Raw genomic sequence first — 115,343 nt, forward strand, 5'->3', positions numbered from 1 at the left:
TGGACGCCTTCGAGTAGCGTTAAAGGCATTTAGTATCAACCCATATGATGTATCTCTTCGACTTGGAAATATGAAAGAGGTTCGTCCGTTAAAATTTCCTTATGTTTTGGGAAATGATGGTGCCGGAATTGTAACCGAAATCGCTTCAGACGTGACTGATTTTGTTGTTGGTGATCGAGTAGTTGTCCACGCAGTTGGAGGGACCTATGGCGAAGAAATCGTTGTTCCCGCGAAAAAAGTAGCAAAGATTCCTGAGAAAATGGATTGGGCGCAAGCAGCAGGTATGGTAACAACGGGATTGACTGCGTATAATTTATTGACACATTTACTTGATGTACAACCAACGGATGTTGTGATGATTGAAGGAGCTTCTGGCGGTGTTGGTTCAAGCCTTGTCCAGTTATTGCATGCTAAAGGGATCAAAGTGTTAGCCAGTGCTTCCAAAAAAAATGAAGAAAAAGTACGTGAGCTTGGAGTAGCGGAATTCGCTGCTTACGATCAAGAAGATGCCGGCGAACGTTTTGCGAATCAAGCAGATATTGTAATTGATGCAACAAAAGGTAGCAAACGCGGGACTTCGGGTATCGAGATTATGAAACCGGGGGGGCGTTATGTTGCATTGACGCAACTACCAGATTTGGATCTACGAGAGAAAAAAAGTGGTTTTTATGAATCATTTGTTCCAAGAAAGGAATATCAAGATCAAGAAGCATTTTCTTATTTATTACGAGCATATGAAAAAGGAACATTCACTGTACCTATTAGTCAACTGTTGCCAGCAACATTAGAGAATGTCATCCATGCACATCAGTTAGTGGAAGGCCATCCTCCTGCTGGAAAAATTTTATTGACACTCGCTTAGTTATGCTATACTTTCGCATGAGGTGAGAGGATGAATAAAAATTGGCAAGCAATCAAACAACAGTTAACTGAAAAAGAATGGCTAACGAATGGTTATTATCGTTTACGTAAACAAGGAGAATACTATGAATTTGCTTTTTTACAACCAGGTCCCTGTGGTGATTTCATGTATCACCCGCAAATCACTGTTCAAGAAATAGCAAATGAACCAGTTCCAATCAAATGTTTTGATAATGGTGGCTCTTCTGTCCAATCTTTCGTAAGAGATGAAAGTAATCAACAACAGTTAAATGAAATATTTGAACAATTGATGCAAACCTATCTTGAAGAAAAAAGTAGGTAAATAATTTTTAATTCTGTCAGAAACTTTTTGGCGAGGACAAAACAAGAAAAAAGTTTTGTCCTCACTTTTTTTATGTTTGCGAAAGAGATTTCATGGATTAGGGCTAAATTTTTATCATAAAATTATCATTCCACGTTATTTCATGATAAAGTGAAGGAAATAAAATTTAATAGTTTTTTAAATTGTAAGAGATTACAGTTCGACAGTTGTCCTTATATGTCAAAATTCTCGCTTTTTTTGATTAATGTTCATTGAAATCATAGAGAATTGCATGGTAAAGTAGTTCAGCTAGAAAAAAAGAAGGGGAAAATTATGGGATCAATCAAAAATACATTTAAACTTTACTTACTTGATTGGAAACGAATCTTTAAAAACCCGATTGCGACACTTCTGATTATCGCTATCATGATTATCCCTTCACTGTACGCATGGTTTAATATCAAAGCTTTGTGGGATCCATATGGAAATACTGGAGAGTTACCAATCGCCGTATACAGTGCGGATAAGCCAGTTGAATTTCAAGGAAAAGAAGTAGCTATTGGGAAAGAAGTAATAAAGTCACTACACAAAAATGACCAGCTGGGTTGGCAATTTGTTGACTCAAAAGCTGAATTAGAATCTGGTGTTCGTTCAGGAAAATATTATGCAGGTATTTATCTGCCAACTGATTTTTCTGAAGACTTATTAAGTTTTACCAGTGGGGACATTAAGAAACCAAAAATCGAATACACCGTTAATGAAAAAATTAACGCGATTGCGCCGAAAATCACTGATAAAGGTGCAAGTTCGATTCAGTCACAAATCACAGAGGAATTTATTAACACAGCAAGTTCAACCTTGCTAAAAGTTTTTAACGAAATTGGTTACGATATTGATTCCAACTTAGTGAGCATCAATAAAGTAAAAGATATGATTCTTTCTACTGATGAAAACCTGGATGACATTGAAGGGTATACCAAAAAAGTGCTAGAACTTCAAAGCCAACTTCCTGGCATCAAAGAAAAGCTCAACAAAGCAAATGAATTTGTTGACTATCTACCAAAAGTAGACGAAATGGGTGAAAAAGTCATTGCATTGAATGACAAGATGCCTGAACTTCAAGAACAAGCGAAGATTATTTTGGATCTACAAGAAAAAATTCCTGAAATCCAAAACGCTGGGAAACAATTAGCGATGATTGATGAAGATTTTGCTTCAATCCAAGATACAATGAATCAAGGAATTGATGAAGCAAAACAAGGACTAGTGATTATTGGTCAAGTGCAAGATGCTCTGCCAGATATCAAAAGATTGGAATCACAGGCAAGTAATCTTGCGTCGACAACTGAAAACGGTGCGACACAATTAAAAGAGGCTGTTCCAAGTATTGTGACCAGCGTGCAAGTGACTTTAAAATCAATTGGCGAAGTTGCCACTACGACAAATTCGATTATTGAAACAATCGAAGGAGCGATTGCAGATGGTGAACTGACGACTGAAGAAAAAGCGAATATCGGTCAAATCTTAACTGATTTTTCTGCTAGTTTGGGTCGTCAACAAGAAGCCATTGATCAAGTTGTCCAATTTATGACAGACTTACAAACAAGTGCTGGAAACAATAAACTAGACGACGTTATTGCTGGATTGAAAAATATCAAAACAGCACTTGGTAATTTGAACACACGTGTGAATGAATTAAATACGGCTGTTCAAAATGGGAACTTAAATCAAGTGAAAAGTTTGCTTGAAGGCGTCAAAACAATTGCTTCAAATATCAAAGAATTGACAGGTAATATTGATGTTAATGCAGTTGGCTCAACTGTTGAATCAATCTTAGATCAGTTGATTCACACGATTCAAACAGCAAATGGTGTCTTAGACAAAGCAGACCAAATCGACTTTGATTCGTTATTAAGTTCGACAAAGACAACTGTTTCAAATGCAGTTGGTATCCTAGAAAAATATCAAAAAGAAATGCCCGCAATTGGTCAAGAAGTCCATGATGCGAACACCATGCTGAATGGAAACATGAATACGATCGTTGACGGCATCAATAAAGGCGCTGACTTGTATAATAATGATTTGCCAGTCGTTGCGCAAAAATTAAACACAGCTGCTGATTTTATTAAGAATGATTGGCCAACTTTAAAAGGTGAATTAACGGGCACGTTGACAACGGTCAATGAAAAGATGCCAGAAGTTGAGACAGCTGTTAATGCTGCCGCAGACTTGATTACAAATGATTGGCCAAGTATCAAGGCAGGAATTGAAAAAGCTGCTGATGCTATCCGTAAAGGGGAAGAAGAAGTCGATCTTGGTGAAGTAATTAAATTATTGAAATTAGATGCGACAAAAGAAAGTGATTTCTTTACAAACCCAGTTGAATTGAAAACAAATCAACTGTATCCAATTGCCAATAATGGTTCAGCAAGTACACCATTCTACACGGCATTATGTATTTGGGTTGGTGCAGTCTTACTTTCAAGTGTAGCAACTACTGACTATTATCTTGAGAAAAAAGATAAAATAAAATTCACGAAGCGAGAACAATATGTTGCTCGAATGTTGACATTCTTAACGATTGGTTTGGCACAAGGATTGATCGTTGCTCTTGGAAATATCTTCCTATTGGGCGTAGACGTTCATAATCCAGTGTATAGCGTGTTATTTGCGTTATTAGTGTCCTTATCCTTCATGATGATTGTTTATGTGCTAGCGTCCTTATTCGGCAACGTAGGGAAAGGGCTGGCGATTATCATCCTCGTGCTGTCAATTTCAGGTGGTGGTGGGAATTATCCAATTCAAGTTTCTGGAAAATTCTTCCAAATGATCAATCCATTCTTACCGTTCACTCACGCGGTGAATTTATTGCGTGAATCAGCTGGTGGTATTTACTGGCCAACGGCAACGAATGCGATTTGGATTATGATTGGTTTGTTCATCGTCTTTGGGATTGTCGGAACGGCTGTTTATCCATTTATTGAATCTAAAATGAAAAAATTGCAGGAATACTCACACGAAAGTCATATTTTCCACTGAGTACGTTGCGATGAATCAAAAATTGAACTGGAATCTCTTGAGTGAATGGAGATTCCAGTTTTTCTATAATTAAAAATCTTTTCGTTTTTTGAAAGATTTTTTTAGTAGAATGTTGACTTTTATATTTGATGAGCGTACTATATCATCTTGTTTACTGTAAATTTTCGAAAACAATATTTAACATGAAAAAAAGTGTAAAGGAGTTTAAGAGTTGGATTACTTAAAAAGGTTGTTAGTCGGTAAACCGTTAAAGTCTGCTGAAAATGACGACCATAAATTGAGTCGATTTGCTGCGCTAGCATTATTGTCTTCTGATGCACTATCTTCGATTGCATATGGGACAGAACAAATCGTTGTTGTGTTGGTTGCTTTGTCTACCGCAGCAATTTGGTATTCATTACCTATTGCAGCATTTGTTATTATTTTACTTATTTCATTAACTTTATCTTATCGACAAATTATTCATGCTTATCCTCATGGCGGTGGTGCTTATGTGGTAAGTAGTGAAAACTTAGGGAAAAACGCTGGTCTGATTTCTGGGGGATCATTGTTGATCGATTATATGCTGACTGTTGCGGTATCTGTTTCTGCTGGGGCAGAGGCGATAACGTCGGCGATCCCAGCTTTGTATGGTCATCAGGTAGGTATTTCCGTCGCAATTGTCTTGTTATTGATGATGCTGAATTTAAGAGGGTTACGTGAATCGGCCTCTTTCTTATTAGTTCCTGTTTATACATTTATTATTGTCATTACCTTGCTGATTGTCGTTGGTCTGTTCAACATTGTGACTGGTGCAGTACCGTTAAATGCGACTGCCTTGCCAGGCGCGGCCGTTCCAGGTGTTTCGATTGCATTGATTTTACGTGCCTTTTCATCTGGCTCCTCTTCACTGACTGGGGTTGAGGCAATCAGTAATGCGGTACCGTTCTTTAAAAAACCACGGGCGAAAAACGCTGCGGGTACGTTAACAATGATGGCTGTCATTTTAGGATTTTTCTTTGTGGGAATTACATTCATTAACTACTGGTATGGCATCGTACCTGAAACAGAAGTGACGGTCTTGTCTCAAATCGGTAAAGCTGTCTTTGGACATGGTGTGTTGTATTACGTTTTACAATTTGCAACTGCTTTGATTTTAGCAGTAGCCGCAAATACTGGTTTCTCTGCGTTTCCAGTTTTAGCGTTTAATTTAGCAAAAGATAAATTCATGCCACATATGTATCAGGATCGTGGTGACCGTTTAGGTTATTCAAATGGGATCATGACTTTAGCCTTTGGTTCAATCATCTTATTGTTTATCTTCCAAGGATCAACGGAACGATTGATTCCACTTTATTCGATTGGTGTATTTATCCCATTTGCTCTTTCTCAAACAGGGATGGTTATCAAGTGGCGAAAAGAAGGTAAGAAATGGTTGCAAAAATCAATTGCAAACATTGTTGGAGCATTTATTTCTTACTCGATTATTATTATTTTGTTCATCTATCGTTTAGGTGATATCTGGCCATTCTTTATCATTATGCCTATTGTTTTGTTTGTTTTTTACAAAATTCATGGACACTACAAAAATGTGGCAGAACAACTTCGCTTAGAAGAAGATGCTAAGTTACATGATTTTGATGGAAATACGGTGTTAGTTTTAGTGGGAAATGTTACTCGTGTAAACATTGGAGCGTTGAATTATGCACGTTCGATTGGGGACTATGTAGTAGCAATGCACGTATCCTTAGATGAAGATGTGGCGAAGGAAAAAGAAATCGAAGCCGAATTCAAAAAACATTTTCCTGATGTTCGTTTTTCGGTTGTTCATTCTTCGTATCGTTCAATTGAAAACCCAATTATTCGCTATGTGGATCTAGTGAGCAAAAATGCAGCAAAACAAAACTATACGACAACGGTGTTGATTCCACAGTTTGTACCAAACCGTCGTTGGCAAAATATTTTGCACAACCAAACAAGTTTGCGTTTACGTTTGCGACTTTCTTGGCGAGAAAATATTGTTATTAGTACCTATAGTTATCATCTGAAAAAATAAGTAATGGAGCATAGCGATTACTTTATCAATAAACAAAGATTGTGGATCCAAGTGCTCAGTTTCGAAAAAATAATTCATAACTGTCAAAAATGGCTACTCATATTTTTGAACAGTTATGAATTATTTTGAGGAATTGCTTTGGGAACACTGTGAATAAGGTTGTGGTGCAAAACGTTTAGCTCTGACAAGATAGCGAGCAGACACTCAAAATAGTTTTTCATATTTTGAAGTGAATGTGAGCTATTTTGAGGAGTTGTTTTGGGAACACTGTTTATAGAAAAAAAGGCCCTGTGACAAACTGTCGCAGGGCCTTTTTTTCTATTGTTCAGCTTCGTACACTAAGCTTTTTTTGCTGCAGGATCTAAGCGTCGTTCTACGATACCAAGTACCCAGTCAGTAATGATCGCCATTAAAGCTGTTGGTAACGCACCTGCAAGAATGATTGAAGCACCGTCTGTTGCATTGGTCCCGCGGATAATGATGTCACCAAGGCCGCCGGCACCAACGAATGCACCAATCGCAGTAATTCCGATCGCAACAACCAAAGCGTTACGAATCCCAGCCATAATGACCGAAACAGATAAAGGTAGTTCCACCATGATTAAACGTTGACGAGCAGTCATACCCATTCCTTTACCGACATCCAAAATATTTTTATCTACTTGGATCATACCAGTATAAGTGTTTTTGATAATTGGTAATAAGGAGTACAAGAAGACCGTAACAATAACTACGTTAACACCTAGCCCCAGTCCAATCATCAAAATAGAAAGCATTGCTAAAGAGGGGACAGTTTGAATGATGTTTGCTAAGCGAATGACCCAATTGGCAAGTTTGCGTTTACGAGAGATCAATATCCCAATCGGAATCGCTACAACAGCGGCGAAAAAGACACCGTAAATTGAAATCAAGAAGTGACGGATAAATTGACTAAAGACATAGGCACCGTTTTCTTGAAAATAATAGACGAATTGTTGAAATAAATTCATTTTATCCATGCAATCACTTCCCTTTCTCAAAATAATGATGTTCTTTCAAAAAGCGTTCGGCAACAACAGAAGGTTCCACCAAATTGTTGTCTGCCTCATAATTTAATTTTTGCATTTCCTCTGTAGTGATCGTACCACCTAATTTTTGTAAGGCTTCCTCTAGGTGAGGCGTGTCTTTCAACACTTGGTTTGCGACGACCGGTGCAGCATCATAAGGTGGGAAGAAGCTTAAATCATCCTCTAACATCACCAAATCATAACTTGCAATTCGTCCATCAGTAGAATAACCTAATACGATGTCCATTTTTCCTGCTTCAACAGCGTCATAGACTAAACCAATTTGCATTGGCAAGATAGATTCAAACGAAAAGCCATATGTTTCTTGGAAGCCATCATAGCCATCACCTTTACGGTTGATCCAAGAAGTATCGACACCTGCAACGAGTTCATCCGCTACATTTTTCAAATCACTGACTTTCGTTAGATTGTATTTCTCAGCTGTGTCTTTGCGAACGAGAAAGACATACGTGTTTTCAAATCCATAAGAAGGAAACCATGTTTGATTGTACCGTTTTTCAAATTCTTCTTTCACTATGGCAAATGCTTTTTTAGGATCTTTTTCAGGCGGTAGCCCTAAGGTAGTTGTTAAGTCCGTTCCTGTATAGCGTGCCGCAGAAATCGAAGCGTCCCCATTAATCATAGCTTGGTGATTAATCGTTGTTGTTGCTAAATTGTTGATAATCGTTGTGTTTTTGTCTGTATAATGTTCAACCATTCCAGCGACAATCCCTGCAAGAATTTGTGCTTCTGAAGTAATGCCACCAGTAATCGAAATCGTTTGGTCATCCGTATTACTTGCTAAGCCTGGCAAAGAACAGCTACCGAGAATGAGTGAGAGTCCAAAAAGCAAAATGAGTTGTTTAAGTCGTTTCATTCATCATTCTCCTTTCTAAGCGCAATCGGAGTGAGATGTGTTTCTAATAAACCAAGTAAGAAATCAGCAAGCAGAGCTAAGATCGTTACCGGAATCGTTCCAGCAAAAATCAGATCTGGTTGATAATTATTTAGTCCACTAAAAATCAAATCACCTAAACCGCCTGCACCAATGTAAGAGGCTAAAGTTGCCCAAGCAATCACATAGACTGCAGCTAAACGAATCCCAGCCATAATCGTTGGCATCGCGATTGGAAGTTCCACTGAAAGAATGGACTGCAGATTGGTCATGCCCATTCCTTTGGCAACATCTCGATAGTTCCAATCCACATTTTTCATCCCAATATAGGTGTTTCGTAAAATAGGCAATAGCGAATAAATAAAGAGAGCAATAATTGCGGGTGTTTTTCCAACGCCTAGCAAGGGTATCATCAGAGCTAACAGCGCCAAAGAGGGAACCGTTTGAAGTGCGCTACTAATACCAATCACAATCGTTGCCGCTTTTTGAAAACGAGTTAAGAGAATCCCTAGCGGAACTGCGACCAAAATACCAAGTGCTAGAGCGAAAAAAGAAATATAAAGATGTTCAGCACTCTTTGTTAAAATTTCGGCGCCATGCTGATTAAAAAACTGCTGCATGAGCTAGACCTCCTTTGTTTCTACAGGCTTCGTTGACTCAATCGCATCTGTGATAGATTGATCTTCTCCCCAAATCACATCATAAACAATATCAACTAGTGAAGCACGAGTTAAAATACCAACTACTCGGTTTTGTTCATCAACGACAGGCACGTATTTTAGTCCACGTTTTAAAATCCGTTGTAAAGTGTCACGTAAATAAGCAGATTCTTTCACATAGAAAACTTTAGGATTTAAAATATCCCCAACACTCGAAACTTTGCCACGTTTTCGGTCAAGCGTTTCAACATCAATGAAGCCCTTCAATACATTTGAGTTGTCTGTTACTAAAAGGGTATCCACGCGTTTTTCGCGCATGAGTTTGATTGCTTCTTGCAATGATTTTTCCGGAGTAATCGTAATGGCAGTGTTCAACATGACTTCGTTGACGCGAGTCGTGTCCGGTTTTGCTTGAAGCAAACGATCTTCACCGATAAGTTCTTCTACGAATTCATTGGCAGGGTTACGTAAAATATTTTCTGGTGTATCAAACTGGATCACTTTTCCTTCACTCATGATAGCGATACGACTTGCTAATTTTAATGCTTCGTCCATATCGTGGGTAACAAAGACAATGGTTTTCCCTAGACGTTCTTGTAAGTCTTTCACTAGATCTTGCAAGGCGTCACGCGTAATTGGATCTAGCGCGCCAAATGGTTCATCCATCAAAATAATATCTTGATTAGCAGCTAATGCCCGAACGACACCAATTCGTTGTTGTTGTCCGCCAGAGAGTTCGCTTGGATAGCGATCAAGCATCTCACGAGGTAATTCGACAAGGTCAATCATTTTCTCGGCAGTTTTATTACGTTCTTCCTGACTAACTTTCAGTAGCTTTTGTACAAGTGTAATATTTTCTCGAATGGTCATGTGTGGCATCAAACCAATATTTTGAATAACATAGCCAATTTGTCGGCGTAGTTCAACCGGATTGATATCTAGGATGTTTTTTCCATCAATCAAAATTTTTCCTTTAGACGGGTCAGTCATTCGATTTATCATGCGCATCGTCGTTGTTTTCCCACTACCACTAGTTCCGATAAAGCAGATAAATTCTCCTTGTTCAAACGAAAGATTCACGTCATCAACAGCAACTTTGTTTCCTTTATAAATTTTTGATACATGTTGAAATTCAATCAAATTTTCTCACCTCAAATTATCATTTTTTTAATCTTCACATAACTAGTATGGCTGAAAAATCGTTAACATACAAATCGAAGGGTTTGAAAGAAGAGATTTTTTACTGGAATATGGATTGGGGTGTACTAAAAAGTTTGAACTGAGCTGTTCGCCAAGTCTCTAAAAAAGTGTTAGAATAGCTTGAGATAAATGACTAGAAAGAGTGGATAAGATGTTAACAACAGAGGATTTTGATTTTGATTTGCCAGAAGAACTCATTGCACAAACACCGTTAAAAGATCGTGACCAGTCACGTTTGTTAGTGGTCAATCGTACAACAGGGGAGTTAGAAGATAAACATTTTCATGATATTATTGATGAATTGAACCCGGGGGACGCCTTGGTCATGAATGACACACGCGTGCTACCCGCTCGTTTATATGGAGAAAAACCAGATACTGGCGCTCATTTAGAAGTATTGCTTTTAACGAACACAGAAGGGGATACATGGGAAACGTTGATCAAGCCAGCTAAACGTGCCAAAGTAGGGACAACGATTTCATTTGGTGATGGTCGACTAAAAGCCGTGGTAGAAGAAGAACTCGAACATGGTGGACGCATCATTACGTTTAAATATGACGGGATTTTTCTTGAAATTTTAGAGTCGCTGGGTGAAATGCCCTTGCCACCTTATATCAAAGAACGTCTAGAAGATCCAGATCGTTACCAAACAGTGTATGCGAAAGAAAATGGTTCTGCGGCAGCCCCAACAGCGGGATTACATTTTACCAAAGAATTATTGGAAGAAATCGAAGCCAAAGGAATTGAATTAGTCTACTTGACGCTTCATGTTGGTCTAGGAACATTCCGTCCAGTTAGCGTAGATAAGATTGAAGATCACCACATGCATAGTGAATTTTATCGGTTAACAGAGGATGCTGCGAAACGTTTGAACCAAGTTCGCGAGAATGGCGGGAAAATCGTAGCGGTAGGGACAACTTCTATTCGGACATTAGAAACGATTGGGACAAAGTTCAATGGTGAAATCAAGGCTGACAGTGGTTGGACAGAAATTTTTATTACACCAGGTTATGAATTTAAAGTCGTCCAAGCGTTCTCAACAAATTTCCATTTGCCAAAATCAACCTTAGTGATGTTAGTAAGTGCCTTTGCAGGTCGCGAATTAATTCTGTCTGCATACCAACATGCGATTGACGAACGTTACCGCTTCTTTAGTTTTGGAGATGCGATGTTCGTCAAATAAATGGGTTGACAATTACATGTTTGAATAAAAATAAGAGAGTGAATGATCCTTAGCGATCATTCACTCTCTTTTCTATTTTCCACTTTTAATGAATCACATAAGCAAGGTGAGGCTTACTTTCCGAATTTTAAACTAGCTCTGAGCAATTGAATTAGCTGGAGTAATTTTCCTTGGCTAATAATCAATCAATGTTAAGACAGTATTTTTTGGATCAAATAAATGGTCTGTTTTTCATTTTCAATATAAATGTTTCTTTTGTGCAGAGAGTATCAAAAATTGCTTGTTCAACCGCCATTTTTTGATAATAAATTTTATGAATTTAGTTTTTTTTTAGGAAAAAGGTAAATAAAAATACAAATGAAAAAGGTACGATTATAAAAAATAAAATAAAAAAGACAGGAGCTGATGGAATGCTTTTGACCAATAAAAGCCTCGACCATTATTTTGATAAATACGACCAATATTTTTCGTTGATGACTGAATACGAGTATCCACTCATTTATCGCGAATACGATAAAATAAAAAAAGAAGCCTATTATCTGGTTGACCAAATTTCTTCAGAAAATTTTTTCTCCAAGTTGAAACAACTACTGATATTAGATGCTCGGATACAAATCATTCAAAGTTTACTTGAATTGGAATCAGAAAAAACTACTGAGGCAGAGATTCTCGAATTAGCTAAAACAGATAGCTGGACGTTTTATAAAGAAGCAGCGGGCTACCGATTAAATGAAACAGTACCTCACACGTTACTTAATTATGTTTTGGCAGAAGACGAGGGTAGCCGTGATTAAATTTTTTGTAGAGAGTGGCTGAATCGAAGTGTTTATTTTGCTAAATATTCTTAGCTATCAAATTTTTCGAAGTACTAGTAAGGAGAAAAGAACGCATGGATACTTGGAAGTAGACAACACAAAAAAGCTGGACTCTCGACAAGTCCAGCCTCTGTATTTCGGAAGGAATCAAATAAGTAGAATTTTTGTTACTTTCCATGATACATGTAAAGTACCTTGTTGAATTTCTTCTTGATAAACAAAAAATCTTGTTTTCGTTACATCTTCAACACTCATTGACACATCTTTTACTAGTATTCAATTTTCAGATGTTCATTGTTTATTTTACGTATCTTTGTTACTTCTGGTTTTGGGAAACGAATCATCCAAACTCTTTATACGCATTCACTATTTTCATCAGTTTGACGCTTTGTACTTCACACGTATACTTGGTGAAACCTGTACTTCTAACAACTTTGTTTGCTTACAATACTTCATCGAGAAATCCTTCAACTTATTTGATGTTATCCTCCTTCCTTACACCTATATAGTAGCACGAAATGTTAGCGTTTGCAAATGAGATGCTCGCGATTCTATGCCTTTTTTATGAACAAAATTCATAAATTGTCTGAAATAGTTTATTAAGTTGAAAAAAATAAAAAAATGATGTTATATTTAATATAGGATTATTATTTAATGAAGATTGAAGGAGGAATAGGATGGAAGAATATAAAAAAACGGTGAGGGAAGTCCAAGAAGAAACAAATGCAAACCTAGAACAAGGATTGTCTTCGCAAGAAGCAACTAAGCGGGGCAAGGAACAGGGACTTAACCGTTTTGATGAGGCAAAGAAAGAATCATTAGCCAGAAAATTTTTTAGAAGTTTAGCAGATTTTACGACGATTATTTTATTGGTTGCTGCTGTGATCTCTTTTTATACGGCCTTTGCAACAGAACACGGAGATTTATTTGAAGGTCTGTTGATTATCGCTATCGTTGTTATCAACTCCGCACTTACAATTGTTCAAGAAGGAAATGCAGAAAAAGCATTAGAGTCGTTGCAGGATATGAATAAGCAGACGGCACTGGTTTTACGTGATGGCAAACGAGAACAAATTGATGCAGAACAATTAGTTGTTGGGGACATTTTGATTTTAGAATCAGGTGCAACCATTCCTGCAGATGCTCGGTTGATTCAAAGTTCACAACTCCGAGTAGAAGAATCAGCTTTGACTGGTGAGAGTGAAGCGGTTGAGAAAGATGCTACTTATGTTAGTAAAGAAGAGGTACCTTTAGGCGATCAGATTAATATGGTGTTTAAAGGGTGCAGTGTAGCTGCCGGTCGTGGTCAAGCAATTGTTACAGCAATTGGGATGCAAACTGAAATGGGAAAAATCGCTGGACTATTAAGTGGCGATATGATGCAGAAAACACCTTTGCAAGTTCGCTTGAATCAGTTAGGTAAACGAATTAGTTTTATTGCATTAGGAGCGGCTGCATTAGTTTTTATTATCGGTGAGTTGCAAGGAGAACCGCTACTGGAAATGTTTATGACTTCTGTATCTTTAGCAGTTGCGGCAGTTCCAGAAACATTGACAGTTATCGTGACATTAACTTTAGCATTTGGCGTTCAGAAAATGGCAAAAAAACATGCAATTATTCGTCAACTGCCTGCAGTTGAAACATTAGGAACAGCTAACGTAATTTGTTCTGATAAGACGGGAACGCTAACCCAAAATAAAATGCGCGTGCGTCGAGTTTGGAGTCGCGGCGATGAAGTTACTGATACAGAAGATGCTATGACAGATAGTGCAATGGAAGTCTTGAAGATGGCAGCCTTATGTACAGATGTAAGTGTTGAAAAAGAAAATGATGAATTGATTATCAAAGGGAACCCAACAGAAGCCGCAATTGTGCGTGCTGTGGAAGAAAACTATCATACAAAAGCAGAGTTGGAAGAAAATTATCCTCGAATTGGAGAATTGCCGTTTGACTCAGAGCGAAAAATGATGACAACGGTACATAAGATGGGAAAAAAATATATTTCCATTACCAAAGGTGCTTTTGACGTATTAGCTCCACGTTTTCGTTATGGAGACATCGAACAAGCCACAGTTGTCAATGACCGTTTCGGAAAACGTGCGCTTCGCGTGATTGCAGTTGGTTTTGCTGTCTATGACGAAGAGCCACAAGACATTAGTTCAGAAGCGTTAGAAAAAGATTTACGTTTAATCGGGTTGATTGGCATGATTGATCCACCTCGCCCAGAAAGTAAAGGAGCAATTGCTCGCGCGAAAAAAGCTGGGATCAAAACAGTAATGATTACTGGTGACCATGTGGTGACAGCGAGTGCGATTGCAAAAGAACTTGGAATTTTGGAGCATTCTTCAGAAGCTTTAACAGGCGCAGAATTGCACGCGTTGACTGATGAAGAACTAGATGAACGTGTAAAAGAATTGTCTGTCTATGCACGAGTAACGCCAGAAGACAAGATTCGGATTGTTAAATCATGGCAACGAACAGGCGCAGTTGTAGCGATGACTGGTGATGGAGTAAATGATGCCCCTGCGTTGAAAGCAAGTGACGTTGGCTGTGCCATGGGAATCACTGGGACGGATGTAGCTCAAAGTGCTTCAGATATGATTTTAACGGATGATAATTTTGCAACGATTGTTGATGCAGTTAGCCAAGGCCGTTCTGTTTATCAAAATATTCGAAAAGCGATTAATTTTCTTTTGAGCTGTAATATCTCAGAAATTTTCATTGTGTTGATTGCGATGCTTCTAGGTTGGGGTGCGCCATTTACGGCAGTTCAATTACTATTTGTCAACGTAGTAGCTGATGGGCTACCAGGATTTGCACTAGGAAGGGAACCGGCGGAAGCAGGAATTATGGATCAAATGCCAATACCGCGAAATGAGGGGATTTTTGCACGTGGATTGTGGCAAAAAATTGCAGTGAACGCAAGTGTGTTTACCGTTGTAACACTTTTTGGTTACTATCTAGGAAGTTTTGTTGACACAATTAGCCCTTGGGTTGATGCTAGTCAAGAAGTTGGTCAAACGGTTGCTTTCCTAGTCTTAGCCTATTCTTCAATTTTGCATGTTTTTAATGTGAGAAGTAGTCAATCAATATTTAAGGTAAGTCTATCCTCCAATAAATCGCTATTAGAAATGGCCGTCTTAGCTGTAGTAATTACTACAGCAATGGCACTGTTCCCATTCACACAAGAACTTTTTGGACTTGTTCATATTAGTTTGAATCATTGGTTGCTAGTCTTCATTTTATCAGTCACACCAATTGCAGTGAGTGAGCTGATTAAGTTCCATCAACTGCCAGATGTGGATGATGAAGAAGAATAAATAAAAAAGTGTAGCAAAAAAGCTGCGGTATTGACCGCAGCTTTTTTTGTGTACCTGTTTAGTTTAGTAAGCAACATCTTTAGGCAATTCATTGTAGAAAGCAGCTTTTGTTGCTGTAATATATGGATTCAACCATAAATAGCCGATTCCTGCAGTCATTAATGCAAGAATGTGCCATCCGATAAACGACAAATCCAACCAGAACAATTTCCCTTTGTAACCATCCATTAGCTTACGACTTGCTGTAATCGTATCAAGCACACGAGGTTTTTGACCTGTTTCTTGAATCGTGTCGTAGTAGATAAAGTAGCTTTGAGAGTAAGAATAACTTTTGATAATCCCAGGGATAATAAGCAACAATGTCCATAATGTGGTGAATAACCAAATTAAAATGGCTAAACCGATTACGCCACCGATAAAGATACCTGAAAATCCACGAAATGCATCTTTAAATGGTTCGATTTGTGATTTTTGTCCACGTAATACATCAAGATAAGTCCAAGAAATACCACTCATGAACAATGCGCTAATAATGCCGGAAACAACTCCGCCACCACTACCACCGCCAGCACCAGATCCACCATTATCATTAGCAATCGTTTCCTGGATACTTGAAACATCTGACATACTTGCAATAAACAAGATGAATGGTACAAGAATCAAAAGAATAAGTGCAATAGCAATTAACGACGGAATCAAATTCAATAATACCGCTTGCCCCCAACGACCTTTCAAACTAGCCTTAGCTTGTGATTTTAATTCAGCAGAAGATTTCATCTATTTTTCACTCCTTTTCCATAAGTTAAAATTATTATAACAAAGATTCACTTTTTTGCCTTTCATCTTGCATTGATTATTCCGGAAATGTCTCTAAAAAAAGAGGATTAAATAGAACAGAAACAATAGATAAACTCTTGCAAAAAAGTGCCGAAACGATTATGATTGTGTGAGTTGTCAACGCTATTTTATAGAGAAAGTAGGGAATTGAATGTCACAACCTGCCATTCGCTATCGTTTAATCAAAAAAGAAAAACATACGGGTGCCCGCTTAGGTGAAATTATTACGCCACACGGTACTTTTCCAACTCCCATGTTCATGCCTGTCGGAACATTGGCGACAGTAAAAACTATGTCTCCTGAAGAATTAAAGGAGATGGGTGCAGGAATCATTTTAAGTAACACGTACCATCTGTGGTTGCGACCTGGAGAAGATCTAGTCGCTGAAGCTGGTGGTTTGCATAAATTTATGAATTGGGATCAACCGATTTTAACCGATTCTGGTGGTTTCCAAGTATTTTCATTAAGTGATATGCGTAACATTGAAGAAGAAGGGGTCCATTTTAAAAATCATTTGAATGGTTCTCGGATGTTTTTATCACCTGAAAAAGCAATTGATATCCAAAATAAATTGGGTTCAGATATCATGATGAGTTTTGATGAATGTCCACCATTCGATGAAAGCTATGACTACGTGAAAAAATCTGTAGAGCGTACTTCACGCTGGGCAGAGCGTGGACTAAAAGCTCACGCAAATCCAGCAACACAAGGTCTATTTGGAATTATCCAAGGGGCAGGATTTGAAGATTTACGTCGTCAAAGTGCGAAAGATTTAGTTAGCATGGATTTCCCAGGCTATTCAATCGGAGGATTATCTGTTGGGGAACCAAAAGCAGACATGAACCGTGTTTTAGAATTTACGACACCATTAATTCCAGAAGACAAACCACGCTACTTAATGGGGGTTGGTGCAGCTGATTCCTTGATTGATGGAGTCATTCGTGGAGTAGATATGTTTGACTGTGTATTGCCAACAAGAATCGCACGTAATGGAACTTGTATGACTTCGCAAGGTCGTTTAGTTGTTAAAAATGCAAAATATGCACATGATTTTCGTCCAATTGATGAAAAATGTGATTGCTATACATGTAAAAACTATACTCGTGCTTATATTCGTCATTTAATCAAGTGTGATGAAACATTCGGTATTCGTTTAACTTCTTATCATAATCTTTATTTCCTATTGAATTTGATGAAACAAGTTCGTCAAGCAATCATGGATGATAACTTATTAGAATTCAGAGCAGCCTTCTTTGAAGAATACGGATTTAACAAAGAAAATGCTAAGAGTTTCTAAATTCATGACTTTTATGTGAAATTTAGGTAAAAAGCTAGTGTAGATAGTACTTTTTATGCTAAAGTGTTTTTTGTAGATAGATTGAGTGAGGTGAAAAAAAATGGGATCATTACCAATGATTGTGATGTTCGTTGCGTTGTTAGCAATGTGGTACTTTATGTCACGTACACAAAAGAAACAACAACAAGAACGTCAAAACTTGTTAGATAGTATGAAACCAGGCGATGCAGTTGTTACAATTGGTGGCTTGCATGGCGTAATTTCAGAAATCGATGAAGACAAACGCACAGTCGTTTTAGACTGTGAAGGTATCTTCTTAGAGTTTGACCGTGCGTCAATCAAAACGGTTAAACCAGGAGTGACTGTAGAAAACGATGCTACAGTGACAACTATCGAAGAACCAGTTGAAACAAAAGAAGAAACAATCACTGAAGAAGTAACAGAAGAAGTTTCTGAAGAAAACAAAGACGAGAAATAAGCATAGATTCTATAATTATTTTTCATCTGAAGAGACACAACTAATTAATTAGTTGTGTCTCTTTTTTTATTTGAAAATCAAAAGCGAGAAAATAAGTTCAATAGTGAACGTGATTGATAAATAAAAAATATTTTTTTCTTAGATAGTTCAAAAAATGCTTATAGCTAAATAACTTTATAATATCAAGGTTTATCTTTGATTTTAAAACTGTGAAAAAAATCACAAAAAACTATTTACAACTAAAATAAATTATTGTATGATACATATGTGAAATAATTAACAAACAAATGTGATACCCACTAGGAGGAAGACAATGGCTAAGACATTGGAAAAAGAACAAGTAAAAACGATCGACGTGCAAGCAATGATCGATGATCTTGCAACAAAAGCAAATGTAGCCCTAAAGGAAATGGAAGACTTTGATCAAGCGAAAGTGGACCATATCGTACATGAAATGGCAATGGCTGCCTTAGATCAACATATGCCTCTAGCAAAAATGGCAGTTGAAGAAACTGGTCGTGGTATTTATGAAGATAAAGCAATTAAAAATATGTATGCTTCAGAGTATATTTGGAATAATATTAAACATGATAAAACAGTTGGTGTAATTAATGAGGACGTTCAAAAAGGATTAATCGAAATTGCTGAACCAGTCGGAGTTGTTTGTGGTGTAACACCAACGACTAACCCAACTTCAACAACGATTTTCAAATCAATGATTGCATTGAAAACAAGAAATCCAATCGTGTTTGCTTTCCATCCAAGTGCACAAAAATCTTCTGCAGAAGCAGCACGTGTTGTTCGTGATGCGGCAATCGCAGCTGGTGCACCAGAAAACTGTATCCAATGGATCGAGCATCCATCAATTGATGCAACTTCAATGTTGATGAACCATCCTGGAATTGCAATTGTTTTAGCAACAGGTGGAGCAGGAATGGTTAAATCTGCTTATTCAACTGGGAAACCAGCTTTAGGAGTTGGACCAGGTAACGTGCCAGCATACATTGAAAAAACAGCAAAAGTAAAACGTGCAGTGAACGATTTGATCGTATCAAAAACATTTGATAACGGAATGATTTGTGCGTCTGAACAAGCAGTAATTGTTGATAAAGAAATTTATGCAGCTGTAAAAGCAGAATTTCAAGCGCATCAAGTGTACTTCGTAAAACCAAGCGAACTAGCAAAATTAGAAGATGCAGTGATGAATGAAGGCAAGTATGCTGTTAACCCAGCAATCGTTGGACATTCAGCAATGGAAATTGCTAAATTAGCAGGTATCAAAGTACCAGAAGGAACAAAAATGTTAATTGCTGAATTAGAAGGTGTAGGTGCTGATTACCCACTTTCACGTGAAAAATTATCACCAGTTTTAGCAATGGTTAAAGCAAACAATACAGACCATGCATTTGAATTATGTGAAGGTATGTTAAATCTTGGTGGACTAGGACATACAGCTGTTATTCATTCAGAAAATGAAGATTTACACGTGAAATTTGGTTTACGAATGAAAGCTTGTCGTATTCTAGTTAACACACCATCAGCTGAAGGCGGAATTGGTAATATCTACAATGAAATGATTCCTTCATTAACTTTAGGTTGTGGTTCTTATGGTAAAAATTCTGTTTCTCGTAATGTATCTGCTGTCAACTTAATCAACGTCAAAACTGTAGCGAAACGGAGAAATAACATGCAATGGTTCAAATTACCACCAAAAATCTTCTTTGAAAAGAATTCATTACTTTACTTAGAAAAAATGGAAAATGTTGAACGTGTCATGATCGTTTGTGACCCAGGAATGGTCCAATTTGGTTACTGTGATACAGTTCGTGAAGTACTTGCTCGCCGTAAAAACGACGTAAAAATTGAAGTTTTCTCTGATGTTGAGCCAAACCCTTCAACAGATACTGTTTACGCTGGAACAAAACTAATGGCTGATTTTAAACCTGATACAGTAATCGCATTAGGTGGTGGATCTGCAATGGATGCTGCCAAAGGAATGTGGATGTTCTATGAACACCCAGATACTTCTTTCTTTGGAGCAAAACAAAAATTCTTGGATATTCGTAAACGTACGTACAAAATTGCAAAACCTGAAAAAACTCAATTTGTATGTATTCCAACAACTTCAGGAACAGGTTCAGAAGTAACGCCATTTGCAGTTATCACTGATAGCGATACACATGTTAAGTACCCATTAGCAGACTATGCATTAACACCAGATGTTGCAATTGTTGATCCACAATTTGTTATGTCAGTTCCTGCCTCTGTAACTGCAGATACTGGTATGGATGTCTTGACTCACGCAATTGAATCATATGTATCTGTCATGGCATCTGATTACACTCGTGGTTTAAGTTTGCAAGCAATCAAGTTAGTCTTTGATTATTTAGAAAAATCAGTAAAAACACCTGATATGGAATCACGTGAAAAAATGCATAATGCGTCAACGATGGCTGGTATGGCGTTTGCAAATGCGTTCCTAGGAATTTGTCATTCAATCGCCCACAAAATTGGTGGAGAATATGGTATTCCTCATGGACGTACAAATGCAATCTTGTTACCACACATTATTCGTTACAATGCGAAAGATCCACAAAAACACGCAATGTTCCCTAAATATGACTACTTCCGTGCAGATACAGATTATGCAGATATTGCTAAATTCTTAGGTCTAAAAGGCGAAACAACTGCTGAATTAGTAGATGCATTAGCAAAAGCTGTTTATGAATTAGGTCAAAACGTAGGTATCGATATGAACTTGAAAGCACAAGGTGTGACACAAGAAACACTTGATACAACAGTTGATCGTATGGCTGAATTAGCTTACGAAGACCAATGTACAACTGCTAATCCAAAAGAACCATTAATTAGTGAATTAAAACAAATCATTATTGATGCTTACAAAGCTTAATAATTACCACTAGTTAGCGTACGGCTGGCAGCTGTTCGCTACATGAATCCCCCACACAAATTTCCGCTCAAATTTGTGTGGGGGATTTAAAATCATATTGATTCATATAAGTTTGTCTGGATGATTCTCTCATTCAGACAATTTTTTTATGTAAAGATAAAAATATGTGTTCCAATATGTACCTTTAGAATTGCTTTGAAAAAATCCTTGTCTAACAAAAAAGAGAGAAACATTTCAAGGATCACTTAGCTATAAATTATTAGGATATGTAAAAATTTAAAACATAAGAGCAATTTTAGATATTTTTTCTCAATTAGAAATCGCAGATGAAAAATTATAGGAAGACTTTGCTCGAACGCCGATTAACCAAAAATGGTGGACATATATGGCTCCTTTTATGGAAACCAATGACGAGGATTCGCCTGTGGCACAAGAACTAACTCCTGTATTTGAAGTTTGAATCAGTCGTACTATTAAAATCAAAAGTTTTCCGTTATAATTTTCCTATAAAGAAACGGGAGTGTGCAATATGGAAAATAAAAAACCTTACGGAACTGTTTTGATTAAGGCATCAACTATTTTAGATTACTTAGCAGAAGCGCCAGATTCTTCATTACAAGCAATTGCTAAAGGCACGGGAATGACTGCTTCAACTGCTTTAAAAATTTTAGATACATTAACTTTAATAGGATATACAAATAAAAACTCGGACAAAAATTATCGTTTAGGTAGTAAATTTATCCGTTATGCGAACAAAAGTATTGAGGAACAAGATTTAGTGGAAGCAACGCGTCCGTATCTTGAACAACTCCAAGACACGATTGATGAAACCATTCATCTAGGAATTTTAAATAATGAAGAAATTTTATATGTCAATAAACTAGAAGCGAAAAACCAAACGATCCGAATGTCGTCCAAAATCGGTGTGACTAGACCACTCTATAGTTCTGCTATGGGAAAAGCTGTATTAGCTGAGTTTGATGAGAACCAATATGATACATACTTAACGAAACATCCGCTAGTTCCATTTACTGAATACACGATTACTAATCCACTGCGTTTAAAAAGCGAGATTGAAAAAGTACAGCAGTCCAAAATTGCTTACGATGATGAAGAAATGGAACAAGATATTTTTTGTATCGGTGCAGCTATTGTCAAAAATAATGAAATCATTGGTGCATTTAGTATCAGTATGCCTAAATATCGTTTAACAGGCGAAATTAAAAATCAAATTGTTGCAGCAGTAAAGCAAACGAAACAAAAAATAGAAGAAACATTAACAAAAAAATGAAAAAGCGTTTGCATTTTTTCTTTTCTCCTTTATAATACGAGTATAGATTTCCAAATTATAAAACTTAATTTCTAAATAGGAAATAAGAGGTGGAGAAAATGAAAAAAATTGAAATTTTATCTCGATTGAAAAATGCTGGTGTGATTGCTGTAGTTCGTGGAAAAACGAGTGAAGAAGCACTGAATGCTTGTCATGCAATTATCAAAGGTGGCTTAACGGGCATCGAACTTACGTTTACCGTGCCACAAGCTGACCAAGTAATCAAAGAACTTTTAGCAACTTATCAAGAACGAGAAGAGATTGTCATTGGTGCTGGAACAGTGTTAGATGCGGTTACTGCTCGTTTAGCAATTTTAGCTGGTGCAGAATATATTGTGAGCCCATGTTTTGATAAAGAAACAGCAGAGCTATGTAATTTGTACCAAGTACCTTATTTACCAGGTTGTATGACGATTGATGAAATCAAAACAGCACTGAAGAGTGGGGTTGATATTGTGAAATTATTTCCTGGCAGTGCATTTGGTCCAAGTATTGTTTCCGCATTCAAAGCACCTATGCCACAAGTCAACATTATGCCAACTGGTGGTGTAAGCTTGGAAAATATGCAGGATTGGTTTGATGCAGGTGTGGTAACTGTTGGTGTGGGTGGTAATTTACTTGCGCCGGCTGCTACAGGTGATTTTGAGAAAGTGACAGAAGTAGCTAAGCAGTACGCGGCGAAAATGAAAGAAATCGCGGGGTAATTCATGATGGGAAAAGTGGTAACTCTTGGAGAAATCATGTTGCGATTATCTACAACTCAAGGAACGCGTATCATTAAAAGTGAGCAGTTCAGAGCTGATTATGGTGGCGGTGAAGCTAATGTCGCTATTTCATTAGCAAACTATGGACATGAAACTATTTTTGCTAGTAAAGTTCCGACTCATGCATTAGGCGATGCAGTTCAGAAACATCTTCAAAGTTATGGGGTGTCAACTAATTACTTGTTACGCGGTGGTAAGCGATTAGGGACATATTACATGGAGGCTGGGGTTGGAGAACGAGCGGCCTCGGTAATTTATGATCGAGCAGGTTCCAGCTTTGCGACAATGACGGAAATCGAATGGTCATTAGAAAATTTATTTGAAGGCGTTGACATCTTTCATGTTTCTGGAATCACACCTGCTTTGTCTATCGAATGGCAGCAGATGACAAAAAAATTGATGGAAGCTGCGAAAGAATCAGGCTGTTTGATTAGTTTTGACATCAATTATCGCGGGAAACTATGGACACAAGCAGAAGCAAGCCGAGTAATCAAGCAATTGTTACCTTTAGTAGACATTTGTTCAGCTGGAGAAATGGATGCGCTTTACTTGTTGGGAGTAGATAAAGCACCAGAAGAAGAAACAGAATCCCTGATTTATTATTATCAAAAAATGCAAGAGAAATTTCCTATGATTAAAGCATTCTATTCAACCAAAAGAAAAGTTTATTCAGCTAGCGCAAATCAATTAGTGGGAACCTTATGGATGGATGAAACTTATTTTGAATCACAAGTTCATGAAATCGAACCGATCGTTGATCGTGTTGGAGGTGGTGATGCTTTTGCTGGCGGAATACTACATGGTATGTTAACGGACATGCCGCCGCAGGAAATAATCAACTTTGCGACAGCTGCGTCCGCGTTAAAACATACGGTTCATGGTGATTGCAATCAATTCAGTCAAGAAGAAGTCACACAATTTTTAACCTGTGGCTCTGGAAAAATTATACGATAGGGAGAGTATTTATTATGCAAGAAATGAAAACACGTTATACACATAGTCCGGAAGATATCCGTCATTATTCAACTGAACAATTAAGAAATGAATTTTTAGTTGAAAAAGTATTTGTTCCTGGAGAAATTCGTTTAACTTATACTCACAACGATCGCATGATCTTTGGCGGAGTGACGCCTACAACAACTACTTTAGAAGTCAAATTAGATAAAGAACTCGGCGTTGACTATTTCTTAGAACGTCGTGAACTAGGTGTCATCAATATTGGTGGTCCAGGTTTTATTGAAATTGATGGACAAAAAGAACCAATGCAAAAACAAGATGGCTACTATATTGGGAAAGAAACGAAAGAAGTGATTTTTTCTTCAGAAGATGCTGAAAACCCAGCAAAATTTTATTTGAGTAGCGCACCAGCCCACCATAAATATCCAAATGTAAAAATTAGTATCGACCAAATCAAGCCAATGGAAACTGGTGAAGGTGTTACCTTGAATGAACGAAAAATTTATCAGTACATTCACCCAAATGTTTGCGAAAGTTGTCAACTTCAAATGGGTTATACAATTTTAGAGCCAGGTAGTGCTTGGAATACCATGCCTTGTCATACGCATGAACGTCGAATGGAAGCTTATGTTTATTTTGATTATGCAAATGAAGACACGCGTGTATTCCATATGATGGGTAAACCAGATGAAACAAAACATTTAGTGGTTGCGAATGAACAAGCAATCATTTCACCAAGTTGGTCAATCCATTCAGGTGTTGGTACAAGTAATTATTCATTTATTTGGGCAATGTGTGGCGAAAATATCACTTATACGGACATGGATATGGTTCAAATGGATCAATTAAAATAAACCAATATAAAGGAGAATCATTATGGATTTTACAATGGATAATTTTCGATTAGATGGAAAAGTTGCACTTGTTACAGGTGCAGTTTATGGGATTGGTTTTGAAATTGCCCGTTCATTAGCATCTGCAGGCGCAACAATCGTTTTTAATAATTTGACGCAAGAATCTGTCGATGAAGGAATCAAACACTATCAAGAAGCTGGTATTGAAGCAAAAGGATATGTTTGTGATGTGACGGATGAAGAAGCTGTTCAAGCGATGACTAAGCAAATCAAAGAAGAGGTTGGCTCGGTAGATATTTTGGTGAACAATGCCGGAATCATCAAACGGACACCAATGATCGAAATGAGTGCTGCTGATTTCCGTCAAGTCATTGATGTTGACTTGAATGCACCATTTATCGTAGCAAAGGCCGTTATCCCAGATATGATTGAAAAGGGTGGCGGAAAAATTATCAATATTTGTTCGATGATGAGTGAGTTAGGTCGTGAAACAGTTAGTGCCTATGCTGCTGCAAAAGGCGGCTTGAAGATGCTAACAAAGAACATTGCTTCTGAGTATGGACAATACAACATTCAATGTAATGGCATTGGCCCTGGATATATTGCGACGCCACAAACAGCACCTCTGAGAGAGCAACAAGAAAATGGTGAACGCCATCCGTTCGATCAATTTATCGTAGGAAGAACGCCAGCTGCGCGTTGGGGTGAACCAAGTGATTTAGCTGGACCAGCAATTTTCCTTGCTTCAGGTGCTTCAGATTTTGTTAATGGACACATCCTGTATGTTGATGGCGGTATTTTGGCATACATTGGAAAGCAACCATAGGAAAATAGTCATGAGATAAAAGAGTATTTCCTTCAATCTAAACAAAAAAGTGTCTGGGACATTAATCAAAATGATTATGTCCCAGACACTTTTTTTAGCAACAGTTATTTTCGTCTGCCATATTTTACTAAGGATATTTCTCTGGCTTCACACCAATCTTTAACAGCACCAGAAAAAATAAGTGATTGATATTTTAACTCATTTGTTGTTCTAGCACCAACTAAAGTATAGAGCAAACGTAGTTCTTCTTGCCATTGTTTAATCAATAAAATCGTTTCTTCTACGCCATGATTCATTAGATGTGTTAAAACTGTACCAGAAGTACCAACGGCTTGAGCCCCTAAGCAAAGAGCTTTGAAAATATCATAGGCAGAACGTATACCACCAGATGCAAGGATATCAACAGTGGCATTTGCTTCATGTGCTTCGAGTAATGAGGTGACGGTTGATTGTCCCCAATCAGCGAGATAAGTTAATTCACGCTTTTCTCGGCGCGCATTTTCAATCTGAGTAAAGCTAGTCCCACCACGTCCACTGACATCAATTGTTTTGACGCCAATTTGTGCAAGTTGCTCAATTGTTTCACGTGTCATGCCAAAACCGACTTCTTTTACGATTAAAGGTACAGCAATTGTTTGTTGGATTTCTTGAATCAATTCCAGCCAGTTTGAAAAATCACGGTCACCTTCAGGCATAACTAACTCTTGTGGGGCGTTGAGATGAATTTGTAAAGCATCTGCATGGAACAATTGAATAGCTTCTTGGGCTTTTTCAACTGAAGTTCCAGCACCGATATTAGCAAGAATCTTTCCTTCAGGGTATTCTTCACGCATCACGGTATAACTGTCAGCTAAGCTGGAATCTTTCAAAGCAGCACTCACTGAACCTGTTGCAATCATCAAATCAGTTTCGCGTGCAACAATTGCAAGGTCACGATTGATTTTTTTTGTTTTTTCACTGCCACCAGTGATAGCGTTGATATAAAACGGACTGGTCAACGTAAAGCCAGCAACAGTCGTCGATAAGTCGACATCAGTTGTTGCTAGCTGGGGTAACGCATTATGAATGAGGTGAACAGCGTCAAATTCATTTTTTTGCTTATTGTGAAAAGCCTTGGCTAATGAAACATGTTCGTCTTTTCGATTCATGATTGATCCTTTCTGCGATAACTATAAACATGAAGTGGAAGTGGTGTGATTTCTGCATTTTCCCATGCACTCATGAGAGGTAAGATGCCGGATTTTTGATCCACGATCACGATTCCACAATCACCACCGCCAGCACCAGAAGACTTAGCGGCTCCTTCATATTCTTCTGCTAAGTTACACAATTCATTTAACGCAGGTGTTTCGATGACCACACCGGTAACGGTAGATAGGTTGCGTAGCAATTGGCGATTTTGCCGAATTTGTTTTTGAATCAGAGCCACATCATCTTGTTTGAATCCTTGAATCATTTGATTGACACAATTTTCACTATTTCTAAGAAATGTTTCGTAAGCCGTTTTTTTATCTTCTCGTGAACGATGGACTTGGTCAACTAAATCAGAAGTAGAAGCTGGACTACCTGTCCAACCAATAAGCAATCGTAAATCTTTTGGTGCCTCAAGGGGCTCAATCGAAAGTCCTGGCCAATCCATTGCAAGTAACTCACTAATTGTCTGCTGTTTTTCTTGTTGCTGAACCCAACGATGATCAAAAGTAGAAAAAGCAATCCAACCACCATAACAACTAGCGGCAATATCTCCGCAAGAACCGTTGTCTTGAACAGCTAGATTTGCTAAAGCAGCAATTTTGAAAATTTCTAACTGGCTTAGGTGCAAATCATAAAAAATATTTAATGCTTTAACAGTTGCGACCGTAACAGCACCGCTTGAACCAAGACCATATTTTCGGCCATTTGAACTATCTAGCTCGCTGGTTACCTTCAAGTCATAAAAAGAAAGCAAACTATTTTTTTCTTGTGCGTATTTTTCAGTTAACCGAATTGCTGCCAGAATGTAATGAAATGGATTTTCTCGAATATCTAAAACTAATTCACCATTTCTTCTAGTCCAACGAATCGGCATCTCACTATATTGTGCAGACTGGATACTTCCCACTTTTCTAGCCGCTTCGACTGTTACCGTGACAAATTGGTCAACCGCCACGATGATGGCAGGGTGCCCAGTTTCTACAACTGCATATTCACCAGCAATGTAAAGCTTTCCTGGTGCAGATACTTCAATCATAAAAATCTCCCTTTACTTGATAATCGTAATTCCAGAACCAGCTTGGGCTGAAACTACTTGTTTTTCACTAAATAAATGATTACAAGCTGTTTTAACTGCAGCTAAATGTTTTTTCTCGACTAAAATTTTTACATTTGGTCCAGCATCCATTGTAAAGTAACACGGAACGCCTTGCTTTCTCAAATCACGGACTGCTTGCATTGCTTTTAAACTATCAGGAGACCAGTAAGTAAACGGTGGGTTCGCTGCTAGTGTAGTGCCATGCATCTTTAATGCGTTTCGTTCCATTGTTTCCCCTAAAGATTGAAAATTTTTGTCAGTAATGGCTTGCTTTAACTGCGCTAAATCTGCATCTAGGGAGTCAAGCCAGCCTTGATAAAAGCTTGAAGTTTCAACTGTGCGACGCATGCCATCACGACTAGAAACGTCTTTTTGCTGATCGTTTAGTAATAAAAAGACCATGGCTAAATCATCTTCAAAATGATCGGAAGGGATTTGCTTTGCGTAGGAGGTAAAATCGTCAACCCCTTTTTCCCATTCCACAAATCCGCCGTAAATACTACGACACGCTGAACCAGAGCCCCGACGAGCTAATCGAGATAATCCTGCGTTATCTAAGCCTAATTGAAGTGCCTCATTACAAGCACCAGCTAATGCAGCTAAGCCACTTGCGGAGGAAGCAAGTCCAGCAGCTGTAGGAACAAAATTTTGACTGATAACTTGCGCATTGAGCGTTGTTTGGCCTTTTTCTCGTACAAGATCAAGAAAAGTGCTGATTTTTTTCGTTGCTTTTTCGTCTTGTTGCTCACCATCCAAATAAAATTCATCCTTAGTAAAAGTATCAGAGAAGATGACTTCTGTTTCGGTGTAAAAAGCATCTAGTGTAAGAGATAAACTATTATTCATTGGTAAAATGAATTCCTCATCTTTTTTCCCCCAATACTTGATGAGTGCAATATTCGTGTAAGCACGAGCTTTTCCTTTAAACATGGGTATGTACTCCTAATCCTTGAATCCAAGTAGCTACAGCACCGGCATCTTCCAGAGCTGTACAAATCGCTTGGGCTTCTGTTTTTGTTTTGGCAAGAGCGAGCATACAACCACCGCGTCCGCCTCCAGTTAATTTCGCTCCTAGAGCACCAGCATCTAACGCTGTTTCAATCAATAGGTCTAGAAAATGATTACTGATTGTTAATTCTCTCAATGTAACTTGTGCCTGATTCATGACTTGCGCTAAATTTTCGGGATTGTTTTGGATGATTGCTTGTTTTGCTTTTTGTGTGAGTTGTCCTAATTGTTGAATTTTTTGTCCAGTCTTGTGTGAGTCTTTTTCAAATAAATGAGCGACGTCTTTAACAGCTTCCCGCGTTTGTCCTTTGATCCCAGTATCAGCAACAATCAAAAAAGCATCCAAGTTGATTGTGAAATACTCGAAAGGTTGCCCTTTGATAAAATAGATTGGGTTATGACTACTTGTAGCGGCAGCATCGATTCCACTTGGGTTGCCATGAGCAATTTTTTCAGAAATCTTAACATAGCTTAACAATGTTTCATGTGCTAGTGAAAGTGAAAGATAATCATAAAAGGCGCGTGTGATTGCTACTGCAACAGCAGCGCTAGAACCCATTCCGCGTTCAGCAGGAATGGTACTTTCAATGGTGAGGCTGACTGATTCCTTGACACCATGATCCTGTTTTAAATGTGTGACTAAAGCTTTGATATTTTTGAGTGCTTGTGGTGCATGAATCAACTTTCCTACATAATAGGCTGAAAACAATTGATCTTGGGTAACATCTTCAGTTAACGTTTCAAATTGTGCAGTGACTTTCGTTGCATAAAATGGAAAGGCAATTGCTGGTTCGCCGTATACAACGGCATGTTCACCCATCAAGATAATTTTTCCGCTTGATTCCCCTTGGCCATAGTTTGCCATAACTTAACTCCTTTTCCTCACATAACAGTAACTTTTAGACAAAAAATAAAGCGCCCTAAATAGTTGCGCTACTCAACGAGAATTTGGTTTGATGATGTGAAAAAAAGCAAACCAAAAATCATTTCCTCCCTATTTTACTAAATCCGCTCAATAAGTAAAACCAAGAATGCGTTTTCTGTCAAAAAATCACTGTTTTCTTAAGAATTTTTTTGAGTTTTTTTTCGAAGGGCGTTCAATAAATTCCATTTGACACTACTAGATATTGGGGGTATATTTAGAAAGATTGAAAAACACATACAATATTTAGTAATGAAGTGAGTTGGAGGTAAATGAGCGTGATCGTTTTAGCTGGTACAATTGGTGCAGGAAAGTCAAGTTTAACAGAAATGATAGCTGAAGAATTTAATAGTCAGGCTTTTTATGAATCAATTGATGATAATGAAGTGTTACCTTTGTTTTATGCTAACCCTGAGCAATATGCTTTTTTATTACAAATTTATTTTTTAAATAAACGTTTTGCAAGTATTAAACAAGCAATGAAAGATGATAACAACGTTTTGGACCGTTCAATCTATGAAGATTCTTTATTATTCCATTTGAATGCAGATTTAGGAAGAGCGACAGAAACAGAAGTGCGTGTCTATGATGAATTACTAGAAAATATGATGGAAGAGCTACCTTATGCAGCCCACAAAAAAAATCCTGATTTACTGATTCATATTCGAGTTTCTTTTGATACAATGTTGGAACGAATCGAGAAACGTGGTCGTTCATATGAGCAATTATCTTTTGACCCATCGTTATATGATTATTATCAAGAATTGAATCGTCGTTATGATCAATGGTACGAAAACTACAATGAAAGTCCTAAAATTCAAATTGATGGAGATCGCTACAATTTTGTCGAAGATCCACAAGCAAAAGATGAAGTGGTCCGAATCGTGAAAGAAAAATTAGCCGAAATCCGTCAAGAACAATTTGTATATTAAATAAAAACTATTCAAGCAATGGCTTTTACCTTGTTTGAATAGTTTTTTTCTTTATACTGTTAAGAGAAAGTGTTATGAGGAGGTCAATAATGAGTAATAAACGTTTTTTTAATTCTGACCAAAATTTTTGGCTAAATATTCAACGTGACAATGTTATTGGTGTTAAAAACTTAAAAGAAGAGTATAAATTAAGCGACGAGATGCTAACTTACTCTCTCGATAAAAACGAACGCGCACGGGTAGAATATGATGTGCTTGATGAGGCAATGCTTCTTGTCTACAATGTTCCTCACCAAAGGAAAAGTGAAAATCATTATGAAACAACACCGATGGCCTTTATTTTGAAAGAGAACGGTATTTTTACATTTACTACAGAAAATACTGGTTATGTAGTACGTCTCATGGAATCATTGCTACAACGCACACCTAACATGAGTGTATATAGCTTGCTATTTCAAACTTTATTTTTGATTTCAGATTCCTTTTTCCCATTAGTTGAAGAAGTGAATAGCGAGCGACAACGCTTAAATCAAAAGTTACGAGAAAAAACAAGTAATCAAAACTTATTGCAATTATCTGACTTAGAAATCGGACTAGTTTATTTAGTCACAGGGACAAAACAAAATGCTGTGTTGATTGAGCAGATAAAAGCTTTAGCTATTTATCGTAAAATGTCTGAAGGCGAAAAGGAACAATTGGATGACGCATTGATTGAAGCCAAGCAAGCAGTCGAGATGACGAATCTGGCATCACAAATTTTAGACCAGTTATCTGGAACTTATAATAACTTGTTGAATAACAACCTAAATGATACGATGAAATTCTTAACTGTCTGGTCATTATTGTTGACCGTTCCGACGATCGTCACTGGTTTTTTTGGAATGAACTTACAGTTACCATTTACTCACTCTGTGTTTGGTTGGGGAATTGCGCTGGTCATCAGTTTGATTTTATCCGTTTGGATGTTAGTTGCTTTATGGCGTCGAATTAAATAAATTATTCTTCAATGATAAGTCCCAAGCTAGCTGCGATGACTAAAGCTTGTTCTTGGTCGACTGATAAACCAGAGAGATTTTCTAGAGAAAGTGCAATTTTAGTAAAGTCATTTGTTCTAAAATCCAATGCTTTTAGAGGTGTACGGAACCAATTAGATCCCGTAAGCTGATTGTTGAGCAGGGATAAGTTTTTCCATCGAACTTCATAAAATTCGGTGTCTTCTAGTTGACAGTCAGAAAAGCGGACAGTTTTCAAATTCGTGTTGCTGAAAGAGGCCATCGAAGCTAAACATTCATTGAATGAGCAATCACGAAGATAGCCTTCCGCAAAATTTGTTCCGGTTAACTTGCATTGTTGAAAAGTTACTTGGTGAAAACTGGCACCAATCCATTCTAAATTGGAAAAATCACAGTGGTCGAAAATGACATTGCTACATTCAAAACTTTCCAAAATAGTTTTTTGCATGGTTAATTTTTGAATGTGGCTGTCTCTTATAATCAAATTTTTTGCGGATAAATAACTTTGGTCGCTATCTTTGACTAAAAGATTTGAAAAGAGTTCTTCATCTTCTAAATAAAAGTCGCCTTCCTCTAGGTGAGATAAGATAGGTGCAATAGGATCATTCTTTTTCATAGGTTGCCTCCAAATTATTTTCTTATCTTAAAGATAAATAAAATAAAGAGAAAATGCTAGGATATCTTTTTAAAATAGGTCCTTTATTTTAGATAAAGAGTTGACATGTTCAAGTAAATTTGATAAACTAGTGAAGTTGAGAAATAAAAGCAGAAGCACGCGCTTCTCGCCTTAGTTGATATAGTCACTGGGCTAGATAGTTTTCGCCGATTCTTTAGGTGGATTATGCGCGGGTTCTGATAAAAAGAACTCGTTTTTTTATTACCGAAAATTCGGTAAGCTTTTCTTTCTCTCATAATATTTGGAGGTGAATGACCATAGCAAAGGATATGATGGTTAACGACGGCATTCGTGCACGAGAATTACGATTGATCGGTTCAGAAGGCGAGCAGTTAGGTGTTAAAACAAAAGCAGAAGCATTACAGATTGCTGAACAAGCAAACTTGGATCTTGTGTTAGTTGCCCCAGGTGCGAAACCACCAGTTGCGCGAATCATGGATTACGGGAAATTCCGTTTTGAACAACAGAAAAAAGACCGTGAAGCGCGTAAAAAACAAAAAGTGATCAATGTTAAAGAGGTACGTTTAAGTCCGACAATTGACGTAAATGACTTCAATACAAAACTTCGTAATGCACGTAAGTTCTTAGAAAAAGGCGATAAAGTGAAAGCTTCTATCCGTTTTAAAGGCCGTGCCATTACCCATAAAGAGATTGGTCAAAAAGTCTTAAATCGCTTAGCTGAAGAAACTGCTGATATTGCAACAGTGGAACAAAAAGCGAAAATGGACGGACGCAGCATGTTCTTGACGCTGGCACCGAAAAACGACAGTAAGTAATTTGAATGACTAACTGATTGTTGAACAGTCAATGGTCGGATAACGAAAGATTTTGAGGAGGAAATATAGTCATGCCAAAACAAAAAACACACCGCGGATCAGCAAAACGATTCAAACGTACTGGTAAAGGCGGATTGAAACGTTACCGCGCGTTTACAAGTCACCGTTTCCACGGCAAAACAAAAAAACAACGCCGTCAATTGCGTAAAGCACGTATGGTTGCTAGTGGCGATTTTAAACGTATCCGTCAACAACTAGCAAAAATGAAATAAGCAACGCAAATTTAGAAAAATTTCAATGAGAAGATTTATTTTTAGGAGGAATTAAACATGGCACGTGTTAAAGGTGGAACAGTAACTCGTAAACGTCGTAAAAAAATGCTAAAATTAGCAAAAGGTTACTACGGTTCAAAACACACTTTATTTAAAACAGCAAAAGAACAAGTAATGAATTCATACAACTACGCATATCGCGATCGTCGTCAAAAGAAACGCGACTTCCGCAAATTATGGATTGCTCGTATCAACGCAGCAGCTCGTATGAATGGCTTAAGCTACTCAAAATTAATGCACGGTTTGAAATTGGCTGAAATCGACATCAACCGTAAAATGTTAGCTGACCTTGCTGTTAACGATGCAGCAGCTTTTACTGCATTAGCTGACCAAGCAAAAGACGCTTTAGCTAAATAATTCAGATTTTCGTTAAGATTTATTGATGAAATTCTAGTTAAATAACTAAGTTGAAAATCAATTTAGGCAGATACTGCTTAAATTGATTTTTTTTTGTATTTTTTTACCAATTAATGTGAATTGTTATTTTTACATAACCGTTAAGCTGTGTAAAAATTGTGGGAAAGTATCAGTCGATATGTTCTTACAGTCAAGCAATCTATTTACAGAAAACAAAAAATTATTTATTATGTAAATAAACGGTTAACAGGTTAAGGGAGAATAAAATGGCATCCAAGTACGAAACAATCAAACAGGATATTATCAAGAAAATTGAATCAGGAGAATTTAGTGCAGGTGAAAAAATTTACTCCGAAGGTGATTTAAAAAAAATCTATAGTGTCAGTAACACAACGGTTGTAAAAGCACTAAATGATTTGGTAAATGAGGGTTACTTGATTCGTCGCCAAGGAGAAGGAACCTTTGTTAGAAAAAATTTGAAACACAGAAAGGTCTTTTTTTCTGAACAGCTTTCTTTATCAAATGATGCTAAGAAAAAATCAGTTGAAAAAACAATCACCTTGAATTTTGGTCAAGTGAAGGACAAGTTTATCGCACAACAATTAGGGGATAAAACGGGGCAAAGATCGTTAGTGAAAATAAGCCAAATTGCACTGACTAATGGTCGTCCATGGAAAATACAAAACCGTTATCTTTTCCGAGATAAATTAGCAAAAGATTCTTTGGAACGCTGGGTCAATGGCGCAAGCCTGTCAGAAGAACTTGGACTGGTTGGGCACATGTCGAATCTTCCGATGTCGATGGAAGTTCGAACAATTTTATTAAGAGAAGGAATGGAAGAACTTGAACCACTAAAACTGATTGAGAAACGTTTTGGTGAAGAGGAGAGCTATTCGTTATTTGATATTAGACGTTTGATTTCAGGAAAGGATGGCGTACCGATTGAGTACAGTCGAAGCTTTATTCATCCAGATTTTTATCAAATTGAAATTGTTGGGGAATAACTTTTTATTTTTAAAATAGTTAAATGACTCAAGCACTGAGAAGTTAACAATCTTCTTCAGTGCTTTTTTGTGTATCAAAAAATAAAATACGTAAACTATTTTTAGTTTCAAAAAAAGAAAGGGTTTACAAAAAATGAAAAATAAGCTAAGATATTTTTACACCGGTTAACACGTTAAGTGATGGAGGGATTTTTTTGAAAGAAAAAAAGAAAGAAAAGTTATTGTCTAGTGAGAGATACTTTGGTCAAGGGTTACTTTCGGAAGAAGTGATTGATCAAGCGATAGCTGATGCGGTGAAAAAAGTTAAAAAAAATATTTTTCAATTGAAGGACCAGTATCCTACACCAGCGACTAAAAATAATTCATATATGCCAATGGCTAATACGGAATGGACAAATGGTTTTTGGACAGGTATTCTCTGGCTTTGCTATGAGGTCACGCAAGATGAAGACTTTAAAAAAATTGCAGAAAAAAATGTTCAAAGTTTTATTCATCGAATGGATCAGGATATTGAAATTGATCATCATGATTTAGGTTTCCTGTATAGCCTATCTTGTGTGAGTGCCTACAAACTTGTAGGTGATGAGCAAGCAAAGCAAGTGTCTTTAAAGGCGGCAGAAAAATTATTGTCACGTTACCAAGAAAAAGGTCAATTTATTCAAGCTTGGGGAGAGCTAGGGAAACAAGATAATTATCGCTTGATTGTCGACTGCCTTTTAAATATTCCCTTACTTTTTTGGGCGACAGAAGTTACTGAAGATAAAAAGTATCGTGAAGTTGCAGTCAGACACTATCATACGACCATTGAACACGCGATTCGTGAAGATTCTTCTGCCTATCATACGTTCTTTTTTGATACGAAAGAAGGACTACCTTTGTATGGAAAAACACGTCAAGGCTATTCAGATTCGTCGAGTTGGGCACGTGGACAATCTTGGTTAATTTATGGAATTGCACTTTTTCGTTCATATTGTCCGAATGAACAGAATACTGAATTATTTGAAGCAGTCACAAATTATTTCTTAAATCGGCTACCAAAAGATTTCGTTAGTTATTGGGATTTGATTTTTACAGATGGATCCAATCAGCCTAGAGATACTTCTGCAACAGCCATTGCGATTTGTGGAATGAATTTGATGGATAGATTTTTACCCGAAGCAAATCAATCCAAATTAGTTTACAAGTATGCGCAACATTCAATGCTGAAAAGTTTAATAGAACATTACACAGATTCTAAAACGGAAGGGATTACAGCTTTAATGAATGAAGGTGTGTATTCATGGCATAGTGGCAAAGGAGTAAATGAAGGGAATATTTGGGGAGATTATTTTTACTTGGAGGCTTTAGTTCGATTCAAAAAAGATTGGAAAATGTATTGGTAAAGCAAGAATAGGAGGGGAAAATATGGATAAACCAAATGTAAAAATGGTACGAGTAGATGCGCGTTTAATCCATGGACAAGGGCAATTATGGATTAAAAGTTTAGGAGTTAATTTAGTTATTTGCGCGAATGATAAGGCAGCTGAAGATAACGTACAACAAATGTTAATGAAAACAGTCTTACCTCAAGATATCAATGTCCGCTTTTGGACCATTGCACGTACTGCTGAAGTGATCTGGAAAGCAGCGCCTCATCAAACGATTTTTGTAGTTGTCGAAAATCTCCATGATGCACTAAAACTTTGTGAGTTGGGTTTTCCAATGGAACAATTAAATATTGGCAATATTCATGCTGCTGAAGGAAAAGAAAAAATTTCTCAATTTATCTATTTGGGTGAAGAAGATAAAAACGACTTGAGAAAATTGAAGAATGAACACCATGTGACGTTTACTACCAAAACTTCGCCGATGTCTAATGATGGCTCTCAGCATTTAGATACATTAATGGAAAAAATTAAAAACAGTTAATTTAGAGAGGAAATAAAAAATGGAGATTACATTAGTACAAGGAATACTTATAGGATTAATTACTGCGTTTTGCTATTCTGGGCAATTATTGGGAATCTATACGAACCGAGCATTGGTCATGTCCTTTTTTGTTGGCGTTGTTTTAGGTGATATTCCGACTGCTTTGAAATTTGGGGCACTAGCTGAGCTAGCTTATATGGGATTTGGCGTAGGTGCGGGTGGAACAGTTCCGCCAAATCCAGTTGGTCCGGGAATTGTTGGAACGATTATGGCAATCACGTTGAAAGATCAAGGCGTAACCGCTGAGTCTGCGTTGGCATTGTCATTTCCATTTGCCGTTTTATTTCAATTAGTGACGACTGCATTATATACATTCTTTTCAGGAAGTGCTAAGTGGTCTAAAAATGCTATTGAAAGTGGACAATTTAAAAAATTCACGCTTATCGCTCACTCAACCTACATTGCTTTTGCTTTAGCAGGTTTTCTCATTGGGATACTTGCAGCATTAAGCCGACCTGGATTACAAGCATTTGTGGAAGCGATACCCGAATGGCTGATTAATGGCTTCTCAGTAGCTGGCGGACTTATCCCAGCGATTGGTTTTGCAATGATTATGTCGGTTATGTTAGAAAAGAGTTTGATTCCGTATGTGTTGTTAGGCTATGTCTGTGTAGCGTATCTTGAGTTACCCACAATGGCAGTCGCGATGGTCGGTGCAGTTTTTGCACTGATTCAGTATTATGGGAAAGATAAGACACCTGTTGGGGAAAAAAGCTTAGTAGCGAATAATCAAACTTTGTTGGATGAAGAGGAGGACTTCAGTAATGGAATCTAAAAAACTTAAATTGACACAAAAAGATTATATGACGACTGCTCTTCGGTCATACTTTTTACAAAATGCGTTCAACTATACCTCTTATCAAGGTGTGAGTTATTTAAATACAATTATGCCTGCGTTAAAGAAAATCTATAAAGATGATCCAGAAAAGTTAAAAGAAACGGCCACTGCAAATTTAGAATTTTATAATACAAATCCTCAAATGGTGCCATTTATTACTAGTATGCAGTTAGCAATGTATGATAATGATCAAAGTATTTCAGATACGCGTAGTATTAAAATGGCGCTCATGGGCCCGATGTCAGGAATTGGAGATTCTATTGCTCAGTTTGGGATTGCGCCCTTATTCTCAACGTTATTTGCGGGCTTAGCCTTAGACGGCCTAGGTTTTGCTCCAATGGGCTTCTGGTTCTCAATGGTTGTGACAATGTTAGCAATTAAAATCCTCATGGGGTATCTGGGATTCAAATTAGGCACTAGTGTTATCGAAACATTAAGTGATCGAATTGGAAAAATCTCTGCTGCGGCAAATATTGTGGGGGTAACAGTAATTTCGGGTTTAGCTACATCTTTTGTAAAAGCTAATATTGCTATTCAGTATGCTAGTAAAGTGGAGTCAGGAGAAAAACAAGTAATTGCTATTCAAGACATCTTGGATAAAATTATGCCCAATATGTTAGCTGTTCTACTTACTATCCTTGTATTTTATCTGATTAAAAAGAAAAAATGGAACACGTATCAGCTATTAATACTGTTATTTGCAATTGGTATCTTGGCATCTGTATTTGGTATTTTGGCATAGATAAATTGAAGTTTCTTAAGGAAAAGGCGAGAAGTTTCCTTTTATTTTAGAAAATATTGTTTTTCTTTCGCCATAAGTTCTTCAAGTGATTAGCTATAAAAATTATTTATGTTTAGGTGGTTAAAGTTAAAAAGGAGAAGATAGTGGACTTTCAAAGAATTGAGATATACCAACAGAAATTTTTTAAAGATGATTGGGTTTCAAATTATGTTGAGCAACAGGAAAAATTTTTAGAGCCACTTTTTGATCGAGTGGATTTTTTAATGAAAGATCAAATTGTTTACACAGATGCGATGGACATGGAAGCATGCTCGACGCCTTACTCATTGAAGGACTTTGGTTGGAATAAGTTTCCAGAAGAAGATCCAGAATGGCTATTTATGTTGAGTAGACATGGGTTTATGGTAGATTTAGCGCAAGGTTATCTATTAACAAAAGAGAAGCATTTCATAGAAAAGTGGACAACGCTACTGTTGGATTTCATCACGAGCTGTGAAAGAGCTAATCCAGCGAATGAAAATAGTTGGCGTCCACTAGATACTGGGCTACGTTTAACTAACTGGATGAAGAGCCTAACTTATTTGCCTGTTGCACACCTGAAAAATACAAAAATCGAGAGAATGTTACACAAATCAATTCAAGATCATTTGGTATTTTTAGAGAATAGTTATATTGATAAATATCGTCTGAGTAATTGGGGTGTTCTAGCAATCGGCGGTATGGCTGCGGTAGATTTGTTTTTCCCCGATTTAGTAACAGAGGAACAAAGAACGTTAATTTGGAAGCGATTAGCAGAACAACTAGATTTACAATTTTATGATGATGGGGTGCACTGGGAGCAAAGCCCACTCTATCAACATGAAGTTATCATAACGTATGCCTATTTATTACAAATTTCAGAGTATCTTGAACAACCACTCCCTATAAATTTAAGGGAAAAATTAACTCAGCCTATTCAAGCCACCTATTATCTAGCTGATAATCAAGAGATGCTTCTTCCCTTAAATGATAGCGATCATGTGGATTTTCACTACGTTTACGCTATTTATCAAAGTTTAGGCTTCTTAAAAAAGGACAAAAGGGATTCAAATCTGGCAGTACTTTGGACAGGAAGCTTGTATACTAGTTCTCCATCAGTAGCGACAAAAATGCCTCCTATTTTTGCTGGTCAAGATAGTGGAATGATGGTGTATAAAGACCAAGACATTTATTTTACGCTCTTTAACGGTCTGCATGGTAGTGGACACGGCCATGCGTCTATAGGAAGCTTTACCTTACAATTACATGGACAAGACATGATTATTGACAGTGGTCGTTATACTTATGTAAACAACAAAAAGAGGATTCAATTAAAGGAAATGGCTGCCCACAATACATTATTTATTGCTAAAGAGCCACATACCATAATTAAGGATACATGGGGATATGATAGACTACCAAAGCCGTTATTTCATAAAATCCGAGAAATTTCAGAAGGTTTTTTTGCTGAATGTGCTTGGTCTTCATGGAATAAGCAAGGATGGACAATATTTGAACGACGTTTTTTATATTTGAAAGAAATAAATTCTTTAATCATTTTAGATAACTTTTCTGGTCAAGAAAATACTGAGATAACTTCTAGCTATAATTTATCGCCGAAAGTTACTTCTCAAAAAATTAACAATCAATTTCATTTAAAAATGAACGCCCAACAGTACAAGATTCATTTTACTGAAGGACAAACGATGCAAGGAATTGCTGAAAGTTCAGAAATATATAATCAACTCACTACACATCAACGAATCGAAAATAAAATTCAGTGTCAAGAAACAGCTACCACTTGGGTAACTGTAATCAGCACCACAGACGTCGAAGTTTCTCCAATAGAAGTCAAACAGGTTGGTGAAACGAAAAAATTTGATCAAGCAATTGGCTTAAGATTGGAAAATCAAAAGGAGAAGTTTGATCTGTTTATGTTGCAAGAGGATATTGTTTGCGGAAATAAACTGCTAGTTAGTGAGTTCAACCAATTCTTTTATGGCCAAATTATTCTGATTGACCAGAATGAGCGAACAACGAGAATAAAATAGAAGAAACACAGGGGGCAGCATATGAAATTTTTAGTAACCGGACATGATGACTTTTCAATTGGAATGAAAAGTGCACTTACGATGATTGCGGGAACACTTGATGATGTAGTAATAGTTCCTTTCAAGGCAGAAGAACAACTTGAGGCTTATCGTACAAAAATTGATTCAGAATTACAGACAAATGATAGTGTCATCTGTTTTACCGATTTATTAGGAGGAACACCGTTTAAAACCTGTGTAGAATTAGCCATTTCAAAAAATCAGGTTTTTGTATTGAGTGGCACGAATTTAGGGATGTTACTTGAAGCAAGTCTGTTAAGAAAACTGGTTAAAGAACCAGCTGAATTGTGCCAGTTAGTGTTGCAGTCGGGTAAAGACAATATCACATTGTTTAGTCAGAACAAGGATACCTTAGTAGAAGAAATTTCTGAAGCAGGAATCTAGTGTTGTTTATGGGAAATTGATTTTTAATAAACAACCTGGTGGAGTTTGTTTTGATAAATAAAAAAGCCTGCTCATTGAGCGGGCTCTTTGCTTTTTATAAGTGAGAAAAAAGCAACATCCAGTAGCCGGGAGTGTTGCTTGATTGACAGATTTAAGTATTTCTTTAGTCAGGTCGCATTTCTTGTAGAAGCTTCACACGACCACCGATTTGTTTGGCGAAAGTTTCAGATTTCTTTTTGTCTTTAAAAACGAGTAGGTTGTCAGGATTCTTTTCACGAGTGCGGCAGCCAGTTTTGTCGATATAACCATGTAATACTTTAACAACGTACATGCTCATCACCTGCTTTTTTCTTATAATTATACGAACTTGACGCCGTAAAACAAGAAAAATGCTTGATCCTTTTTTATTTTTCTTTCGCGTTGTCTAATTGTGCATAGTTTTTAAATAGTGCATCCAACTCTGGATAAAATCGGCTAAGCTTTAATAAACGCTGATTTTCCGCGGAGAGGAAACAATGTTTACTGCTGCCAATCGTGCGTAGTTTTTGATCCTCAGCACCATAAATTTGATAACTAAAATCTAAACGTGTCCCCGTATATTTTTCAATTGTTGGATAAATAATGACTGACTCGCCATAGCGAATCATTTCTTTGTATTGGCAATTGACTTCAAGAACTGGAATAATAATCCCTGTTTCTTCAATTTTTTGGTAACTAAAATCAAGATGATCAAGTAGTGCGACACGTGCTTCTTCAAACCAGCGAATATAATTGCTGTGATGAATGATTCCCATTTGATCCGTTTCATAATAAAAAGGTGTGCGCAGATATCCTGTAAATTTTTCCATAATCAAACTCCTCTTTTTATTCTGTACAAAAATGTGCCATCCATTGTGGAATGGCTTGGCTAATCAATGTCGGCAGTACGACATAGTGTGTTTGTGCTAAGTGATCACCAATGAAACTGTGTAAGTAAACGGCGGCTGCGACCGTGTGATCGTTTTGAGGAAATTGGGCAAGAAAAGCCGTAATCATTCCTGCCAAGGTATCACCAGTTCCTCCAGTTGCCATTGCGGCAGATCCAGCCTGATTATAATAGATATTTTCTTTATTATAAATAGTAGTTTGGTGACTTTTAACGACAAGAATTGCACCTAATTCGTGTTGCTTCTCCTGATTCAATTGATCTGTTTGCGTAGCGATAGCAATTCCGCTTAGACGTTGCCATTCCATTTGATGTGGTGTTAATACAGTATGTTCCGGATAAGGCAAAGAAAGTTTTGCTTCGGCAAGCAAAGTTAATGCTGAACCATCAATGACTAACCATTGCTGATTTGTTTGCACCTTCAAGACCATTTGGAGTAAGCCTAGACTGAAAGTGGAAGTACCTAATCCTGGACCAATCAATAACACATCTGCCTGTTGAATGACTGTTAGACAGGTCGCTTGATCGTACCAGTCAACAACCATTGCTTCGGGGAGCTGAACATGGAGTGGGCCATGGTTCTTCTTGTCTGTTATCACTGTGGTCAATCCAGCACCACTGTTAACTGCAGCTAAAGCACTCATGATGATTGCGCCGCCATACTGTTGATTTCCGCCAATCAACACAACTCGACCAAAAGTACCTTTGTGAGAGTGCTTAGGTCGTTTTGTAATTACCTCTCGTAACAGTTGCTCATCAAGAATCATTCAGTATCCCCTCCAATAAGTTGAATGCCTTGAGCATTCACAAAAGAACTACAAGCTGACGAAATTGTCAGACTTTTTGAACTATTTTTTTCTTGATTTTATGGTATCATAAAACACGAAGACTTAATAAGGTGGAGGATTAACTTTATGACAATTGATTGGCAAAAAGAAGTAGAAGCACGTAAAGAAGACTTACTTGAAGATTTAAAAAATTTGTTACGCGTCAACAGTGAACGCGATGATTCTAAGGTGACTGCAGATGCACCGTTTGGCCCTGGACCACGTGATGCACTAAAACACATGCTTGCTTATGGTGAACGTGATGGTTTCGTAGTGAAAAACGTTGATAATTATGCTGGACACATTGATATGGGTGAAGGCGATGAAACGTTAGGTATCTTTGGACACATGGATGTTGTTCCTGCTGGCGACGGTTGGGATACAGATCCTTATGAACCAGTAATCAAAGATGGCAAAATTTTTGCTCGTGGTTCAAGTGATGATAAAGGACCAAGTATGGCAGCTTATTATGCAATGAAAATTATCAAAGATTTAGATTTAAAATTATCTAAAAAAGTTCGCTTTGTTGTTGGTAGTGATGAAGAAAGTGGCTGGGGCGACATGGCTTATTACTTCGAACATGAAGAAGAGCCTGATTTTGGTTTCTCACCAGATGCAGAATTTCCAATTATCAATGGTGAAAAAGGAAATGTTTCTTTAGGACTACACTTCCAAGGAAATAACGGAGGCGACTATGTCTTAAAATCTTTCACTTCTGGTTTGCGTGAAAACATGGTCCCAGGAACAGCTGAAGCAAAACTTGAAGTACCGAATGTTGATGCTGCCATCGCGATGGAAGAAGCATTCTTTAAATTTATTGAAGCAAATCCTGTTAGCGGAATGATTGAAGCGGATGAAACATTTGTATCAATCGAATTAGTCGGAAAAGGGGCTCACGGTGCAAGTCCTCAATCTGGAATCAATGCGGGAACATTCTTAGCAACATTCTTAGACACTTACGCTTTTGGTGGTGCTGCAAAACAATTTATCCATGTAGCTGCTGCTTATGTCCATGAAGATTTCTATGGTGAAAAATTAGGTGTGGCTTATGAAGATGAAAAAATGGGTAAATTAACAATGAATGCTGGGTTGTTTGCATTTAAGGCAGATGATGACAGCACACAAGCAGAAAACTTTATCAATATGAACTTCCGTTTTCCTAAAGGAGTAACTGTTGAAGGGCTAGAAATTGGCGTAGAAAAAACAGTTGGAATGGAAGGTGCCACTGTTACGCGTGGTGCACGCGTAATGGAACCACATTATGTGCCAATGGATGATCCATTGGTTGCAACACTATTACAAGTATACGAAGATCACACTGGTGAAAAAGGCTATGAACAAATTATTGGTGGTGGAACGTATGGTCGCTTGCTAAAACGCGGTGTTGCCTATGGCGCAATGTTCCCAGGCTATACAGATACAATGCACCAAGCAAATGAATTTATGAGTCTTGATGACTTGTTCAGAGCAACTGCGATTTATGCGGATGCCATCTATCGTTTGGCTAAGTAAAAGCTATTTAAAATCATGCTGATCCAGCCCTTATCCTTGTTCTAAAAGGCTATTTTTGAAAAAGAATCGTTGGAAAAGTGATGAAAACTGAATAGAAATGAGATTGAATCGGGAACTTGGCGGGATATTACTACTGGAAATAGTAGAAAATCCCGCCAGTTTTTTTGTCTAATTTGTTGATAATCTAGTTTCCATTATATCAATGACCTTTGGCGCTGTTTCGTCTTTTATATGCGTATAATGCTCTGTCATTGTATTCATTAATAAAGATGAAATCTTCGTTATGAAGTATTTGTTGGTAATCTCTTTTTATTTCTATCGCTTCGTTGAGGGCGTGGTTTATCAATTCTGTTCCTTTTGTATCAAGTTCAATAAATCTATTGCTTGTTTTATTTTTTGTACCGCCCTTTCCAAGAGGATCAGAATTTGTTCTAGTTTCTTGAACGTGAAGTAACGCTTGTCCTGTTTTTTTGTTAAACGATATGTCTCCATAGATACACAAATTTAACCAATTTAGTTCACCTAAATATCAACTGTATTTTATATCTATTTTTATAGACATTTTATAAATAAACGTTGAGTACTCTTTTTATTTTGATAAAATAAAGTGAACGGAGGAAAAAATATGAAAAAAGACTGTGTTTTTGTTTATCAATGATAGGGCTTTTCTTAATGCTTTCTGGGTGTTCATCTTCTAAGGAAGAAGAGTATTCAACTGTGATTGATTTGGCTTTAAAATCCAATCAAGAATTAGTCACAGAATATGGATGGAATGAAAAATATTTTGCATACGAAAAAGAAAAAAGTAACATTATGGTTTGGGAAGATGAGAACAATTATTATGTTTATTTTAGAAAAAACGTTGAAGATTCTTATATTAGATGAGATGGTTATAAAATCGAGAAAAGTAATGATAAGTGGAATTCTGTGCCAGCTGATCGAGCAAAAATCATAGAATTTATTGATGATAATGTACCTCCTATTTATGAAGAGAGTAATGTTGAATTGGTTGCGGATAATATGAATATGAGGTGAAAAAACTCTATACTATGGATAGCACTATTGTATGGTAGCTATAAGATTTACTTAATATAGCTAATTAATTTATAGTATCAGAGAGACGAGGAGTAGAAATGAATAATAAGCAAAATGATTTTTCAACAGGATTTGGCATAGTAGCAGCATTTATTGTAGCAGGTGTGGCTAGTCCTTTATTATTTAGGAATGTTCCTATGATGATAGCAGGAACATTGTTAGTAGCATTGGGTATTGCTGGATTTGGTCTAGAATTAGATAAGATATATGTAGGAAAAGGATATATAAATATATTTTGGGGTATTGCTTTTCTTTTAGTTGGTATATTGATAACTATTTTGCTTCCAAATATATTTACGAAATTATTATTAATGATATCATTAATGATAGGTGTATTTGGTTTGATATCAGGTATAATTGAGTCACTTCCGTATAACTTTGGAACTATTGAGATAGGAGAAAAACAGCCAAAGGAGAATAAAAAAAGTTCTATTTTTCTAATAATATCTATTATTGTAGGTACTACAGGTTTTTTAGCGAATGTTTTTACAATACTAGCTTTTTTCAAAGAATAAATAAAAGTTCAATATTTTTGAAGCCTGGAAGAATGTTTAACTAATGAGTTGCTTAGTATGATTATAAATACGAAATAGTAAAAAAAACCTACCTAAGCTTAAATTTTTGGCGGGATTTCCGCGGGATATTTTAAAATAATGTAAGAATTTATACTGGTACAACAGTATTTCTTAAAACGTGCAATCTATCGTTTGGCTAAGTAAGAGTTGGTATGGTCATAAAAAAACAGATGCGAGACAATGTTGTCTTGCATCTGTTTTTTATTAATGATATTTATAAAATCATACGGATCGATCTTTATGATATTCATGATAGACATGGTATAAGTTCAGTTCGTATTCTTTTTTTGCATTAGACACGACAGTATCTAAAATCATACCGGTGATCAAAGAAAGCATAGCCATTGTCATTAACCCAGTACTCAAAATAGCAGAAGGAATTCGACTGATGAGACCTGTTAGCATAAATTCACGAATGACTGGTATACCAACCAAGAGTCCAAAAAGGAAAAACAGTGTGGTCCAGATACCAAAAAACAATAGAGGTTTATAGTCTTTACACATTTTGATAATCATCATGATCACTTTAAAACCATCCGAAAAAGTATTTAGCTTTGATTCGCTACCTTCTGGGCGGTCACGGTAATCAATCGGCACTTCGACCAGTTTGAATTTTTTATCCAAAGCGTGGATTGTTAACTCCGTTTCGATTTGAAAACCCGAACTCATAATTGGAAAACTCTTGACGAAAATTCGATTGAACCCACGATAGCCAGTCATAACATCTTTAATGTCTGTTTTATACAATTTTGCAATCGAGTTTTTGACTAAGTTATTACCAAAATCATGAAAAGGTCGTTTGTTTTCGTCAAAGTACGTACCATTTGATAAACGATCACCGATTACCATGTCAGCCTCACCTGAACGTAATTTTTCTAATAAGCCATGAACAGCTTCGGCTGGGTACGTATCATCGCCATCGACCATCATGTAATAATCAGCATCAATATCAAAAAACATTTGGCGAATCACATTTCCTTTACCTTGGCGTGGTTCTTTTTTGACGATAGCGCCACCTTGAACGGCAAGCTCATATGTTTTATCGGTTGAATTATTATCATAGACATAAATATCTGCCTCAGGTAATTCCCGTTTAAAATCAGCAATAACTGTTGAAATCGTTGCTTCTTCATTGTAGCAGGGAATCAATACGGCAATTTTTTCGCGTTGCTTCATGTTGCACTCTCCTTAGAATAAAAGCTAGTTTAAGAATAGCTTATTCTTTCATAGAATGCTAGTTAAGTTCATATGTGTTGCTCAAATAGTGCTAAAAAATAACCTACTATGATGTAAAGACGCCCAAAAGTCTAACTTTTTGGGGTCACTACATGATTTTAGTGGGTTATTTTTTGCTTTTATTTAGTTTAGAAAACTGACGTTGCGGATTCATACTTCTCTCGGGAAATATCTAACACAGTTCCAGTATAAGCATCAGCTAAAAACTCATAGTAGACGATTTCGCCATCTTCCATTCGAGAAATTCCCCCGCGATAACCATTTGAATGGATAGCAAATTTTCTGATTGGTTCTTTTTCAAAAGAAATCCATGAACCTTCGATAGAACCTTCTTTTAAAAAGGCATTTTTAATTTTGGAAAGGACTTGATCAGCGGTCAATGATTTTTTGCGATGATACCAGACTGTCGAAGCAACGCCAGTCAAGAGACCAAGGCCAACACCAAGCGCTAGTCCGCCTTTAAAATAATTGTAGTCTTTTTCTTTGGACATTCAGGTAACCCTCCTTCTTTTACTTCATGTATCTGGGTTTATTCTACCATACTCTCTGTTTTTCTCAGAAATAAATAACCAAACTTTAGCAAAATAAGTTATAATGAAAACGTCGATTTATTCGGAGAAAACTTTTTTTGAATGGATCAAATAAAAGTCTGAGAGGAGTTTAGTCTGAAATTTAGACGATGTATTATGGAAGAAAAAACATTTCAACGTATTAAAGAATTAACAGAGTTACAAGGAACAAGCGGATTTGAACAAGATATTCGTGCATACATGGAAGGCCACATGGAACCATTAGTTGATGAGTTACAATTAGATGGTCTTGGTGGCATTTTTGGGTTACGTAACCACGAAGATGCAGATGCACCACGAGTAATGGTTGCGGCACACATGGATGAAGTTGGGTTTATGCTAACTCAAATCCAAGATAATGGTTTATTTAAAGTAGTTCCTTTAGGTGGCTGGAATCCTTACGTTGTTTCAGCACAACGTTTTACTTTGAAGACATCATCTGGTAAAAACTATCCTTGTATTTCTTCATCTGTTCCACCACATTTGTTACGTGGAACAAGTGGTCAAAAATCAGTTGAAGTAACAGATATTTTATTTGATGCAGGATTTGAATCACGTGAAGAAGCCATAAGCTATGGCGTTTTACCTGGTGATACAATCGTACCTTTTGCTGAAACAATCAAAACAGCAAATGGAAAAAATATCATTAGCAAATCTTGGGACAATCGTTATGGTTGTACAATGGTTTTAGAAGCACTAGAAGCGTTACAAAATGAAAAATTAGGGCACACATTGATTGCAGGGGCAAACGTGCAAGAAGAAGTTGGCTTGCGTGGATCAAAAGCATCTGTCAATAAATTTAAACCTGATTTATTCTTTGCAGTAGATTGTTCTGCTGCAGATGATACTGTAACGAAAAAAGGAACGTTTGGACACTTAGGTGAAGGCACTTTGATGCGTATCCAAGATCCGGGCTTGATCATGTTACCACGTTTGCGTGAATATTTATTAGATGTAGCAGAAACAAATAATATTCCATACCAATACTTCGTTTCAAAAGGTGGAACAGACGCAGGCGCTGCTCATACTCAAAATGAAGGAATCCCAAGTACAGTTATTGGAGTAGTTGGACGTTATATTCACACACACCAAACAATGTTTAGCATCAGCGACTTTGAAGCAGCAAGAGAAATGTTGATTCAAACATTGAAAGGCTTAGACAAATCAACAGTGAACACGATTGTTTACGGGAAATAATTGAAGCTTAAAATAAGAAATCTGATAAGATAGAAACTTTCTATTTTATCAGATTTTTTTATATCAGAATAAAAAACTTCAAACGTTTGTCACTTTGTGAGAAAGGTGTATAATTTAGGTAAAGAATGTGACAGTAGGAGGAACGAAAACGGATGATTATTCCAGAAAATTTAGAGGAATTAGCAGGCTATGTAGAAAAAGGAAAAAATGTTTTTTTCTTCACAGCTGATTGGTGTGGTGATTGTCGATTTATCAAACCACAAATGCCAGAAATTGAACAAGATTTTTCTGATTGGCGCTTCATTGAAGTCGATCGTGATAAATATATCGATCTTGCTGCAAGTTGGAGTATTTTTGGTATCCCTAGCTTTGTAGTCATTGCAGATGGCAAAGAATTAGGACGATTAGTTAATAAAAATCGTAAAACCAAGCAAGAGATTGAAGATTTCCTAAAAAGTGTCACAGTTGATTAGCATCTATTAGGAGGGGTCAAAATGGATCAAGAGTATAAAAATATTTTAGTAGGTATTGATGGTAGTGAACAAGCGAGTGCAGCATTTAAAAAAGCAGTAGAAGTCGCTCGTCGAAATAACGGGACAGTCTACGTTGCCAATGTGATTGACCAACAATTTTATAATTTTATGGGTTATGCACCAATGGATCAAAACTTGATCGATCAAGGAACAGAAAATGCCAAAGAAATGATTCAAAGTTGTAAAGACTATGGTAAATCTGTAAACTACACAAAAATTGAAGGAATTATTGCCTATGGCTCAGTCAAAGAAGCAATGGCTGTTAATCTACCAAAAAAATATCAGATTGATCTGATCATGGTTGGACAATCTGGCTTAAATGCTGTTGAACGTTTTATGACTGGTAGTGTGGCTAGCCACGTCATTCGTCGTGCACCTTGTGATGTTTTGATTGTGACAGAAACAAAAGAGGACGAGGAATAGAATCTTTGCTTTCTTTTAGTTAATAATTGTTGTAAAGTATTATGTTGAAAAGAAGTGGGTGGCAAACTCGAAAGTTGACTTTTGTCACTCCCTTTTTTTGGTCATTTTTCATGACACGAATGAAAAAAATCTCATGCAGGAGTATATTTTTTTTGTTAAGATAAACCTCAGCAAGAGATAATGGAGGAAAGAACATGATTTTTGCTTATAACAAAGCACATGTCGGAGATACCTTAATGGTAGTTGTAGCCGACGATAAAGGAACTGAGAACACGGTTGAACGAAAATGGAATGTAGCTCAAGTGAAAGATGCCTCTGGCCAAATCGTTGCTTGGAACTTTTTCCATATTTCTGATCATTTGACCATTGAAGGTAATGGACAAGTAACAATTAATGAAGAACAATTAACGGAATTAAATCGTTTGATTAAAGAGGCTGGTTTTACTGAAACTTTGATTGCAGATAACGAACCTAAAATCGTTGTTGGTTATGTCAAAACGTGTGTTCCACATCCAGACTCTGATCATTTATCTATTACTGAAACAGAAGTTGATAATGGACATGTCTTACAAATCGTTTGTGGTGCGCCAAATATTGAAGCGGGTCAAAAAGTAGTTGTAGCAAAACCGGGTGCAATGATGCCTGATGGCTTGATGATTTGGCCAGGCTCATTACGTGGCGTAGAGAGCTATGGGATGATCTGCTCAGCTCGCGAATTGCATTTACCGGATGCACCAACAGAAAAAGGAATTTTAGTCTTACCAGAAGATGCAGTTGTTGGTGAAGCATTTCCTAAATAGAAATTAAATGAATAGAAAAAGGTGGGACAAAACGTGTTTCGTTTTGTCCCACCTTTTTTGTTACACTTCATTACTCATTCGAATTATTTTGTTTCAATGAAGATTGATCGATTGTCAACTCTACCGTAGCAGTTTTTTCTTCAGATCCTCGGTAGTAAGTCACTTTGACACTGTCGCCGACTTTTTTCTTGTAAAGTGCAGTTTGTAACTCAACACCAGAAGAAACTTCGGTATCATCAATCTTAGTGATAACATCGTATTGTTTCAATCCCGCCTTTTCAGCAGGAGTAGCTGCTTGAACATTGGTTACAATGACACCATTTGTTACAGAAGTTGGAATCTTCAAGACTTGTTCTTGTTGTTGTGTAGAAACAGCAGATAAATCGACCATCGTAATTCCAAGAGCTGGACGGGTTACTTTTCCGTCTTTTTCTAATTGATTGATTACATTTACTACATCATTACTTGGAATTGCAAAACCCATTCCTTCCACATTCACATCAGAGGAAGATTCTGAGGTACTAGCAATCTTACTTGAATTGATTCCGATTACTTGTCCTTCAATGTTTACTAATGGGCCACCTGAATTACCAGGATTGATTGCAGCATCTGTTTGGATTGCGTTGATGTTGACTGTTTCGTTTGATTCATTCGTACTAGTTACTTGACGATTTAAAGAAGACACGATACCTGAAGTTACTGAGTTAGCATAAGCTGAGCCTAATGGTGAGCCAATCGCAATAGCAGGTTCACCAACTTTTAAGGATTCAGAGTCGCCAAATGAAGCGACTGTGTCGACTTTGTCAGCACTGATTTTTAATACAGCTAAGTCAGAGTAGGCGTCTGTTCCAACTAGTTCAGCCTTCACTTTACTGCCATCTTTCAGTAAAACTTCCAAGCCTTGTTGCCCATCAACCACGTGATTATTTGTAACGATGTAGGCAGAGTCGCCATCTTTCTTATAAATGACACCACTGCCTTCACTATAAGCTTCTAAAGCTTCATCAGCGCTGCTTTGTTCCTGTTGTCCAAAGAGCTGACCGAATTCACTTGATTGATTTTGATTTTGTAAATTGATTACTGAAACAACAGCGCCTTGTACTTTATCAACAGCGCTAGTAATATCTGATTCAACGTTTACTTTGACATTCTCAACGACTGTCTCACCAGCAGAATTTTGATTTCCACTTGCGCTTGTCGAAGAAGTTGTAAAAGACGATCCCATAGCACCGTAAAAAATTCCTGCAGTAATCAATCCACCAAGGACGCCACCAACAAGTCCGAGGCCTAACTTCTTCCAAAATCCATACTTATTTTTTTTCATTTTAGGTGTCACATCTTTTTTATCCATGTGTTTCCTCCTCCGTTCACTTTTTTATCTATCATTAGTATAGACTCATTTGATAAATTTAGTCTACTTTTAGACTGTGAACTTTTTATGAAAAACTTTAGGAAAAATATCTGTTTTCAGATGAAAAAATCGCGGTTTATTTTTCCACAGTATCTGTGTAAAACTTTTTCATTTTATTGAGGAAAACTCAGATAAAAAAGTTATCCACAGGTTGTTGATAAAGGGGATAAAAAAGGTGGAAACATATGTTTGTATAAGAAATAGTGATAAAATAAGGAAAAAAAGCGCAGTTTCTGTGGATAAACCTGTGGATGTTGTGCATAAGTATGTGTGTAAAACTTTTCCACTTGTGCTGAAGAAAAAAAGAAAGAAGCATGATAAACTAAGGTGAAGTGCTAATAGTAGCAATTTTGTGTTGATAAAGGAGTAGAACATGAATATTAAAATAATATCTGTTGGGAAATTAAAGGAAAAGTATCTCATTCAAGGAATCAACGAATATGTAAAACGTCTTGGTGCTTATGCAAAAATGGAATTGATTGAAGTGCCTGATGAAAAAGCACCAGAAAATTTAAGCGATGCACAGATGCAACAGGTCAAAGATAAGGAAGGCGAGCGTATTCTTTCAAAGATTAAGGAACATGATTATGTCTTTGCATTGGCAATTGAAGGGAAAAATCCAACGAGTGAAGCATTTGCAAAACAAATTGATCAGTTAGGTATTCAAGGGAAGAGTCATCTAACATTTGTGATTGGTGGGTCGCTTGGACTAAGCGAATCTGTCATGAAACGGAGCAATACACAAATCTCATTTGGAAAAATGACTTATCCACATCAATTGATGCGCCTGATTTTAGTGGAGCAAATCTATCGTGTGTTTCGGATTAATGCTGGGGCACCTTATCATAAGTGATGCGGTTTTTATCATTGATCCTAAAAATCTTAGCAAGACAAAAAGTACGTAAGAAAGTAAAGACTAAATACTTCGGAGGAACAAATGAATAACAATGATAGATTATTGCGATTGCGTTATGCGATTGATTTGAAAGATACGGATTTGATTAAAGCTTTTGAGCTAGGCGGTGTACCACTGACTAAAGAAGAAGCTCAGGCGGTACTGACCAAAGTACAGGATAAGAACAAAGATAATGCAGAAAATAATGTGTATGAAAAAACCATCAACAACCAAGTTTTTGACGCATTCCTAAATGGCCTGATTCTCTTGGCGCGTGGTCCGCAAAAAGATAAGCCGATAGTAGATACGCCGCAAAAAAGCAAGGAAATCAAATATATCAACAATGTGTTGCTAAAAAAATTAAAAATCGCCTTGTCTATGACCACTGATGATATTTTAGACGTTTTTGCTGAGGCAGAAATCTATCCATCAAAAGGCGAAATCGGGGCATTTTTGAGAAAAGAAGGCCAACGAAATTTTAAGCCTTGCGGAGATAAATATATGCGTAATTTTCTCAAGGGGTTAGGAATTTATAATCGGAGAAAAGTATAAAGAAATTTCATGAGAAATCAAAACAATGGTTGTTTCGATGAGAGCTAGTTTTTGTATGAGATTAAAATATTATCTTAATCGAGGAGCTGGATTGGTTTTATGAATGATGAATATAAGAATGATGAAGATAAGATGCTTTTTGAAGAGATAGAGAATCGATGTAGGCTCAATTTTGAGCTTCGGGGAAAGATGTCTTTAATACAACAAAAAAAGTATTTAGCGAATAAATCAGAGTTTACTCTGGGACATGTTGAAAAATTAATCTCGGATTGGATTAGTAGTAGAAGCGAATTTACAAAAATAAAACAGCCGATTAAATTTGACATGAAAAAACTTTTGTTAAATAAGAGTGAGATAGGTAATAGAGATCAATATATTAGAGCTAAAGGGCAAGAAATAATTGATTCATTAGGTGAAATGAGGTCATACAATTATTTGTATGTAACACATAGAGCTGATGGAATGGTCATTACTGTGGGGAAATCTTCTTCTAATGATATTTTTTTAGATGGAGATCTTTTTTATCAACTCAATACAAATCACTTGTCTGGCACTGAAAATATAATTTTAAGGACGGAATATGGCAATGAAATATTTGCCAAATATGATGAGCTTTTAAAAAATTATTTGGACTGGGCTTGGATAATTCCGGTTGAGTCAGGAGATGCTAAGAAACTGGAGAGATTATTGGGCGATGAACTAATTAATAAAAAAGTACCAATTTTAAATTATTATTCCCATAGACAATAAAAGGCTATTTTTCATGATAATACTAGTTATAACTGTAAAAATGGAAGAAAATCTGGGAAAGAACTTTTTAAATAAGTGTATTGTTCGATGCTTAATAAATACTAAGCAATGCCATCCGTCTGTACGGATTAGTTATCTATCATAATTGATGCTTTTTTGAATTTAGAGGGATGAGAGGCTAATTAGCAAACTATATATAGTAAAGTGATTACATGAAAAGGATTAGGTTGTTAGAGAATTTATCCGTAGTAAAAAAATAGTTTTTTTGGGGTAATTGCCATAAAAGGTGAATTCTGATGTTTATCTTTACTTCAAATAAATACGGAATAACTAATTTGAAGAAGAGTTGACGAAAAAATATGGAGAAAAGCGGATTAGTGATACAAGTGCAGTGCTTTAACTTAATAGAGAATGTTGATTAAATAGTTAAAAAGTAAATGAAAGAGGAGGCTACTAGAAATCGTTAGCTTCCTCTTTCATTTATTTGCTTGTTAATTCTTTATTTTTTGTTGTGCCCATGTTGCACTGTACTGTTTACCAGCAACAAGGTCATACTGTATCAGACGATAGTCTTCTAAAATTTCTTTTTGTTTTTTAGTCAACTCTGTTTCTTGGATGATTTGATTATCATTGGTAATGAAGACTTGTTTTCCGTTGAAACGATTTGACAGACTTTCTGTTGGATCAATTGTTAGAGCGGGAAGCTGATCAGATACTGTTGTCAGTAACGCATAGTAAGGAGTAACTTTGAGATTTGCTTGTTCGAGAGCCATTGCTCCGAAATTATTAGGAGAGACGACGTTCTTGTTCAATTTAGCTGTTTGCTCCCGACTATACTTATTGCTATATATAAAATAATCCGTCTGGTGTTGCTCTAATCCGTATTTTTTTGAATCATTTCCGCTGTAGATAGCAGGTAAATGATCTCCATAAAAGACAAAGGTAATTGGTTTTTCAATTTTGTCGATTTCTTGGATAAATTCTTTTACTGCCTCATCCGTATAATGAAGACCTTGCATATAAGTTTGCAGTTCTTTTCTACGACTAGGGATTACAGCAGTCCCTTCACTTGTGTAATTTAATTCACTGTAGTAATCATCATAAGGCATGTGGTTTTGCATAGTTGAGAGCTGTATGAATTGTGAAGTTTCTGTATTGCTTTTCAAGGATTTTAATGTTTCTTTGTATGCTGATTCATCCGATATACGGGGACTTTGTTCTATTTTATCCGTATAAGTTAACTTATCTGGACTATCTAGGTAGTAAAATTTATCAAAGCCGAATTTATCGAAGACTTGTTTCCTTCGATAAAGAGTAGCTGTGAAAGGATGGATAGCTATTTTTTCATCAAATAGATCTGTAATATTGGGACTTTCCTGTTGTCTTTCTACCAACTGGGTATAGGGCGTAACTAATGAGGCAGATAGATTACTGATACTTAGACCAGTTAATCCTTCCCATTCCATATTGGCTGTTCCGCCACCGTATCCAACAGATAGCATTAATCCTCCTGTTTCTTGTGCTATGGTGCTTTTGATATAAGGGATTGGATCTGTAGGTAATGTTAGGTTGGGAACACGAGCAGGATCGCTAAAACTTTCGCTTAAATTAAGAACAATTGTCTGATTATCTAACCACTCATTTCTTGTTTGATTGATTTCATCAGCTTTTTTATCATATGTTTTCATCAATTCATTGATTTTTTCTTTTGAGTAGTCTTCTGGTTCTTCCATGATTTTAATATCAATGTTGTTTAGAAACTGAATGACTGGACCATTCACTTTTACTGCACCTTGCTGGTTAAAGAAAGTTTTATCTACTTTAAATAAGTTGAATAGTAAGAAAGAAGGCGAATTTTTGTGATTAATGAAGAATACGCCTGAAAAGCATACTAATAATACAGCAATACTAATAAAGCGACGTTTCCAATGGATTTTTAAAGTGTACTGCTTTTGTAGTCTTCTCTGAACAATAATACTGGTCACTAATAATAATAGAAGGATACATCCAGCTAGGATTAATAAGATTGGGCTGACCATTGATAATAATTCTGAGAGACCTGTTAGCATCTTTAAGTCTGAAGGAAAGACAGGTTCATCCCGCATTTGCATTTTAATCACTGTTGAAATAGTAAGTAGTAAATTAATGATTAATGTAGTTGTAAAGGCGTACCAAAACCGATTAGAAATTAACAATAATAAGAAGAAAAATCCCATAATAATAATCACTGTCAAAATCATTGGAGCTTGGCGCTGAGCAAATATAGTTACTGCGGCTTTGATGGCTTCTTTCCAGTTCTCTTTTGGTTTTATAAGAAATAGCTGTATAAAAGTAAAGCAGTAAAAGAATGCTGCAACTAAAAAATAGCTTTTATTAGCAATGAACCAACGTAAACTTCTTTTCAATTTCTGTATGAGTTGTTCAATCGAATCAAAGGCAAAGTGTTCGGTGAAACGACGAAGAAATTTTATTTTTTGCAGATAAAATAAAACAAAGATCAAAATAGATACTATCAATAAGTAGGAAACAAAAAACTGTCCAATATTTATCAACCATGCTTTTCCTGAATTTGGGAATTCTCGTTTCATAAATGTAGACACACGATAAGGAACTATAGGGAAATTACATATGACTTGAGTAACAATCAAAGAAACCGCAAGAAAATCTCCAGTTCCCTTTATCTTTATTTTATCGGAAAGTCCTTCTAAAAATAAAAATGTCGATAAGGTATAATACATTGCAAAGAGTGAATATGGTTTTGAAAATCTCAAAGCAGTATCTGTATTTCCTCTAATGATAAGTGAAATTTGTGTCATTAAAACAACTAAGGACAATAAAATGAGTAAACTGATGAACACTTGAGGAATTTTGTAGCGAAACTTTTCTTTCCAATTCCATTCTTTCATACCATAACCAACCAAAAACAAATAAAAAATCCATAGAATATTTTGTCCATCTTGCAATGCAAATGGATCTTTATTAAATAAAGTAGAGCAGCCGACTAACCCAATTGTTAGAATCAATAGTAGTCGCTTAATAGTCGTATTCGATAGTTTATTTAAGAAATTAACTATATAAGGAATACTACAAAAAAGTAAAATACAAGAAACAGCGTACGTAAAGTAATTTTGACTAATAGGAGTTAGAATCAACCAATAATCACGGATATTCAAACTGCCAGCTTGTACATAAAAAAAGATATTACAAACTAGCCCTGCTACTAGGAAAATAAACGCGAAACGACTTAAATAATGTAAAACTTTTAGGCGAGCGATTTTTTGATACTGATAGCCCATATAAAGGGGAACCAAATTCGTACCAATTACAACTGATGTCTGTAAAAAGGTATAGATGTAGAATCGTCCAGGATTTCCTGCATATGTAGGGGCGGTGACTGCTGACATCAATATACGTTGCAAGATAATCATTACACATGCAACGAAAATCGTTAGGAGCCCATAATTTCTCTCTTTTATTTGTTTCAAAAATAAACACCTCTCAAAAATTAGATAAAAACTATTGGAAAACGTTTTCTGGATAATTGTCCATTAATAACATCCTAACTTAGAACATAAAAAAAGACAATGTGTTGGGAGAAGGTAGAGAATAAACAATAAATTATTGAATATAGATTATAACTTGATAAAATAGTGAATAATATTTTTTAAAGCAGTCTTGCTTATACAATTGTATCCACTAATTTCGTGTAACGAAACTCAAATAACAAAACAAGATTGTGAAATGATTCTCAAATGAGTATAATAGAAAGAAAAAGGAGGAAGAATCAATGAAAATAGCAATTGCAGGCGCTGGCGCAATGGGAAGTCGCTTTGGGTTAATGCTTCACCAAGGTGGGAACGAGGTATTATTAATCGATGGCTGGGCAGAACATGTCCAACAAATCAAAGAACATGGATTACAAGCAAATTTTAATGGTAAAGAGGTAGAAGCAAAACTACCAATCGTTCTTCAATCCGAAGTAGAAAAAGAAGATCAAGTTGATCTGATTATTCTATTTACCAAAGCGATGCAGCTGGAAAAAATGCTGCAGGATATCCAATCATTAATCAAAAAAGATACAGAGGTCTTATGTCTATTAAATGGTATCGGGCATGAAGACATTATTGAGAAATTTGTACCAATGGAAAATATCTATATTGGAAATACCATGTGGACGGCAGGTCTTGAAGGTCCTGGTCAGGTCAAATTATTTGGAAGTGGTTCAGTAGAATTACAAAATTTAGGTGATGGAAAAGAAGCAGCTGCAAAAAAATTAGCAGACAAATTGTCTGAATCAGGATTAAATGCTCATTTTTCTGATAATATTCACTATTCTATTTATCGCAAAGCATGTGTGAACGGAACAATGAACGGACTATGCACAATCTTAGACGTTAACATGGCTGAGCTAGGAAAAACATCGACTGCTCATAAAATGGTGACGACGATTGTCAATGAGTTTGCCAAAGTAGCGGCAGTAGAGAAGATTGAACTAGATGTCCCAGAAGTCATTGCACATTGTGAATCTTGTTTTGACCCGGAAACAATTGGGTTACATTATCCTTCAATGTATCAAGACTTGATTAAGAACCATCGATTAACAGAAATCGATTATATCAATGGCGCAATTTCTAGAAAAGGGAAGAAATATGGTGTTGCGACGCCTTATTGTGATTTCTTGACTGAGCTTGTCCATGCAAAAGAAGATAGTTTGAACGTAAAATAAAGGAGAGATTGAATGGAAACTTCACAAAAAATATCACCGAAAATTTTTCTGAATAAAGTCCTCGCTGGTACAGCAACAGGAATCATTATTGGATTGATTCCTAATGCAGTATTAGGTGCCATTTTAAAATATTTTAGTGCGTATCCCTTTGCGGTAACGATCGCACAGTTAGCAGTTATTTTTCAACTAGCAACACCTTTGATCATTGGTGGTTTGATTGCCTTACAATTTGGATTTGATCCGATGAGAATGATGGTTGTAGCCGGAGCTTCTTTTGTTGGTTCTGGTGTAGTCAAATTCACACCTGATTTGGGTGAAACAGGTGTTTACGTTGGTGCTGGTACAGGCGATATTATTAATACGATGCTGACAGCGTCGATTGCTGTCGGGCTGATTTTACTGATTGGAAATAGTTTTGGGTCAGTGTCGATTGTGTTAACACCGATTGTTGTAGGTGTAGGTGCAGGTTTACTTGGTTTTTATTTATTCCCTTTTGTAACAGCAATTACTTCTGCAATTGGATCATTGATTAATAACTTCACTACCTTACAACCGCTGTTAATGTCTATCTTGATTGGTTGTTCCTTTGCCTTTTTGATTATCTCTCCTATTTCAACAGTAGCAATCGGAATGGCAATCCAACTAGATGGTGTTTCTGCTGGTGCGGCTGCGATGGGCGTAGCTGCAACCACTTTTGTTTTAGTAGTGAACTCTTGGAAGGTTAATAAGTCAGGTGTGACAATTGCGATTGCTTTAGGCGCTATGAAGATGATGATGCCTAATCTATTTAGAAAACCTGTGATTCTTATTCCTTGTTTAGTTAGTGCAGTGATTACAGCTATTCCTGTCGCTCTATTTTCTATTTCAGGTACGCCTGCTTCTGCTGGTTTCGGCGTGGTCGGACTTGTTGGTCCGTTGGCTTCTTTAGATGCAGGGTTAAATGGCTTTCTTGTTGTTCTTTGTTGGTTAATCATCCCTGTTTTTGCGGCACTAATTACTCAATTTTTATGCGAGAAAGTATTTAAACTGTATGATCGAGAAGAAGTCTTCAAATTTTTAGGCTAGTAGATTTTACTAAGAAATTTTCAATCAATGGATGCGTAAGTGAGATGTCAACAACATCTGACTTACGTTTTTTTGCCTTTTTGAGTAGGATTGATGCTGACAACTGAACTCTTCAGTGCCATTCGATTTTTTTAAGTGTAGAAGAAACTCACCTTTATGTTATTGATTGTTCAAAAGGCAACTAGAATAAAAATATGTGTTAAAATGAGAAAAAATTTGATTGTTGGATGTATCGAATAATCACTAAAAAGTAGGGGAAGAAAATGATTTTTTTGCAAAAATATGGTTTTTATTTTTTATTATTAGGTGTGATTAGTGATTTATCGACACCGTATATCCTTGGCCTTTTTTATCCCAAACTGAATCAAATGACTACCGTAATTAGTGTGTTTGGTGACGTAGATAGTCCAGTCAGACGTGCTTTCTTGGTCTGGTCAGTTGTATCTGGACTTTTTTTTGTTCTTTCGTTGCCTGCGTTGTATCACCTATTTGTTGGAACATCAAAAACACTTGCAATACTTGCTGTTGCAACAGTTGGTTTATATGGGATAGGTGATTGTGTTTTTACTGGGTTATTCAGTATCAATACGAATGAAAGCTCTTGGAATCTATCGACTTGGATCCATAATATAGGTTCTGGGCTAGGCTATGCAGGCTTTCTACTTTTCCCATTGTTACTTGTTCTGCTTTATCGTCAAAGTGGTCAAGGTACGCTTAGCCATTTTTATCTTGTTTTAACAGTTATTAGTTTACTAATTGCAGGTCTTTACGGATTAGCACGGATTCCGTCGATTAGTCAGTTTGCCTTCTTTAAGCAATTGGGCTTCTTTCAACGCTTAAGTTTTTTCTTTAACTATTTGCCGATGATTTGTTTAAGTTTTTTTCAACTACGAAAGTAGAAAAAGCAGTGTGAAGCTGATTAAGTAAAAGAATTTCTCTATGGGTAACCATTCGTGTGGATGTGTTCGACTAAGAATAGAGATGAGGAGAGCGAAAAGCAAGTTAGTCTTAACTTGTTATGCGTTGTGCTAAATTTCAGGTAGTCATTTTTTGAATGAATAAGAAGAAAACTTGAAAGAGGGTGACTTCATGTTAGATGTGGAGCAGATGGAAATAGACCTTTATAATATTATTTTAAATCGAAATACAAGAGAATGGGAAAGAACACAATTTGAAGAGGCAAAAGAAGACCTAGCAAAAATGTCGATAAAGCAGGTGATAGAAAAACTAGAGGTCAACTTGCGTCCGCTAGCACTACGAGATAATTTGACACCAGATGCGATGGATTTTTATTTAAGAATCACAGGGGAGTCAGCGAGTGCAAAAGCTTATGATTATGCCAAACATAAGATAACTTCACCCTTATACCAAGAACGGGCGATTTTTGCCGGTGGCTGTTTCTGGTGTATGGTTGAGCCTTTTGAAACAAAACCAGGTGTAATCTCAGTGTTATCTGGTTATACAGGTGGAGAGACCAAAAAACCAAATTACGATCAAGTCAGTGGTGGATATACTGGGCATGTTGAAGCTGTTGAGATCATATTTGATACACGTCAAATAACCTATGAAGAGCTGTTGGAGATTTATTGGCAAATTTCAGACCCTACAGATGCCTTTGGTCAATTTCAAGATCGGGGGAAACAATATCGTTCAATTCTATTTGTTGTTAATGAAAAGCAAAGGCGATTGGCTGAAAAATCAAGAGAACAACTGATTCAATCTAACCGATTTAGCCGTTCTATCGTTACAGAGATTCGCCAAGCAAAGACTTTTTGGCCAGCTGAAAATCATCATCAACAATTTTATCAGAAGCAACCTAAAAGATATAAAAAGATCAAGCATTCGCATCAGCTTCATTTATTTTTTCAGCGACATAGATAGAGGAAGGTTGTGGCGCAAAGCGTTCAGCTCCGACAAAATAATGAGCAACTGACAAAAATAGCTTTTCATATTTTTGGACAGTTATGAATTATTTCGAGGAGTTGCTTTGAGAACACCGAGGAAAAGGTTGTGGCGCAAAGCGTTCAGCTCCGACAAAATAATGAGCAACTGACAAAAATAGCTTTTCATATTTTTGGACAGTTATGAATTATTTCGAGGAGTTGCTTTGGGAACACCGAGGAAAAGGTTGTGGCGCAAAGCGTTCAGCTCCGACAGAATAATGAGCAATTGACAAAAATAGCTTTTCATATTTTTGGACAGTTATGAATTATTTCGAGGAGTTGCTTTGGGAACACCGAGGAAAAGGTTGTGGCGCAAAGCATTCAGCTTCAAGTCGCAAGGAAACAGGAGGGATGACAAGTCTTTTGTCACAACTCCTGTTTTTTTACTAGCCTTTATTTCCATGTGAAAGAGAATTCGAATTGTAGAATCTTGATTTTTCTATGGAATTTTGTAGAGAATCATCTTGATAATTAATAGACACCTAATCGAATTCCACATTAATGATGAACTAAATTCCGTATGAAAGCGCAAACAATAACTATAAAATAAAAATGTATTCAGGAGGTGCTTATGTGAGTATCAAGTTAGACGATCGTCAAATGAGAATTTTAAATTTTCTATTGGAAAATGATCACACCACTTATCAAGAATTAGCTGAGCAACTTCAAGTTTCGACGAAAACAATTAGTAAAGCTATTGCTAATTTAAAAACTGTAGTTGAAAAGGAGATAAATCTACAAATTGTTGTTCAACCAAAAAAAGGTGTTTCGTTAGTAGGTGATAAAGAAGATTTAAGAAAACTACTGCCAGATTTTGAGATTACTAAAGTTGATACATCAGAAGATCGTATCACTTATGTCTTTGCTAAGTTACTGAATACAACTGGCTCTTTGAAAATACAAGATCTTGCAGATGAGCTTTTTGTTAGCAGATCAACGATGGAAAGTACGATCAAGGAAGTAAAAAAGAGAGTGATGAAGCACGGTATGGCAGTAATTTCTGACCGCAATGGATTGAAAATCAATGCGGGTGAGAAGGGCAAACGTAAGCTAATGTCAGAAGTATTGAATTATTATTGGGGTGGTTTTACGGCGTCTAGTAATAAATCAGATTTATTGGATTTGAATATTAATCTCTTGGGTGAAGCAAATAATTTTTTGGATAAAGAAATTTTGAAAAAAGTAGCAATGATTCTTAATCGCTTCATGGAAGAAACCCAGTTACAATTTACGGATTACGAATTTCAAACGCTAGCTATTCATCTAGCAATTGCGCTGGAACGAATTGATTCCAATAATTTTTTATTACAAGAAGGCGGGACAGAAAAAGAAATTTTAGAAAACACTAGCTACTTGATTGACATGTTAGAACAAGCCTTTCATTTTAACATTCCAAAGTATGAGCAAGAATATATTGATATTCATATCTCAGCGATCGAAAAAAATGCCATGAACCATAACTTGAGTGAGACCACTTTACCTAATCTTGATCTGGGAGAGCAACTTAAGCAACTGGTACTTGATGAGCTGAATGAGTTTCATGCAGATGCAGAGCTCATTAACAATCTTGTGCTTCATCTCAATGCAGCTGTTAAACGATTACGTTTAGGCGTGAACATCCATAATCCATATACAGAAAAAATTAAATCATCATTTAAACAAGCCTTCTTTCTTAGTGTCGATTTACTCGAAAAAATAGAAGAACAATTTTTGGTGAGGTTTGATGATGACGAAATTGCTTATGTGACACTTCATATCCAATCCTTTTTGGACAGGTACAGACCTAATAAATCTGAAGTGTTGTTAGTTTGCAGCAGTGGATATGGAACTTCAAAATTATTGGAACAACGAATCAATAGAAACTTTGCAGATTCGATAAAAATCAAAAAAGTCCTGAGCATCAATGAACTTCAGGAAGAACATATCACAGATGAATTAGTAATCAGTACGATTCCAATTAAGAACGCTAAATTTCCGGTAGTAGTCGTTAGCCCATTGATGCTTGAAACAGATATCAAAAGAGTTCAACGATACTTGAAAGTTTCATTAGATCCAGAAAGTACATTTTTCGCATTACTTGATAAGAAATTTTGCTTTTTTAGCAAACAAAAAGGGGATACACAGAAAAATGTTCTTAGAACGATTACTTGCACCCTTCAAGAAATGGGCTATGCGAAGATAGGTATCTTAGAAAGTGCAACCCGTAGAGAGCAGTTGTCTTCTACTGCACTAAATGATTTTGCAATGCCGCATGCGGAGATAGCCTATGTCAATGAACCTGTTATTAGCATCTATGTTAATCCACAAGGCATCGACTGGAACGGAACTGTTGTACATTCAGTGTTTTTCTTCGCGTTAAATGAGCAAGTAAAACCAGAATTAAATAGCTTGTATGAAACATTTAATGAAATTGTTTCGAATCAACAAGCCCTAACAACACTAAGAGCTAGTTCCTCTTTTGAAGAATTAGTAAAAATATTGAAAGAGGCGGTATAGATGATACGTGAAAAAATCGACGAACGAAATGTCGTATTAGACTTAGAGGCTGGCTCTAAAGAAGAAGTAGTAGATCAATTAGCAACGTTACTGACAACTAACGGGTTTGTCTCTGAAGTTAATCAATTTAAAAAAGATGTTTTTGAACGAGAAGAACATATGACAACTGGAATTGGTCACAACATAGCGATTCCGCACGGAAAAAGCCAAGCAGTGATTGATTCAACGGTTGCAGTTGCCAAACTAAAGAATGAAGTCGACTGGGGTTCATTGGACAATCAGCCAGTAAACATCGTTTTCTTATTAGCTATCAAAGAAGCTGATAAGGGAAACGAGCATTTACGTGTTCTTGCAGAGCTATCTGGGAAATTAATGGATGATGATTTTGTGAAGGAAATCAAAGAATCAAAAAATAAAGAGGAGTTAATCAAAGCATTGACTTTTTAACAATTGGAGGAGAAGGAATATGACAAAAATGGTTGCAGTAACAGCATGTATCGCAGGAATCGCGCACACTTATATGGCGAAAGCAAACTTGGAAAAATTTGCTAAGAAAAATGGTATTGAAATCAAAGTTGAAACACAAGGCGCAATGGGAATGGAAAATAAATTGTCTGAAGCAGAAATTGCCGACGCCGACGTAGTCATCTTTGCGGTAGATACGAATGTGGCAGAACGTAGCCGGTTTGACGGAAAAAAAATTCTTACCGTGAGCACTTCCGAAGTGGTAAAAGATGGAGAAGAAACAATCAAGGGAGCAATTGCACGAATCAATAACTAATAATTTTTTGGGGGTAGGATCAATGGATATCAAGAAACAGGGAAAAGAAATATTAAACCATTTCCAAAGTGGAGTTTCCTATATGATTCCACTAGTAGTAGCTGCAGGTTTGTTGACTTCAATTGCTGTAATATTTGGTGGAACCGGTGTTTGGGATCAGACGGATACTTTCTGGGGTGTCTTGCGAATGATTGGTCAAACAGGGTTACAATTTATTGTGCCAATGATTTCCGCCTATATCGCGTACTCGATTGCTGATCGTCCTGGTTTAGCACCTGCATTTATTACAGGTATGATGTGTCAAAACTTAGGAATGGGCTTTATTGGAGGGATGGTTGCTGGTTTAGCCTGTGGTTACTTAGCAAATGCGTTGAAAAAAGTGAAAGTTCCGATGCAAGTAATCAGTTTAAAATCAATCATGCTGATTCCTTTTGTAACAACTTTAGTAGTAGGGCTAGTTTTATGGTATGTATTAGCAGCACCAATTCAAGGAATGACAGCTGGCTTAACGGCTTGGTTAGAAGGGATGTCTGGTGTTAATGCAGCACTAATGTCCGCAATATTAGGTGCCATGATGGCCTTTGATATGGGTGGACCAATCAATAAAATTGCGTATGCTTTTGGTGTTGCATCATTTTCAAGTGGAAGTTTTGGACCAAGTACAGCAATGCTGTTAGCTATTGCAATTCCCCCATTTGGCATGTTTTTAGCAACTTTATTAAATAAAAAATTATATGATGATGCAGAACGTGATAACGCTAAGACTGCCATGATTATGGGATTAGTTGGTATTACAGAAGGAACGATTCCTTTTGCGGTGAAAGATCCATTACGTGTTATTCCAAGTATTGTAGTCGGAACTTCAATCGGCTGTGGATTGAGTGGTTTCTTTGGAATTACGCAAGAAACGATGCTTTCTACTTTCATGGCGATTCCATTTGTCACAAATATTCCATTATACCTAGTATCTATTGCAGTTGGCGGAATCATTACTGCGTTAATGGTAAATGCTTTGAAATCAATTAAATACAAGAAAGATCTAAAAACGACACAAGAAACATCAGTAGAATAAAGAAAGTAGGGTAATCGTAAATGGTAAAAGCACACGTTATTCAGCATACTCATTGGGATCGTGAATGGTATTTTACAAAAGAAGATGCCATCGTGTTATCCGATCAAGTATTTACTGAAGTTTTGGATGAGTTAGAGCGTAACCCAAACGTGAATTTTTGTTTGGATGGTCAAACATCTATTGTTGATGAATATGTAGAAATCAATCCAGAGAAACTAGAAACAATTCAACGATTAATGAAAGAAGGTCGGCTTTTTGTTGGCCCTTGGTACGCGCAAACAGATGCTTTGTTAGTTGACGCAGAATCTATTTTACGTAATTTAATGATTGGCATCAGCGACACAATTAATAAATATGGTGAACCAATGATGGTAGGCTACTTACCAGATACATTTGGATTTAATGCAAACTTACCAACCTTGTTGCATCAAGCAGAAATTGATAATTTTATGTGCTGGCGGGGATTGAATTTTGAAACGATGGTATCGTCACCATATTTTATTTGGAAAGGTTTAGGGGATAAAATTGTTTATGCGATGAACTTCCCATACGGTTATATGACTGGCATGATGAATCTTGATGCCATTAATGATGTGCCGAAGTTTGTGAAAGATAAGTTGGATGTTGCTGTAGAAATGCTTCATACGCATGGGAAAAATGAAGATATTTTGGTTCCAGCTGGTGTGGATCAAAAGTCAATGGTACTTAACTTTGACCAAATCATCAATGAAATGAATCATTCGAGTAAGTATGACAATGTAATTTCGGATTATCCTTCTTATGTGGAAGTCATTCGGAGTAAAAAAGACTTACCACAATATGAAGGAGAGTTGAGACAACCAGTTTATTCTCGGGTTCATCGTTCAATTGGTTCTGTTCGAACACAGATGAAATTAGCTAATTTTAAACTGGAGCAAAAGATTTTGAAACGAATTGAGCCATTGATGCTGATTGCTGAAAAAAATGGAATTCGTATCGGAAAAGGTTTACTACGCCGTCTATGGAAAAAGGTATTAGAAAATCAAGCGCATGACAGTATCGGCGGCTGTGTTTCTGATAATGTTATGGAGGACATCAACCATAGAATCAAAGAAGCTAATGAGATTGCAGATGGGATAGAAAATCTCATTGTCAAAAGAATTGCAGATGCTTTAGATTTAAATGCAAATCAAGTTTTGGTCTTCAATACGACAACTGCACAGTATCAAGGTCCTAAGACAGTTCATATTGTTGCTAATTCAAAAAAAATTCAATTCAAAGGAAGCTCTTATGCCATTGTTGAAAAAGAAATATTTTATCCTGAACGTCAGAATGCTTATCGGATGACCGCCATTGGCTATGAATATTTTGACGAACCAGCTTACTATGAGTTAGATGTCAAAATAGAAGTAGAAGTCCCCGCGTTAGGATACACAATTGTTGAATTCGAGGAGAGCGAAGAAGAATTAGAAGCAGCTGTGAAAATGAATAAGACAGAAATCAAAAATGATGCACTAACAATTACCTTCAGCAAAGGTTCTCTGAAACTGATAGCCGGGGACGTTGAATACCCTGATTTTATTCGTTTGGTTGATTCAGGGAATGCGGGTGACACTTATGATTATTCACCTCTTGAAGGAGATCACGAGGTACCGTTGAACTTCGACAAAGCAGAAGTGTTACTTGATTCTTCTAAAGAAACCTTGATTATTAATGGAAAGACTAAGCTACCGAAAAACTTGGAAGATCGACTAGCAAAACATCCAGAGGAAGCAGAAGTGGACTATCAAATCACTCTGAGCATTGGTGCTGGGGAAGTCGTGGAAGGTTCCATTAAAATAAAAAATACTATTTACTCACATCGTATTCGAATGGTAGTAAATGTATTGGATGACTCTGAAAAATCAATTGCCCAAATTCAAAATGGCTTTATCGAAAATAAACCGGACATTATTCCTGAAGATTGGCAAGAACGAATGGTTGAGAAGCCAGTGAATTTAGAAATTTTTGATAAAAGTGTGTCGGTTATCAAGGATGATTCTTATCTAACTTTTTACGCAGATGGTTTGAAGGAATACGAACGGATTGGCCAAAAATTGTACATCACATTAATGGCAACAACTGGTGAACTTGGAAAGCCAAACCTTGCATGGCGTCCAGGGCGTGCTTCCGGAGATACGACTAATGAAGGACATATCATGATGCAAACACCATTAGCACAGGAAATAGGTGAATATCATTTTACTTTTGGATTTACGGTAAGTCAGGGTGCGTTTGATGAATGGAAAGTAGCCAAACTAACCGAGTCACGTTTAGATCAATCGATTTCCTATCAAAAGCAAAGTTTAAACGTCTTTATTCATCGGATAGATAATAAGATTTGGCCGTTGCAAAATGAATTAACTATTCCAACAGAATTTTCATTGGTTGAGTTTCCCGAAGAGCTACTCGTGTCAGCAATTTACCCCTCCTATTTTAATGAGGGCTATTATGTGGTTCGTTTTGCCAATCCAACAGCGAAGGAAGTGATTTTGCCAAAAGAAATTCTGGAAATGGGTGACGTGGTGAATGCTATTGAAAGAAAACAAGCGTCAACAACGATCCAACCTTATGACTATTTATCTCTTTTAATAACTATAGAAAAAACAACTAAAAAATAAGTAAACATCATTTAAAAATGAATGGCAACAAAGGACTCTGTGGGGATGACTGCAGAGTCTTTTGTTGGTTTGTCTTTGTTCTTTTTCTCAGTCAGTTTTCTAGAAGACTGACTGAGAAAAAGATTGATATTCTTGAATTTTTCAGTATGGCTGAAAAATTATGCTGTTGAATAAACAAAAGCAAAAAACTATTGATATCTTAACCAATTAAAGCATTCCCAAAGAAAACATGCTAAAATCGAGACAGAAATGATTTTCGTGTGAGGTCTGATTGGAGAGAAAATAATGAACATTGAAAAATTTATTACGGCAAGAAAGGCTGCCAACTTATCTCAAAAAGAAGTGTCTGAAGGAATTTGTACACAAGCAACATTAAGTAAATTTGAGAACAATGGTCAAGTCCCTTCGTTAAAAATTTTAATCAAATTATGTAATCGAATCAATCTTCCGTTAGTTGAACTTTTTTCTTCGATGAACGTGATCAATACACAACTTGATGAACAGCTAGAAAAAGCAGAGTTTTCATTGATTACGAGTGAATATGAACAATTGACACAGATTTTAGCAGCCATTGATCCCAAGGTAATTGACGAGTCTGAGCTGATTGCACGTTACTACTATCTAAAAGGATTTGAAATGATTTTTACGAATGCACCAATTACGGATGTGTTGTTCCATTTTGATCAGTTGTTGATGGCAGAAACAGCCAACACGTTGTTTCGTTTATTGGCATATACAGGTATTGGAATGGTCTATGCTAGAGAAAAAGAGTTGGAAAAAGCAGAAGTTTATTTCAATCGAGTGTTTGAAAAAATTTATACGTATCCGATTCGTACAACAGAAGATATCTGGCGGGTGTTAAATATCGTCTTTCATTGTGGTGTTTTTTTTGCGCAAGACGGTGATTTGGAAACAAGTGATGCACTACTAAATTACGCAATCGATATTTGTTCGGATAACCATTTGACTTATTACTTAGCACGAGCTGCTGCCCAATTAGCGAAGAATGCACAGGCTAAAAATAAGTCGAAGGCAGAAGTGCTCGAATTGATTCAAGATGCACTAGCTTTTGCTAAAATTAATAAAAACAAAAAATTAATTGATGAATTAAATCGTATGAAAAAAAATGATACTATTGATTAACGAAGGAAAAAATACTTATTTTTGTTATGCTAACTTTGAAAAAATTCACCAAAGATGATTAGGGATAGACGGGTATGGCAGCAAGATAGAGTAATAAAATAAAGTCGTAATTCTCGTAAAATACGTTACAAAGCATGCTTGATCTCCGTTTGTCGTTGCAGTATTTATTTTAAGTAGGTTAACCATCAAATAGAAAACGATAGTTAGAGGGAAATAAGCAACACACAAAAATGTGTTGTTTGTTTCCCTTATTTGTTTTTTTACAATATAAAATTTTATATTAAAATTACCTTATTATATAAAAAAATATATAAAATCGGTTGACAAATAAATCTAGCAGGCGTATCCTCTGATTGTGAAAACAGTAACAAAAATAAAAACTAATTACTCATATAATCCGTAGTTCAAGTAAAGAAGGTACAAAAATGAATCAGGTGATCGAAGAAACGAAAATCTGGCAAATGATGGGGACAACAATTACATTACAAGTTGGGCATGAAGAGCCTAGTCGATTACTAGCAGAGTTAGGCGAATGGTTGCACGTTTATGAACATCGCTTCAGCGCACATGATGCGACATCTGAATTAATGGCCATCAATCAAGCTGCTGGACGACAAGCTGTGATTGTACATCCTGAACTTTTTGAGCTCATCAAATTAGGAAAAGCACATAGTTGTGCAAGAAATAGTTATCTGAATATTGCTATTGGTCCGGTTGTACAAAAATGGCATATTGGATTTGAAGATGCATTGGTTCCAACAAAAGCAGAGATAACTGAGTTACTTCTGCTAACGGATCCACACCAAATTCAATTAGATGAAAAAATGAAAACCGTTTTTTTAACCAAACCAGGAATGATGATTGACTTGGGGGCGTTAGCAAAAGGTTACATTGCAGATAAATTAATTACACATTGCCGAGAGCGAAATGCAGCGTTTGCTTTAGTTAACTTAGGAGGAAATATCGTTGTTTTTGGTGAATCACCAAGACGTTCGGATGGTGCTTGGCGTATTGGTTTGCGAAATCCTAAAGGTTCACGTGAAGAGTCGCTTGCGGTGGTTAAACTAAGCAACCAATCTTTAGTTACCTCTGGAATCTACGAACGTTATCTACAAAATGGTTCGTCAGTGTATCATCACATCATTGATCCGAAAACTGGCTTTCCAGTTAAAAATGACGTAGCAAGCCTGACTATTTTGTCTGATTCTTCTGTAGATGGAGAAATCTGGACTACACGTTTATTTGGAGCATCTTCTTTAGAAGTGTTGAAAGCGCTTGAAGAACAGCCGGGTATCGAGGGAGCAGTTGTAACAAAAGAGAATCAATTCTTGTATACAAAAGGATTTGAAAAAATTTAGTACGTGCGAACAGTCAGAAATCGATGTTAGAAAGGAAAGAGAATGAAGATGAAATTTATTGGATTAGTAGGAACAAATTCAACGCGGTCAACAAACCGTGAATTATTACAGTTTATGAAAAATTATTTTGTAAATGAGGCAGAAATCGAAATTGTCGAAATCAAGGAGCTGCCACTATTTAACAAACCTGAAAACACAGAACTACCAAATGTTGTTAAAGAAATTGCTGGAAAAATTGAACAAGCAGATGGCGTAATCATCAGCACACCAGAGTATGACCATGCGGTTCCTGCTTCATTGATTAACGCATTAAATTGGCTTTCATATGGTATTTTTCCGTTTGTGGATAAACCAGTGATGATTACCGGAGCGTCTTACGGCACGTTAGGTTCTTCACGCGCACAAGCACATTTGCGCCAAATATTGGATTCACCAGAGTTAAAGGCACGAATTATGCCAAGTTCAGAATTTTTATTGGGTCATTCACTCCAAGCCTTTGATGAGCAAGGACGACTCATTGATGAAGAACAAGTCGCAAAATTACGTGAACTATTCAAAGATTTCTTGCTCTTTGTCACAATCACTAGTCAATTGCAACATGCGCACCAAGCAAATAAACGTGAAGCCGAAAACTTTTCATGGGAAACGATTTAATCGAGGGGAGCAAACAAAGATGAAATTAATAGGTATCGTCGGATCAGCAGCTGAACTTTCATATAACCGCAAATTATTAACATTTATTCAAAAACAATATCATGAACTATTTAATTTAGAAATCATTGAAATCAAAGATTTGCCTCTGTTCAATCAAGATGATGATCAAACAAATAGTCCTGCTATTCAACAGCTAAATCGCAAAATCTTAATGGCTGATGGGGTAATTATTGCTACGCCAGAACACAATCATACGGTTCCAGCAGGGTTGAAAAGTGTACTTGAGTGGCTATCATTTAAAATCCATCCACTTGAAAATAAACCTGTAATGGTTGTGGGTGCTTCTTACTACGATCAAGGAACTTCACGCGCGCAATTACACTTGCGCCAAATTTTGGACGCACCAGGTGTGAATGCATTAGTGATGCCCGGAAATGAATTTTTATTGGGAAAAGCAAAAGAAGCATTTGACCAAGAAGGTCGCTTGATTGATCCACGAACTGTTGACTTTTTAGGCAGTACATTAGCAAGTTTTGTAAAATTCATTAAAGTCGTGTCTACCTTAGCAGGGCCTAAAAAGCTTCCACCAGAAGATTTGCATGCGACAGGAACAATTGCTACGACAATACCCGATGTTGATATGTCAGATGATCATTGGTTGGAAAAAGCTTCTAAAGCAGTCGGTGCCGTTTCTGGAAATACTTACGTCAAATTAAATCGTGGGTTATTGACAGTGGATCAAATCAATTACTTTTTAGATTCGATGCCGATGGAATTAACTTTTGCAGATAATAATAACCAATTTTTATATTATAATTTGCGCCAAGAAGCGAAAGAGATGTTAGCTGCTCGTGTGCCCGGTCAGGTAGGGAATCCATTAGCCAACTGTCACCCAGAAAAATCGTATAAAAATGTAGAGTGGGTAATTCAACAACTGCGAAGCGGAGCAACAGATGCGGTACGTGTTCATGTACCAAAACAAGTGCCAGAAAAATATATTGTGCATAATTACCAAGCAATGCATGATGAAAATGGAGAGTATGCTGGAATCAATGAATACATTCTTGATTTCAAACCAATCATTGAGTGGTATTTACAACAAACGGGTCAACAACTTGTTGGAAATGAAGATGCGGTTTCAAGTGCATCTGTTCATGATGAAAAAACAGATGCAGTAACCAGCGCCAGCACACACGATGAAACTGCAGTAGATGCAGTTTCGAGTGCTTCTGTAAAATAAAAACAATAAAACAATCAGGACAGCGCTCAATTCGTTGTTTCTGATTGTTTTTTATTGGCGCGAAAAAGTTGTTAGTAGAAAACAGTTCCTTTTTTTAATATGAGCAATGATCTTTGGTATAATGAGCGATGAGTTAAGAAACGAAATTGCGTCATTCACAACGCATCATTCATAATAAGAGGAGCAGACACATGAGAAATATCAAACTAACAATTGAGTATGATGGACGTCGCTATCTTGGCTGGCAACGTCTTGGTGATTCAGATAAAACGATTCAAGGTAAAATTGAAGCTGTGTTAAAACAAATGACAGGTGAAACCATTGAGATTATTGGCTCAGGGCGTACAGACGCTGGTGCACATGCGAGAGGACAGATTGCTAATTTTAAGACAGAGTCAACAATGGATTGTTTGGCTATGTGTGAATTTTTGAATCGTTTCTTACCTGGTGATATTGTCGTTAAGAAGGTTGAAGAAGTGCCAGAAAGATTCCACGCTCGTTACAACGCAAGTGGGAAAAAGTACAGCTATTATGTTTGGAATAACCCAATTCCAACAGCTTTTGAACGTTATCACAGCTTTTATGTTCCACAAGAGTTAAATCTGGATGCGATGAACGAGGCTTGCAAACGATTAGTAGGTACACATGATTTTATTGGTTTTTCTGCCTTGAAAAAGAGCAAGAAATCTACAACAAGAACGGTTGAAAAAATTACGATTGAAAAAGATGGAAGTATGCTTCACTTTACTTTTGTTGGTAATGGTTTTTTATATAAAATGGTTCGAATTATGATGGGCACATTGTTAGAGATTGGTGCAGGAAAGATGCCAGTGGCTGCCATTGATGAGATTTTTGAACAAAAAGTGCGGAAAAGTGCGGGAGAAACAGTGCCGGCGCAAGGACTATTTCTTGATGAAGTGTATTATATTTGAGCTAGTTGTTAATAAAAAGAATCAACTAAAATTTTCAGGGGTTAAATAGTTGGTCGAAACTGAGAGGGTACATTAAACGCTTGATATTTCCGAAGTGATTAGTCACTTCGGTTTTTTTATTATTTATAAATAGTTATTTTTTAACTATTGAATATTATTTCAAAACAAACAATAAAAGAAATGGATTTCATTTGAAATGAAAATGATAAAAGTTTTATATCAAAGTTCATCTTTAGATATTATCAAATTATATAGTCGTGAAAAATAATAAAAAACGCTTTGAAAGCGGATTTAATAAGCGTTTTATTTATTATAAATAGAAAAAATGACACTTAAGATAAAAAAATACTATCTTATGAAATATTTTTTATTTTTGAAATATATACATATAATTTTATTTGAGGAGGGATAAGATGTAATAATATATATATAATTATGTTTTTTTGAAGTGTTTTTTTGATATTTTTATAACCTTAAAGTGTTCTTTTATTTAAAATGAATTTATTTAGCGATTTATTAAGATTGCGAGGTGTTCTTTTGAAGTATGGGGAATTAATAAAAACTATGCGTTTGGAGCGAGGAATCACACAAAAACAGTTAACTGATGGGATAACGTCTAGAACAACTTTGGCAAATTTTGAAGCAGGGATATCTAGACCCTCATTTGAGGTTATTGTTTCTTACTTGGATAGATTAAATGTTGATATTAATGAATTCTTGTTTCTAACAAACTCAAATAGAATAAATGATAAACAAACTGTAAGTAATTATTTTGAACAAGTAAATATCGAAGGAAACATACACAAACTAAGAATTTTTATAAAAGTTTTAGAAAAGAAATATTTAGAGAGTCAAGATATTTTTTATGTGTACATGTACGTTTATTCAAAAAATTTATTAAGTGAAAATTGTGATTTTTCTAAATTAGAAAAAAAAGATGAGAAGTATGTAGTGGAATTAATGGCTTATTTAAACAAGTGTGAAACTTGGGGGGCATTTGAACTTCAGATGTTCTGTACTATTTTATTTATTTTTCCTAAGGAATATATCAACCATAAAAAGAACTATGTTTTAAAAAAATTAAAACAATATACAAAATATAAAAATTACAGATATTCATCAAATAAAAATATCATAAACTTGGTTATCGTTTGTTTGAAATATAAGTTGTTTGAAATTATTCCAGAATGTTTAGCACTAATTGAACGAGATAGTAGATCGGGTAGAAATTTCTATGAATTAGTTATAGAAAGGATCCTAAAAGAAATATATGTACGTAGAAGAGACAAGACTAAGACGAACATAATTGAAATCACTTATTACATAGAGATTTTATCTATGTTCGATGAACAATATATGGAGTTAACGACCAAATCGGTCATAGAGAGGATTGGAATGCTTTTAACAGAAAGCAGTACTATCAAAAAACATAAGGTTTTTGATGAATAGTAATAGTATTCACTAAAATCAGGCGTGTCATTATTTTGTACAAAATAAACAAATGTTAACAGAAAAGGTTATTCTTAAAAAGTAATAAAAAGTATTCTTTGATTCAACAGAGCAGGGAAGAAATAAAATCATAGGAGGTGAGAAAATGACAGCATTTATTACTAAAATTGGTCTTTACTTGATGAGTTCTTGGAATACATTGCCATTACCATTTCGAACACTAATCGACACATTAGTAGGATCTGACATGGGAAAAGCAGTGCAAAAAGGATTGGAAGCCGTTATTGAACTATTAACAACATGTTCAATTTCTGTACTTAACCAAATTGCAAATTTACTAGGACTAGCTTAATTGTTATCTAGCTAATCAAAATTATAGGAGATGAGAAAATGACAGCATTTATTACTAAAATTGGTCTTTATTTGATGAGTTCTTGGAATACATTGCCATTACCATTTCGAACACTAATCGACACATTAGTAGGATCTGACATGGGAAAAGCAGTGCAAAAAGGATTGGAAGCCGTTATTGAACTATTAACAACATGTTCAATTTCTGTACTTAACCAAATTGCAAATTTACTAGGACTAGCTTAATTGTTATCTAGCTAATCAAAATTATAGGAGATGAGAAAATGACAGCATTTATTACTAAAATTGGTCTTTACTTGATGAGTTCTTGGAATACATTGCCATTACCATTTCGAACACTAATCGACACATTAGTAGGATCTGACATGGGAAAAGCAGTGCAAAAAGGATTGGAAGCCGTTATTGAACTATTAACAACATGTTCAATTTCTGTACTTAATCAAATTGCAAGTTTGCTAGGGTTAGCTTAATTTTAGCTTCTTCCCTGCTCTGTTGGATCAAACATACGCTCATAAAATAAAGGAGAAATTATATGTTTGCAGTAGCAAAAGAGGAATTTAGAAATTTAGCAATTAATATAAAAATGATACTATTAGTAATCTTAATAGCCCTTTTTAATTATAATATATCGAATATGCTGACTAGTCAATTATCAATTGATGGTATTCCAAAAGCTTACGCAGGGTTACGTATTATTTTCTTTATTTTAGGTTATCTGTTGATCTCTATATTTTCTCACAGTGTGTTAAATAAAGAAATAGCTGATGGAACATTGAAATTTATACTATCTAAAGTTTCTCGCGAGGAATTTATTGTAGGTAAATTTTTAGGGATTTTCTTTTTTTGGACAATGTGCATGCTGATAAATATCAGTATGTTAAGCATTTTAGGGGTCACATTTAGTTTTTATATACTGTGGATGCTGTGTAGTGCGGTTTCCTATTTTATTTCAATTGTTATGCTATTGTCTGTACTAATAAAGAAAGAAAATTTTAGCAATTTTATGGGACTTTTTGTAGGGATACTATTCCCAACAATAGGTCTTTATGTGACAGAGTCATCTAATATGTTAGTCAAGTACTTCCAGTATATATTTCCATATTTTTATCTATTAAAGGGTGGCATCTATATTATGATTCCATATATTCTTTCTTTTATTCTTTTATTATTCGTTGTAATCATATTTAACAAAAAGGAAGTGTAATCTTGAACCCTAAAATAGAAATTAAAAATATAAATAAATCTATTTCAAAGCATCATTTACTAAAAAATATAAATTTTGAAATAGCTGATGGTGAAATCGTCATGATCAATGGCAAAAACGGTTCGGGAAAGTCTACATTATTAGAAATAGTAGCCCAAGTTTCAAATGCTACTAGTGGCGAAATTGATATACCAAAGAATAAATATGATTCTATTGGCTATATGCCTGATACAGATGCTTTGTACAATCAAATTACTGGTCCACATTTTATGAAATATATGGCTTCTCTCAAAGGAAAAAAAATAAGAAAAAGCGAAATAGTAGATTTATTTAAACGTGTTAATTTGGAAGTTCCGGATAGACTCTTAATCAAAAACTACTCATTTGGTATGAAAAAAAAACTAAGTTTAGCTCAAGCATTATTGTTTGATCCTAAATTTTTAATTTTAGATGAGCCTACTTCAGGAGTAGACGAAGAGACAGTGTTTAAATTTGTAAATCTATTTAAGGAATTAAAACAAAAAAAAGTGAGTATGATTGTTTCTACCCATGACTGGCAATTGATTGAGTCATTGGCAGATAAAGTATTGTTGATCAATAAAGGAAAGCTAGTTTTTTATGAAGAAAACTTACTAACCAGTGAAGAAAGTAAGAAACCTATTCAAGTAACGGTAACTTATCCACAAACAAAAATTGAATTATTGGGAGAATACTTTGCTAAAAACAAAGTAGATTTATTTGATTTTGATTTATCTGAAAATCGTGTAGAGTTTACTTGTTACAAAAAAGATGTTTTGAAATATGTGCGGCAATTTAGCTCGGAATTACCTGTTGAAATCAAAAGTATCAAAATCAATCCTGATATTTTAAATCTAGTTGTTTAGAGTGAGTGATGATATGTTGATCTTATTCTCAATTTTAGAATGGCTTAATCAGTATTTAGGGCCGCTTGTTTCCATATTTATTACCACTTTTTTTGTCAAAACATTGACGATACCTACCCGAGTTTACAGGTACAAAAATAAATTATTAAAAAAAATAATAAAAGAGAATCAAGCACAATATCAGAAATCAACAAGTACAAAACTAGAGAATCTAGAGAAGTTAAATGTTGTATATTCTTGTTCGAGGAATGGAAGTACTTTGCTTAGTTTTGCATCTATAGTCTTTGAGGGTGTAATCATCGCAACATTTTTAAATGCACTGCACAAAATGAAAGACTATCCTTATTTGTGGTTTAATGTCTCAAAACCAGACGCGACTATAGTAGCTCCAATGATTTATTTAGTCATACTTTTAGTGGTAGGGTGCTTGAATGCAACTAAAATAGGTACAAGAAAAGAAAAATGGTTGAGTATCGCTATAACTACGATTATCTCTATCATCATGTTTCGCTTTTCACTTAAAGTCAACGTAGGAATCGTCATTTATTGGTGGTATGCAAGTATTTTTAATTTTTTAATACAAAATATGTTATTAGAGAAATATATTTATTCGTCATTTAGTAGTACTTATAAATATTATATAAAAAATATTTACCCAATAATAATATAAACATTAAGGAGAGAATAGAATGGACAAAAAAATTTTAACAACTATGTTAGTAGGTGCGACACTGTTAGCAACTAATTTAGGAAGTGTTAACTCTTTTGCAGATGTAGTATCATCTACTGAAAATCAAGTAAATACGCATGATCGCGTAGCAACAAATTCCAGAACGCTTATTGGTATTGCCAAAGGTACTTTAGAAGGAATGATGACTCCTTATATTGAAGGTGTACCCGGAACTGGTAGCTTGACTTTACATTATCATTCAGAAGATTTTGGTTTCGTTGACGGTGATGAGGCAGCTTTAACAATCAAATTACCTAAAGAATTTAAATATGCTGCTTCTGTACCAAGTTTTATTTCAGGAATTAGTGGAAAAATCTCAGTTACAGGTATTTTAGGAATGGGTGCTGAAGAAAAAATCACTGCTGCGAATTGTGAAATCTATGCTGATCGATTGATTATTAAGGCACCAAGTTCATTTTGGATTGGTTCAGGTGGTGTAGATGCACATATCACAATTGATTATGGTCAACTTTTAGCACAGTATCCTCAATTACCTATTGCGGATGCCCCTGCTGGATACCAAGTAATTACGCAACTGAAATATGCTGGTGCGATGTGGGATATTATTCATGATCCAATTATTGGTACAAATGATGATACTATTTATACCGATGAACACTCAGCTATTCTATAGTAGAAAAACGAAAAATATAGTTTTTCTATAATTTTTGACTAAATGTTTAATAAAAAATACGATGCTTATGAGCATCGTATTTTTTATTTTGGGTTGAATGAAACGCCCCTTGTTAACTTGAATCTATTTTCAAAATATAAAAATAGATTCATGATAACAAATCACAATCAAGTCGCTAAAAAGCTGTGCTACACTTTGGTTGAATAAAGATGAAAGGGGTTTCTTTTATGAAAAAGTTATTTTGTGTATTGGCTGTGGTAAGTGTTGGATTGAGTTTAGAAAAAGTGGTAGCAGCAGAGGAACAAATTCCAGAAAAAAATGGATATACCCTAGATTTTCATGATGAATTTAATGGACCAACTTTGGATCAATCAAAATGGAGCGATAAGTATTTGGAACATTGGGCAGATAATCCGGATGATGCCAAAGCAAATTATCGTTTTGAAGAAGGAAAATTGATTGAGTCTATTCAACCAGATCAAAAAGCTTGGGCACCAACACTAGACAAGGATAATTATGGATACGGAACAACAGGTGTCAAATCCAGTGCAATTCAATCATTTAATAAAAACTGGATTCATAATTTTAGTGGCAGCAAGAAGCTAATGTCTCCTATCTCACCTGAAAATGAAATGTTGGGGGATGAGAAAACTGGTGGGTATGCGACAACGTATGGTTATTTTGAAATTCGAGCAAAATTATCAAATAGTAGTGGTGGCGGCCATCAGGCATGGTGGTTAGTTGGTATGCAAAATGACACGAATGATTGGGAAAATTCAAAAGAAACAGGCGAAATTGATATTATTGAAACTTTTTTTGATTACAGTAAAAATGTTCAGCGACCAGTTGGAACAAAGAACGTTACAGAAGACAATCGCCAGAAAGGCTTATGGCAAGTATGCACATATGGTTGGAATGATCCTTTCTTTTCAAGATCGTGGACAGATAGCACGACAGCAACAATTGGCGGTGCAGAAGCTGTTGTTCCAGGAGCAGTTGGAGTAGATAGCTTAACTAATGAATTTCATACGTATGGTATGGAATGGGAACCTGGTTCACTGAAATTTTATTTTGATGGTCAATTGTTCAGGACAATTAATCAAGCACCAGATTATCCAATGGGGATGATTTTAAATATATACACAGATGCAGGATCAGGAAAACACAATGAGGTCTATCCTAAAGAATGGGCGATTGATTATGTACGGGTTTATAAAAAAGATGCGGGCTATGATATACCAAAACAAGGAATTAAAAATCGTGAGACAGGTGAATTTCTTAGTTTGGCTACGGAATCAGATAAGGTGATTCTGTCTACGACAAACGAAAATCTTGAAAAGTGGCAAATGATTCCTAAAGGTGAGTATTTTCTGATTAAAAATGCAAGGACAAATGAGTTGTTACACAATGAGCACCAAAAAGGTTATGTAGAACACGGCGTAGTGCCAGAAACGTATTACAGTGCACAGTGGAAAAAAGAAACCGTCGGTAATTACACTCGGTTCGTGAATCGTTGGAAACCGACACAAGTAATCCATATAGAAAATAACCTAGGCTACCTTGAATGTAGTCCTATTCACACTGGCGCTTGGAGAAGTCAATGGGAAATGATTGACTAAAAAGACCAAAGGAAATTTTGTTTTTTCTACGGGAAATGGTGAGGCTTATAAAATAATAAATAATATCAGAAAAAGGACGCGAGGAATGTACCGCCCAAAAAAATAGATTAAAAATCTAATGTTTTGGAAGTGGGTACAAAATTAGCGTCCTTTTTTTGCATCGCTGATTGGTAAAAATCGATGCGTTGATTTAACAAGTGAATAGAAACAATAGCAAATTTAGTAGTGTTATCAATTGGCATAACGAGCAATCAGATACTCAATCAAATTTAAAGCATTACCGAAAAAATAATTTAGTTGTTGATTTTCTGGCCCAGAGTCAACAGTACCACTTTCGACTAGAAATGAGAGATCTCCTTTTTTGGCATAACTGCTGTTTTCGTTAGCCGTAATCGTGATAACATGTCCACCGTAATTTTTGCACTCGTTCATTTTGATTAAACCATTTTGATTTTCACCAGATTGAGAAAAAGTAATCAAGGTATGTGGGGTTTCGTCAGTAACGAGGCTAATTTCCACTCCCTCTAAGTCGATTGCATAAATTTTTTTTAGTAATAATTTTCGGTAAGTATAATCAACGAGAAACTGGCAAAATCCCTCGCCAAACAGATAGATCTTTCTCTCAGAAAAAGCTTCATTGAAGTAACAATCAATTTTTTCCCACTCATGATTAGTTGTGACAAACGAAAGTTCTTCAATTTGATTGACTGAAGAGGCAGAAAACTTATTGGAAAGAAAAAAAATAAGTTCTTTGAAATTATTAAATCCTGCTCGTTTGGCTAGGCGGCTGATTGAGGAAGGCGAGGTGTAATTGATCTTGGCAATATTGCGAATATCTAAGTTTTCATCACTATGGATTGCTTCGACAATTTTTTCAATCATTCGTTCATCGTCTGAATGAAATGAGTTATTTGGGAATAAACGATTAAGATAATAAATTTTTGTCATTGAATAGTTCCTCTCTTGAAAATATTTTCAGTGTGTGAAAACGGAGCCAACCTGTTAAATAAGCATTGTATGCGCTTTATTAAGATACTATACTATGGCTATAAAGAAAGCAAATACAATTGTATGAATCTATTTTCTTTGATGAAAGAAGGTTAAGCATGAAAAAAGTAATTATCAATGCAGATGATTTTGGTTATTCTGCAGCTGTCAACGCAGGAATTATCAAAGCCTATCAAGATGGGGTATTAACTTCGACTACTTTGATGGCGAACATGTCAGGAAGAGACGGAGCGATTCAGCTTGCAAAAGAGAATCAGGGACTTGGCGTAGGTGGGCATCTTGTATTGACTTGCGGGCAACCATTGACACCTGCAACGTCATTAACAAATGAAGAAGGGCAATTTTATCATTTGGAAGATTATAAAAAAAATCGTCCGCTTATGAAAGAAGAAGAGATTTTCCATGAATGGTCAAGTCAAATCGATTACTTGTTGGAAAATGGTTTGAAACTAACCCATTTAGATAGCCATCATCATGTGCATACATTCCCAGAAAATTTAGCGATTACGCAACGAATTGCTGAAAAATACCAGCTATGCTTTCGAAACGCATTTGATTTGGAAAAACAAATCAACTTACCTTATCAAAAAAATATTAGTGGATTTCTTGATTTGATGAATTATCCTTCGATTCGTGATTTGAATCAATCATTTGCTGAAAATATGGCTGCTTGTTTGGCCGAGATCCAATCAGTAGTGGAACAAGTAGAAGATGATGAGGTGACTGAATTGATGGTTCATCCAGCATTTGTTGATGAGTCGTTATACTTTGGCTCAAGTTTTCATCTTCAACGAACCAAAGAAGTTGCCATTTTGTGTGCTGAACAATTAAAAAATTTATTGGATGAGCAAGAGATCACGTTGTGTAATTATCAAGAGATCTCAGCAGGTCGCTTGATTGTCAATCATTAGCAAGTAGCTTAGTAGCATAAAGCCAAACTAAAAAAGGAGAAATAGAATGAAAGAGAAAGTTATGAAGTCGGCTAGTGTTTTTTCTAAAGCAATTATCCAACCAGTGATGTTCATGGCTGTTACAGGGATTATTTTGTCTGTCTGTGCAATCTTAAAACTTGAGATGATGCCAACTTTCACCAAAGATGTCGGGAATTTTGTATTTAATATTTTGTCTTCAGGTATGATTGGCCAGCTAAGTGCGATTTTTTGTGTGGGGATTGCTGCAGCTTTAGCAAAACCAAAGTTCAAAACGGATGCCGCCATTTTAGGAATTATTACTTACTTGCTTTTCTTATACGCAAATAATTCATGGTTAACAATAACTGATCGTTTGGCAACCGCAGGTGAACAAGGTCTTTATGGAACTGGTCAAGGAATGGTCTTCGGGATTCAAGTCACAGACATGGGGGTCTTTTTAGGAATCTCATTAGGAGTGATGGTTGGCTGGATGGTGAATCGATTTGGTGAGATTAAGTTGCACCGGTATCTTTCACCTTACTCTGGGACAAAGTCTGTTTACTTATTGATTGTCTTTGTTACGATTTTGTTTGCAATGGGTATTACTTATGTTTGGCCAATGATTAATTTCGGTGTTGAAAGCTTAGTTAAGGCAACAACAACTGCTGGCTCAGCCGGATTTTTCTTTTATGGTTTCTTAAATCGTTTATTGCTACCACTTGGATTACATCATTTCTTATGGATGCCGATTTTTTATACACCATTAGGGGGAAGCGCCGAAATTGCAGGTCAAGTTTATGAAGGAGCTTACAATATTTGGCTGGCGGAATTGGGGAATGCTAGTCAAATCACATCAATGCATCCATCTATTGGTTATCTATCTAATTTTGGTTCGATTTCATTGCCTATTGGGATTGCTTTTGCTATTTGGAAAACAGCTAGAATCGAGAATCGTAAAAAAGTTGCAGCTATTTTAATTCCAATGGTTACAACGGCATTTTTAGCGGGTGTGACTGAACCATTAGAATTTTTATTTTTATTCTTGTCACCTGTTTTATGGTTAGCACATTCAGTTGTTTACGGACTAAGCTTATTTTTTACAAATTTAGTGGGTATCAATATCCAATTTGATACAGGCATCAATATGATTATCAACAGCTTTGCATTTCCAAGTCGGCTAGGTCATCAGTACTTGATTCCAATTATGTTTCTTGCAACGGCTGTCTTAGAATATGTCGTATTTAAGCAATTGATTGTTCGTTTAGATATTCCGACTTTAGGACGCGAGAAAAGTGAAGCTCAACTTGCGGCACTTGATGAAACAGTTGTTACAACAGGTATCGATAGCGAATTTGAGCCGCAAACACAAACAATTGTTGCTGGTTTAGGCGGTGCGGAAAATATTGAAAGCATCGTTAACTGCTATACGCGTCTACGAGTAGATGTAAAAGATGAACAAAAAGTTGACATCGACTTACTGAAACAAAAAGTGAAGGCGTCAGGTATTGTGGATAAAGGAAAGCATATCCAGATTATTATTGGGATGGGTGTAGAAGAAGAACGGGAAAAAGTAGAAGCGTATCTGACTCATCTAAAAGAAATGAATAATTAAGATAAATGGAGGAAAACAACAGTGGGAAATAAATTTGTAATGATTGGTGGAGGATCAACACAGTCACCAGGAATTTTAGAAGTTTTACGAAAACGTGCAGAAGAATTGAATCTAAGTGAATTAGTTTTATATGATATTGATGAAGAAAGAGTGTCACTACTTGGCCAATATACGAAAATGTACTATCAAGAACTAGGTTCAAAAGTGGCAGTTAGTTATACAACAAACATTGATGAAGCATTAGTTGATGCTGATTTCTTATTCATGCAAATTAGACCAGGCTTGAACAAACAACGTGCAATTGATGAAAAAATTTGTCTTAACAATGGTGTTGTTGGGCAAGAAACTTGTGGACTAGGTGGATTTTCATTTGCTATGCGTGTGATTCCAGCAGTGTTAGAAATTATTCGAAAGGTAAAAGAAATTTGTCCAAAGGCGTGGATTCTCAATTACACAAATCCAGAAGCCATTTTGTCAGAAGCAATCTATCGAGAATTTCCTGATGCAAATGTATTGTGTATTTGTGATATGCCGATTTCAATTGAAGGTGCGATAGCTAAATATTTCAATAAAGATTTACGTGACTTAACCTTTAAATATTTTGGAATGAATCATTTTGGTTGGTGGACGAATATTATTGATGAGACAGGAACAGACCTTTTACCAATCTTAAGAGAAGACGTTCTTTCTGGTAAAATCGATACATTATTACAATCAAATGATGAAACGAAAGAAGATCAATATTGGATCGATACCTATCGTCAGATGATTAGTTTATTCAAACGGTTCCCAGAATATTTCCCAAATTGCTACTTGCAGTATTATTTAACACCAGACGAAATGATTGTGCATGATGATCCTTCGTTTACTCGTGGCGATTACGTAATGCAAGGTCGTGAAAAACGAATTTACGAAGAATGTCGGCGTGTGATTGCTAATGGCAGTGCCAAAGATTCAAGCTTACACGCGGGTGTCCACGGAAATTATATTGTGGATATTGCCTATGCGATTATCCACAATACGCGCGAACGCTTTACGGTCAACAAAAAAAATCAGGGCTCAATCGCAAATTTTGATCCAGAAGCAGTAATCGAAGTTCCAGCATATGTGGGAAGTATGGGGGCAGAAACAATTACCGTCGGACACATACCAACTTTCCAAAAAGGACTGATGGAGATGCAAAAAGCTTACGAAAAAATGACAGTCGATGCAGCTTTGTCAGGTTCGTATCAAACAGCATTAGAAGCAGTTATGTTAAATAAAACAATTCCTAACTATACAGTGGGTAAAAAAGTTTTAGATGAGCTTCACGAAGCAAACAAAGAGTTCTGGCCAGAGTTAAGTTAAAGCAACTGTCAAACGCAAAAAATAAAAAAATAAAGAAAGCGGTTGACAAAATACTATTTGGTCTATACAATTTAATTGTTAACAATATTGATTTCATGTGACTAGATCATACTAGGCATGGAAAGATGACGTGGGAGAGCAATTTTCCAGGTGATTTTTCCATGCTTTTCTTTTGTCTGGAAATTCTTTAGGCCAAAAAATTTCTGGAAAATGATTGTTAGTTGTGAAATCAAAAACCTATTTCTGCAGAAAAGGAACTCATTATGAAAATCAAAAAAATCTTTAATCAGAATGCTGTGTTGGTAGACGATGACGGACAAGAAAAAGTTGCAATTGGAAAAGGAATCAGCTTTGAGAAGAAACGAAATGACCTTATTTTTATGAAGGACATCGAGCGCCTCTTTGTCATGGAACCGGAAGGACAACTTCGTTTGCAAAACTTATTGAATCAAATTGATGAAAAATATTTATTTGCAGCTGAGGAAATCATTCAGCATGCAGAAACGATTTTAATGGAGCCGTTGAATGAACATATTTTGATTGCATTAACAGACCATATCGCATTTGCTGCCGAAAATATGAAAAATGGTATCGTGATTCGTAACAAACTATTACGAGAAATCGAAGTTTTGTACGCTGAAGAATTTCAAATTGCACAATGGGCAGTAGAACATTTGACGAAAACGTTAGATGTGCCATTTACTTACGATCAGGCAGGCTATATTGCCATTCATATTCATTCGAGTCGCAGAAATCAATTGAACAATCATCGAAGTATTCGAGAGGTGACAATTATTTCAGATGTGATTCGTTTAATCGAAGCAGAGCTTGAGGTTGATTTGCATACTCAAGAGATGTCTTTGAGCTACACGCGTTTAGCAAATCACTTGAGATTATTATTACAACGTTATAAGAACCAGCAGTACGCTGTTTTGGATGAAGATATTTTAAAAATGGTCAAGAAAAAATATATAGCAAGTTATGAAATGACGAAAAAAATTCGTGTTTTATTACTTAAACAATATCAAATGTCGATTACGAGTGAGGAAATGGGATACTTAGCAATCCACATTGAACGCTTACGTAGCGCTGTTTGTGATTAAAAATTAGGGAGAGAAAAAGATGAAAGCTTATATGCAAAGAATGGGTCGCTCATTGATGTTGCCAGTTGCAACATTACCTGTAGCAGCTTTGTTCATGGGGATTGGTTATTGGATTGACCCAAGTGGTTGGGGTGGCAATAATATTTTGGCGGCTTTTTTAATTAAAGCTGGTAGTACGATTTTAGATAATTTAGGATTGTTGTTCGCGGTCGGCTTGGCATTAGGAATGTCGAAAGACAAAGATGGTTCTTCAGCTTTGGCAGGGTTGGTTGCTTTCTTGACACCGATGACTTTGGTAAGTAGTGCATCAGTTGCATTGTTCACAAAAGTTGATGTTGAACAAGTAAACATTGCGTTTGGCGCAATTAACAACAAAAATGTCTTTATTGGGATTTTGGCTGGGCTAGTTGCCGCAGCAATGTACAATCGTTTTAGTAAAGTAAAATTGCCAATGGCTTTATCTTTCTTTAGCGGGAAGCGCGCAGTTCCCATTGTAACTGCTGGTGTAATGACTTTGATTTCGGCATTATTGATTTTTATTTGGCCACCAGTTTACAATACGCTTGTTTCATTTGGTGAATTGATTTCTGGAATGGGAGCAGTCGGTGCTGGACTATATGGTTTCTTTAACCGTCTATTGATCCCAACAGGTTTGCATCATGCGTTGAACAATGTGTTCTGGTTCAACCTTGCAGGAATTGATGATATTGGTAAATTCTGGGCAAGTGAAGGAACAAAAGGAATTACAGGAATGTATCAAGCTGGGTTCTTCCCAGTAATGATGTTTGGATTGCCAGCAGGTGCGTTAGCCATTTATCAATGTGCTCGTCCAGAGAAGAAAAAACAAACAGCTTCATTGATGTTAGCAGCTGCATTTGCTTCATTCTTTACTGGTGTTACTGAACCACTGGAATTTTCATTTATGTTTGTTGCTTGGCCACTGTATGTTGTTCATGCAGCTTTAACAGGTATTTCAATGTTTGTAGCAGCACTTTTCCATTGGACAGCAGGATTTAACTTTAGTGCTGGTTTTATTGATTTCTTCTTGAGTTTACGCGTACCAATTGCGAATAAACCATACATGTTGATTTTACTAGGTTTGGTTATGGCTGTCGTTTACTATGTTACCTTTATGTTTGTTATCAAGAAATTTAACTTGATGACACCAGGCCGCGAAGAAGGTACAGGTGAAGAAACGCCTGATTTAGCAACTGGTAACGATAAGTTTTCTGCTTTAGCAGATAGCATCTATGCGGCTCTTGGTGGAGCAAGCAATGTGACATCAATTGATAACTGTACAACACGTCTTCGTTTACAAGTGAAAGATACAAAACAAGTTGATCAATCAAAAATCAAAGCAACTGGTGTTCCGGGATTGAAAGTAATTGATGATCAAAATATCCAAGTTATTGTTGGAACAGAGGTTCAATTTGTAGCAGATGAAATGAGTAAATTACATGGAAGTCCTGTCAGCCAGTCAGCTGGGACAGTAGTAGTTACCGAAGAAATCAGCAAACCAGAAGGACCACAAACACAAGATGTATATGCTGTAGCTACTGGGAAAGTGATTCCAATCACTGAAGTCGGTGACGAAGTGTTCTCACAAAAAATGATGGGTGACGGTTTTGCAGTTATTCCTGAATCAGGCGAAATTTTTGCGCCAGTTGCTGGGAAAGTGACAAGTGTCTTTCCTACAAAACATGCGATTGGTTTAGTAACTGACTCTGGAATTGAAGTCTTAGTTCACATGGGAATCGATACTGTTCAATTAAATGGTGAACCATTCACTGTCTTTGTTAAAGAAGGACAACAAGTGGGACGTGGACAAATGCTTGCAAAAGTCAATCTAGCAAGTTTGAAGGCAAGTGGTAAAGAAGCTGACATGATCGTTGTCTTTACAAATCCAGATAAAATCGATACATTCTCAGTAACAACTGGCCAAGATGGTGAAGTGAACGAAATTATTGGGACGGTAACGAGTAAATAGAGGTTGTGGCGCAAAGCGGTTCGCTTCGAAAGAATAAAGAGCAACTGCCAAAAATAGTTTTTCATATTTTTGACCAGTTGTGAGTTATTTCGAGAAGTTGCTTTGGGAACACCGTGAATAAGGTTATGGCGCAAAGCGTTTAGCTTCAAGCAATAAGAATGCTTTTCTAAAAATAGTTTTCCATATTTTAAGAAAAGAGGACTTATTGCCGAAGGAGCTGCTTTGGGAACACCGTGGATAGAGGTTGTGAAAGAAGTGCCTAGCTCCAAAAAATAAGAATAAATTTTCAGAAATTGCTTTTCAAATTTTTGTGAAAGTTAGACTTATTTTGAAGGAGTTACTTCTTGAACACCGTAAATAGAGGCTGTGGCGCAAAACATTTAGCTCCGACTAGATAATGAGCAGGCACTCAAAGTAACTTCCAATGCTTTGTAGTAAATGTAAGTTATATCTATATAGAAGAGTCACTTTGAATCAACTCATGTAACTAAAAAAGGTTGCGACTTTTGTCGTAGCCTTTTTTTGATGAATAATAAAACGTGTGAATATTTGCTATACTAGAAGAAATAACTGGGAAAAATGAAAGATAGGTCTGCTTATCATGAGTTGTCATCATTTATAGATGAGGAGTTTTTTTATGAAAAAAAAGGAATTTATTGTTCAAGATTTGCTGAGTAAAATTTATCAAGAAGAGTTCAAGGATGGTAAGTTGCCTGCCCAACGAACACTCGCACAAAAATACCAAGTATCTCGTTTTACGATTCAACAAGCAATCAAAAGCTTAGAGGAGATTGGAATTGTGCGCGTCGTTCAAGGGTCAGGAATCTTTGTTCACGAAAAATGGGTTAAGAACCCATTGATATTTAATTCTTTGACACGCACGCCTTATGATCGAATAGAGTCTAAAATGTTGACGTTAGAAAAACGTTTAGCAAGTAGTGAAGAGTGTCAACTATTTCAATTAGAAGTTGGAGAAGAAATCTGGTCATTTTCGCGAATTCGATTAGTGAACTATAAAATTGAGCAACTAGAAAAATCATTGTTGCCAGTTAAATTGTTCCCTAAAGTAACAAAAGAAGTAGTCGAACATTCGATTCAACGCTTTGTTGAAAGAGAAGGATACCGAATTTCACATTATATTAGTAACTACACACCAGTGACTTTAACAAAGGCACAATCAGAAGTTTTAATGGTTAGAAGAGGAACACCAGCAATGCAAATCAAAAATCGAGCTTTATTGGCTGACGGTCGGATTTTTGAATATAGTGAGATTACAGCTATTGATTACTCGGTTACCTATATTCGTCCATTTGATCGAATGATTCATCAATCAAGAATTGATTGATGAGTTAATGAGAAAGAGGCAAGGACAATCAGTTGAATTGTCTTTGCCTCTTAGTGTATATCTTGAATTTTTTTGTTGGTACTTGTTTTTTTCAAATCTAACCGCTTTATGCTGCAACCTTATTCACGGTGTTCCCAAAACAACTCTGACAAGATAGTTTGCATTCACTACAAAATATGAGGAGCTATTTTGAGTGCCTGCTCACTATCTTGTCGGAGCTGAGCGTTTTGCTCCACAGCCTTTTCCTCGGTGTTCAGGAAGTAACTCCTTCCAAATAAGCCTAAATTACTCAAAAATTTGGGAAGCAATTTCTGGTAATTTTTTCTTATTTATTGGAGCTAAGCACTTCTCTCACAACCTTTCTCACGGCGTAACAATTGCCCCATCTGGCGTCCTACTTTGTGTCCATTCATGCGGTCGATAAACAACCGGAAATTCAGCCGCTAGTTCTTCATTAAATGTAACACCAATGCCGACTTCTTCAATTGGATAGAAGAAACCATTTTTAGGTTGAGGAATATGCCCAAAAAGCTGTTGCGTATTTTTTGGCACATCAATATTTTCTTGGATAGCAGCATTATGAAGATGAATATTTAAATGTGTATTTACAGCTAAGCCAATTGGTGTGATATCTGATGGAGTATGCCAAGCAATACGAATTCCCATTGCATCACAAAAATGAGCTAATTTTAGTGCAGGTGTAATTCCACCAATCTGAGAAACGTGTGCACGCAGATAGTCGATCATTCGATTTCGTACAAGTTCTTGCCACTCCATTGGATTATTAAATAGTTCCCCAGTAGCAATAGGTGTAGAAGCTTGATTTCTGAGTTGTGTAAGCCATTCATTTTGATTAGGAGGCAAAAGGTCTTCTAGGAAAAATAAATGATAAGGTTCAGCAGCCTTTGCAAAACGAATCGCCTGATTTGGATGAAGACGTTCATGAACATCATGAAGCATCTGAAATTGATGACCATATTTTTGTTGAATGGTAGCAAACATTTTTAGTGTGGTATCCATGTATTCTTCTTGATTGAAATAAGAACCAGCGATTGGATTTTCAGGTGTTTGCAAATTTTTTGGATTACCTCCATAAAAACCTAATTGGCAACGAATATACTGGTATCCATCAGACAAGAAACGATCGATTTCACTGAATAAATCGTCAATATTATCAGCAACTGCATGTGTGTATGCGGGAATTGCCGTGCGTGCTTTTCCGCCTAGTAGTTGATAGAGTGGCATATCTGCTAACTTTGCTTTGATATCCCATAAAGCCATGTCAACGCCTGAAATTGCATTATTAGTAATTGGACCATTTCGCCAATAAGAATTAACGTTCATCATTTGCCAAAGATCTTCAATTTGATTTGCATCTCGCCCTATAAGCAGAGGTTTGAGGTAGTCATCCACAACAGTTTTGACAGCTAGTGGGCGGAACTGAAAAGTACCACAACCTAAGCCAAAAACGCCCTTATTTGTTTCAACTTTGACCACTAATAAATTATGCCGATCTGGTTTGATCGCAAAACTTTTTATGTTCGTAATAATTGTTGGTGTCATTATATTCACTCCTATAGAAAATAATCTTGTGCTTCGTAGTTAGTAAAACATGTCATTTATAGCGCTGTCAATTTGGCCTAAAAAAAAGGTCGTATATCTTTAAAAATCAGTCCAATTATCATTTTTTTTGTTTGGAAATGTTGTTAAATAAAGTTTTTTGTTAGTTATTTGTATAATAGGACTGGTTTTACAACGAGATGTCTCCATGCTAATATAGCTCGTGTAAACGCAAACAAGGAGGAGCGAGAAATGAATCATAAAGAAACTTCACAAGCAATCATTGAAGCTGTTGGTGGAAAAGAGAATGTTAATAATGCTTGGCACTGTATGACACGCTTACGATTTAACTTAAAAAAAGTTGAAGCAGTTGATTATGAGGCGTTAGAAAAAATTCCACATGTGGTTGGGACAAAGTATCAGAGCGACCAACTACAAGTAGTTATTGGAACGGATGTCGCAGACTATTTTCGTCCATTGGCAAAGGAATTAGGGTTGGAGGAAACACGGATAGTTGATTCAGGTGAAAAGAAGGGACTTGTATCATTGTTTATGGATACGGTTTCTGGAGTTTTTGGTCCGCTGGTGCCGGCGATTGCTGGTGCTGGGATGATCAAGGGACTGATGGCTGGATTGGTAGCATTGAATGTACTTTCAAATCAAACAGATTCCTATTTGGTTATTGATATGATTGCAAGCGGTGTGTTTACTTTCCTGCCATTTTTTGTAGCAGCATCTGCTGCGAAAATTTTTCAAACGAATCAGTATTTAGCAATTGCGATTGCAGCAGCTATGCAATTTCCAACTATGACGGCAGCTGTTGCACAAGGAGAAGTCTCTCAATTCTTATTATTTGGCTTAGTTCCAGTTCCTGTATTTAATTATGCTGGAACAGTTATTCCAATTATTTTTGCCGTATTAGCATTAAGTTATATTTATCGTTGGGTCGACAAAGTTCTACCGCAAGTGTTACGAACTGTTTTCACGCCAACGTTGTCATTATTTATTGCAGGAATACTTTCGTTAACGGTCATTGGACCCATCAGTATTTTTCTAGGAAACTTATTGGCAAGTGGGGTAGAAGGGCTATTTGCAATATCACCGATCTTAGCTGGAATTGTCGTTGGCGCAATTCGCCCAATCGCGATATTTACGGGGCTTCATCATGCAATGACCCCGATTGCGTTACAAAATTTTGCAAATCAAGGCTATGATATGTTGATGCCAATGATGTTTATGGCGAACATGGCAATCACTGGTGCAACTGCAGCAATTTATACCAAGGTAACGACAAAAGAAGAAAAAACACTTGTCTTATCTTCAGCAATTTCAGGTATTTTAGGAATCACTGAACCAGCGCTATTTGGTATTTTATCGAAGTATAAGAAAGCTTTTGCTGCGGCTACGATTGGTAGTGCCTTAGCTTCAGCATTCATTAGCTTTTTTGGGGTTAGAATTTATGGTTATATTTTGTCGAGTATTTTTAGTTTGCCGGCCTACATTGGGCAATATTTTATTTTTGCAGTGCTAGGCATTTTGATTGCTTTAGTTTCTTCGTTTCTAGTGACATATCTACTTGTACCAAAAGAAGAAACAGAAGATTTTGTAACCAATGAAGTTGATTTACATGCGGTAGCCCAAGGTGCTTATGTACCTTTAGAGGATGTTCCCGATGAAGTATTCTCGACAAAAATGATGGGAGATGGATTTGCTATTGAGCCGATCAATGGTGAAATTTATGCGCCAGTATCCGGAGTTGTTACCACAATTTTTCCTTCTAAACATGCGATTGGAATCAAAACAACTAATGGCGTGGAAATTTTGGTTCATATGGGAATCGACACAGTTTCGTTGAATGGCGAAGGATTTGAGCTATTTGTTCAAGCTGGAGATAAAGTTTCAAGTAAAACAAAAATTGCAAAGATGGATTTAGATTATATTCGCACGCAAAAAAAATCAACAATAGTCATGGTCATCATCTTGAACATGGAGCGCGTAGTGACACTTCATGGTGAAAAAAGGTTGGATGGCACGCATCAATCTGGTGAATTGTTAGAAAAAGTTGTTTTGAATTAATCAATTTTATGCACGAAAAAGGATGAGGCAAAACGTTATTTCGTTTTGCTTCATCCTTTTTTCTCTGTTAAGTAAAAATTAGGCTTCGTAAGAACGGGTGAATAATTCAACGATGTCTGACTTTGTACCTTTGCGTGGATTTGAAAAGGCGTTGCCGTCTTTTAACGCATTTTCAGCCATCAATTCAAAATCTTTTGGGTCTGCCCCAATTGATTTGATATTTGTTGGGATACCAACATCTTCAGAAATTCTTTCGAGTGCATGAATTCCCTTTTCAGCTGCTTCCATTGGAGATAATCCAGTAATGTTTTCTCCTAAGAAAGTAGCAATATCAGCAAAGCGTTCAGGACTAGCAATCATATTCCAACGTTCAACAGTCGGCATTAACACAGCGCAGCAAACGCCATGTGGGGCATCATATTGACCACCTAATTGATGTGCCATCGCATGAACGTAACCTAGGTCGGCATTGTTGAATGCCATTCCGGCAAGTAAAGAAGCATAAGCCATATTGGTACGTGCTTCAACATCATGACCATTCGCAACTGCTCGACGTAAATATTGGCCAATCAATTTCATTCCTTGAATTGCTTGAGCATCTGTAATTGGATTACGATTTTCTGAAACGTAAGATTCTACACAGTGACACAAAGCGTCCATTCCAGTAGCTGCTGTTAATTTACTTGGAACATCAAGCATCAACAATGGATCATTGAAAGAAACTAAAGGTACATTTCGCCACGAAACAATGACAAATTTCAAATGTGTATCTTCGTTTGTTAGCACGGCATGTCGTGTAATTTCAGAAGCTGTTCCAGCGGTGGTATTCACGGCCATCAGTGGTGGTAATGGTTGGGTCAACGTTTCGATTCCAGCTAATTTTGCAAGATCTTCACCATTTGTCAGGGCAATCCCAATTCCTTTACCACAATCATGGGCAGAACCACCACCAACAGTGATGATACTATCACAATTATTTTCTTGATACATCGCAGCTCCGGCTTGAACGTTACGAATTTTAGGATTTGGCTCGACACCGTCAAAAATAGTATAAGAAATCCCAGCTAATCGTAAGCTTTCTTCTGTTTGTTTGACAGGTCCATCTTCTAAATGATGTAAAAAAGAATCAGTTACAATCAAAATATTGTTCATGCCTAACAATTTTGCACGTTCACCAATTTTGGCAATGACCCCAGGACCAAAGAAATTGACGCTAGGCATCATAAAATCATAATTTGTTTTCATGTCAGTTGCTTCTTTCTAGTTAAGATAAGGTAATAACGTTTGGAACAAAATAGCGCTGGAAGCAGCACCCGGATCAATATGGCCAATAGAACGCTCACCAAGGTAAGAAGCGCGTCCTTTTTTGGCTTGTAACTCTTTTGTATGTTCTTTGGCAGCTGTGATTTCTTCCACTGTTAAAGGTTGATTTTTTTTGAGTATTTCAGCTACAGGGGCCCAAACATCGACCATTGTTTTATCATCTACATTGGCTTTTCCACGTAATTGGATTCCGCTCAATCCTTCTTGTACAAGTTCGCCTAACTGTTCTTCATTCGTAATGGCAGTAACTTCTTTTGTTGCTTTGGCAAAATTCATGAATGCCGTACCATACAACGGACCAGAAGCTCCACCAACTTTTGAAATCAAAGACATAGCTAAGATTTTAAATGTATCAGTAATGGTTTTTGGTTGTTGTGCAGCAAATGCTTCTTGATAAGCTGCCATGCCACGAGCCATATTGTTTCCATGGTCACCATCACCAATTGGCGTATCTAATTCACTAAGCATGTGTTTATTTTGTTCGATTTCTTGAGAAAAATCATTCAACCATGCTTGTATTTTTTCGACTGTTAAATCCATTGTCATTCTCCTTTAGTCAAACATTTTCTTAAGTTAGCCCCATGAAATGGTTGTAACTGGACTTGTTAAAGCTTCCGTCCAAGCTGGTGTCGTCAAATCAATTAATGTTAGAGAAAGACCTTGCATATCAATAGAGGTCATATAGTTCCCAACCTTGTGGAAATCAACGTCAATATCTTTAGCCGCAAGTAAAGTTAACACATCATTTATAAAGACAAATTGTTCCATTAAAGGAGTGCCACCCATACCATTGACCAAGACACCAACTTTTTTTGGCGTTTCTGGATAAGCCTGAACTAATTTTTCAACTAATTCTTGTGCTAATTGTTTTGAAGGTTGTAATTTTTCGCGACGATATCCTGGCTCTCCATGAATACCAACGCCGAATTCGATTTCATCTTCTGCTAAAGTAAAACCAGGTTTTCCAACTTCAGGGACAGTTGCCGCTGCTAAAGCAACGCCAATCGTTTTGGTTGCTTGGACAACCTTTTCACCGAGCTCTTTTAATTCTGCTAAAGAAGCGCCACTTCGTGCAGCGTCACCTAAGATTTTATGAACAAGAACTGTTCCGGCAACACCACGCTTTCCAGCGGTATAAGTGCTGTCTTCTACAGCAATATCGTCATCAACAACAACGATTTCTGTTGGAATGTCGTTCATTTCGGCTAAGTCTTTTGCCATTTCAAAGTTCAAGATGTCACCAGTATAATTTTTAACAATCAATAAAACACCTTTGCCTTGGTTGGTTGCTTCGATAGCGCGTTCGATTTGATCTGGTGTAGGAGAAGTGAAGACATCACCTAAAACCGCTGCACTTAACATTCCGTCACCGACAAAACCAGCATGTGCAGGCTCATGTCCGCTTCCGCCACCAGAAACTAATCCGACTTGTGCATTCTCTGTTTGATTTTTAGCAATTACTCTGGAATCATCGACGCGATGAACAAGTGTTGAATAACTTTTTACCATTCCTTCAAGCATTTCTTCGATAATATTTTGTGGTTCATTAATGATTTTCTTCATTTTATTTCCAACCTTTCTTTGCTGCCTGCTTTGCTTCATTGACAATATGGTCGGGATCGTCAGAAACACTTGCTGTGATTCCAGCTGCGAATGCTCCTTCAACTAAGGGGGCATCAACTAACACATATTTTTCTTGTTGTTCTGGTTCTAATAAATCATATGCAAGTTCAGCACTTAAGACAGCACTGCCAAGATCAGCGAAGACAAAAAAGATATCACTATCAGTTGCTTCATTGATTGCATCTACAATTTTGGTTGGATCGCTACCTAATTCTCCGTCAGAAGTTCCACCCAGGGAAAAGAGCACGACATTCTCACTTTTGCCCATTTGCTCAATCATTTCTTTGAGCCCATCTGTAATCATTTGACTATGAGAAACGAGTAAGATACTTTTTTTCATTCCAAAAAACTCCTTTTTAGTTACGCATTCTATCTTTGTAGGCTTGTCCAATTCGATCAGCGACGATTAGAGCGTTTGCGACATCTTCGACAACAATTGGGAACGGCATTGAATGAATGGATTCTTCAGGAATGCAAGCGATTTTTGCTACTTCAAGTGCTTCTTCATAAGTAATGTGATCCACACCTAGATCAGCTAGCGTCAATGGCAATCCAACAGAAGCCATGAAGTCCATGACGTCATTCATTTCTTCCGTTTTTGCATCTTCCAGAACTAACTGAGTTAAGGTGGCAAAAGCAACTTTTTCACCATGAAGGTAACTATGTGCACCAGGTAAAACAGTCATTCCGTTATGAATGGCATGAGCTGCAGCTAAACCACCACTTTCAAATCCTAAACCAGATAACAAAATATTTGTTTCGACAATTTTACTCAATGATTCAGTCACTAAATTCGCATCACAAGCAATTTTTGCATTCAAGCCGTCTTCTTGTAAATGTTCCCAACATAATTTTGCCATCGCTAAGGCAGCATAAGTGCCACTAGCCGGAGGAGTTAATCCTTCTCTTGAACCCATTGGCAAACTTGCGTTAACGCGGGAATAAGAATCATGCGTTGCACGTGCTTCAAAATAAGTTGATAATGCGTCACCCATACCAGCAACCAAGAAACGAGTAGGTGCTTTTGCCACCACTTTTGTATCCACTAAGACAACGCTTGGACTTTGTTTAAAGTAAGCATAGTCGTCAAATGAACCGTCTTCATGGTACAAAACAGCCGAGTGAGAGGTTGGCGCATCTTGTGCTGCAATTGTTGGAACAATAATTAATTTTTCACCCTCAGCTACAACTTTTGAAGCATCAATCGCTTTTCCGCCACCTAAACCAATAATGCAATCAGTGTGTTGTTCTTTAGCTACTTGTTGCAATCGTTTTGTTTCTGCTCGAGTGACTTCACCACTGAAACCGCCTTCAATAAATGATACACCAAATTTCTCTGCGGTAGCATCTAGTTGTGGTCGAATACGATCCACATCAGCCGGGTTTGCAATCAGTAATGCAGAAGACCCAAAAGTCGATACGAAGTAACCTAAGTTCAGTAATTCATCTTCACCTTGTACATATTTGGTTGGTAAAATTAGTGCTTTTCTCATCAGTAGTTCCTCCTTGTTATCGTTTACTATTATAGCATAAAGCGTTATCATCAAAGAATCATTGAACTTTGATACCGCTTTCTTTCGAGAATGTGTTGAAGTATTTTGTGAAATAGGATTATTTTGTCATTTTTAGAAAATCGTCCTATACTACTAACTAGAGGTGAGAAAATGAGCACAACTTTATTTGATATCGAACAAGTTTTAGATTTAGATAAATGGGAAAAAGTTCAAGAAAGTCTAGCCCTCGCTACACATTTGGCCATTATTTTAGTAGATTATCGGGGTAGACCAATTACGAAACACAGCCAAGTTCAACCTTTTTGCCAGTTAGTACGTAATCACCCTGAATTGGCTGTTTATTGTGAAAAATGTGATTCAAGAGGAGGTCTGGAAGCTGTTCGAACAGGAGAGCCGTTTATTTACCGTTGCCATTTTAATATTGTTGATATGGCAATCCCAATTATGGTTGATAATCAATATGTTGGTGCAATCATGGCTGGAGAAGTTCTGCTAATAGATGGACAAGAAAAGTTAGAACAAGTTTTACAAGTAGAAGACCAAGAAAGATTGGAAGCATTTAAAGAAGAACATCACGAATTATTTGAACAATATCCCCAGTTTACCTTGGCTGATTTGCAGAGAACAGCTGTAATGTTAGAAAGTTTAAGCGAATACATCGTAACGGAAGCAATCAAAAAAGATTATTTAATCAAAGCGTATAAGCAGACACTCCGCATTTCAAAAAAAGCAGAAGTACCGGATCAATCAGTTGATTTAAAAACAGTGCAAGCAGACATTCGTCAATCTTTATTGGAAAACCAATTAGGGACAGAAAAAGATAGGTATCTAGCCAAAAATAAAATGCTGCAACCTGCAATTGATCTGATTTTTGCTAATAAAGGAAGTCATGTCGATCTAAATATGTTAGCCGATGTAACGAATTTGAGTCCAAGCTACTTAAGCCGACAGTTGAAAGAAGAGTTTGGAGAACCTTTCAGTCAAATTTATGCGAAATTAAAAATCTATTGGGCGGAACAATTATTGAGGACAACAGATTTAACAATCAGCGAAATTAGCGATCAATTAGGTTATGTTGAGGCCAGTTACTTTGTACGTTCATTCAAAAAAATCAAGGGAATCACACCATTGAATTACCGGAAGCGACACAAACATTTTCCGATGGATTGAAGCAAGTTGCTAATCAAGCACAAGAAAAAAGCAGTTGACATTCTTTTTTTTGAACGTTATGCTTTTTTTGTTAATTGAATATGTTTCTTCGGGGCAGGGTGTAATTCCCGACCGACGGTGACAAGTCTAACTTGAAGTCCGTGACCCGCAATAGTTTGCGGTTGATCTAGTGAAAATCTAGAACCGACAGTTAAAGTCTGGATGGGAGAAGAAAAACTTATCGAAAAAATGACGGGAAAAGTGTCCCTTTTTTTGTCGTGCTTCTTTGAGTTTATTTTGACTATGAGCCTCGTGTAATTACACGGGGCTTTTTTGTTTGGAAAGGAGGAATTCATTTGCATGAACGATTTATGAAAAAAGCGATTCTAGCAGCGGAAAAAGGGCGTGGGAAAACATTTACGAACCCTTTAGTCGGTGCAGTCATTGTGAAAGGCAATCAAGTCCTAGCAGTCGGCGCACATTTAGCATATGGCGATGCGCATGCGGAAAAAGTAGCAATTGATTATTTATGCGATACTCCCGAAAAACTACTCAATTCAACAATTTATGTCACTCTAGAACCTTGTGACCATCACGGAAAACAACCACCTTGTACAGAGGCAATTATTGCTGCTGGAATCAGGCAAGTAGTAGTCGGACAAGTAGACCCTAATCCTATAGTGTCTGGTCAGGGGATAAAAAAACTACGAGATCATGGGATTCATGTTTTAGTTGGTGTGTTAGAAGAAGAGGTTCGAAATTTAAACAGACATTACAATTATTTTTTTGAAAAGAAGCGGCCATTTGTTGCGCTAAAACAAGCAATATCATTAGATGGAAAGTTAGCATTATTGAACCAACGAACCAGATTAACAAGTGAATATGTGGTGCAAAAAGTTCGCGAAGAAAGGGCGAATTACCAAGCAATTTTGGTAGGAAGTCAAACTATTTTGACTGACAATCCCAAGTTAACAAGTGCGATAAACGATTTTCCGTTTTATCGAGTAATCTTAGATCGACGAGGAAGGGTGTTCGAACACGAAAATCTTGCTGTTTTTCAAGATGAAACAGCGCCAGTTTTGATTTTTACAGAACAGTCTGAAATTTGTCGGACATTACCGGAACATGTTGAGGTAATTTATCTGCCGAAAGTTTTGATTTCCGAGGTATTAACAAAATTAGGAGAACGACTGATCCAATCTGTGTATGTTGAAGGTGGTGCAAAAATCCATGATGCTTTTTTGGCAAGTGCGTGTTGGGAAGAGCTGATTACTTACGTTGCACCTAAAATTTTAGGTGGTGATAGTGTTGCGAGTATGTCCTCTAGTCGACATGTTGAAAAAGTAACAGAATTGAACAATGTCACAATCCAAGCGTTAGACAACACAATAAAAATCGTGGGGAGCAGAGTATAAAATGTTTACTGGATTGATTCAAGAGCAGGGAAAAGTGACTAAGATTACACGACATGGACACACAATCGAACTTACTTGCGAAGCGTCTGAACAATTGTTAGACAATTATCGAATTGGAGACAGTATGGCTATCAATGGTACATGTCTAACGGCTATTGCAATCAACAATCAACGATTCTGTGTGGAAATGATGCCAGAAACGTATCAGCGAACGACTTTTTCGCAAATGAAAGTCGGAGATCCGGTCAATTTGGAACGCGCATTGCCTTATAATGGACGACTAGAAGGACACTTGGTAACCGGGCACGTAGATGGTACGACTCGTTTGCTACAAAAAAGAATGCAAGAAAATGCCTTTGTTTTTGTTTTCGGATTACCGGGTACTTTTAAAGGTGAAATTATCCCGCAAGGATCGATTGCAATCAATGGTGTTAGTTTAACTGTTACAGCAGTGACCGAGCAGACCTTTTCGGTTAGCTTGATTCCACACTCAAAAGAACAAACGAATTTAGGAAAACTGGTTCAAGGACAGTTGGTCAATGTTGAAACTGACTTACTAGGCAAGTATGTAAAGGCACAAGGAATTCTTAAGTGGTGAAAGAAGGACAAGAGAGATGAACCATAAAAAAATTGAAGAAGCTTTACTAGAATTACGAAAAGGAAACTTAATTATCGTAGCAGATGATGAAAGTCGGGAGGCAGAAGGAGATTTAGTTGGGATTGCAAACTTAGTATCACCAGAAAAAATTAATTTTATGACTAAATTTGCTCGAGGACTCATTTGTGCGCCAATCTCTCTTCAACGTGCCAAGCAGCTACAGTTAACGGAGATGGTCCAAAAAAATACCGATCCATTTGGTACGGCATTTACGATCAGTGTTGATTATGAAACAACGGTAACTGGTATTTCTGCTTACGATCGAGCAAAGACGATCAAAGCTTTAGGGCAAACAACAACGAAAGCTACGATGTTCCATCAACCGGGCCACATTTTTCCGTTGATAGGCAAGGAAGGCGGCGTCTTGAAGCGAAGAGGACACACGGAAGCTGCACTTGATTTAGCAAAATTAACCAATCAATCAGAAGCTGCCTATATATGTGAGATTTTAAATGAAGATGGAACAATGGCACGTTTGGAGCAACTAAAAGTTTTGGCGCATAGCTGGCAGATGCCACTTATTACTGTCGAAGAGTTGAAACAATATTTGGAAGAGCAACGACCAACTGTTCAACTACCTACAGCATACGGTGACTTTGAATTAACTTTGTTTGAGGACAACGCTGGTGAAGAACATTTATTGCTAACAAAAGGTGATGTGCGAAAGAGTGAAGAACCTTTACTCGTGCGTATTCATTCTGAATGTTTGACTGGCGATGTATTTGGTTCCCACCGTTGTGACTGTGGCGACCAGCTTCATGAAGCTATGAGGATGATTTCGGAAAGAGGAACAGGCGCTATTCTTTATTTACGTCAAGAAGGCAGAGGCATTGGTTTAAAAAATAAATTATTGGCTTATCAACTACAAGAAACAGGTATTGATACTTATGATGCGAATCTTGCTTTAGGATTTGAGCCAGATGAGCGAACGTACCAATTTGCGGTAGAAATGTTAAAGAAAACGGGTATTCAGAGAATCGAATTATTGACGAATAATCCAGAAAAAGTGACACAGTTGATGGAACAAGGAATTGAGGTCGTTAAACGCGTGCCGCTTGAGATCCCGCCAGAAAAAGAAAACTATACGTATCTACAAACGAAAAAAACAAGATTTCATCACTTACTATCAATTTGAGAATGGAGAAAACAATGCATACTTTTGAAGGAAACTTTCATGGACAAACGAAAAAAATTGGGATTGTTATTGGACGATTTAACGAATTTATTACATCAAAACTACTAAGCGGGGCAATTGACAGCTTGGTTCGTCACGGCGTAGAAGAAGAAAATATTGATGTTTATTGGGTTCCAGGAGCCTTTGAAATTCCCTTTATGACCAAAAAAATCGTTGCAACGAATCAATATGATGGTGTGTTGACTCTTGGGGCGGTGATTCGTGGAGCAACGACTCATTACGAATTGGTTAGTAATGAAGTAGCAAAAGGTGTGGCACAAGTTGGTTTAGCATCAGAAATTCCAGTTATGTTCGGTGTTCTGACGACAGAAACAATTGAACAAGCAATTGAACGTTCAGGCACAAAAGCTGGAAATAATGGGGCAAACGTGGCACAAGGATTACTCGAGATGATTTCCTTAACGCAACAAATTAGGAACAACTGATTGCGGCTGCCTTAATTTGTTCGTTTACTTCAGTAAAGAATAAAAAGAGCAAGGGTTGAACTTTTTACTGACTAGAAACAGTAGGAGGTTCAACCCTTGCTCTTGTATAAGTGATGCGTATTTGTAATAACAGAATTTTTCTTGTTTTCGATAGAAAAATAAGGAAAATTGTATAACATTTGTAATAAAAACGAAAAACGGTTACATTTATCATTGACTTTTGAAGAAGTTACCGTTATGATGTTCACATAAAAGGCGTGTTACTGGTCCGACCAGGCATCAACCAGCATGTAATAGACTGTGGGAGCAGTGTATTAATGTTGGCTTTTTTATTGTCTTAGATTGGAGGTGGCGAGTTGGAGATCATCAAGAGTATCAACAACAATTTTGCATTAGCGATGAAAGATGGCAAAGAAGTTATTGTTGCAGAAGTGGGAATTGGCTTTGGAAAATTTCCTAAAACGATTGCAGAAGATGAAGTCGAAAAAGTATATCAATTAAATGATTCCAATTTAAATGGGATTAACTTGGCTCAGTTTCCGCTAGAAGTCATGAACTACTCTCATCAAATTGTCAAAAAAGCTGAGCAAGAACTCCAGTTACCAACGACAGATCTTTTGTTTTTAAATGTTGCGGATCACACGAACTACATGTTGCAACGTTTGGACCAAGGAATTTCTTTAAGTGCACCGTTTCGAATTGAAATCGAAAAGTTTTTCCCGAAAGAATTTGAGCTGGGAAATTGGGCGGTGAACTATTTGGCGGAAGAGACAGGTAAACAAATTCCTAGACAAGAAGCACACGCCTACGCCTTACATTTTATCAATAGTCAAGCAAGTCTTGGTGAGCGGGAAAAAGTAGATCCTTACATTAAAATTATCAGTGATGTGAACAATATTATTACGTATCATTTTCATAAAGAGTTCCCAGAAGATTCATTCTACTATTTACGTTTTGTGACGCATCTTAAATATTTTATTGCTAGGAAACTTAACCATGAGACAACTGAGTATCGAAAAAATGAATTGTATCAAACACTGCGTGCACAATATGTGCAAGAAGCGCAGTGCGTAAAGAAAATCGAGCATTATTTGCAGGAGTCTTACGGTTGGACGTTGGACGAAGAAGATTTGCTTTATCTGCTAATCCACATCAAAAAAATAAGTGAAATTTGAGTGTAACTGGTTCGACCAGGCATAACCAAAAAAACGACTCTCTTTTGATTGAAGAGGGCTAGTTTTTTTGGTTTTTTGTTTTTTACGAACAATTTTTAAGGAGGAAAAAGAAATGGACGATCGACAAAGAGCACAAGCAATTTTAGAAGCAGTGGGAGGAAAAGAAAATGTTTCATCACTAACACACTGCGCGACACGCCTACGTTTTTATTTAAACAATGGACAAAAAGTTGAAAAAGAAGAAATCAAAGAAGTACCTGGTGTGATTCAATATGTCGAGTCTGGTGGACAACATCAAGTAGTAATTGGAAGTGACGTGGTGGATGTCTTTGATGAATTAGTGAAACTATTACCAGAAGATGCGGAGAAACAAGTAAATGAGCCAAAAGAGAAACAAACATGGTACGATGAATTGTTTGCGACAATTTCAGCTATCTTCACCCCATATATTGGTGTGTTGGCAGCAGCGGGGATTTTAAAAGGATTTTTGATTCCACTTTCCATGTACAATATTTTGCCGGCAGATAGCGGACTATATCAATTGTTAAGTATCTTAGCATCTGGTGTCTTCACATTATTACCCTTGTTTATCGCAGTAACAGCAGCCAATCGATTTAAGACAAATCAATTTATAGCGTTGGCAATCGCAGCGGCAATGATCTATCCATTAACAGATGCTAGTATTTTAGATAGTGCGTCATTGCTGGGATTAACGATTAGTTTCAAAACTTATGGTGGTGCTGTTGTTCCAACGATTTTAGCAATTTGGGCACAAAGCTATATCGAACGTGGTGTCAAAAAAGTTTTGCCTAAAGTCACTCACACAGTATTTGTTCCTTTCTTTACAATCATCATTACCGGAATTGCAGTCTTTGCTTTGATCGGTCCTTTAGGAAATGGAATCGCCAATTTGATTGGTACAGCATACTTTAGCGTGTATGCGTTTAGTCCGATTTTAGCGGGTGCATTATTAGGTGGCTTGTTCCAATTATTAGTGATGGTTGGTTTACATTGGGGAATTTTACCAATTGCGTTAATCAATATTCAAAACACTGGTGCAGATACGATTTTACCAATTGGTTCTAACGGTGTATTTGGTCAATTTGGTGCTGTAGTTGGCGCGTGGCTATTTTTAAGAAAAGGAAAAGATAAAGAAATTGCTGCCTCTGCTTCATTATCAGGCTTTTTTGGGATCACAGAGCCTGCCATTTATGGGATTAACTTGAAGTATAAAATGCCATTTATTATTGGTTCGATTTCTGCAGCACTTGGCGGCGCAATCAGTGGCTTTTTTGAAACCAAAGCTTATTCTTTTACCCCAGTAGCCAATATTTTTACATTCTCAATGTTTGTAGGACCTGGAAATAATTTTAGTGCACAATTATTAGCGAATGGTGTGTCATTCTTCGTGGCGCTAGTAGCTACTGCTTTGTGGATGCGTAAGCAAATGAAAACAGTCTCAATTAGTGAAGAAGAACAGAAAATAATTTCTGCAGAACCAGTTGCATCTACTAACTTAAGTGAAGCTAACTTAGTAGTAGCACCTTTAAATGGAGAGTACTTGCCGATTTCAGAAATCAATGATCCAGTATTTTCTTCAAAAAGCATGGGCGAAGGTTTTGCAATCAAACCAAGTGAGGGTACGGTATATGCATCTGTTAGCGGTGTTGTAGAGCTAGTGGCTCAAACAAAACATGCGATTGGGTTCACTGCTGATGATGGTAAGCAATTATTAATCCATATTGGTCTCAATACAGTAGAATTAAATGGAAAAGGTTTTTCTTGGCAGGTTAAACAAGGTGATCGAGTAACTGCAGGACAAGTCATTGGACAAGTGGATTTCAGTCAATTAGCTGATTACGATACGACAACAGCAGTCGTTTTAACAAACACACTTGATTATCCAGAAGTCAAGATTTCATTAACAGATAAAAATCATCTGATTCAAACGAAGTAAGTGAAAAGGAAGGCTGAATGATGAGAAAATTTATTTTAAATGCAGATGACTTAGGAATGTCAGAGGCTATTAATTTAGGAATTGCCAAAAGTGTGGAAGAAGGAATCGTTAGGAGTACTTCGTTAATGGTGAATATGCCTGAAGCTAAAGCTGGAGTTACGTTGATCCAAGCAATTGATCCAACGGTTGAAATCAATCTGCATATCAACTTTACTTTAGGAAAACCAGTGACAGATGCGAAAAAAATTCCTAGTTTAGTGGATGAAAAGGGGCTATTCCTCTCTTCAAGTCATTACAAAAATGGTGGAACGTTGACGTTTAACTATCATGAAATCAAACAAGAAATGGAAGCACAAATCTTACATTTTAAGGAATTACTTGGTGAATTCCCAGTGCACATGGAAACACATTCTGTTGGCGATCAAGCAGTTGGACAAGCTTTATTTGAATTGGCTGAAAAATATGGCATCCATGCCAATTTATTTTATGGATACCAACCACCAAAAAAATTGCCCTATCAACTGGCAGAAATTCCTGATTTTGATAAATTGATGACGGTACTCAATCGTGGAACGAAGCTTAGTGACTTTGCAGACGATGCGTTTGGTTACCAAGCATTACCAGAAGAAACAGTGATTGAATTACATCTTCACCCTGGTTTCTTAGATCAATACGTTTTAGACCACAGCACATTAACCTTGCCACGTTGTCAAGATTTAGAAACATTGACTTCCTCTGAGTTAAAAAAATGGTTTGAAACAACAGAGTATCAAGTTGTTGATTTTGCCAGTTTAAAATAGAAAAAGAGAAGCTGGACAAAGCGTAGTTACGCGCTTTGTTCAGCTTCTCTTTTGATCTTTTGGACTAATGCTTTTAGAGCATCTAAACGAGTTGGTGTTAAAGAAGAGATCCGAATACATGTCTTACCCAAATTGCTTTTGCCAAAGATCTGAGCATATTGTTCAACCAATGGCGGTTCATTTTCATCAATGGGTACATAAATATTCACTGTTTTTGCGTATTGCTTGACTGCAATTAGTGGTGAAGCGGGTTCTTCTGGCGAATGTTGGATAAATAGCCAGCCAATGCCTGTGAACTTTCCAACAGTGAAGCTTTTGCCTGCTTGATTGGTTTCTTGTTCAATGAGTTGTTTGATCTGAGTATATGATTTTTCACTATTCACTAGATTCACCTCTTAGTTATTTCCTATTTTCTATCCACTTATTGTATCATGTTTATAAGGGAAAAGACTCATCGGAAGAACCAGATGAGCAAAGGAGCTTGTTATGAAAAAAAACTGGTTGGACAAGAAAAAGATTATTTTTTATTTAGTCTTTATTTTACTAGCAATTTCTACTATATATGCCATTATCATGATGATTCAAACGCCATCTGGAACATCGACAACTGAGTACGAACATGTCAAAAGTGATTATGTGTTGATGATTTTGCAATGTGTGGCAGGAATGATTATTATTTTTTTACCAAGGCAAGTAGAACAGAAATTTGATATTGAGATTCCTGATACGATGGAAATTCTTTTCTTTCTTTTTTTGTTTTGTGCAATTTATTTGGGTGAGGTACGCAATTTCTACTATAAAATACCATTTTGGGATATGATCTTACATGGATTTAGCGCGGCAATGCTGGGTTCGCTAGGGTTTATTATTGTCGCTTATTTAAATCGAAGTAAACGAGTAGCGCTTCAATTAAGTCCATTTTTTATTAGCTTGTTTGCCTTTTGCTTTGCAACAACAGTCGGGTTGCTTTGGGAAGTCTATGAATTTTTAGCGGATCATTTATTAGGGACTAACATGCAAAAATTTATGACAGGCGAAGGCGAGATTTTAAGTGGGCATGAGGCACTGATTGATACGATGAAAGATTGCATCGTAAATATGCTTGGTGCTCTGGTCATAGTTAGCTGGGGATATATTCATTTAAAACATCAAGAAAAGCGATTAAGTAATCTTTCTCGAGTACATCAAAAAGTTGAGGAAAACAATTCAGAAAGACACAAGAAGGAAGAATAAAAAATGACTAATATATTTTTAGGTATTGACATCGGAACCACTGCAATCAAATTTGGTGCAATCGCTCAAGGAGAAACCATTTTTTATCATCGTGTACCATTGGAAACTTACAGCGAATCTGGGGGTGTCCGTTATCAAAAAGCTTCTGAAATTTTAGCGATTATCCAAAATGAATTGCGAGAAATACCTCGCTCATTAAAACAGCGAATCACAAAAATCAGTTTTAGCGTGGCGATGCACAGTTGTATGCCTGTGGTTGCTGGTGAATTTGAACAAGTCTTTATTTGGTCTGACACTCAAAGCAAAGAAGCGATAGCGGTCTTCAAGCAGGCGAATGAAGCCGAACGTTTTTATCAAAAAACAGGTACACCGATTCATGAAATGACACCTTTTGCCAAAATTCTCTATTTTAAGAAAAGAAAAATGTATCCTGAAAATACGAAATGGTTGGGTCTGAAGGAATTGCTCATGGGCTTTTTCACTGGTGTTTCAACAATTGATTTGTCTACGGCGTCTGCTACAGGTTTATTGAATTTAGCCAAACGTCAATGGGATAAAGAAATCTTAGGTTACCTTGGTATCAGCACGGATCAATTAGGCCAGTTAGTAGAACCAACTACTTCATATTTAATCAAAAGAGAACTGGCTGACGAGCTACACTTTTTACCTGGCGTACAAGTTTTTGCAGGGGCAAGTGATGGTTGTTTAGCGGCTTATGGTGGTTATCTGGCAAACGGATTGTCAGCAAGTTTGACCATTGGTACGAGTGCTGCTGTTCGAGAAATAACTAGTACACCAGTTTTGGATTGGCAGCGTCAAAACTTTTGCTACTATCTAGCTGAAAATATTTATGTGATTGGTGCGCCATCAAATAACGGTGGGAAAGTACTTGAGTGGGCAAGCCAAGTCTTTGCAGATGACCCCGTACAATTCTATGAAAAGATTCCGGACTATTTAGCACAATCGCCAATCGGTGCCAAGGGATTACGTTTCTTCCCCTATATCAACGGTGAGCGAGCTCCACTTTGGAAAGCCAATCAAACAGCGGAATTTAAAGGTTTAACGATTCATCACCGCCGAGCTGAGATGGTTCGAGCAGTGATTGAAGGGGTACTGTTCAACGTTAAGCGACTCCATGAAATGGTGAATGAACCAAGTAACTTAGCAGTCAGTGGTGGTTTTTTTGAGTCAGCTGTTTTGTGCCAATTAACAGCAGATATCTTAGGAGCAGATTGTTGGTTGGCTGGTGAAAATGAACCGATTTATGGTTTGTATGGGTTAATTACTCAGGTAGCTTCAAAACAGTCGCCAATTCGTCTGCAGAAATGGTCGGCTAATCAAGAAAGCCATGCGGAGTTTCAACCAGTATTTCAGACTTACTTTGACTAACGTGTAGCTCAACGACGAAAATTGCGTGAGCTGTATGCTGTTTCAAATATGAGTCGTGTTTTGATTGTCTATTTCAGTCGGATTGACTTATTTTATGAATGACGACTGCCATTTTTGAGAAAAGTAGAACTGAAATTTTTTCAGTTTGAACAGATATGAGCGAGGGGAATTGTATGACTTTTTATAGCATCACCTATTTGGAAGCACAAACGAACTTAAATGATTATGTAAAATATTTTTTTATTTTTGGTTCATTGATTCTATTGGTCGTAGTTTTTAGTTTGTATTTACGACATCGAATTCAAACGAAGTATCGAGATCTTAGCATTATCTTTTTCTTATTCTTATTGTTTGTTTCTGGCGTTCAGTATTCGGATTATCAAGTGAACCAAAGTAGACACTCCCAATCTTCTCAAATGGTTAACCTAGTGGAACAAATTTCAAAAGAAAAAAACTTAGCGAAAGAAGAGATCTTGGTCAATTCCACACAATTGGTAGACGGAATCATTGTGAAAATCGCAGATGATTTTTATAAAGTCAACTTAAGCGGTGACCAGACATCTTATACGCTAGAACGAGCATATGTTACTAATCCAGAGATTAAAATCATCAATGAGTAAGGAGAAAAAAATATGCAGTTTTATACACCAATTATTATTAAATTTGCGTTAGGTATCATTTGTTTGATTATTCAAATTAATTTGATGGGAAAAGGAAACTTGGCTCCTTCTTCAGCAATGGATCAGGTTCAAAATTATGTATTGGGTGGAATTATTGGCGGTGTTATCTATAATGACTCAATTACTGTATTGCAATTTGTACTGGTGCTGATTATCTGGACGTTACTAGTATTAGTTCTCAAATTTGCTAAAGAACACAACCGCTATGTGAAACGAGTGGTGGATGGTCGACCGATTACCTTGATTCAAAATGGTGTCGTTGATGTGAATGAATGTTTGAAAAATGGAATCTCAGCCAATGAATTGATGTTTAAGCTTCGAGCAAATGGCATTTACGAAGTAGAAAATGTAAAACGTGCTGTCTTGGAACAAAACGGCCAATTGACACTGATTGAATTTGGGGATGAAAACATCCGCTATCCAATTATCGTTGATGGTCAATCTAATGAAGATGTGTTGGAATTGATCAAAAAAGATGAGGCTTGGTTAGAAGAGCAAATTCAACAAAATGGGTACCAGAAAATCAATGAAATCTATCTTGGAGAGTACTTGTCTGGAAAATTAAATCTCTATGGCTATAAGAAATGAGTAGTGTACAATCAATTTAGTAATCAAAAATAATTAAAGTGTGAAGCAGTTGATCGAAAGAAAACTGTTTCACGCTCTTTTTTTGCACAGAAATCACGTATGAAACCGAAAACACTGCACACTAATAATAACTTGTGTATTTTTATTTATTAGTGTGCGCACGAACGGTTTGTGGCTGTAACCCTTGATAGAGTAGTGCTGTAAAGCGCTTTTATTTTTGGCACGGTACTTGCATTATATAAAAGTGTAAGTAAGAGAAAAGGATGTGTTCTAAATGGAAAAGAAAACAATTATGCTTGTCTGCTCAGCAGGAATGAGTACTAGTCTATTAGTAACGAAAATGCAAAAAGTGGCTGAAGAAAAAGGTGTAGAAGCAGATATCTTTGCTGTATCAGCATCTGATGCTGATCGTCATCTAGAAGATAAAAATGTAGACGTTTTACTTTTAGGCCCACAAGTTCGTTTTATGAAAAATCAATTTGAAGAAAAACTTGCACCAAAAGGAATTCCTTTAGACGTAATCAATATGCAAGACTACGGCATGATGAACGGTGCAAAAGTTTTAGAACAAGCGGAAAACTTAATTAACCAATAAAAACTTGAATAGAAAATAGAGGGGATGAAGAACAATGGAAGATCAAAAAAATCTTGAGGCAATCATGGGCTTGATCATGTTTGGCGGAAACGCAAAAAGCGATGCAATGGAAGCGATTGCTGCTGCAAAAAGTGGCGACTTTGAATTAGCAGATGCAAAAATCAAAGATGCAGAAGAATCTTTAGTGCAAGCACATCATTCACAAACAGAAATGCTTACACAAGAAGCACAAGGCAATCATGTGGACGTTACATTATTGACTGTTCATAGTCAAGATCACTTGATGACATCAATTGCATTTACTGATTTAGCAAAAGAAATTATTGATTTATACCGTCGAATCGACGCGTAAAGGGGTAAAAGAAAGAGGTAGGAAAGATGGATAGATTTGTTGCATTTATGGAGAAACATTTTATACCTGTAGCATCAAAAATTGGTGCTCAACGACATTTGGTTGCCATTCGTGATTCATTTATGGTAAGTATGCCGTTAATGATTCTGGGAGCGTTAGCAGTTATGATTAATAACTTGCCAATCCCTGGATTCCAAGAGTTGATGAATTCAATTTTTGGTGGAGAAGCATGGAAAGGTTTCGGTGGCGCAGCTTGGAACGGAACATTCGCAATCCTTTCAGTACTGATTGCTTTCTTGTTAGCTTATCATTTAGCGAATGGGTATAAAAAAGACGGTGTGTCTGCCGGTGTTATTTCATTAGGATCATTCTTCGCTTTAGGCGGAGCATTGGGCATGAGCTCAACTGGTTTATTTATTGCAATTATTGTTGGGATCGTCTCAACAGAAATTTTTGTTCGATTAAGTGGAAATGAAAAATTAATTATTAAAATGCCTGACGGTGTTCCGCCAGCAGTTGCAAAAGCATTTGCTTCATTATTACCTGCAATGATTACTATTTCATTCTTTGCACTAATTGCTGCAATCTTTGCTGCATTTGGCGTAGCTGATATTGTAGGTGCATTTTACACATTAGTTCAAGAACCATTTATGGGACTTGCAAACTCATATCCATCAGCATTATTATTAGCATTTATTACACCATTCTTATGGTTCTTCGGGTTACATGGGGCAAACATGGTTGACCCGTTGATGCAAACAATCAATGCACCTGCAATCGAAGCAAATGTGAAAGCAATTGCTGCAGGACATGATGCACCTTTTATTGTTAATAAACCATTCTTTGATAGTTTCGTTAACTTAGGTGGTACAGGTGCTACATTAGGTTTGTTATTAGCTATTTACTTGGTTGGTCGTAAAAACAAACCTTATATGGTCGTAACAAACTTATCAATTGCACCAGGTATCTTTAATATCAATGAACCAACAATGTTTGGTTTACCAATCGTATTGAACCCGATTATGTTTATTCCGTTTATCTTGACTCCAATGATTTTAGTTAGTGTTGCTTACTTCGCCACACTAACAGGAATCGTTCCGGCAGCAACAGTTATGCCTCCATGGGTAACACCACCAGTTATCGGTGGGATCTTGGCAACTAAGAGTATGGCAGGCGGAGTGTTAGCTGCGGTTAACTTGCTTCTTTCAGTCTTGATTTACTTGCCATTCGTAAAAGTTGCAACAGTACAAGAACAACGTAAAGTAGCGCAATAAAAAGAAAATTAGCTGTTCGGTTAAGAATGGACAAGCTTGAAAGCAGTGAGGTTGTGACGTTAGTCGCAACCTCTTTTTTGTGTCCGCTAATAGCTTGAAATAGTTCATAAAAAACAAATTAGTGTGTAATTAGCCACGTATTGTGAAAATAATACGTGTTATAAAAAAGTTTTCAAAATTTTCTATCATTTTAATTTCATAAAAGGATAATTATTTATCGTTAGTATAAAGCCCTGATACATAGCTATTGACAAATAAAAATTAAAAAACAATGAACTTTCATTTGTTTTTGATTAGAGAGTAAAGTATAATCTAATTGTAAATATTAGATTATGATTAGATTGATTGTTAGATAATGAACTTTTGATAAGTGGAAGGAAGGGTGATTGATAGTGAAAGTTGTTTCTAAGTGGATGATGCCTTTAATTGCAGTTGGGATGATTCTTGCACCTTATATCGAAACAGCTGTGAGTGCACAACAGGTATTTGCTGAAGCTCAGACAGCAGAGAAACAAACCGTGCAAGAAGAAGCAGAAATAGACTTGGAAGTGTTATTAGATGAAGATTACGCAAAGGTGGAAGGAGGTTATATTGAAAAAGAAAATGCCTTAGAATGGACGATTCAATTTGAAAAAAAGGCCAGCACGAATGAAGGACGGATTCGACTAGCAATTGATACAGCAGCTGCTGGGATTGGCACGGTAAAAAATGTTCGCGGACAGGGACTTTCTTCTTATGATTCAGAAGGTACAGATTTGAAGACAGAAGAAATTTCAGGTGAAACTTGGTATGTTGGAAAGGTTTATTCGACAGAAGCAAAGAGCGGGACGCTGACTTTCGAGACAGAAAAAGGGACAGAAATCACAGATGGGGAACTTCCCTTGCAAGTTGTCGTAGATGAAAAAGTGCAAGAAGAAAGCGCCGATGAAGAAGTAAAAGAAACAGATAAAGAAATAGAAACAAGTAAAACAGAAGACAACGCAACACAAAACACCACAGATGAAAGCGTCCAAAATGAAGATGCTGAAAAAACAAACACCACAGAACAACCCAACGAAACAAGTGAAGTAGAAAGTCAAGGAACACCATTGGTTAGAAATCAAAGTCCGCTGTTTGCGGGTATCCTTGAAAGACTTGGCCCCACAGCAACAAATGATCCTTACAAATATATTTATCCAACAAACGGAAATACACAACACCGTTACCCATATTTTGCAACAAATGATTATACGAAAGTATTAGCTGGTGGACAAGAATCTGCTACATATACTGGTGATAAAGGTGAACTATACGAGAATGGCAATGACGAACCAATTTCAGATGAAGAATATCAAAGTGGCGGAGCCAATTGGCGTAATTATAACTATGCAACTGACAATGGTTCAACAGCAGGAACTGGCGAAACAGATACACGCGCACCGACAGTTCAACTGTGGGGAAATGATCGAACATTTGCAAATAGTTATTTAGACTATAGTGGTGCTTATATTAAAAAATGGGTAGAACCTGTTTTGCAAGAAAGCACTAGTAGTGAGATAAACCCAGAAGACAATACCACATTATACAACGTTTATCTTGATGTGATTGGTGGAGAAAACCGTGATGTTCAACCGGTAGATGTTGTTTTCGTATTAGACAAATCAGCAAGTATGAATGAAACCACGGGTACAAATAATAACCAGTCAAAAAATAATGCTTTAGTAGAAGCCGTTGAAGAACTCAGTCAGAATCTACTGTCCAACCCAACAATGGATGCACGAATCGGAATGGTCAATTTTTATTCCAATGGCAAAGCGGGAATCAATTCG

The 115,343-nt window shown here is 36.6% G+C and carries 109 protein-coding genes, 1 riboswitch and 1 other annotated feature (2 of these 111 cut by a window edge); of the genes, 84 read left to right on the forward strand and 25 right to left on the reverse strand.

The window, feature by feature from the left end; translation table 11 throughout:
• The 4 genes from IGJ66_RS00905 to IGJ66_RS00920 form a co-directional block, all read left to right on the forward strand.
• Window positions 1–862 carry the 3' portion of an NADP-dependent oxidoreductase gene (locus tag IGJ66_RS00905; RefSeq protein WP_430616685.1) on the forward strand. It extends 83 nt beyond the left edge of the window, so 862 of the gene's 945 nt are visible here — the last part of the coding sequence; its start codon lies off the left edge, out of view; its stop codon occupies window positions 860–862.
• Window positions 863–892: 30 nt separating this feature from the next.
• Complete coding sequence (locus IGJ66_RS00910; protein WP_270346074.1) at window positions 893–1,204, forward strand: hypothetical protein; 312 nt, start codon at window positions 893–895, stop codon at window positions 1,202–1,204.
• Window positions 1,205–1,516: 312 nt separating this feature from the next.
• The gene (locus IGJ66_RS00915; RefSeq protein WP_430616686.1) at window positions 1,517–4,222 is read left to right on the forward strand and encodes a YhgE/Pip family protein; all 2,706 of its coding nucleotides are present in this window, start codon (window positions 1,517–1,519) and stop codon (window positions 4,220–4,222) included.
• Window positions 4,223–4,433: 211 nt separating this feature from the next.
• Complete coding sequence (locus tag IGJ66_RS00920) at window positions 4,434–6,257, forward strand: amino acid permease (protein WP_067483346.1); 1,824 nt, start codon at window positions 4,434–4,436, stop codon at window positions 6,255–6,257.
• A gap of 338 nt (window positions 6,258–6,595) precedes the next feature.
• Here the strand turns inward: IGJ66_RS00920 and IGJ66_RS00925 are convergent, their stop codons facing one another.
• From IGJ66_RS00925 to IGJ66_RS00940, 4 genes are read right to left on the reverse strand one after another with little or no spacing between them, the layout of a single operon-like run.
• Window positions 6,596–7,255, reverse strand: a complete 660-nt coding sequence (locus tag IGJ66_RS00925; protein ID WP_067483344.1) for an ABC transporter permease — start codon at window positions 7,253–7,255, stop codon at window positions 6,596–6,598.
• A 4-nt stretch (window positions 7,256–7,259) separates the two neighbouring features.
• Window positions 7,260–8,180, reverse strand: coding sequence for an osmoprotectant ABC transporter substrate-binding protein (locus IGJ66_RS00930; protein WP_430616687.1), 921 nt, complete (start codon window positions 8,178–8,180; stop codon window positions 7,260–7,262).
• Window positions 8,177–8,818: an ABC transporter permease gene (locus IGJ66_RS00935; RefSeq protein WP_067483340.1), complete on the reverse strand. Its 642-nt coding sequence runs from the start codon at window positions 8,816–8,818 to the stop codon at window positions 8,177–8,179. Before IGJ66_RS00935 ends, IGJ66_RS00930 begins: the two co-directional genes overlap by 4 nt.
• Before the next feature lie 3 nt (window positions 8,819–8,821).
• Window positions 8,822–9,997 carry a betaine/proline/choline family ABC transporter ATP-binding protein gene (locus tag IGJ66_RS00940; RefSeq protein ID WP_067483338.1) on the reverse strand — a complete coding sequence of 392 codons (1,176 nt, stop codon included), beginning with the start codon at window positions 9,995–9,997 and terminating at the stop codon, window positions 8,822–8,824.
• A 211-nt stretch (window positions 9,998–10,208) separates the two neighbouring features.
• On the opposite strand from IGJ66_RS00940, the gene queA reads away from it, so the two are divergent.
• The 3 genes from queA (at window position 10,209) to IGJ66_RS00955 (ending at window position 15,375) form a co-directional block, all read left to right on the forward strand.
• Window positions 10,209–11,240 (forward strand): tRNA preQ1(34) S-adenosylmethionine ribosyltransferase-isomerase QueA, encoded by a 1,032-nt coding sequence (queA, locus tag IGJ66_RS00945; RefSeq protein WP_086270542.1) that lies wholly within the window; start codon window positions 10,209–10,211, stop codon window positions 11,238–11,240.
• A gap of 410 nt (window positions 11,241–11,650) precedes the next feature.
• Window positions 11,651–12,034, forward strand: a complete 384-nt coding sequence (locus IGJ66_RS00950) for a DUF7006 family protein (protein ID WP_067483334.1) — start codon at window positions 11,651–11,653, stop codon at window positions 12,032–12,034.
• Between the two features lie 698 nt (window positions 12,035–12,732).
• On the forward strand, window positions 12,733–15,375 hold the full coding sequence (locus IGJ66_RS00955) for a cation-translocating P-type ATPase (RefSeq protein WP_271026959.1): 2,643 nt from the start codon (window positions 12,733–12,735) through the stop codon (window positions 15,373–15,375).
• Window positions 15,376–15,438: 63 nt separating this feature from the next.
• Here the strand turns inward: IGJ66_RS00955 and IGJ66_RS00960 are convergent, their stop codons facing one another.
• The gene (locus tag IGJ66_RS00960) at window positions 15,439–16,152 is read right to left on the reverse strand and encodes a DUF975 family protein (protein WP_067483330.1); all 714 of its coding nucleotides are present in this window, start codon (window positions 16,150–16,152) and stop codon (window positions 15,439–15,441) included.
• 211 nt (window positions 16,153–16,363) lie between these two features.
• Here IGJ66_RS00960 and tgt point away from each other — a divergent pair, with 211 nt between their 5' ends.
• The 9 genes from tgt (at window position 16,364) to IGJ66_RS01005 (ending at window position 25,629) form a co-directional block, all read left to right on the forward strand.
• Window positions 16,364–17,509 (forward strand): tRNA guanosine(34) transglycosylase Tgt, encoded by a 1,146-nt coding sequence (gene tgt, locus IGJ66_RS00965; protein ID WP_067483328.1) that lies wholly within the window; start codon window positions 16,364–16,366, stop codon window positions 17,507–17,509.
• 100 nt (window positions 17,510–17,609) lie between these two features.
• On the forward strand, window positions 17,610–17,987 hold the full coding sequence (yajC, locus tag IGJ66_RS00970) for a preprotein translocase subunit YajC (protein WP_067483326.1): 378 nt from the start codon (window positions 17,610–17,612) through the stop codon (window positions 17,985–17,987).
• A 313-nt stretch (window positions 17,988–18,300) separates the two neighbouring features.
• Window positions 18,301–20,898, forward strand: coding sequence for a bifunctional acetaldehyde-CoA/alcohol dehydrogenase (gene adhE, locus IGJ66_RS00975; protein WP_067483323.1), 2,598 nt, complete (start codon window positions 18,301–18,303; stop codon window positions 20,896–20,898).
• 361 nt (window positions 20,899–21,259) lie between these two features.
• A complete protein-coding gene (locus tag IGJ66_RS00980) occupies window positions 21,260–21,358 on the forward strand; it encodes an L-rhamnose mutarotase (RefSeq protein ID WP_071868761.1) in 99 nt (32 codons plus the stop codon).
• A gap of 69 nt (window positions 21,359–21,427) precedes the next feature.
• Entirely contained in the window at window positions 21,428–22,189 is a 762-nt protein-coding gene (locus tag IGJ66_RS00985; protein ID WP_067483322.1) for an IclR family transcriptional regulator, read from the forward strand.
• A gap of 98 nt (window positions 22,190–22,287) precedes the next feature.
• Entirely contained in the window at window positions 22,288–22,932 is a 645-nt protein-coding gene (locus IGJ66_RS00990; protein ID WP_067483320.1) for a bifunctional 4-hydroxy-2-oxoglutarate aldolase/2-dehydro-3-deoxy-phosphogluconate aldolase, read from the forward strand.
• 6 nt (window positions 22,933–22,938) lie between these two features.
• Window positions 22,939–23,946: a PfkB family carbohydrate kinase gene (locus IGJ66_RS00995; RefSeq protein ID WP_430616688.1), complete on the forward strand. Its 1,008-nt coding sequence runs from the start codon at window positions 22,939–22,941 to the stop codon at window positions 23,944–23,946.
• A 14-nt stretch (window positions 23,947–23,960) separates the two neighbouring features.
• Window positions 23,961–24,803 carry a 5-dehydro-4-deoxy-D-glucuronate isomerase gene (gene kduI, locus IGJ66_RS01000; RefSeq protein ID WP_067483315.1) on the forward strand — a complete coding sequence of 281 codons (843 nt, stop codon included), beginning with the start codon at window positions 23,961–23,963 and terminating at the stop codon, window positions 24,801–24,803.
• Window positions 24,804–24,825: 22 nt separating this feature from the next.
• Complete coding sequence (locus IGJ66_RS01005; RefSeq protein WP_067483314.1) at window positions 24,826–25,629, forward strand: gluconate 5-dehydrogenase; 804 nt, start codon at window positions 24,826–24,828, stop codon at window positions 25,627–25,629.
• A gap of 104 nt (window positions 25,630–25,733) precedes the next feature.
• Here the strand turns inward: IGJ66_RS01005 and fni are convergent, their stop codons facing one another.
• The 4 genes from fni to mvk are packed head-to-tail and all read right to left on the reverse strand — an operon-like array spanning window position 25,734 to window position 29,792.
• Window positions 25,734–26,777, reverse strand: coding sequence for a type 2 isopentenyl-diphosphate Delta-isomerase (fni, locus tag IGJ66_RS01010; RefSeq protein ID WP_086270546.1), 1,044 nt, complete (start codon window positions 26,775–26,777; stop codon window positions 25,734–25,736).
• A complete protein-coding gene (locus tag IGJ66_RS01015) occupies window positions 26,774–27,859 on the reverse strand; it encodes a phosphomevalonate kinase (RefSeq protein WP_067483309.1) in 1,086 nt (361 codons plus the stop codon). The genes fni and IGJ66_RS01015 overlap by 4 nt, the downstream gene beginning before the upstream one ends.
• Before the next feature lie 12 nt (window positions 27,860–27,871).
• Window positions 27,872–28,849: a diphosphomevalonate decarboxylase gene (gene mvaD / locus IGJ66_RS01020; RefSeq protein ID WP_067483307.1), complete on the reverse strand. Its 978-nt coding sequence runs from the start codon at window positions 28,847–28,849 to the stop codon at window positions 27,872–27,874.
• Window positions 28,842–29,792, reverse strand: a complete 951-nt coding sequence (gene mvk, locus IGJ66_RS01025; RefSeq protein ID WP_430616689.1) for a mevalonate kinase — start codon at window positions 29,790–29,792, stop codon at window positions 28,842–28,844. The genes mvaD and mvk overlap by 8 nt, the downstream gene beginning before the upstream one ends.
• Before the next feature lie 329 nt (window positions 29,793–30,121).
• On the opposite strand from mvk, the gene IGJ66_RS01030 reads away from it, so the two are divergent.
• Entirely contained in the window at window positions 30,122–30,781 is a 660-nt protein-coding gene (locus IGJ66_RS01030) for a deoxynucleoside kinase (protein ID WP_172843715.1), read from the forward strand.
• A gap of 89 nt (window positions 30,782–30,870) precedes the next feature.
• Window positions 30,871–31,776, forward strand: a complete 906-nt coding sequence (locus IGJ66_RS01035; RefSeq protein ID WP_067483303.1) for a magnesium transporter CorA family protein — start codon at window positions 30,871–30,873, stop codon at window positions 31,774–31,776.
• Between the two features lies 1 nt (window position 31,777).
• Here IGJ66_RS01035 and IGJ66_RS01040 read toward each other — a convergent pair whose 3' ends face one another.
• Entirely contained in the window at window positions 31,778–32,410 is a 633-nt protein-coding gene (locus tag IGJ66_RS01040) for a pentapeptide repeat-containing protein (RefSeq protein WP_067483301.1), read from the reverse strand.
• 141 nt (window positions 32,411–32,551) lie between these two features.
• Window positions 32,552–32,678, forward strand: a sequence feature (ribosomal protein L20 leader region).
• A gap of 43 nt (window positions 32,679–32,721) precedes the next feature.
• Here IGJ66_RS01040 and infC point away from each other — a divergent pair.
• From infC to IGJ66_RS01090, 10 genes are all read left to right on the forward strand, one after another.
• Window positions 32,722–33,246, forward strand: coding sequence for a translation initiation factor IF-3 (infC, locus tag IGJ66_RS01045; RefSeq protein WP_067483298.1), 525 nt, complete (start codon window positions 32,722–32,724; stop codon window positions 33,244–33,246).
• Between the two features lie 71 nt (window positions 33,247–33,317).
• A complete protein-coding gene (gene rpmI / locus IGJ66_RS01050; RefSeq protein WP_067483297.1) occupies window positions 33,318–33,518 on the forward strand; it encodes a 50S ribosomal protein L35 in 201 nt (66 codons plus the stop codon).
• 57 nt (window positions 33,519–33,575) lie between these two features.
• Complete coding sequence (gene rplT / locus IGJ66_RS01055) at window positions 33,576–33,935, forward strand: 50S ribosomal protein L20 (protein WP_067483295.1); 360 nt, start codon at window positions 33,576–33,578, stop codon at window positions 33,933–33,935.
• 266 nt (window positions 33,936–34,201) lie between these two features.
• Complete coding sequence (locus IGJ66_RS01060) at window positions 34,202–34,939, forward strand: GntR family transcriptional regulator (protein WP_075491909.1); 738 nt, start codon at window positions 34,202–34,204, stop codon at window positions 34,937–34,939.
• A gap of 194 nt (window positions 34,940–35,133) precedes the next feature.
• Entirely contained in the window at window positions 35,134–36,321 is a 1,188-nt protein-coding gene (locus tag IGJ66_RS01065; RefSeq protein ID WP_067483290.1) for a glycoside hydrolase family 88 protein, read from the forward strand.
• A gap of 22 nt (window positions 36,322–36,343) precedes the next feature.
• On the forward strand, window positions 36,344–36,847 hold the full coding sequence (locus IGJ66_RS01070; RefSeq protein ID WP_067483287.1) for a PTS sugar transporter subunit IIB: 504 nt from the start codon (window positions 36,344–36,346) through the stop codon (window positions 36,845–36,847).
• Window positions 36,848–36,866: 19 nt separating this feature from the next.
• Entirely contained in the window at window positions 36,867–37,682 is an 816-nt protein-coding gene (locus tag IGJ66_RS01075; protein WP_430616690.1) for a PTS mannose/fructose/sorbose/N-acetylgalactosamine transporter subunit IIC, read from the forward strand.
• Window positions 37,672–38,487 (forward strand): PTS system mannose/fructose/sorbose family transporter subunit IID, encoded by an 816-nt coding sequence (locus tag IGJ66_RS01080; protein WP_071868546.1) that lies wholly within the window; start codon window positions 37,672–37,674, stop codon window positions 38,485–38,487. Before IGJ66_RS01075 ends, IGJ66_RS01080 begins: the two co-directional genes overlap by 11 nt.
• 143 nt (window positions 38,488–38,630) lie before the next feature.
• On the forward strand, window positions 38,631–40,556 hold the full coding sequence (locus IGJ66_RS01085; RefSeq protein WP_430616691.1) for an alginate lyase family protein: 1,926 nt from the start codon (window positions 38,631–38,633) through the stop codon (window positions 40,554–40,556).
• Between the two features lie 21 nt (window positions 40,557–40,577).
• Window positions 40,578–41,000, forward strand: coding sequence for a PTS sugar transporter subunit IIA (locus IGJ66_RS01090; protein ID WP_071868548.1), 423 nt, complete (start codon window positions 40,578–40,580; stop codon window positions 40,998–41,000).
• A 163-nt stretch (window positions 41,001–41,163) separates the two neighbouring features.
• Here the strand turns inward: IGJ66_RS01090 and IGJ66_RS01095 are convergent, their stop codons facing one another.
• From IGJ66_RS01095 to IGJ66_RS01105, 3 genes are all read right to left on the reverse strand, one after another.
• Window positions 41,164–41,331 (reverse strand): hypothetical protein, encoded by a 168-nt coding sequence (locus IGJ66_RS01095; RefSeq protein WP_172843716.1) that lies wholly within the window; start codon window positions 41,329–41,331, stop codon window positions 41,164–41,166.
• Window positions 41,332–41,404: 73 nt separating this feature from the next.
• Window positions 41,405–41,848, reverse strand: coding sequence for an acyl-CoA thioesterase (locus IGJ66_RS01100; RefSeq protein ID WP_067483277.1), 444 nt, complete (start codon window positions 41,846–41,848; stop codon window positions 41,405–41,407).
• Window positions 41,849–41,864: 16 nt separating this feature from the next.
• A complete protein-coding gene (locus IGJ66_RS01105) occupies window positions 41,865–42,692 on the reverse strand; it encodes an NAD(P)H-hydrate dehydratase (protein ID WP_067483275.1) in 828 nt (275 codons plus the stop codon).
• Window positions 42,693–42,839: 147 nt separating this feature from the next.
• Between IGJ66_RS01105 and pepV the strand changes: the two genes are divergently transcribed.
• The 3 genes from pepV to IGJ66_RS01120 all read left to right on the forward strand — a co-directional run bounded on the left by pepV (window position 42,840) and on the right by IGJ66_RS01120 (window position 45,874).
• Window positions 42,840–44,264 (forward strand): dipeptidase PepV, encoded by a 1,425-nt coding sequence (gene pepV, locus IGJ66_RS01110; protein WP_067483273.1) that lies wholly within the window; start codon window positions 42,840–42,842, stop codon window positions 44,262–44,264.
• A gap of 672 nt (window positions 44,265–44,936) precedes the next feature.
• Window positions 44,937–45,149, forward strand: coding sequence for a hypothetical protein (locus tag IGJ66_RS01115; RefSeq protein WP_157495854.1), 213 nt, complete (start codon window positions 44,937–44,939; stop codon window positions 45,147–45,149).
• A gap of 248 nt (window positions 45,150–45,397) precedes the next feature.
• Entirely contained in the window at window positions 45,398–45,874 is a 477-nt protein-coding gene (locus tag IGJ66_RS01120) for a hypothetical protein (protein WP_270607925.1), read from the forward strand.
• 282 nt (window positions 45,875–46,156) lie between these two features.
• Here the strand turns inward: IGJ66_RS01120 and IGJ66_RS01125 are convergent, their stop codons facing one another.
• Both IGJ66_RS01125 and IGJ66_RS01130 read right to left on the reverse strand, forming a co-directional pair.
• Window positions 46,157–47,110, reverse strand: coding sequence for a glycosyltransferase family 2 protein (locus IGJ66_RS01125; RefSeq protein WP_086270549.1), 954 nt, complete (start codon window positions 47,108–47,110; stop codon window positions 46,157–46,159).
• A 188-nt stretch (window positions 47,111–47,298) separates the two neighbouring features.
• On the reverse strand, window positions 47,299–47,661 hold the full coding sequence (locus IGJ66_RS01130) for a PepSY domain-containing protein (protein ID WP_067483262.1): 363 nt from the start codon (window positions 47,659–47,661) through the stop codon (window positions 47,299–47,301).
• Between the two features lie 195 nt (window positions 47,662–47,856).
• Here IGJ66_RS01130 and pepA point away from each other — a divergent pair, with 195 nt between their 5' ends.
• The 4 genes from pepA (at window position 47,857) to ytpR (ending at window position 50,692) form a co-directional block, all read left to right on the forward strand.
• Entirely contained in the window at window positions 47,857–48,936 is a 1,080-nt protein-coding gene (gene pepA / locus IGJ66_RS01135; RefSeq protein ID WP_067483260.1) for a glutamyl aminopeptidase, read from the forward strand.
• A 152-nt stretch (window positions 48,937–49,088) separates the two neighbouring features.
• Complete coding sequence (locus IGJ66_RS01140) at window positions 49,089–49,409, forward strand: thioredoxin family protein (RefSeq protein WP_430616692.1); 321 nt, start codon at window positions 49,089–49,091, stop codon at window positions 49,407–49,409.
• Between the two features lie 21 nt (window positions 49,410–49,430).
• Window positions 49,431–49,892 (forward strand): universal stress protein, encoded by a 462-nt coding sequence (locus IGJ66_RS01145; protein WP_067483256.1) that lies wholly within the window; start codon window positions 49,431–49,433, stop codon window positions 49,890–49,892.
• 194 nt (window positions 49,893–50,086) lie between these two features.
• Entirely contained in the window at window positions 50,087–50,692 is a 606-nt protein-coding gene (ytpR, locus tag IGJ66_RS01150) for a YtpR family tRNA-binding protein (protein ID WP_067483255.1), read from the forward strand.
• Between the two features lie 70 nt (window positions 50,693–50,762).
• Here ytpR and IGJ66_RS01155 read toward each other — a convergent pair whose 3' ends face one another.
• Entirely contained in the window at window positions 50,763–52,043 is a 1,281-nt protein-coding gene (locus IGJ66_RS01155; RefSeq protein WP_430616693.1) for a S1C family serine protease, read from the reverse strand.
• Window positions 52,044–52,476: 433 nt separating this feature from the next.
• On the opposite strand from IGJ66_RS01155, the gene rlmH reads away from it, so the two are divergent.
• The 3 genes from rlmH (at window position 52,477) to IGJ66_RS01170 (ending at window position 54,300) form a co-directional block, all read left to right on the forward strand.
• Entirely contained in the window at window positions 52,477–52,956 is a 480-nt protein-coding gene (gene rlmH, locus IGJ66_RS01160) for a 23S rRNA (pseudouridine(1915)-N(3))-methyltransferase RlmH (RefSeq protein ID WP_071868554.1), read from the forward strand.
• 84 nt (window positions 52,957–53,040) lie between these two features.
• Window positions 53,041–53,550, forward strand: coding sequence for a DUF1456 family protein (locus IGJ66_RS01165; protein ID WP_002296569.1), 510 nt, complete (start codon window positions 53,041–53,043; stop codon window positions 53,548–53,550).
• 99 nt (window positions 53,551–53,649) lie between these two features.
• Window positions 53,650–54,300, forward strand: coding sequence for a hypothetical protein (locus IGJ66_RS01170; protein ID WP_071868555.1), 651 nt, complete (start codon window positions 53,650–53,652; stop codon window positions 54,298–54,300).
• A 491-nt stretch (window positions 54,301–54,791) separates the two neighbouring features.
• Here IGJ66_RS01170 and IGJ66_RS01175 read toward each other — a convergent pair whose 3' ends face one another.
• Window positions 54,792–57,785: an alkaline phosphatase family protein gene (locus tag IGJ66_RS01175; RefSeq protein ID WP_271027276.1), complete on the reverse strand. Its 2,994-nt coding sequence runs from the start codon at window positions 57,783–57,785 to the stop codon at window positions 54,792–54,794.
• Window positions 57,786–58,087: 302 nt separating this feature from the next.
• On the opposite strand from IGJ66_RS01175, the gene IGJ66_RS01180 reads away from it, so the two are divergent.
• The 23 genes from IGJ66_RS01180 (at window position 58,088) to IGJ66_RS01290 (ending at window position 81,241) form a co-directional block, all read left to right on the forward strand.
• Complete coding sequence (locus IGJ66_RS01180; RefSeq protein ID WP_430616694.1) at window positions 58,088–59,026, forward strand: 2-dehydropantoate 2-reductase; 939 nt, start codon at window positions 58,088–58,090, stop codon at window positions 59,024–59,026.
• 12 nt (window positions 59,027–59,038) lie between these two features.
• Window positions 59,039–60,091: a PTS sugar transporter subunit IIC gene (locus IGJ66_RS01185; protein ID WP_071868557.1), complete on the forward strand. Its 1,053-nt coding sequence runs from the start codon at window positions 59,039–59,041 to the stop codon at window positions 60,089–60,091.
• A gap of 263 nt (window positions 60,092–60,354) precedes the next feature.
• Window positions 60,355–60,990: a DUF998 domain-containing protein gene (locus IGJ66_RS01190; protein ID WP_071868558.1), complete on the forward strand. Its 636-nt coding sequence runs from the start codon at window positions 60,355–60,357 to the stop codon at window positions 60,988–60,990.
• Between the two features lie 190 nt (window positions 60,991–61,180).
• Window positions 61,181–61,972: a peptide-methionine (S)-S-oxide reductase MsrA gene (msrA, locus tag IGJ66_RS01195; protein ID WP_430616695.1), complete on the forward strand. Its 792-nt coding sequence runs from the start codon at window positions 61,181–61,183 to the stop codon at window positions 61,970–61,972.
• A gap of 635 nt (window positions 61,973–62,607) precedes the next feature.
• Window positions 62,608–64,530, forward strand: coding sequence for a BglG family transcription antiterminator (locus tag IGJ66_RS01200; RefSeq protein WP_430616696.1), 1,923 nt, complete (start codon window positions 62,608–62,610; stop codon window positions 64,528–64,530).
• Window positions 64,531–64,977 (forward strand): PTS sugar transporter subunit IIA, encoded by a 447-nt coding sequence (locus tag IGJ66_RS01205; protein ID WP_067483242.1) that lies wholly within the window; start codon window positions 64,531–64,533, stop codon window positions 64,975–64,977.
• A 19-nt stretch (window positions 64,978–64,996) separates the two neighbouring features.
• Entirely contained in the window at window positions 64,997–65,311 is a 315-nt protein-coding gene (locus IGJ66_RS01210; protein ID WP_430616697.1) for a PTS fructose transporter subunit IIB, read from the forward strand.
• 22 nt (window positions 65,312–65,333) lie between these two features.
• Window positions 65,334–66,383 carry a PTS fructose transporter subunit IIC gene (locus tag IGJ66_RS01215; RefSeq protein WP_067483239.1) on the forward strand — a complete coding sequence of 350 codons (1,050 nt, stop codon included), beginning with the start codon at window positions 65,334–65,336 and terminating at the stop codon, window positions 66,381–66,383.
• A 20-nt stretch (window positions 66,384–66,403) separates the two neighbouring features.
• Window positions 66,404–69,022 (forward strand): alpha-mannosidase, encoded by a 2,619-nt coding sequence (locus IGJ66_RS01220; RefSeq protein WP_430616698.1) that lies wholly within the window; start codon window positions 66,404–66,406, stop codon window positions 69,020–69,022.
• Between the two features lie 285 nt (window positions 69,023–69,307).
• Window positions 69,308–70,165, forward strand: a complete 858-nt coding sequence (locus tag IGJ66_RS01225) for a helix-turn-helix domain-containing protein (RefSeq protein WP_067483235.1) — start codon at window positions 69,308–69,310, stop codon at window positions 70,163–70,165.
• Window positions 70,166–70,590: 425 nt separating this feature from the next.
• The gene (locus IGJ66_RS01230) at window positions 70,591–71,523 is read left to right on the forward strand and encodes an FAD:protein FMN transferase (RefSeq protein WP_002339140.1); all 933 of its coding nucleotides are present in this window, start codon (window positions 70,591–70,593) and stop codon (window positions 71,521–71,523) included.
• 48 nt (window positions 71,524–71,571) lie between these two features.
• The gene (locus tag IGJ66_RS01235) at window positions 71,572–72,177 is read left to right on the forward strand and encodes an NADPH-dependent FMN reductase (RefSeq protein ID WP_067483231.1); all 606 of its coding nucleotides are present in this window, start codon (window positions 71,572–71,574) and stop codon (window positions 72,175–72,177) included.
• A gap of 19 nt (window positions 72,178–72,196) precedes the next feature.
• Window positions 72,197–73,417: an NAD(P)H-dependent oxidoreductase gene (locus IGJ66_RS01240; RefSeq protein ID WP_430616699.1), complete on the forward strand. Its 1,221-nt coding sequence runs from the start codon at window positions 72,197–72,199 to the stop codon at window positions 73,415–73,417.
• A 191-nt stretch (window positions 73,418–73,608) separates the two neighbouring features.
• Complete coding sequence (gene truA / locus IGJ66_RS01245; RefSeq protein WP_430616700.1) at window positions 73,609–74,349, forward strand: tRNA pseudouridine(38-40) synthase TruA; 741 nt, start codon at window positions 73,609–73,611, stop codon at window positions 74,347–74,349.
• Window positions 74,350–74,886: 537 nt separating this feature from the next.
• Window positions 74,887–75,798, forward strand: a complete 912-nt coding sequence (locus IGJ66_RS01250) for a helix-turn-helix domain-containing protein (RefSeq protein ID WP_430616701.1) — start codon at window positions 74,887–74,889, stop codon at window positions 75,796–75,798.
• 145 nt (window positions 75,799–75,943) lie between these two features.
• On the forward strand, window positions 75,944–76,150 hold the full coding sequence (locus tag IGJ66_RS01255; protein WP_430616702.1) for a hypothetical protein: 207 nt from the start codon (window positions 75,944–75,946) through the stop codon (window positions 76,148–76,150).
• Between the two features lie 38 nt (window positions 76,151–76,188).
• Window positions 76,189–76,395 carry a hypothetical protein gene (locus IGJ66_RS01260; protein WP_430616702.1) on the forward strand — a complete coding sequence of 69 codons (207 nt, stop codon included), beginning with the start codon at window positions 76,189–76,191 and terminating at the stop codon, window positions 76,393–76,395.
• 38 nt (window positions 76,396–76,433) lie between these two features.
• Window positions 76,434–76,640, forward strand: a complete 207-nt coding sequence (locus IGJ66_RS01265) for a hypothetical protein (protein WP_430616703.1) — start codon at window positions 76,434–76,436, stop codon at window positions 76,638–76,640.
• Between the two features lie 62 nt (window positions 76,641–76,702).
• Complete coding sequence (locus tag IGJ66_RS01270) at window positions 76,703–77,374, forward strand: hypothetical protein (protein ID WP_430616704.1); 672 nt, start codon at window positions 76,703–76,705, stop codon at window positions 77,372–77,374.
• A gap of 2 nt (window positions 77,375–77,376) precedes the next feature.
• Window positions 77,377–78,258 (forward strand): ABC transporter ATP-binding protein, encoded by an 882-nt coding sequence (locus IGJ66_RS01275; protein WP_430616705.1) that lies wholly within the window; start codon window positions 77,377–77,379, stop codon window positions 78,256–78,258.
• A gap of 1 nt (window position 78,259) precedes the next feature.
• Complete coding sequence (locus IGJ66_RS01280; RefSeq protein ID WP_206909412.1) at window positions 78,260–78,928, forward strand: YidC/Oxa1 family membrane protein insertase; 669 nt, start codon at window positions 78,260–78,262, stop codon at window positions 78,926–78,928.
• 19 nt (window positions 78,929–78,947) lie between these two features.
• Window positions 78,948–79,622: a hypothetical protein gene (locus IGJ66_RS01285; RefSeq protein WP_430616706.1), complete on the forward strand. Its 675-nt coding sequence runs from the start codon at window positions 78,948–78,950 to the stop codon at window positions 79,620–79,622.
• Between the two features lie 227 nt (window positions 79,623–79,849).
• Complete coding sequence (locus IGJ66_RS01290; RefSeq protein WP_067483224.1) at window positions 79,850–81,241, forward strand: glycoside hydrolase family 16 protein; 1,392 nt, start codon at window positions 79,850–79,852, stop codon at window positions 81,239–81,241.
• A 231-nt stretch (window positions 81,242–81,472) separates the two neighbouring features.
• Here the strand turns inward: IGJ66_RS01290 and IGJ66_RS01295 are convergent, their stop codons facing one another.
• Entirely contained in the window at window positions 81,473–82,189 is a 717-nt protein-coding gene (locus tag IGJ66_RS01295; protein WP_075491851.1) for a MurR/RpiR family transcriptional regulator, read from the reverse strand.
• Window positions 82,190–82,347: 158 nt separating this feature from the next.
• Here IGJ66_RS01295 and IGJ66_RS01300 point away from each other — a divergent pair, with 158 nt between their 5' ends.
• From IGJ66_RS01300 to IGJ66_RS01325, 6 genes are all read left to right on the forward strand, one after another.
• A complete protein-coding gene (locus IGJ66_RS01300) occupies window positions 82,348–83,160 on the forward strand; it encodes a carbohydrate deacetylase (protein WP_430616707.1) in 813 nt (270 codons plus the stop codon).
• 46 nt (window positions 83,161–83,206) lie between these two features.
• Window positions 83,207–84,772 carry a PTS transporter subunit EIIC gene (locus tag IGJ66_RS01305; RefSeq protein WP_067483218.1) on the forward strand — a complete coding sequence of 522 codons (1,566 nt, stop codon included), beginning with the start codon at window positions 83,207–83,209 and terminating at the stop codon, window positions 84,770–84,772.
• A 21-nt stretch (window positions 84,773–84,793) separates the two neighbouring features.
• Complete coding sequence (locus IGJ66_RS01310) at window positions 84,794–86,119, forward strand: 6-phospho-alpha-glucosidase (protein WP_071868571.1); 1,326 nt, start codon at window positions 84,794–84,796, stop codon at window positions 86,117–86,119.
• Between the two features lie 263 nt (window positions 86,120–86,382).
• Window positions 86,383–87,222: a PRD domain-containing protein gene (locus IGJ66_RS01315; protein WP_067483214.1), complete on the forward strand. Its 840-nt coding sequence runs from the start codon at window positions 86,383–86,385 to the stop codon at window positions 87,220–87,222.
• 19 nt (window positions 87,223–87,241) lie between these two features.
• On the forward strand, window positions 87,242–89,209 hold the full coding sequence (gene nagE / locus IGJ66_RS01320) for an N-acetylglucosamine-specific PTS transporter subunit IIBC (RefSeq protein ID WP_067483212.1): 1,968 nt from the start codon (window positions 87,242–87,244) through the stop codon (window positions 89,207–89,209).
• 637 nt (window positions 89,210–89,846) lie between these two features.
• Window positions 89,847–90,554 (forward strand): GntR family transcriptional regulator, encoded by a 708-nt coding sequence (locus tag IGJ66_RS01325; protein WP_067483210.1) that lies wholly within the window; start codon window positions 89,847–89,849, stop codon window positions 90,552–90,554.
• 363 nt (window positions 90,555–90,917) lie between these two features.
• Here the strand turns inward: IGJ66_RS01325 and IGJ66_RS01330 are convergent, their stop codons facing one another.
• Entirely contained in the window at window positions 90,918–92,117 is a 1,200-nt protein-coding gene (locus IGJ66_RS01330; protein WP_430616708.1) for an enolase C-terminal domain-like protein, read from the reverse strand.
• Window positions 92,118–92,366: 249 nt separating this feature from the next.
• Here IGJ66_RS01330 and IGJ66_RS01335 point away from each other — a divergent pair, with 249 nt between their 5' ends.
• On the forward strand, window positions 92,367–94,190 hold the full coding sequence (locus tag IGJ66_RS01335) for a glucose PTS transporter subunit IIA (RefSeq protein WP_270607943.1): 1,824 nt from the start codon (window positions 92,367–92,369) through the stop codon (window positions 94,188–94,190).
• A gap of 78 nt (window positions 94,191–94,268) precedes the next feature.
• Here the strand turns inward: IGJ66_RS01335 and IGJ66_RS01340 are convergent, their stop codons facing one another.
• Genes IGJ66_RS01340 through IGJ66_RS01360 form a run of 5 tightly spaced genes read right to left on the reverse strand, consistent with a single transcriptional unit; the run spans window position 94,269 to window position 98,629 of the window.
• On the reverse strand, window positions 94,269–95,435 hold the full coding sequence (locus IGJ66_RS01340; RefSeq protein ID WP_095803375.1) for an iron-containing alcohol dehydrogenase: 1,167 nt from the start codon (window positions 95,433–95,435) through the stop codon (window positions 94,269–94,271).
• A gap of 15 nt (window positions 95,436–95,450) precedes the next feature.
• Entirely contained in the window at window positions 95,451–96,053 is a 603-nt protein-coding gene (gene dhaL, locus IGJ66_RS01345) for a dihydroxyacetone kinase subunit DhaL (RefSeq protein ID WP_430616709.1), read from the reverse strand.
• A gap of 33 nt (window positions 96,054–96,086) precedes the next feature.
• Window positions 96,087–97,076, reverse strand: a complete 990-nt coding sequence (gene dhaK, locus IGJ66_RS01350; protein ID WP_095803377.1) for a dihydroxyacetone kinase subunit DhaK — start codon at window positions 97,074–97,076, stop codon at window positions 96,087–96,089.
• 1 nt (window position 97,077) lies between these two features.
• On the reverse strand, window positions 97,078–97,476 hold the full coding sequence (dhaM, locus tag IGJ66_RS01355; RefSeq protein WP_067483198.1) for a dihydroxyacetone kinase phosphoryl donor subunit DhaM: 399 nt from the start codon (window positions 97,474–97,476) through the stop codon (window positions 97,078–97,080).
• Between the two features lie 16 nt (window positions 97,477–97,492).
• Entirely contained in the window at window positions 97,493–98,629 is a 1,137-nt protein-coding gene (locus tag IGJ66_RS01360; protein WP_067483196.1) for a glycerol dehydrogenase, read from the reverse strand.
• 171 nt (window positions 98,630–98,800) lie between these two features.
• On the opposite strand from IGJ66_RS01360, the gene IGJ66_RS01365 reads away from it, so the two are divergent.
• From IGJ66_RS01365 to IGJ66_RS01400, 8 genes are all read left to right on the forward strand, one after another.
• A complete protein-coding gene (locus tag IGJ66_RS01365) occupies window positions 98,801–99,820 on the forward strand; it encodes a PocR ligand-binding domain-containing protein (protein ID WP_067483194.1) in 1,020 nt (339 codons plus the stop codon).
• 80 nt (window positions 99,821–99,900) lie between these two features.
• A riboswitch (FMN riboswitch) is annotated at window positions 99,901–100,037 on the forward strand.
• Window positions 100,038–100,155: 118 nt separating this feature from the next.
• Window positions 100,156–101,214 (forward strand): bifunctional diaminohydroxyphosphoribosylaminopyrimidine deaminase/5-amino-6-(5-phosphoribosylamino)uracil reductase RibD, encoded by a 1,059-nt coding sequence (gene ribD / locus IGJ66_RS01370; RefSeq protein ID WP_430616710.1) that lies wholly within the window; start codon window positions 100,156–100,158, stop codon window positions 101,212–101,214.
• Between the two features lies 1 nt (window position 101,215).
• Entirely contained in the window at window positions 101,216–101,812 is a 597-nt protein-coding gene (locus IGJ66_RS01375; RefSeq protein WP_086270558.1) for a riboflavin synthase, read from the forward strand.
• Window positions 101,813–101,828: 16 nt separating this feature from the next.
• On the forward strand, window positions 101,829–103,007 hold the full coding sequence (gene ribA, locus IGJ66_RS01380) for a GTP cyclohydrolase II (RefSeq protein WP_430616711.1): 1,179 nt from the start codon (window positions 101,829–101,831) through the stop codon (window positions 103,005–103,007).
• 14 nt (window positions 103,008–103,021) lie between these two features.
• Window positions 103,022–103,492, forward strand: a complete 471-nt coding sequence (gene ribH, locus IGJ66_RS01385; RefSeq protein WP_067483187.1) for a 6,7-dimethyl-8-ribityllumazine synthase — start codon at window positions 103,022–103,024, stop codon at window positions 103,490–103,492.
• Between the two features lie 356 nt (window positions 103,493–103,848).
• A complete protein-coding gene (locus tag IGJ66_RS01390; RefSeq protein WP_071868582.1) occupies window positions 103,849–104,667 on the forward strand; it encodes a PRD domain-containing protein in 819 nt (272 codons plus the stop codon).
• A 112-nt stretch (window positions 104,668–104,779) separates the two neighbouring features.
• Entirely contained in the window at window positions 104,780–106,624 is a 1,845-nt protein-coding gene (locus IGJ66_RS01395) for a glucose PTS transporter subunit IIA (protein WP_430616712.1), read from the forward strand.
• A gap of 20 nt (window positions 106,625–106,644) precedes the next feature.
• Complete coding sequence (locus IGJ66_RS01400) at window positions 106,645–107,424, forward strand: ChbG/HpnK family deacetylase (protein ID WP_067483181.1); 780 nt, start codon at window positions 106,645–106,647, stop codon at window positions 107,422–107,424.
• A 26-nt stretch (window positions 107,425–107,450) separates the two neighbouring features.
• Here the strand turns inward: IGJ66_RS01400 and IGJ66_RS01405 are convergent, their stop codons facing one another.
• Complete coding sequence (locus tag IGJ66_RS01405) at window positions 107,451–107,807, reverse strand: hypothetical protein (protein ID WP_067483179.1); 357 nt, start codon at window positions 107,805–107,807, stop codon at window positions 107,451–107,453.
• A 103-nt stretch (window positions 107,808–107,910) separates the two neighbouring features.
• Here IGJ66_RS01405 and IGJ66_RS01410 point away from each other — a divergent pair, with 103 nt between their 5' ends.
• The 8 genes from IGJ66_RS01410 to IGJ66_RS01445 all read left to right on the forward strand — a co-directional run.
• Window positions 107,911–108,657: a hypothetical protein gene (locus IGJ66_RS01410; RefSeq protein WP_067483177.1), complete on the forward strand. Its 747-nt coding sequence runs from the start codon at window positions 107,911–107,913 to the stop codon at window positions 108,655–108,657.
• A 3-nt stretch (window positions 108,658–108,660) separates the two neighbouring features.
• Window positions 108,661–110,046, forward strand: coding sequence for a gluconokinase (locus tag IGJ66_RS01415; RefSeq protein ID WP_430616713.1), 1,386 nt, complete (start codon window positions 108,661–108,663; stop codon window positions 110,044–110,046).
• 173 nt (window positions 110,047–110,219) lie between these two features.
• Window positions 110,220–110,666: a DUF3290 domain-containing protein gene (locus IGJ66_RS01420; protein ID WP_067483175.1), complete on the forward strand. Its 447-nt coding sequence runs from the start codon at window positions 110,220–110,222 to the stop codon at window positions 110,664–110,666.
• Between the two features lie 12 nt (window positions 110,667–110,678).
• Window positions 110,679–111,314 carry a DUF421 domain-containing protein gene (locus IGJ66_RS01425; RefSeq protein WP_067483173.1) on the forward strand — a complete coding sequence of 212 codons (636 nt, stop codon included), beginning with the start codon at window positions 110,679–110,681 and terminating at the stop codon, window positions 111,312–111,314.
• Between the two features lie 274 nt (window positions 111,315–111,588).
• Window positions 111,589–111,909 (forward strand): PTS sugar transporter subunit IIB, encoded by a 321-nt coding sequence (locus tag IGJ66_RS01430; protein WP_067483171.1) that lies wholly within the window; start codon window positions 111,589–111,591, stop codon window positions 111,907–111,909.
• Window positions 111,910–111,943: 34 nt separating this feature from the next.
• Window positions 111,944–112,261: a PTS lactose/cellobiose transporter subunit IIA gene (locus IGJ66_RS01435; protein ID WP_067483169.1), complete on the forward strand. Its 318-nt coding sequence runs from the start codon at window positions 111,944–111,946 to the stop codon at window positions 112,259–112,261.
• Window positions 112,262–112,287: 26 nt separating this feature from the next.
• Window positions 112,288–113,535 (forward strand): PTS sugar transporter subunit IIC, encoded by a 1,248-nt coding sequence (locus tag IGJ66_RS01440; RefSeq protein ID WP_067483167.1) that lies wholly within the window; start codon window positions 112,288–112,290, stop codon window positions 113,533–113,535.
• 392 nt (window positions 113,536–113,927) lie between these two features.
• Window positions 113,928–115,343, forward strand: the 5' portion of a protein-coding gene (locus IGJ66_RS01445; protein WP_430617009.1) for a SpaA isopeptide-forming pilin-related protein. It continues 3,132 nt past the right edge of the window; 1,416 of the gene's 4,548 nt are visible here — the first part of the coding sequence; the start codon lies at window positions 113,928–113,930; the stop codon falls past the right edge of the window.

Origin of the sequence: Enterococcus sp. DIV0176 (genome assembly GCF_050528535.1) — a bacterium.
GTDB lineage: Bacteria > Bacillota > Bacilli > Lactobacillales > Enterococcaceae > Enterococcus_B > Enterococcus_B thailandicus.

Coding starts and splice junctions, on each gene's coding strand:
- IGJ66_RS01035 (WP_067483303.1), top strand. CDS start 30,871: ATGAGTAATAAACGTTTTTTTAATTCTGACCAAAATTTTTGGCTAAAT.
- IGJ66_RS00930 (WP_430616687.1), bottom strand. CDS start 8,180: ATGAAACGACTTAAACAACTCATTTTGCTTTTTGGACTCTCACTCATT.
- IGJ66_RS01295 (WP_075491851.1), bottom strand. CDS start 82,189: ATGACAAAAATTTATTATCTTAATCGTTTATTCCCAAATAACTCATTT.
- IGJ66_RS01115 (WP_157495854.1), top strand. CDS start 44,937: ATGCTTTCTGGGTGTTCATCTTCTAAGGAAGAAGAGTATTCAACTGTG.
- IGJ66_RS01205 (WP_067483242.1), top strand. CDS start 64,531: ATGATACGTGAAAAAATCGACGAACGAAATGTCGTATTAGACTTAGAG.
- IGJ66_RS01105 (WP_067483275.1), bottom strand. CDS start 42,692: ATGATTCTTGATGAGCAACTGTTACGAGAGGTAATTACAAAACGACCT.
- IGJ66_RS01340 (WP_095803375.1), bottom strand. CDS start 95,435: ATGAAAACAAATTATGATTTTATGATGCCTAGCGTCAATTTCTTTGGT.
- IGJ66_RS01410 (WP_067483177.1), top strand. CDS start 107,911: ATGAAAAAAAACTGGTTGGACAAGAAAAAGATTATTTTTTATTTAGTC.
- IGJ66_RS01255 (WP_430616702.1), top strand. CDS start 75,944: ATGACAGCATTTATTACTAAAATTGGTCTTTACTTGATGAGTTCTTGG.
- IGJ66_RS01060 (WP_075491909.1), top strand. CDS start 34,202: ATGGCATCCAAGTACGAAACAATCAAACAGGATATTATCAAGAAAATT.
- infC (WP_067483298.1), top strand. CDS start 32,722: ATGACCATAGCAAAGGATATGATGGTTAACGACGGCATTCGTGCACGA.
- IGJ66_RS01325 (WP_067483210.1), top strand. CDS start 89,847: ATGAAAAAAAAGGAATTTATTGTTCAAGATTTGCTGAGTAAAATTTAT.
- IGJ66_RS01365 (WP_067483194.1), top strand. CDS start 98,801: ATGAGCACAACTTTATTTGATATCGAACAAGTTTTAGATTTAGATAAA.
- truA (WP_430616700.1), top strand. CDS start 73,609: ATGAGAAATATCAAACTAACAATTGAGTATGATGGACGTCGCTATCTT.
- IGJ66_RS01425 (WP_067483173.1), top strand. CDS start 110,679: ATGCAGTTTTATACACCAATTATTATTAAATTTGCGTTAGGTATCATT.
- IGJ66_RS01095 (WP_172843716.1), bottom strand. CDS start 41,331: ATGTACGTTGTTAAAGTATTACATGGTTATATCGACAAAACTGGCTGC.
- IGJ66_RS01220 (WP_430616698.1), top strand. CDS start 66,404: ATGGTAAAAGCACACGTTATTCAGCATACTCATTGGGATCGTGAATGG.
- IGJ66_RS00960 (WP_067483330.1), bottom strand. CDS start 16,152: ATGAAATCTTCTGCTGAATTAAAATCACAAGCTAAGGCTAGTTTGAAA.
- pepV (WP_067483273.1), top strand. CDS start 42,840: ATGACAATTGATTGGCAAAAAGAAGTAGAAGCACGTAAAGAAGACTTA.
- ribH (WP_067483187.1), top strand. CDS start 103,022: ATGCATACTTTTGAAGGAAACTTTCATGGACAAACGAAAAAAATTGGG.
- IGJ66_RS01090 (WP_071868548.1), top strand. CDS start 40,578: ATGAAATTTTTAGTAACCGGACATGATGACTTTTCAATTGGAATGAAA.
- rpmI (WP_067483297.1), top strand. CDS start 33,318: ATGCCAAAACAAAAAACACACCGCGGATCAGCAAAACGATTCAAACGT.
- ribA (WP_430616711.1), top strand. CDS start 101,829: ATGAACCATAAAAAAATTGAAGAAGCTTTACTAGAATTACGAAAAGGA.
- IGJ66_RS01330 (WP_430616708.1), bottom strand. CDS start 92,117: ATGACACCAACAATTATTACGAACATAAAAAGTTTTGCGATCAAACCA.
- IGJ66_RS01230 (WP_002339140.1), top strand. CDS start 70,591: ATGAATCAGGTGATCGAAGAAACGAAAATCTGGCAAATGATGGGGACA.
- dhaM (WP_067483198.1), bottom strand. CDS start 97,476: ATGAAAAAAAGTATCTTACTCGTTTCTCATAGTCAAATGATTACAGAT.
- IGJ66_RS01240 (WP_430616699.1), top strand. CDS start 72,197: ATGAAATTAATAGGTATCGTCGGATCAGCAGCTGAACTTTCATATAAC.
- rlmH (WP_071868554.1), top strand. CDS start 52,477: ATGAATATTAAAATAATATCTGTTGGGAAATTAAAGGAAAAGTATCTC.
- IGJ66_RS01075 (WP_430616690.1), top strand. CDS start 36,867: ATGGAGATTACATTAGTACAAGGAATACTTATAGGATTAATTACTGCG.
- IGJ66_RS01215 (WP_067483239.1), top strand. CDS start 65,334: ATGGATATCAAGAAACAGGGAAAAGAAATATTAAACCATTTCCAAAGT.
- adhE (WP_067483323.1), top strand. CDS start 18,301: ATGGCTAAGACATTGGAAAAAGAACAAGTAAAAACGATCGACGTGCAA.
- rplT (WP_067483295.1), top strand. CDS start 33,576: ATGGCACGTGTTAAAGGTGGAACAGTAACTCGTAAACGTCGTAAAAAA.
- mvk (WP_430616689.1), bottom strand. CDS start 29,792: ATGGCAAACTATGGCCAAGGGGAATCAAGCGGAAAAATTATCTTGATG.
- msrA (WP_430616695.1), top strand. CDS start 61,181: ATGTTAGATGTGGAGCAGATGGAAATAGACCTTTATAATATTATTTTA.
- IGJ66_RS01375 (WP_086270558.1), top strand. CDS start 101,216: ATGTTTACTGGATTGATTCAAGAGCAGGGAAAAGTGACTAAGATTACA.
- IGJ66_RS00985 (WP_067483322.1), top strand. CDS start 21,428: ATGGAAAATAAAAAACCTTACGGAACTGTTTTGATTAAGGCATCAACT.
- IGJ66_RS01430 (WP_067483171.1), top strand. CDS start 111,589: ATGGAAAAGAAAACAATTATGCTTGTCTGCTCAGCAGGAATGAGTACT.
- IGJ66_RS01040 (WP_067483301.1), bottom strand. CDS start 32,410: ATGAAAAAGAATGATCCTATTGCACCTATCTTATCTCACCTAGAGGAA.
- IGJ66_RS01290 (WP_067483224.1), top strand. CDS start 79,850: ATGAAAAAGTTATTTTGTGTATTGGCTGTGGTAAGTGTTGGATTGAGT.
- IGJ66_RS01395 (WP_430616712.1), top strand. CDS start 104,780: ATGGACGATCGACAAAGAGCACAAGCAATTTTAGAAGCAGTGGGAGGA.
- IGJ66_RS01360 (WP_067483196.1), bottom strand. CDS start 98,629: ATGAGAAAAGCACTAATTTTACCAACCAAATATGTACAAGGTGAAGAT.
- IGJ66_RS01400 (WP_067483181.1), top strand. CDS start 106,645: ATGAGAAAATTTATTTTAAATGCAGATGACTTAGGAATGTCAGAGGCT.
- IGJ66_RS01270 (WP_430616704.1), top strand. CDS start 76,703: ATGTTTGCAGTAGCAAAAGAGGAATTTAGAAATTTAGCAATTAATATA.
- IGJ66_RS01145 (WP_067483256.1), top strand. CDS start 49,431: ATGGATCAAGAGTATAAAAATATTTTAGTAGGTATTGATGGTAGTGAA.
- queA (WP_086270542.1), top strand. CDS start 10,209: ATGTTAACAACAGAGGATTTTGATTTTGATTTGCCAGAAGAACTCATT.
- tgt (WP_067483328.1), top strand. CDS start 16,364: ATGTCACAACCTGCCATTCGCTATCGTTTAATCAAAAAAGAAAAACAT.
- IGJ66_RS01300 (WP_430616707.1), top strand. CDS start 82,348: ATGAAAAAAGTAATTATCAATGCAGATGATTTTGGTTATTCTGCAGCT.
- IGJ66_RS01165 (WP_002296569.1), top strand. CDS start 53,041: ATGAATAACAATGATAGATTATTGCGATTGCGTTATGCGATTGATTTG.
- IGJ66_RS01180 (WP_430616694.1), top strand. CDS start 58,088: ATGAAAATAGCAATTGCAGGCGCTGGCGCAATGGGAAGTCGCTTTGGG.
- kduI (WP_067483315.1), top strand. CDS start 23,961: ATGCAAGAAATGAAAACACGTTATACACATAGTCCGGAAGATATCCGT.
- IGJ66_RS01100 (WP_067483277.1), bottom strand. CDS start 41,848: ATGGAAAAATTTACAGGATATCTGCGCACACCTTTTTATTATGAAACG.
- IGJ66_RS01185 (WP_071868557.1), top strand. CDS start 59,039: ATGGAAACTTCACAAAAAATATCACCGAAAATTTTTCTGAATAAAGTC.
- IGJ66_RS01260 (WP_430616702.1), top strand. CDS start 76,189: ATGACAGCATTTATTACTAAAATTGGTCTTTATTTGATGAGTTCTTGG.
- IGJ66_RS01440 (WP_067483167.1), top strand. CDS start 112,288: ATGGATAGATTTGTTGCATTTATGGAGAAACATTTTATACCTGTAGCA.
- IGJ66_RS00990 (WP_067483320.1), top strand. CDS start 22,288: ATGAAAAAAATTGAAATTTTATCTCGATTGAAAAATGCTGGTGTGATT.
- dhaL (WP_430616709.1), bottom strand. CDS start 96,053: ATGGATTTAACAGTCGAAAAAATACAAGCATGGTTGAATGATTTTTCT.
- IGJ66_RS00910 (WP_270346074.1), top strand. CDS start 893: ATGAATAAAAATTGGCAAGCAATCAAACAACAGTTAACTGAAAAAGAA.
- IGJ66_RS00950 (WP_067483334.1), top strand. CDS start 11,651: ATGCTTTTGACCAATAAAAGCCTCGACCATTATTTTGATAAATACGAC.
- IGJ66_RS01155 (WP_430616693.1), bottom strand. CDS start 52,043: ATGGATAAAAAAGATGTGACACCTAAAATGAAAAAAAATAAGTATGGA.
- IGJ66_RS01335 (WP_270607943.1), top strand. CDS start 92,367: ATGAATCATAAAGAAACTTCACAAGCAATCATTGAAGCTGTTGGTGGA.
- IGJ66_RS01420 (WP_067483175.1), top strand. CDS start 110,220: ATGACTTTTTATAGCATCACCTATTTGGAAGCACAAACGAACTTAAAT.
- IGJ66_RS01435 (WP_067483169.1), top strand. CDS start 111,944: ATGGAAGATCAAAAAAATCTTGAGGCAATCATGGGCTTGATCATGTTT.
- yajC (WP_067483326.1), top strand. CDS start 17,610: ATGGGATCATTACCAATGATTGTGATGTTCGTTGCGTTGTTAGCAATG.
- IGJ66_RS01285 (WP_430616706.1), top strand. CDS start 78,948: ATGGACAAAAAAATTTTAACAACTATGTTAGTAGGTGCGACACTGTTA.
- IGJ66_RS01235 (WP_067483231.1), top strand. CDS start 71,572: ATGAAATTTATTGGATTAGTAGGAACAAATTCAACGCGGTCAACAAAC.
- IGJ66_RS01130 (WP_067483262.1), bottom strand. CDS start 47,661: ATGTCCAAAGAAAAAGACTACAATTATTTTAAAGGCGGACTAGCGCTT.
- ytpR (WP_067483255.1), top strand. CDS start 50,087: ATGATTTTTGCTTATAACAAAGCACATGTCGGAGATACCTTAATGGTA.
- IGJ66_RS01190 (WP_071868558.1), top strand. CDS start 60,355: ATGATTTTTTTGCAAAAATATGGTTTTTATTTTTTATTATTAGGTGTG.
- IGJ66_RS01005 (WP_067483314.1), top strand. CDS start 24,826: ATGGATTTTACAATGGATAATTTTCGATTAGATGGAAAAGTTGCACTT.
- IGJ66_RS01415 (WP_430616713.1), top strand. CDS start 108,661: ATGACTAATATATTTTTAGGTATTGACATCGGAACCACTGCAATCAAA.
- nagE (WP_067483212.1), top strand. CDS start 87,242: ATGAAAGCTTATATGCAAAGAATGGGTCGCTCATTGATGTTGCCAGTT.
- IGJ66_RS01305 (WP_067483218.1), top strand. CDS start 83,207: ATGAAAGAGAAAGTTATGAAGTCGGCTAGTGTTTTTTCTAAAGCAATT.
- IGJ66_RS00935 (WP_067483340.1), bottom strand. CDS start 8,818: ATGCAGCAGTTTTTTAATCAGCATGGCGCCGAAATTTTAACAAAGAGT.
- IGJ66_RS01315 (WP_067483214.1), top strand. CDS start 86,383: ATGAAAATCAAAAAAATCTTTAATCAGAATGCTGTGTTGGTAGACGAT.
- IGJ66_RS01125 (WP_086270549.1), bottom strand. CDS start 47,110: ATGAAGCAACGCGAAAAAATTGCCGTATTGATTCCCTGCTACAATGAA.
- fni (WP_086270546.1), bottom strand. CDS start 26,777: ATGAATCGAAAAGACGAACATGTTTCATTAGCCAAGGCTTTTCACAAT.
- pepA (WP_067483260.1), top strand. CDS start 47,857: ATGGAAGAAAAAACATTTCAACGTATTAAAGAATTAACAGAGTTACAA.
- IGJ66_RS01030 (WP_172843715.1), top strand. CDS start 30,122: ATGAGCGTGATCGTTTTAGCTGGTACAATTGGTGCAGGAAAGTCAAGT.
- dhaK (WP_095803377.1), bottom strand. CDS start 97,076: ATGAAGAAAATCATTAATGAACCACAAAATATTATCGAAGAAATGCTT.
- IGJ66_RS00915 (WP_430616686.1), top strand. CDS start 1,517: ATGGGATCAATCAAAAATACATTTAAACTTTACTTACTTGATTGGAAA.
- IGJ66_RS01015 (WP_067483309.1), bottom strand. CDS start 27,859: ATGATTGAAGTATCTGCACCAGGAAAGCTTTACATTGCTGGTGAATAT.
- IGJ66_RS01120 (WP_270607925.1), top strand. CDS start 45,398: ATGAATAATAAGCAAAATGATTTTTCAACAGGATTTGGCATAGTAGCA.
- IGJ66_RS00955 (WP_271026959.1), top strand. CDS start 12,733: ATGGAAGAATATAAAAAAACGGTGAGGGAAGTCCAAGAAGAAACAAAT.
- IGJ66_RS01265 (WP_430616703.1), top strand. CDS start 76,434: ATGACAGCATTTATTACTAAAATTGGTCTTTACTTGATGAGTTCTTGG.
- IGJ66_RS01170 (WP_071868555.1), top strand. CDS start 53,650: ATGAATGATGAATATAAGAATGATGAAGATAAGATGCTTTTTGAAGAG.
- IGJ66_RS01210 (WP_430616697.1), top strand. CDS start 64,997: ATGACAAAAATGGTTGCAGTAACAGCATGTATCGCAGGAATCGCGCAC.
- IGJ66_RS01140 (WP_430616692.1), top strand. CDS start 49,089: ATGATTATTCCAGAAAATTTAGAGGAATTAGCAGGCTATGTAGAAAAA.
- IGJ66_RS00925 (WP_067483344.1), bottom strand. CDS start 7,255: ATGGATAAAATGAATTTATTTCAACAATTCGTCTATTATTTTCAAGAA.
- IGJ66_RS00995 (WP_430616688.1), top strand. CDS start 22,939: ATGGGAAAAGTGGTAACTCTTGGAGAAATCATGTTGCGATTATCTACA.
- mvaD (WP_067483307.1), bottom strand. CDS start 28,849: ATGTTTAAAGGAAAAGCTCGTGCTTACACGAATATTGCACTCATCAAG.
- IGJ66_RS01070 (WP_067483287.1), top strand. CDS start 36,344: ATGGATAAACCAAATGTAAAAATGGTACGAGTAGATGCGCGTTTAATC.
- IGJ66_RS01080 (WP_071868546.1), top strand. CDS start 37,672: ATGGAATCTAAAAAACTTAAATTGACACAAAAAGATTATATGACGACT.
- IGJ66_RS01225 (WP_067483235.1), top strand. CDS start 69,308: ATGAACATTGAAAAATTTATTACGGCAAGAAAGGCTGCCAACTTATCT.